The organism is Bordetella muralis, from assembly GCF_965139205.1.
GTDB classification, from domain to species: domain Bacteria; phylum Pseudomonadota; class Gammaproteobacteria; order Burkholderiales; family Burkholderiaceae_B; genus Bordetella_A; species Bordetella_A muralis.
This window is the reverse complement of sequence record NZ_CBCSIU010000002.1, coordinates 213,413-325,958: the sequence shown is the minus strand read 5'-3', so window position 1 is coordinate 325,958 and position 112,546 is coordinate 213,413. Positions and strand designations below refer to the sequence as shown.

Genomic DNA, 112,546 nt, shown 5'->3' with positions numbered 1-112,546 from the left:
CGATCCCGGCTCGCCGTTGCAGGCGCTCGCAGAGCAACAAGGGTATGCCGCCATTTTTACCGGCGATCGCACGGTAGGGGGACGCTACTCGGTGCTTTCGCCCTTTGGCCTGGTGCCGCTGGTTCTCATGGGCCACGATCCGATAGACTTTCTACGCCACGCCAAGCTGCTGCGTAATCACTGCGGTCCACGGGTTCCGCTGAACAACAATCCCGCCGCCTTGTTAGGGGCGACATTAGGCGAAGCGGCCCTGGCTCACCGCGACAAGGTCACTATCTGGGCCGAGCCCGAACTCGAGGGTCTCGGTGAGTGGATTGAGCAACTGTTAGCTGAATCGACAGGAAAGTTTGGCGGTGGACTTATCCCCGTCAATCAAGAGCCGATAGGGCAGGCGGACCGTTATTCGTCAGACCGCCTGTTCGTCATACTGCGTCACGGCAGCACGATGGAGCGGCAGCGGGACGCCTTGCGAGCAGCCGGCCAGGCCGTCATCGATGTGGAAATCGGCGAGGGTGCCGCCTTGGCACAGGAATTCTATCGCTGGCAGTTTGCCACCGCCTTGGCAGGCTCCATCCTCCAGGTCAACCCCTTTGACCAACCGGACGTAGAGGCCAGCAAATCGCGCACCCGTCAATTGCTCGGCGCCCCTGTGACGCCGGCAAACGGGCAACGTTACGGCAGCCTGATCGTTGACACCGGCGATAAGCAGGATCTGGGCGAATGGCTGCAGACGCAGGCTGCACGCTATTTCGCGTTGCTGGCCTATGTTCCGTGCAATTCGCGCAACCGCGCGTGGCTCTCGTATTGGCAAGGCCGTCTGAGGGACCTGTTCGGCACAGCCGCCACCGCGGGATTTGGACCACGTTATCTTCATGCCAGCGGTCAACTGCACAAGGGTGGCCCCGCAGGCGGCGCGTATCTATTCATCGGCCGCCAGGCTTGCAACGCCAACGAATTGGGCAGGTGCCAAGCCGCCCAGGCACAGGCCGACCTGGCAGAATTACGTGCGCGCGGCAGACGCTGCGCCGCCGTCTGGTTCGCGGGGGATGCCGTCCAGGGCATGCGCGATCTTGGGGCGCTGCTCGAGCAGGCGCTAGGCGTCACCAGTCCCAGCGCCGCAGATGCAGCCCGGGCCTAGTGGCGACGTCGGGCGAGTACGGTGCCGACCAACAGCACCGCACCCGTCCCCAGCCAGAACATCCCTTTACCACGTGTGTTGACTTCCGTGTAATAGCTGTGGCGCCGAACCTTCGAAGGCGATGGCGTGGCTGCGCGGACGCCAGGCTCGTATAACCCGTCGCCGCCCTCGGTGGCTGGCACGTCGCTGCGTTGATGCCGCGTCAGCCACCCCCCCAGCGCGTCCATCAAGCCCGGTGCACGATGGCCCAGCGAGGACATGATCTTGGCGGCCGAGCCGACATACAGATCCCGCTGCGGTTTGTGGGCCGCATACAGAATGGCCTGCGCCACCGCTTCCGGCGAATAAATCGGAGGCGGCAAGACGGGCTCGACGTCCATATAGTTGCGCGCGCGGCGTGTGTAGTCCGTATCGATAGATCCGGGCTTGATCAGCGTCACGCTCACTGGCAAGTTTTCTTGCATCAGCTCCATGCGCAAGGCATCGGTAAACCCTTTCACGGCATGCTTGGCGGCCGAATATGCGCCTTGCATGGGAATTGCCCGATCGGAGACTTCGCTGCCCACGTTGATCAGTGCGCCGCCTCGCTCTCGTAAATAGGGTACGGCCGTGAGCGACCCATACACCACGCCCCAGTAGTCCGTCTCGAAGAGCTTGCGCTGATCTTCAATCGGTACGCTTTGCAATGGCCCGAAAATAGACACGCCGGCGTTGTTCACCCACGTATCGACCGAACCATAGGCTTCCAGCGCTGCCTGCAGCAATCTGTGATGATCTTCCTCGATCCCCACGTCCATCGTTACGGTAGTAACCTGGCCGCCGTCAGTTCGGATCGATTCCGCTACCTTGTCCAATTCAGCCGCATCGCGGCCGGCCAGGACGACCCGAGCGCCTGCCCGGGCAGCGGCGCGGCCCGTGGCCGCCCCAATACCGCTGCTGCCGCCAGTGATGACGAGCACCTGCTCAGCCAACGGTTTCAAATTCAATTTACGCATCGCGACCTCCCTGTGAAAACCGGAAGTCGCTGCAAGCCCCGTGCCTGGATGGGGCCCTCGCTGCCGTAAAAACGTGGGCGAGGGCGCTCATCCCTTCGTCATACAGACCGGGTCAATCCGCCATCGACCCGAATATTCTGCCCGGTGATGTACGCCGCACCTTCGCTCGCCAGAAAGGCTACCGTGGCGGCAATTTCGTCACTTGTGCCGTAACGCTTCATTGGCACGTTGTCACGACGCTCATCCCGTTGCGGCAGACTGTCGATCCATCCAGGCAAGACGTTGTTGATGCGGATATTGTCCTGGGCATACGTATCGGCAAAAATCTTGCTGAACGCCGCCAACCCGGCGCGGAACACTGCCGACGTCGGAAACATATCGCTGGGCTCGAACGCCCACGCGGTGGAAATATTGATGATTGCGCCGCCTTTCTGTTTCTGCATGACAGGGGTCACCAGACGAGTCGGGCGGATCACGTTCATCAGATAGGTGTCCATCCCCTTGTGCCAGTCATCGTCGCTGATCTCCAGAATCTGCGCACGCGGTCCGTGCCCGGCACTATTGACCAGCACGTCGATCCGATCCCATTTCGCGACAGCCGCATCGACCAGGCGGCGCAGATCGTCGTTGGACTGATTGCTGCCTGTGACGCCGATGCCGCCCAGTTCCTGGGCCAGTGCCTCGCCCTTGCCGGACGACGACAGAATCCCGACCTTGAAACCGTCCGCGGCCAGACGCCGGGCTGCAGCCGCGCCCATGCCGCTGCCGCCTGCAATGATCAATGCGACTTTTTCTGCTTTCATAGTGACTCCTGCAAACAAAAAAACGATATATGGTGTACGAGAGGGTAGCAGTATCTCGGTGGCCTGCCCGTCGGCGACCCTCAGAAACCGCGCAGTACCGTGCGGCCATACTGGTTGTTGCCCTCTACCAGCGTAGCGAGCAAACGCATGAACACCTCTCGGCTGCGCGCGGTCAGTGGTTCCAGCAGACGCTCCTGGGCGCGCGCCATGCCAGCATGGAGCTCCTCGACCACACTGGCGCCTTCTTTGGTCAGTTTGGCCTGGCGTGAGCGTTTGTCTGCGGGATTGGTGCGGCGTTCGATCAGGCCGCGTTCTTGCAGCCGTTTGACCACATCTGCCGTGGTCGTGCGGTCCAGCCCCACGTCCATGCCTATCTCTGTCTGATCCATCCACGGCACGAGCGACAAGGCGGTCAGGATGCCGTACTGGACCGGTGTGATGTTGTGAGCATGACATTCCTCAAAGAACATGGCGTAGTGGATCTGGTTCAAACGCCGTACGAGGAACCCGGGCCGTTCCCACAGTACCTCGCGGGCCACGTCCGCAGCCTCATTCGTGCTGGATGCCTTTGGGGAGGCTGATTTTCGGGTAACGGGAGTCTGCTTCTTTGATAGTGTCATGCGACCGAGTTTCCAATCCCCGCCAGCGGCGAGGGAAGACTGAGATTTTATACAGGATGGACCAGATCATTCGCCAGAATGTTGGTATCGTAAATGACGTCGCGTCGTTTTAGCAGCAAACGGCCGTGCTCCCGGACAAACACGTCGTGATAGCTGCCGGCCAGGTGTACCGTCGTGGGGCCTTCCACGAGCGTCTGCATCAATAGAAAGGTGGCGTGCGCCTCAACCTCGCTGTCCGTGTCATCGATCACACGTACATTGCTGACAATGTGCAGCAAATAACGGGGTGCGAACATTTGAGTACGGGAAATCGCTATGGCACGGTCATGCATCATGTCACGGCCCTCGGCGTAGACCAGACCAACGGGCAGATTCAATTCCGCATTTTCACGAGAGGTGATTCGATAGAGCGCGTCGGCCGTAAAAAAATCAGGCCATCGCTCTACATCGCCGCCATCTAGTGCTGCACAATATTCTGCATGGAACAGTTCTATTTCGGCCTTCAGCAATACCGCTTTCTCAATGGCTAAACGGCTAGGCACGTAAGTGTTCTTTTCGTTCATGTCGTCGGGCTCTTCAAAATTCCATGACTTGGCGGTAGTACTGATACATGGCGCGAATGGCGGCCTCGGAAATCAGCGAGTCGGAGGTTCCCACCTTGCCGCTCTCCAGCTTGAGCACGTTGAGATCCGTGCTGGAACGGCGTACGCCTTCTTGAACGAACTTCATGGCTTCGTTGTCTTCCAGGCCCAGAAAACCCGCCGGCCCCATCAGATTGCCTTGGCGCAGGCGATGGCGCTGCATCTCGTCGGTGTCGTCCTCATAGCCGAACATGGTCCATTGCATGATCATGCTGTTAGGGCCATTGGGAATAATGTGACGCACGCCGAGGGTGTTCATCTCCCGTTGCACGATCAGGTTCGGCCAAATGGTTTGCATCGTCACCGACCAGGGCGAGTCGAATTCCTTGATGTACTCCAGAAACCGATCATCGCGCAGGCGCAGGCCATCATGGAAAGAGCGCATCTCTTTCTTGTTTTCCTCACTCACTGTCGCGTACTTGTCCTCGCTCTTGGCCGATGCCATCGTGCCATGGCGTCCATGGACAGTATCGACCGTCATCGCCGATTTATTTCCCGCCACCAGCAGCCCGAACACGACCAGAAATGAATGCAGCAGCGTGGCGTGATAAGGATCCTTCAGGTTTTCGTGATACATCTTCCAGTTGCAGGGCAGCTCGTTGCGGTAATAGCCCAGTATTTTCAGCGGACGCCCTGGAAATACCGCGTCGAAATCCATGAGCATCTCGGGCGTGAGGTAGTCCTCCAGCGGCTCAACGTCGTGTGAATAGGATGCAAAGATCACGCCATGACGTGTGGTCACGTTCAGCTTGCGCAGGCCATGCTCGTCATTGCGAAAATCGCGCGGCATGCCGCCCGCCTTGTTGACCCCGCGCTTGAAGGGGACGCCCTGCAAATTGCCCTTCAGGTCATAGGACCATTGATGATAAGGGCAGATAAACTCGGCGGTTTTGCCTTGTCCATGCCGGCAAAACTCTGCACCACGATGCGCGCAGCGATTTTCAAAGACATGCAGGCTGCCGTCTTCCGCGCGTGACACCACCACGGGAACGGCGCCTACATAAGACCGCTTATAACTGCCAGGCTCGGGCACCTCGGCCTCCAGGCCCACGAAATTCCACGTTTTTCCGCGAAAGATCCGGTCCTGTTCGAGCTCGTAGACGGCCTGGCTGGTATAGACCCAGTCAGGCACATAATGCAACGCGTCCTCTGGCCACACGCAGTCGGCTAGCGGAGGATCTTTTCGAGCGGGCGTAATGCCGATCACGGTTTGTGATTGATACATGGATAAAGCTCCTGAATGATGTGCGCCGTCAGGCTGGTTGTGCCATGCACGATTTAACGAATGGTTTTAAGCCGGTGGCCATGTCCGCAAAGACCTCTGCGGGAATGCGAACCGATTGCTCGAACAGCGGACGCAACACCCGCAAGTCGCCTCCCGCATTGATCGCTACGCCATGTACCGGGACGCCATCACGCAATCCAAGATACAAGCATTTGGGAACGGACTCGTTCGGCGCGGCGTCGCCGCGCACGACATATTCGAGGTCGGGGGATGGGGCGCCCAATATCTGGATATTGCAGCCCAACTGATCAGTCCAGAACCAAGGGTAGGGGACCGCGGGCCTAGCCGCATTCAGGATGGCAGCCGCGGCGATGGCCGCTTGGGTGTTCGCGTTCTGCCACGACTCAATTCGCACAGGGGTGTCGCCCGGAGCCTGATACTGGCTGGCGCAGTCACCGGCTGCCCAAACGTACTCGTTCGAAGTCCGGCAATGCCTGTCCACCAGCACGCCGCCGGTCTCGGCGCAGATCGATAGATTCGCGGCATGGGCGAGTGCGGTGTCTGGCGTCAGGCCGATCGAGACCAGCACATGATCAGCATCGATGACACTGTCGTCGCCTAGCGTGATCGCCATCTTCCCATCAGCAGAGGCGTCCGCGAGCGCGCTGGTCACCGCAACGCCCAGACGTACGTCCAGCCCCATTGCTCGGGCGCGCTGTGATAGCCAATGGCTGACCTGAGGGGGCAACACCCGGCCCAATAATGCCGGTCCGCCTTCGAGCACCGTCACGTTGGCGCCGCGCTGCTTGGCGCTCCAGCCGGCCTCCAAACCGAGAAAACCACCGCCGATCACCACCAATCGCATACCGGGCCTCAGAGCCGAACCCAAGGTCATTGCGTCGTTCAGGGTACGCAGGGTGTGCACGGTCGCTGAGCGCGGCAACATGGGTAGGTGCTTGGCTCGTCCTCCGGTGGCCAGCAAACAGGCGTCGTATGTCAACGTTCTGCCATCTGACAGGCCGACCTCGCGTCGTTGGGCATCAAGCAATTGAGCACTGACTCCGGTGATCACTTCGATGTTCTGTTCCGAATAAAACTCCGCGGGATACACCCTGCCTATGGCGAGATCGACGTCTTGCTCCAATGCGGCTTTGGACAGAGGAGGGCGCTCGTATGGCAGATGAGCTTCATTGCCGATTATCGTGATGCGCCCGTCATAACCCAGATCGCGCAGCGTGCGTGCCGCGACCGCGCCTGCCTGGCCGGCACCAATGATCAGAATGGTTTTCGGCGTGGACATGGTTCAGGTATCCAGTTGGGCATAGACGGAGCCGTCCTCGACGCGAACCGGGTAAACCCGGATAGGCACCGTGGCGGGCCCGCACCGGGGAATGCCCGTACTCAAATCGAACTGGGCTTGGTGCAGCGGACACTCGACACAGCCGTCCTCCACATACCCCTCGGCCAACATGGCGTGGCCGTGCGTACAGATGCCGTCGGAAAGAAAGAGCTCGCCGTCGCATTTGTATAACGCCAACTGAACCTGGCCTGCCGTGATTGATATGGCGCTGTCGTCGTCGATCTCCTGCACCGAAGCAATGCGAGTCCAATCCATGATTTTCCTTTGAAAATGATCAGCACACTGAATAAATTCTAGCAGTGAAAATTTTTTTGATCCAGTTCTCGATCACACATTTTTCATGCATTGGGGAATGCCCTGATTGCCTTGTCGCTCAGCGCATTAATCGGTTCATTAGTGCATATATATGGGGTTATTTACGGAAATTACAGTGCATAGAATTATTGGAAAGTGCGCGTATAAGATCAGGAAAAAAACCTATTGACTGAACTGATAAATAGTCAGCATACTGATTATAAATCAGCTTGAGTTTTGGTTTGGTCGTGTCATGATCCGGTGGCACGGTCTCTGCGCAGCGCGCCGGATACTCCACAGCAAAGGGCCGAATACGGCCATTCAAAACAAGGGAACCAGCTATGCAACGTCGTCGTTTCTTGACCCACGCCGCGGGTATCGGTGCAGTGGCCGTAGCAGCGCCAGCAGTGGCGCAAAGTTCTGCCACCGTCCGCTGGCGCATGTCCACCAGTTGGCCCAAAAGCCTCGATGCCATGTACGGGTCGGCTGAGGCGCTCACCAAACGCGTCGCCGAGTTAACCGACGGCAAATTTGAAATCCGCGCCTTTCCCGCCGGGGAGCTCGTGCCCCCGGCGCAGAACATGGACGCCGTCAGCAATGGCACCGTGGAGTGCAACCACGTCCTCGCCACCTTTCATATTGGAAAGAACACGGCATTGGCTTTCGACACAGGTCTATCGTTCGGATTGAGTGCGCGTCAACATAACGCGTGGATCCACTACGGCGGCGGTCTCGAAAAACTGCGCGCGCTCTACAAGAAATACAACATCGTCAATCACGTCTGTGGCAACGTGGGTGTGCAGATGGGGGGATGGTTCCGCCGCGAGATAAAAACGGTGGAGGATCTCAAAGGACTCAAAATGCGTATCGGCGGCATTGGAGGGATGGTGCTCTCGAAACTGGGTGCCATCCCTCAACAGATCCCCCCCGGCGACATCTATCCCTCGCTGGAGAAAGGCACGATCGACGCCGCCGAATGGATCGGCCCTTATGATGACCTGAAGCTCGGCCTCAACAAGGTCGCGCCATACTATTACTCGCCGGGCTGGTTCGAGGGCAGTGCCTCGATCACCACCATGGTCAATGCCGAGGCCTGGAATGCATTGCCTCCGCTTTTCAAAGCGGCATTCGAGTGCGCCAGCTCGGAGCAGACCATGAAAATGCTCGCAAAATACGATGCCAGCAACCCCGGCGCCTTGAAATCGCTAATCGCCGGCGGCGCAAAGCTGTCGTTCTTTCCCCGCGACGTCATGGATGCCGCCTATAAGGCCTCGCAAGAACTCTGGAAAGAGTTGGGCGCGTCCAACCCCGATTTCGCCGCGCTTTATCCGCAATGGGCCGAGTTCCAGCGCGACGAGGCGAGTTGGTTCCGCGTGGCCGAGAGCGCGCTCGATAACTACACATTCCAGGCAGTGACCCGCCGTTGAACCATCCGGCGGCGAGCAGCCGCCGATTTCCTGAGGTATTTATGCACGAAAAGCCTCCCGCCTCGAACAGTGCGGCACCGCAAGGTGTCGGCGCGCGCGTCCCTCGCAAGGAGGACATTCGCCACCTCATGGGCAAAGGCCAGTTTGTTGGAGACATGTCCATGCCTGGTCTGTGCGAAGTCGCGTTTCTTCGCAGCCCCCTCGCTCATGCCAGCCTGGACCGGATCCACCTGCCGGAATCGCTCGCGGGGAAGGCGTTCACCCGCGAGCATATGCAGGTACGGGATATCGTCGCGGATTCGACGCTGCCCACCTACCAGCGTTCCGCGCAGCCACCGCTGGCCAGCGGCAAAGTGCGATTCGTCGGTGAACCCATCGCCATGGCGATTGCCGCCTCTCGCGCGGAGGCCGAAGACCTGATCGAGGAGCTCAATGTCGACTATGGCGAGCTGCCTGTCTACGCCAATACGGAATCGGCGCTCGCGGCTACGGACCACCTCGTTCATGAGGAATGGCACGACAACGTGTTCGTCACCTTGAAGGCGGATCGGGATTTCGACGTGGCGGCGTTCGATGCGCCAGTGGTCGTGCGACGGCGGGTCGAGCTGGCGCGTCAGTGCATGGTGCCCATGGAAGGCAAGGCCGTGCTGGCCTATTGGGACCATCGCGATGATCAACTGGTTGTGATCAGCGCGACCCAAGTTCCACACATGATACGTACGGGGCTGGCTGAATGCCTGGAGATGGACCAGACCAAGATTCGGGTCATATCCCCGGATGTGGGCGGCGCCTTCGGATACAAATGCGTGCTGCAGCAAGAAGAGGTCTGTATTGCATGGCTGGCAAAGACCTATAAACGGCCGTTTCGGTACCTCGAGGACCGTCGGGAGCATCTCATCGCCGGCGCCAACACGCGAGAGCATTACTACGACATGACGGCCTACGCCGACCGCGACGGACGGCTGCTGGCACTCGATGCGCACATCGTGATCGACGGCGGTGCCTATTCGGTCTGGCCGTTCACGATCGGCCTGGAGCCAGGCCAAGCAACGGGCAATCTCCCCGGTCCGTACGATTTTCAGCGATACCGTTGCCTGACGCAGTGCGTGGCGACAAACAAACCCGGTTTTGTCCCATACCGTGGGGTGGCGCGCACCGGCGTGTGCTTTGCCATCGAGTTGATGATGGACGCGATCGCATCCGAGGTCGGCCGCGAACCCTGGGACGTCAGGCTGCTGAATCTGGTCAAGCCAGAGCAAATGCCCTATGTCAACGTCGCGAACAAACATTTCGACAGCGGCGACTATCCCGCCAGCCTGCGCCGCGCGCTGGAAATGATTGATGCGCCCGCGATACGCGCGCGTCAAGCGCATGCGGAACGGGACGGACGTTTGATCGGCCTCGGCGTGGCGACCTACACCGAGCAGTCCGCCCACGGCACCTCGGTGTTTGCGGCGTGGGGAACGCCAGTGATACCGGGCTACGACCAAGCCGGCGTCAAAGTCACCCCAGATGGCGGCCTGGAGATACGCGTGGGCGTGCATTCCCATGGACAGGGAATGGAAACAACGTTTGCTCAGATCGCCCACGAGATTCTAGGCGTCAATGTCGAGAACATCAGGGTCATACACGGCGATACGGGCCAAACGCCATTCTCTACGGGGACCTATGCATCGCGCTCCCTGGTGATGTCGGGCGGCGCGGTCTCTCAAGCGTGTAAAGAGCTGGCGCCACGCATTCTGCATATCGGCGCACACCTGTTGAAAGCCGAGCTTTCCACTGCCGAATTGCGCGCTGGTGCGGTATGGGCAGGTAGCAATTCGGTCGGGATTCGTGACGTCGCCCAAGCTTGGTATATCAATCCCCAAACCCTGCCAGCGGACGCCCACGTCGGCGGCCTGGAGACCACCGTGGGGTACAAGCCCAAGGTCGACAGTGGCGCGTTCACCTACGCCACCCATGCCGCCGTGGTCGCGGTGGATCCCGGTACGGGCGAGGTCGAGATTCTGGACTATGTCGTGGTCGAAGACTGCGGCACCATGGTGAATCCCATGGTGGTCGAGGGGCAGACCTTTGGGGGCATCGCACAGGGCTTGGGAACGGCCCTCTACGAGGAAACTCCCTACGACGAAAATGCGCAACCCTTGGCGTCGACCTTTGCCGACTATGTCATGCCTGGCGCCACAGAGGTACCGCATATTCGCATCGATCATTTTGAAACCCCGTCGCCGCATACCGAGTTTGGTGCCAAAGGCATGGGGGAGGGGGGAGCCATTGCGCCGCCCGCTGTGATCTACAACGCGGTAAACGACGTGCTTCGGCGGTTGAATGCGCCGGTAGTCAACCGCACGCCATTGACTCCCGCGAGATTACGGCACGCCTTGGCAGGCGCGAATAGCGCAACCGCGAGGCACCCGGCAACGCTTGCGACGGTGCAAGCCGAGGTGGAGGCTCAATCATGAAGGCAGCACGTTTTGATTACGCATGTCCGGTGACGCTGAACGACGCGCTCGCCGGCCTGCGAGGCGCCAAACCCATGGCGGGCAGCCAATCCCTGGGCCCCATGTTGAACCTGCGTTTGGCGCGTCCTCCCGCCGTGGTGGATATCTCTCGTGTCGCGGAAATGCGCCAGGTCGAGCGCCGCGGCGCTCGACTGCGTGTGGGCGCGGCGGTGACGCATGCCGAAATCGAGGATGGCGTGCACGAATGCCTTCGAGGCCATCCGATGCAACACGTCGCGCAGCGCATTGCCTATCGTGCAGTCCGCAATCGCGGGACGCTAGGTGGCAGCCTCGCTCACGCCGACCCCGCGGCCGACTGGGTCGTCGTCTGTGCCGGACTGGACGCCAGGATAGAAATCGCCGGGCCACGGCAAGCAGTACGCCACGAGAGCGTTCAGCAATTCATGGCGGGCGCATACACGACCTCACTCCAAGAAGGCGAACTCATCGTCGCCGTCGATGTTCCTGCCTTTAGCGCCGAATCTCGATTTGGCTACTACAAATTCTGCAGAAAGACCGGGGAGTTTGCCGAAGCCAGTTGCGTGGCGTGGTTTGACCCCGCCAGTCGTACCGCCCGAATCGTCCTGGGCGCCATTGACGCTACGCCTCGCTCGTTGATGGCATTGGCACATGCCTGTGCAAAAACAGGCAGATCAGCCGTCACGGCATCGTCGATACGTTCGGCGGTGGAACAAGCGCTGCCCGAGAAAGACGGCGTCGAGCGCCACCTTTACGAAACCGCGGTGACCCGCTGCCTGGATCAAGCGCTCAACGACGCGTTGCCCGTGGCGGAACCCTCCTTTGAACGCAAGGCGAGCGAGATTGCGCGATGAATAGAGTTTCCATGACAGTCAATGGCCAACAAGTGTGCCATGACGTTCCCGCTCGGATGCATCTGGCGGATTATCTGCGCGACAAAGAGCATCTCACCGGTACACACCTTGGGTGCGAGCACGGTGTGTGCGGGGCCTGTACGGTACTGCTCGATGGAAAGCCGGTCAGATCCTGCATAACGTTCTCTGTCGCCTGCGAGTCGCGCAACATCACCACGGTCGAAGGCTACGACGATGACCCCGTCATGCAGCGTTTGCGTCTGGCTTTTCGGGCCCATCACGCGCTGCAGTGCGGCTTTTGCACGCCAGGTATGCTGGCCACGGCCCGCGACATCGTGCTGCGCCTGCCGGATGCGGACGAAAAGCGGATCCGTATCGAGCTCGCCGGCAATCTGTGCCGTTGCACCGGGTATATGGGGATAGTCGCGGCAATACAGTCAGTCCTCGACGAGTTGCGCGAGCTGCCCGATCCCGCGGTTACGGCGTTGCGTGCCGGGCTATCCACGCCAGCGATCATTCCCATCGCTCATGAAAAGACGATGCCAGTTTTCGATCCCGTCGAGCCTATGGACAGCGCTGTGAAACAGGCACAGCCCTCGGCGCCTGCCTCACCCGGCAGGGGCGACAGCAAAGGAAAAGGACAGCATATCAATGGTGAGTTCACCGTACCTTTTCCGCCCGAGCGGGTCTGGTCATTCATGGTGGATCTCCCCATGGTGGCGGGTTGCTTGCCCGGTGCGCAGATAACCTCTCAACAGGGCAATGAAGTCCAGGGCCATATCGCCATCAAGTTCGGTCCGATGCAGGCCGCGTTCCAGGGGACCGCGCAACTCGAGCTCGACAACGAAAAGCGGTTCGCCGTGTTGCATGGCACGGGGCGCGATACCGTCAGCCAGTCGCGCGCGCAGGGCGACATCCAGTATCGGATACTGGCCGAAGGGCAGGGCACGCGAGTCGAGATTGATATGGACTATTCGCTGCAGGGCCCATTGGCACAGTTCTCGCGTTCAGGCCTGGTTCAGGATTTCGTGCGCCGCATGATCGCCGAATTTGGGCGTAACGTGACGCGACGCATCGAAAACCCGAGCTCGGCAGACGAGCCGGTCAAAGCCTTGAATCCAGTGGTGCTGTTCTTCGGTGTACTCAAAGATCGCATTCTGCGCCTGTTCCAGCGACGCCGGCGATAGCCCGGTACGTATGGTGTAACGCTTTCCCATCAACCGCACGTTATCCACATCAAGAGACTGCCAATGCAAGCCTTGCTTAGGGTATCCCATGCCATAGACGCAATAAGCATTTTTGTAGGCCGCATTGTGGCTTGGCTTATCCTGGCCATGGTGCTGATCAGCACGGCCAACGCCGTCGGGCGCAAGCTTTTTCATACCAGCTCGAATGCGTGGCTGGAAATCCAGTGGTATATGTTCGGCGCACTGTTCCTGCTGACGGCCGGGTATGCATTGCTGCGCAACGATCACGTGCGCGTCGATATCATCGCTCAGCGATTCTCGCGCCGGGCGCAGGTACGCATGGAAATCGCTGGCGTACTGTTTTTTCTGTTGCCCGGTTGCGGTCTGATCATGTGGCTAGCGTGGCCCATGTTCTGGGAATCATATGTCAGCGGCGAGATGTCTTCCAATTCAGGCGGCCTGATCCGCTGGCCCGCGAAATTGCTGGTGCCCGTCGGTTTCACATTGTTGATCGTGGCGGCCCTGTCGCACCTCATCAAGTGCGTAGGGTTTCTGAAAGGCCTGTGCGGCGATCCGCGCGAACGCGAAACGAACTCGGCAAAAAAGGCAGACTGACATGGAATTCTTCATCGGCAACATGGCGCCGATTATGTTCGCCACCCTGATTTTTCTGCTCTTGACAGGGTTCCCGGTCGCGTTCGCATTGATGGCGAATGGCATCCTGTTCGGCGTCATTGGCATGGAACTTGGCCTGCTTTCGCCGTCGCTTTTCCAGGCGTTGCCGCAACGCGTATTTGGCGTGGTATCCAACGATACCTTGCTGGCCTTGCCGTTCTTTACGTTCATGGGCCTGGTTCTGGAGCGGTCCGGCATGGCAGAGGAGTTGCTGGAAACCGTAGGGCAGCTATTTGGTCCGGTGCGTGGCGGTCTGGCGGTGGCAGTAGTAGCAGTGGGCGCCGTCCTGTCGGCAACGACGGGGGTCGTGTCGGCATCCATCATCTCGATGGGGCTTATTTCCTTGCCCATCATGCTGCGGTATGGCTATGACCGCAGACTGGCCACCGGGGTGATCGCAGCCTCCGGCACGCTGTCACAGATTATTCCTCCCTCCTTGACCTTGATCATCCTGGCCGACCAGCTGGGCCGTTCCGTGGGAGACATGTATCGTGGCGCGATCTTGCCAGGCATACTGATGATCGTCGCGTACCTGACCTACGCCCTCGTTCTCACCTGGATTCGACCTGCCGCGGGACCAGCCATGCCGGCCGCCGCGAGAGATTTCGGGCAGGCCAATGGATCATCGGGGATCCGTTCGTTGGTGGTGCTGATGCTGCTCTCGAGCCTCTGCGCCTATGTCCTGACAGTGAATGTCATTGACCCCAACGCGCCGATTGATGAGACGGGCGTGATCGCCATCCTCTGCTGGGGCTCCGTTGCCTTTCTGCTGGCATCGCTCAACCGGGTATTGCGTCTGGGATGGCTCTCAACAATCGCCGAGCGCGTCACGTTTGCATTGATCCCCCCGCTCGCGCTCATCTTTCTGGTGTTGGGCACGATATTTATCGGGCTGGCCACCCCTACAGAAGGCGGAGCGATGGGTGCGTTGGGGGCAATCGTCATGGCCCTGTTCAAGCGTCGGCTGAGCTTGCCTCTGCTCAAACAGGCAATGGACTCCAGCGCCCGGCTGACGTGTTTCGCACTATTCATCCTGATCGGTTCCACGGTGTTCGGTCTCACGTTTCGCGCTGTGAATGGCGATCTTTGGGTAGAACATCTGCTGGTATCCGTACCAGGAGGCGAAACCGGCTTCCTGATTTTTGTCATGGCATTCGTGTTCGTCGCCGCGTTTTTCCTGGATTTTTTCGAGCTGGCCTTCATTATCGTGCCCTTGCTGGGGCCGGTGGCGGACAAGCTGGGTATCGACCTGATCTGGTTTGGTGTGCTGCTGGCGCTGAACATGCAAACCTCATTCATGCACCCGCCATTTGGCCTGGCCTTGTTCTACCTGCGATCAGTTGCGCCGCGCGAGGATTATCCAGACAGAGTGACTGGCGCCATGATTCCAAAGGTCACCACTGGCCAGATCTATTGGGGTTCCTTGCCGTTTATCGCCATTCAGTTGCTCATGGTGGCCATCGTTCTGTGTATTCCCTCGTTAGTGACGCACTACCGTGATGGCGTGAAAGAAATCGATTCTTCCAATGTGCGAATAGAGATGCAAGGGGGAGGCTTTGAAAGCAATTACGGCACCAACATGAGCAATCCTTTCGGCAAGTAGAATTTTTTTAAACCGTTCATCAGTGTGCTGAATACTTTCGGCCAGAGTTAGTCGACGGTGTGCCGTCCAGCATTTAATCACCAGGAAACAGCGCCATGCGAAAGATTGCATTTGAAGAACATTACACCGCCCCGGGATTTCAGGAATACTCCAAAGTATTCGCGCAACATATCGACGCCGCCACCTATGCAGAGACCGGGCGCCGTCTCGCCGACTTCGATGAGCTGCGGCTCGCGGATATGGATGAGAATGGCATTGACTATGTCATTCTGTCGCAAACGGGGCCAGGAGTTCAGGCCGAACTGGATCCCGCGACGGCGTTGCGACGAGCAAGGGAAAATAATGACTTCCTGGCCGAGCGCATCGCCAAAAACAGCCGTCGATACGGCGGCTTTGCCGTCATCCCCATGCATGATCCCAGAGTCGCTGCGGACGAGCTCGAACGCACGGTGCGCGACTATGGCTTCAAAGGTGCCTTGATCAACGGCCACACGAATGGCACCTATTACGATGGACGCGAGTACGACGTATTTTGGGAACGCGTGCAAGCGCTACAGGCTCCGATCTACTTGCATCCCGCCGACGCGTACGTGATGCCCCATGCCTATGGCGGCCATCCCGTGATCGAGCGCGCGACATGGGGGTGGGGCGTCGAGACAGGTACGCATGCGCTGCGTCTGCTGTTTGGGGGAGTGTTCGATCGATTTCCCGGCGTGCGGTTGATTCTGGGGCACATGGGAGAGGGACTGCCGTTTCTGCGCTGGCGCTTCGATAGCCGGTTTGCGGTGTACCCCCATGGTGTCACGCTCGAGCAGGCGCCATCGGCCTATTTCGGGTCCAACATTTTGATCACGACCTCGGGCGTCTGCTCGCATCCGACGCTGGTGGCCGCCATTGCCGAAATGGGCGCCGAAGCCGTCATGTTCTCGGTGGACTATCCCTACGAGTCCAGCGCGATCGCCGCCGAGTTCATCGAAACCGCGCCACTCGATGAGGCCACACGCGCATTGGTGTGCCATGGCAACGCCGAGAGACTATTCAAACTCTGATCGATCTCGAGGCGGATTTTCTCAGCAAGGATTCCATATGAGCACCTATCAATACGGCGGCCATGTGCATGCCAATGGCATACGACAGCATTATTTGCGTTACGGCGGGGCGAAACCGGGAGGAGATCCCGTCATTATCATTCCCGGGATTACCAGTCCGGCGGTGACATGGGGATTTGTGGCCGAGCGTTTCGGCTCGGTGTTCGATACCTACGTCCTGGATGTGCGGGGCAGGGGATTGTCGCAGGCCGATGCTTCTCTGGATTACAGCCTGGATGCACAGGCAGCGGATGTCCTGGCCTTTGCGCAAGCGCTGGGCTTTGAACGATACAGCATCGTGGGGCATTCCATGGGAGCACGCATCGGCATTCGTGCCGCACGCAGTCAATCTCCGGCACTTCATCGTCTCGTGATGGTGGATCCTCCCGTATCTGGCCCCGGGCGTCGCCCGTATCCTGCTCAGTTGCCCTGGTATGTCGGATCCATGGCACAGGCGCGCGCAGGAATGAGCGCGGCGGACATGTCCGTATTTTGCCCGAGTTGGACGGAAGAACAGCGGCAGTTGCGGGCGCAATGGCTGCATACGTGTGACGAGCGCGCCATTCTGGCGAGCTTTGATGGTTTTCATATGGACGACATTCATGCCGACCTGGCCCATCTGAAAATACCGGCCTTGCTTATCACCGCCGAACGGGGAGACGTGGTGCGTGATGACGATGTCAACGAACTGCGGGACTTGGTGCCGAAGCTCTTACATATTCGTGTGCGAGATGCCGGCCACATGATTCCGTGGGATAACGAAGAGGGTTTTTATGCCGCATTCGGCACGTTTCTTGGTGTGGCCCTGCCGGGCCCGAATCCACGTTGAGGTGACATGATGCCGGTAAGTGATTACGCAATGGTCAACGCCTGGCAGCAGGTGTTGACGCTGTCCCAACTGCAGCCGGGACAAACCGTGACCATCCTGACAGGGGCAACCACACACGCCCAGACCCTTTCGACGGCGCTGATCGCGGCCCAGTCGATGGGGGCCATCGTCAATCGCCTGGACTTGCCGCCGGTAAATGGCGACAAGGCACTCAGCCGCGACCCGCTCGCGTACCTGGGAACGACACCCCTGACGGGCAACCAGGCCGCCATCGCCGCGCTAAAGGCCAGTGATATCGTGCTCGATCTGATGACGCTGCTGTTTTCACCCGAACAGCACGAGATACTCAAAAGCGGCACCAAGATTCTATTGGCCGTGGAGCCGCCCGAAATCCTCGTGCGCATGGTGCCTACGCCAGCGGACCGCGAACGCGTCAAAGAGGCATCTGCGTGCATAGACGCTGCCAAGACCATGCATGTGACCTCACCAGCGGGGACCGACGTTCGCTTCGCGCTGGGGGAGTTTCCCGCGATCAGTGAGTACGGCTACGTGGATGAACCTGGCAGGTGGGATCACTGGCCTAGCGGATTTGCACTGACCTGGCCTGACGAGGGCAGTGCCGAGGGAGTCATTGTCATCGATCGTGGCGACATTCTGCTGCCGCAGAAATGCTACGCGAATGACGCGATCAGGATAACCGTATCCGGTGGCTATGCCACACAGATTGAGGGCGGTGTCGACGCCGAGCTGCTGAACAGCTACATGGCTTCCTTTAATGATCCAGAAGGCTATGCGATCTCGCATATAGGCTGGGGACTGCAACCACGCGCACATTGGAGCACGCTATCGCTCTATGACCGCGAAGCCTCTATTGGCATGGACGCCCGTGCATTCGAGGGGAATTTCTTGTTTTCATTAGGGCCCAATAACGAGGCCGGCGGCAATCGCACCACGGCCTGCCATATCGATATCCCTTTGCGTGGATGCACGGTCCGTCTGGACGACCGCATCGTCGTCGAACACGGCAAAGTCTTGTTTCCCCCGGCGTCGGGAGAGCCGCAATGACACGGGATCATGATGTCGAGACCTACAGCCGCCAAAGCTTTGGCACAGCCATGGCGCCCAAGGCGCCGTATGGCCTGTTGATTGTCGATTTTGTCAACGGATTCGCCGATCCAGCCGTTTTTGGCGGAGGCAATATTCGCCCCGCCATCGATCGCACCGTGGCATTGCTGGATGCGGCTCGATCACGTCAATGGCCGGTGGCGCATTCGCGTATTGTCTACGCCGATGATGGTGCCGACGCCAATGTTTTCTCCCTGAAAGTGCCTGGCATGCTTGGCCTGAAGGAGCACGAGCCCAATAGCGCCATCGTGCCGGAGCTGACACCGATACCGGGGGAACTTGTGGTGCGCAAGAACGTGCCGTCGGCGTTCTTTGGTACGGGACTCGCGGCGTGGCTATCGTTCCATGGTGTGCAAACCCTGCTGGTGGCCGGTGCGGTCACCAGTGGCTGCGTGCGGGCCAGTGTGGTCGATGCCATGCAATACGGCTTTCGGCCTGTGGTGGTCACTGACTGCGTCGGGGACCGGGCGATTGCGCCGCACGAGGCAAACCTGTTCGATATGGAGCAAAAATATGCCACCTTGATGTCGAGAGACGAGGTGCTGGCGATAGGCTCCTAGCAGGGTAGGGAATAGGGCGCTGCGCCGCGCTGCAAAGATAGAAAATTCAAATACACTACGGCACGGTCAGTGTTCCCTATTCACCTCAGACGCTCTGTGATTTTTCTTTGACGATGTCGGCTACCCACAAACCCAAGTTCCCCCTGATGTCGAGATTCGCGGTATGCGCGGGTCTGTTCAGTATCGGTGCCCTCCTGATAGGCGCCCCATCCCAGAGCCGTGCGCAGGAGGCTGCAGGTGCTCAAGTCGCACAGACGCTCTCGTCAATGGGTCGTCCGGCGCCAGGTACCGACACCTTTGGGCAGCCGCAGTATGTGCTCTCCGGCGAGCCGATCGTGCCGCCGCGCGATTACAGCAAAAGCATCGAGATCCCGCAGCCGCAGGACTACGATCCCCGGGCAGTCGGCATCATCTACGACGTCTGCTTCCTGGGCATCGAAGACGGAAATATGCAGTTCGAGATCCGAGGCTTTTCAGCCGAGGACCTGGATTTTCCCGAAAGCGGCCAGACCATCGAGTTTCCTGTTGATCAAAAGACCATTGTCATCCGCGATCTGACGATCGAGGTTGATGAGGTGCTGCCTGGCAGTTTGACGTACGTGGTTCGACGGTCGTGATCGCTCAGCGGCTGCAGCTCGCAGTTGACCATCAATCGTTGAACTGCGTATACTGCCCGGGCTGCTTGGCAATCAAGCAGCCGTAAGCGTTACCGTCATCCAACGCGTCCTTTTCCGAGAGGAGTCCAGCTGGACAGTTCTCGGTTAACCTGACGCCGTTTCGATGACAGCATTTTTCATTTGCCCGGGCTCCAGCCGGACCCGAACATTTCCCCCGATTTCATTGGCGCTTTTGGTGATTTTCATCGCCGTAGGCCGCTTTCGCGCGTCTATGTCCTATACGGCATACCCACGCAAAGCAGGGGAGCAGCAAGATTCTGTCGGTCTGATGCGGCTTCAAAAGCAACTCACTCATCAAGACTTAAATCATGAACCTTACTGATAATTCCTTTCCAGTCCAGTGCAAGGGTCTGTTGAATCATCTCAGCTTTCCGACGACAGACCCGATGGCCACCGCCGTCTTCTTTCAAAAGTATTTTGGATGCGAGATTGTTGCCGCCGGCGACGCCATCCTGCTCAAGCGCGATGGCATGGACATCGTGCTGGACCACACCTCGAGTCCGGTCCAGTGGCCGGGCAATTTCCATTTTGGCTTCGAGGTCGCAACGCTGGATCAAGTGCACGAGCTATATCGTGTCTTTAACGAAGACGGCGTCAAAATGGAGACCGAAGTCTTCAACAACTCCCGCGGATCGCGCTTTTTCTGCCGTACTCCGGAGGACATTCTGATCGAGGTAAACACCCGAGAGGACAAAGAAGACGACTGGCGCAAGTTGTTCTAAAAAGTCCAAACGTTGAAAGCTAGAGACACTCACGGTCGCTAGGCATTGATCCGTGTCATGGGCACGGATCAATGCAAACCGGCTCGATCAAATAACTGTCACATTTCTGTCGTAGCATCGGCTCCCGACGCAGGGGCGGTACGCGCTCGTGGCGCAAAACTGTATTCACATGACACCGGCCGGGGAGGGCACATTGAAAAGGAAATCATGGCGCAATACCGCCAGGCTTTTCCTCGCCAGCTTGATCTTGCTGGTATTGCCGCCGACGACATGGGCCCAAACAGGGAAAGTCAAGGCGAAAACAAAAACGGCCAACAAGCACCGTGCATCCGCACCGCCTGCCATGCAGATCATCGAAAACGGCATTGTCGTTGCCGAGATCAACCTGCATGGCGGTGAGCTGGTGTTGTCATATCCGGCGTCCACAGTGGCCCAAACCACTAAAGCCGCTAAAACCACTAAAACAGCGCGTCGGCAACCCCCATCGCAAGCGATCCACGACCCGGTCCAGCTCTACGATCCCGTGATCCGAGAGGCCGCATGGCGTTACGGTATGGACCCCGATTTGCTGCACGCGGTGATCAAAGTGGAGTCCAATTACAACCCACACGCGGTGTCGCCTAAAGGCGCTACGGGTTTGATGCAGATCATGCCTGCCACGGGTGTGGAGCTGGGTTTCGCCAATCCGCGCCGGGATTTATTGATTCCGGCCAACAACATCGACGCGGGAGCCCGATATCTGGCATGGCTGAAAGATCAGTTCGACGGCGACCTGAGTCTGGCGCTAGCGGCCTACAACGCCGGCATAGGGGCCGTGACGCGGAACCAGGCGCTGTCCAATTATCCCGAGACGAGCAAGTACGTCAGGTCTGTCTTGGACCTGTACCGTCAGGCTGAGCTGACTGCCTTGCTACGCGCACGCTATTAAAAAGTGAGGTGATAGGGCCACGCCGCTTCGCTGAAGTCCTTGCTGTCGTTTTCAGATAGTGGGTAGCAAGTAGCTTCGCCTCATCGTTGCCTTGCGTCAGTTGGCTGCCGGAACGAGCGTGCAGCAGGTTGCAGGGAATCTCGGCTACGACTCGGTCACGGCTTTTATTACGATGTTCAAGAAGGCTCTGGGGCAGCCCCCGGCGCAGTACTTTTCGACGTTACGGTAAAAGCAGGGGCGCGAGGTTAGGTTTGCGCGCAGCAGGCCGTCAAGCCGATTCAACGCGTTTTCTCCAGCGAATACCCTCGCGTTCGCGCGCTGCAGCCGGAATATCGTCGATATCGGTGCACACGGCCAGCACGTGGGCGGGCTTGCTGCTCATGCTTAGGTAGATGTGGCCCATCTGGCTGTCGAAGTACGCAGATTCGAATCGGCTAAGCATCACGCTTTCGCCATTTTCGAACTGGATCCGCACTTTGCCGCTAAGCACGATCACGAATTCCTGGCCCGCGTGCCGCACGTAGTCTTCGAATTCGCTGCGTTCGCGCGATTCGATGATGGCCAGCATGGGCGTCATTTTCTTGTGGGGGTATTCGCCTAGCAGCAAGCGGTAGTGATAGTTTTCAGTTACGTAGTCCAGCGCGTCGTAGACCGAGCTTTTGACGAAGGTAGGCGTTTCCATGACCGGCGCGGCGTCGTCGCGTCGGAACAAACGCGTCATGTCGATTTCCAGGGCACGCGCCACGGCTGCGAATTTTTCGTACGATAGCGCGATCTGGCCCAGTTCGGCTTTGGACAGCGTGGACACCGCGATCCCGGACGCTGCCGACAAGGCCTGCAGCGTCATTTTCCGAACCTTGCGCTCGGCGCGCAGGCGAGCCCCCATTTCTTCTTTGCCTAGGATATCGGGCGTGGCAGGTTTCGGAACTGGGGCCATGGTGTGATCGGGATCAGGATGAGGCCGGCGGCGCAAGATGCACCGCCGGAGCTGCTGGCGATTGTAAGGCCTGTACGATTGCCTAGGGTCTGGCCAAAGGAGCACCCGCGCCGGTGCGTTCCAGGATCAGGCCATAGTGCTCGGGCCGGCGGTGCGCAGCGAAATTGAAGATATTCGCCCGGTAGTATTCGCAGACCGACAGATCGCAGACAAAGTTGATGACCTCGTCGTCTTCCGAGAATGTGCGTACCATCACCTCGCCTGTGGGCGCCACGATGGCCGAGCCACCTATCATTGGGCTGCCTTCTTCCACGCCGGCCTTGGCCGCCGATGCAATCCAGCAGGCGTTCTGGTAAGCGGCCGATTGCAGAGACAGCAGGTGGTGGTGCATGCGCAGATGGATCGGTTCATTCCATTGCACATAGCCCGAGGGAGTGTTGTAGCCGTTCATGACCACGTCCACGCCCTGCAGGCCCATGACACGGAACGTCTCTGGCCATCGGCGGTCGTTGCAGATGCACATGCCGATCTTTGCGTCGGGGGTTTCCCATACCGGAAAACCCAGGTCTCCAACTGCGAAGTACTTCTTTTCCAGATGCTGTAGCGCTGCGCCCGATACGGTGGCGGCGTCGCCTGGGATATGGATCTTGCGGTATTTGCCCAGGATGGTGCCGTCGCGGCCTACCAGGATGCTGGTGTTGAACTGTCTGTCGCCGTCCAGTTCCGCATAGCCCAAGTAAAAGCCTACGCTCAGTTCGCGGGCAGCGTCGAACAATGGGCGAGTTTCCGGTCCGGGCATCTCGGTTTCGAAAAACGCACGGATTTCGGCCGAGTCGTCCATGTCCCATCGCGGAAAGAACGTGGTCAGCGCCAGTTCGGGGAACGTGACCCAGGCGGCGCCGCGGCTGGCGGCGTCTTTCAGCAGTTCCAGCAGGCGCAGGACCACTTGCTTGCGGCTGTCGGCCCGTTGCACTGGGCCTAGTTGCGCAACCGCCAGGTGCAGTTTTCGTGCGGTTGAGGAGGTGACCATGATCAAACGGTCCTTTCCAGCACGTGGCCGGGGTGATTGCCTGTGTGTTCCTGGCCGGCCCACACGGCCTGGCCATTCACGAATACGTGTTCGATACCGGCGGCGCGTTCGGTGGGGTGTTCGAAGTTGGCTACGTCGGCAATACTATCGGCGTCGAACACCACCAGGTCCGCATAGGCACCGGGCAGGATTTGTCCGCGTCCGGCCAGACCGAACTTCGCGGCGGTCAGACCCGTCATTTTCCAGACTGCGGTTTCCAGCGGAAACAGTCCCAGGTCACGGGAATAATGTCCTAGGACACGGGGAAACGTGCCCCACAAGCGAGGATGCGGGCGTTCGTCGTGCGGCAGGCCGTCGGATCCGATCATGGTGGGCGGGAACGCCAGGATCCGCTGTACATCGGGCTCGTCCATCATGTAGTAGACGGCTCCAGCCGGCGAGATCTCGTCGATCACGTCAGCTTTGGATTTCCCGCGTTCAGTGGCGATGTCGCCCAGGTCGCGCCCGGCCAGTTCCGGAAAGGGCTTACACCAGGTGATCGTGGTGCGGCTGGCCAGCACGCCCAAGTCTTTTTTCAGCATGCTGGACCCAGCGACATACGGGTAGGCGTCCAGTGAAATCGGTTGGCGCGCCATCGCGGCTTCGATAATAGCCAGTGTTTCGGGCGAACGGCCAAAGTTTTGCCGACCCATGACCTTGTGGTGCGAGATCACCACGGGCACGTCCAATTCGCGGCCTATCCGGAAGGTTTCTTCCAGGGCGTCGACGATGCGGTCGCCTTCGTCGCGCATGTGCGTGGCGTAGACGCCTTGGTAGGTCGTCAGCGGACGGCAGACCTCGATCAATTCTTCGGTCGTGGCGTGGGCTGCGGGCGGATAGAACGTGCCGGTGGAAATACCGATCGCGCCGGCACTCATTGCTTCTTCGGCCAACGCCTGCATCGCGTCGATCTCGGCCGCAGTGGCATTGCGGTCCAGCGCCGGCATGATCGCAGCGCGCAGCGTGGAGTGGCCCACCATGCAGGCGGCATTGACCGACGCAGGGGTGTCGCGCAGCGCGCCCAGGTAATCGGCAAACGTGGTGAATCTATAGGACCCGCCCACGTCCAGCAGGTCTAGCGGGGGTGGGGGAGTGGCGTGTTTCAGCGGCGCCAGGCTGATACCGCAGTTACCGGTGATCACGGTGGTCACACCTTGGGATACCTTGGCCGTCATGTCGCGACGTGCCAACAGGTAGTTGTCGTCGTGCGTGTGCGAATCGATGAATCCGGGCGCCACGATCTTGCCAGTGGCGTCGACGCGTTTGACGGCTGCCTGGTTAGACAGATCCGCGATGGCGACGATGCGATCGCCGCGTACGCCTATGTCGGCAACGCGGCGCGGACCGTTGGTACCGTCGATGACAGTACCGCCGGCCAGGATAAGGTCATAGGGAAGGTCGTTCGGATCAGGCATGGCTAACTCCAGGAACAAGCGGGTCTATGAAGCAGACGATGGGTGCGACGGAAAACCCAGGCGTTGACGCCCTGGGTCGAAAGTCGCGGTGACCTAGGCAAAATGACAGGCGACCTCGTGGCCGTCCGACAGTTGGCGCGGCGCTGGCGTTTCTTGCGCGCAGCGTTCCTGCGCCATAGGGCAGCGCGTGCGGAACGCACAGCCGGATGGCGGCGACAGCGGGCTGGGAATTTCGCCCTTCAGGATCTGCACGGGTCCGCGTTCTCCAGCCCTGGCTGACGGCACCGACGCCAACAGCGCGCGAGTGTAGGGATGCGCGGGGTTCTTGAACAGCACGTCGCGGCTGGCTGTTTCCACAATCTTGCCCAGGTACATGACGGCCACGCGGTGGCTGATGTGCCGCACCACGCTCAGGTCATGCGAAATAAACACATAGGTCAAGCCCAGGTCGCGCTGCAGGTCCATCAGCAGGTTGATCACCTGCGCCTGCACGGAAACATCTAGCGCGGACACCGGTTCATCGCAGACGATCAGCGTGGGGTCCAGCGCCAGCGCGCGGGCGATCACGATACGCTGGCGCTGACCGCCCGAGAATTCATGCGGATATTTGTCGGCCGCGTCGGATCGCAGACTGACGCGCGCCAGCAGCGCCGCCACGCGTTCGCGAATATCGGCGCGGCTATACCCAAAATTGCGCAGGGGTTCGCCCACGATGTCGCGCACCCGCATGCGTGGATTCATCGACGAAAACGGATCCTGGAATATGAATTGCATGCGTTTGCGCATGGCGCGCAATTCGTTGCTGTTCATGTGTGCCAGATCCTTGCCTTCCAGCAGGATGCGGCCCTCGGTCGGGTCGCTCAGCCGGATCAGGCATTTGCCGGTGGTGGATTTGCCGCAGCCGGATTCTCCGACCAGGCTTAGCGTTTCACCACGAGCGACCTTCAATGAGATGCCGTCGACGGCCCGCAGCGTGCGGTTGCCGTCGCGGCCAGCGACTTGGTAATGTTTTTTCAGATTGATCACGTCCAGCAACGGCGAGACGGCGGGCAAGATAGGCGTGTCCATGGGAATGTCCAGTTGCTGTGGTCTCAGGCGGGCAGGGGAGCGGCGGCTTTCGCCGGCACCGGGGCGCTGCAGACACGAGCCCAGCACCACGACCGGTGCCGGTCTCCCGCATCCACGGCGGACGGTTCGTCGGTGGTGCAGCGGGCTTGCGCTTCGGGACATCGCTCGGCGAACGCGCAACCTTGCGATTGCGGCGTGATCACGGGCACGATGCCAGGCAGTTCCTGCAGCCGAGCCGTATGATCCTGGCCGTCGACGAACGCGGGCAGGGAGCGGATCAGCGCCCGCGTGTATGGATGCTGTGGACGGTCCAGCACGTCGTCGACGCTGCCTTCTTCGACCTTGCGGCCCGCGTACATGACGATGACCCGCTGGCACATTTGTGCGACCACGCCCAGGTCGTGCGTGATCAATACGATGGCCGTGCCCAGTCGTCGCTGGATGTCGCGCAGCAAATGCAGGATCTGGGCCTGGATGGTTACGTCCAGCGCCGTCGTGGGTTCATCGGCTATCAGCACGCGGGGCTCGCACGCCAACGCCATGGCGATCATTGCGCGCTGGCGCATGCCCCCCGATAACTGGAACGGGTATTCGCGCACGCGGCGCGCCGGGTCCGAGATCTGCACCAGTTCCAGCAGCGATTCGGCCTGGGCATAGGCCTGGCGCTTGGACTTGCCTTGGTGCAGCATGATGGATTCCGCGATCTGCTTGCCCACGGTGAACACCGGGTTCAGCGACGTCATGGGTTCCTGGAATATCATCGAAATGCGGTTGCCGCGCAACTCGCGCATGCTTTTTTCCGGCAAGGCCAGCAGATCCGTGCCTTCGAATTCAATCTGGCCGCCGGCAATGCGACCTGGCGCGCGCAACAACCGCATGATGGAAAGCGACGTCACGCTTTTGCCACAGCCCGATTCGCCGACCAGGCCCAGCGTTTCGCCGGGCCGCAAATCGAACGACAGGCCATTGACGGCGACGACCGTGGTGTCGTCGCCATCGAAACAGGTGCGCAGGTCGCGCACGCGCAGTACCGGTTGAGTCGTGTCGGTCATGGCAGTTCCTAGAGTTTCTTGGCTAGACGTGGGTCCAGCATGTCGCGCAGGCCATCGCCCACCAGGTTGATCGCCAACACCGTCATGCCCAGGAACAGGCCCGGATACAGAATGATGTGAAACGCAATGGCCACGAAATTGCGGCCTTCGGCCATGATGTTGCCCCAGCTGGGAATCTGCGGTGGTATGCCTACGCCCAGAAAGCTGAGCACGGCTTCCGTCAAAATGGCCGAAGCGGCAATGAACGTGGCCTGCACCATCAGCGGCGCGAACAGATTCGGCAAGATGTGGCGCAGCAGGATGGCCGGCACACGGGTGCCCACCGACACCGCGGCCTCGATATAGGGTTGTTCGCGTATGGTCAATACCAGCGCGCGCACCAGGCGCACCACGCGCGGTACCTCGGGCACGATGATGGCGATCATCACGGTGCCCAGGCCGCCTTTCAGCGTGGCCATCAACGCAATAGCCAGCAACACCCCGGGAATGGCCATCAGGCCGTCCATGATGCGCATGATGAAAGCGTCAATACGCCGAAAATAGCCAGCCATCATGCCAAGCAAGGTGCCCAGCACGGTGGACGCAACGGCGACTGCAATCCCTACGACCAGCGACACGCGCGTGCCCCAGATGGTGCGGGCATACACATCGCGGCCCAACGCGTCGGTGCCGAAGAAATGATCCGCGGACGGCGGTTTCATACGGGCGGCGGGGTTGATGTCCAGCGGATCTACGCTGGTCAACAGCGGTGCGAACAGCGCGATCAGCGCCAGCAGGATCAGCACCAGCCCGCCCAAGTACAAAATACGATGTCGGCGTACTGAGCGCCACATACGGACACGGGGGGGTCTGGCGGCTGGCTTCAGCGGTAAGGATGCGGTCGTCATGATCGTCCGGTCTTCAATAGCGGATACGGGGATCGAACAGGCGGTAGCTCAGGTCGACCAGTAGATTGATCAATACGTAGATGCCGGACGCCACGAGCAGCACGCCCTGGATGACGGGGTAGTCGTGGCGCAGGACGGAATCGATCGTTAAGCGGCCCAGGCCCGGAATGGCGAACACTGTTTCGGTGACGACGACGCCACCGATCAACAGGGCCACGCCGACACCTATGGTGGTCACGATGGGGTTGGCGGCGTTCTTGAGCGCATGCCAGACAATGGGCATGGTGGCCAGCCCCTTGGCGCGCGCGGTGCGTATGTAGTCTTCGGACAGGGCTTCCAACATGGTGGCGCGAGTCATGCGGGTCAGCAGCGCCATGTACACCAGCCCCAGCGACAGGCAGGGCAGGACCAGGTGCCGGAAATACAGCAGCAGGCCGTCCGCCATGGGCCGATAGCCCTGCACGGGCAGCCAGCGTAGTTTGATGGAAAAGCCATAGACCAGGCTGTAGCCGATCAGGAACACTGGTACCGAAAATGAACAGACCGACAGCACCATGGCGAACCGGTCTATCCAGCGACCGGCGTTCCAGGCGGCCAGTACACCCAGCGGAATCGCCAACGCGACTGCAAACAGCATGGTAAACAACGCGATCGACAGCGTAGGCCCCATGCGTTGGGCGATCAGGGTCGACACCGGCATCTGAGTGGAGATCGACGTCCCCAGGTCGCCGGTAGCAATGTTGGCCACCCAGATACCGAATTGCTGTAGCAAGGGTTTATCCAGGCCCAGGTTCTGGCGAATCTTGGCCACGTCTTCGGCGGTGGCGTTGTCACCTGCGATGACCGCGGCAGGGTCGCCGGGCGATAGGTGAATAAGCAGAAACACCACGACCGCGACCACAGCCATGACGGGAATGACAGCCGCGATGCGGCGCAAGATGAATTTCACGTGATTCTCCGCGCGCACGCCCTGACGGTCGTGAGACCGCTGACGGCGCACGCGTAGGCAAGGCTGGAGCTCGGGGGCGTCAAGGCTTTTGCAGGTTCCACATCACTGTGACGCCCGTCTTGAACAGTTCTGTGTGCGACAGACCACGCGTCGCCGAGATGGGCTTGAAATCGCCCCAAGGCACGTACGGCGCTGCCTGGAACGCACGTTCCTGGATCCTGGCGACCAGCTCCTTGCGCTTGGCCGCATCGGGTTCCTGGGTCCATTGGGTGCGCAATTCGTCCAATTGCTTATCGCAGGGCCAACCGGGCAGGCTGTTGCCGCAGGCCGCGGCGATCCAGGGATTGGTCAACGGCGTGCTGGCGTCGAAATAACCGCCCCAGGTCAGGAATATGTTCCAGCCTCCCTTGTCCGGTGCGTCTTTTTTCAGGCGGCGAGCGGCGACCGATGCCCAATCCATGGATTGCATGTCCACGTTCACGCCAGCTTTCTTCAGGTTCTGCGCCAGCACCATCACGGCGGGGCCGGTGACGTTGTCGGTGGGATGCAGCAACACGATTTTTTCCCCCTTGTAGCCCGCTTCCTGGAACAGTTGCTTGGCCCGGGCGATGTCCTGCTTGGCGTACGGCGCAGCGCCCGCGTCGGTGGCCAGCGGCGATCCGCAGATGAAAAGCGTGGCGCAATAGTCGACGCGGAACCCTTCCGGATAGCCGATGGCCGTGATCATTTCCTTTTGGTTGACGAGGTAGAACAAGGCCTGGCGCGCGCGCGGATCATTGAACGGCGGGAACAACGAGTTGGGCACGACCATCCCTTGCGAGGCCACCATGGGGTTGACCTTGATGTCGGGATTCGATTCCAGCACCGGGACAAAGTCGGGCTGGACTTGTTCGATCATGTCGACTTCGCCGTTCATCAGCGCTGCGGTCGCGGTGTTGCCGTCGGGAATGTAGACCCATTCGACACGATCCACGTTGACGACCTTGCCGCCAGCCAGTCCGTCGGCGGGTTCCTTGCGTGGCACGTAGTCGGGGTTCTTGACGTACACGACCTTGTTGCCGGGCACCCATTCGTCACGCTTGAACAGGAACGGACCCGAACCCACCATTTCGGTAACCGCCACGCTGGGATCGGTATCGGCCAGCCGCTTGGGCATGACGAACAAGGGCAGGCCGGACGGCTTGGACAGAGCGTCCAACACCAGGCCGAACGGCTGGGTAATGGTTAGCGTAAAAGTCGTGTCGTTATCGGCGGTCAGTTCGGCGCCAGCGCGGAACAACGCCTGGCCCATGGTGTCTTTCTTGCCCCAGCGTAGGATCGAAGCGACGCAGTCAGCCGCAGTGACCGGGGTGCCGTCGCTGAACCTCAGGCCGGGGCGCAGTGTAAAGGTCCAGGTCTTGCCGTCATCGGATTTGGTGTAAGTGTCCACCATTTCCGGCTGTGGAACGCCCTTGCTGTCTTGCGCGAACAGCGTGTCGAACACCATGTACCCGTGGTTGCGGGTGATATAGGCGGTATTGAACAGCGGATCGAGCGTTTTCAGGTCAGCGTGCGGGACCATGCGCACCGTCTTGGCGGGCGTGGCAGCGTGCGAGACGGTTGTGGTTGCGATCGTGGCCCCGGTCAGGCCGATCGCGACCAGGGCGGCGGCGCACAATTTGTTCATTTTCAACAGCATTGCAATCCCCATGATCGATGATTTGTTGAATCGTGCCGGCGATGCCCGTGATGCCGCACATGCCGGCGTGTGCTTCTTTGTGTTGCGAGTTGCGTTGCTTGTGATGCGTAGGTCAGGACGCTAGCGGCCAGATGTCGCGGCGCGCTTTGAAATAGGGCAATGATTTGTAGTCCTGGGTAATCGCACCCGGTGTTTCGACGTAGATGACTTTTTTGGCAATCTTGGAAAAAGACGCGTAGAAATGCTGCGAGCTTTTCACGACGATTAGTTTCAGCGCTGACAGGTCCAGGCCGAACTGGGTGAACAAGTCAGTGCCCATGGCTTGGTTACGCACGGTGGTGATGACCAGCGTCACGCCTTGCGTTTCGACGACGGCGACGTCGCCCAGTTGCGCGGGCGTGCCGGCCAGGCCTGTCATTTCAGCCTGGCGCGCCAACGCCACGACACGACAGGACAGGTCTAGCGGATCGCCGGATACCGGCGCGACTTTACCGCCCACGCGCAGGTTCATTTGCGCCCCGACGCCTGCTTCAAAGCACAGCGACACCGCGACGGGATCCCAGTACGGGCCGATGGCCACACCAGTCACGCCGCGCTCCAGGATGCGTTGCAGGATAAAGTTCGAATCGCTGGGTGCACCGCCGCCTGCATTATCGGCGGAATCCGCTAGCACGACAGGAAAGTCGCCGTGCGCCAACGCTTGGTCCAGGGCCGCGTCAGGCGCCGGATACACGGGCGCCAGTTCGTCGCGAAAACCGATGATTTCCTGACCCAGTTTCTCGGCCAGTTCCGCGGCCTGAGCGGCGTTATCGTCGGTATACACCAGCACTTTGCTGCCCATGTCGGGCACGTCGCCCCAGGGAAAGCCGTGCGCGATCGAGATCGACAGAATGCCGTCGTGGCCTTCCATCGCCAGCAGTTTGTCGACGAACCCACGCATGGGTTCACGACTGGTGTGCATGATCGAGATCATGTTGCAGTCGTACACGGCCAGCGTGGGCTTGATGCGTTTTTCGGCTTTGGCCACGCACAAGTCGACCAGGTCGTAGGCGCGATCCAAGATGTCGGTGTGCGGGTATTCCTTGAAACACACCACAAAGTCGGCGGATTCCGTTTTTAGCTTTGTCATGTGGCAATGGGGATCCAGTTCCACGCCAATCACGGTGTCCGGACCGACGATGGCGCGAGCGCGCGATACCAAGTCGCCTTCGCAATCGTCGTAGCCATCGGCCACCATGGCGCCATGCAGGCCGAACAATGCGATGTCGACGGGGCCGGCGTTGCGCAAGTCGTCCAGCACCTGGTCGCGCAGCGTCTCATAGGCAACCCGCGTGGTGGTGCCGGCAGGTGTGGCGCCCGCGGTCAGTCCTTCGATCAGAGTCCAGTCCCGGCCTTGCGCGCGTTGACGCGCGGCCCACAACGGTCCTGAGAACAGCTGCATGCGGTCGGGGTGTGTGCCGGCCGGATAGAAACCACGCGCTTTGTAGGCGGCCATCCCGGTGGGGATAGGCGAAAACGTGTTGGTTTCAGTAGCCAGTGACGCCGAGAAGATCTTCATGATGGGGCTCCGTGCCTAACCGAGATACGCTTGGATTTCGATTTCTACATCCACGCCCATGGCCAGTTGAGCCTGAACGGTGGACCGTGACGGGAAGTCGCCACCAAAGCGTGCGCGATAGACCTCGTTGAAGTCGGCGAACAGCGCCAGGTCCGTCAGCCAGACGGTGGCGCGCACGACGTTTTTCAGTGTTGCACCGGCCAGCGCCAGGGTTTCTTCGATGCGGTCCAGCGCGGCGGTGGTCTGTGCGCGGATGTCGCCTTTGACAACTTGGCCTTCGGCATCCATCGGGATCTGGCCCGACAAGAACAGGAAGCCGCCTGCCTGGGTAGCGCGGGAAAAGGGCAGCGGCAACGAACTGGGATAGCGGGTGATGGCAATCATGCGAAGATCTTCCTTGTCGGGTTTAACGCAAACGGTTGGGGTCGGCCAGCGCGGCGTCTACGCCGTGCTCGCGCAGTTCAGCCGGTACGGGCCGGCGCAGCAGCAGGGCGCTGGCTAGTTCCGACGTGGCGCCAGCGGTCTGGATGCCATACCCGCCCTGGGCTGCCAGCCAGAAGAAGCCGGGGGTGGCGTTGTCCCAGCCCACGGCGAAATCGCCGTCGCGCACGAACGAGCGCAGACCAGCCCAGGTGTGCTTGGGGCGGCGGATGGTCAGCGTGGTGGCTTCTTCGATGCGATAGATGCCGGTGGCGACGTCCAGCTCTTCGGGCACGACATCATGAGCGTCGACGGGGTCGGCGTTGGCTGGCGACCCCAGCAGTTGGCCGGCGTCGGGTTTGAAGTAGTAGCTTTCGTCCACGCCCACGACGGCTGGCCAGTCGGCAAACGCCATGTTTTCCGGTCCGGCAAAGGTGAATGCGGTACGGCGGCAGGGTTGCAGGCCCAGGGGTTTGGCGCCGCAGAGGGCAGCGACGTGGTCGGCCCAAGCGCCGGCGGCGTTGACGATGTGGCGGGCACGGATCTGTTCGTCGTTGGCCAACGTAAGGATCCAGATGCCGTTTTCTGGTTTGGCCCGGGTCAATTCCGCGTTGTTGGCCAGGTGGGCGCCAGCGTCGCGCATACCGCGCAGGAAACCTTGGTGCAGCGCGTGGACGTCGATGTCCCGGGCATCTGGCTCGGCGACGGCGCCGTACAAGGTTTCGGATCTGAGGCAGGGGACGCGCGCCTGGGCGTCACCGGCGCTGATCAGTTCGACGTTATCGGAGTATTGGCGATAGGCGTCGTACGTTTGCTGCAGTAGGTCTTTCTGATGGTGCGTGGCCAGGTACAGTACGCCGCGCGGGGACAGGATAGGGTGTTCGGTGAAATGTTGCGGTGGGGATTGATAAAAGGCACGGCTGGCGCGGGTTAGCGCCTGGATGTGCGGGGTGCCGTAGGTTTCCATGAACATGGCTGCCGAGCGGCCAGTCGAGTGGTAGCCCGGTTGGGACTCGCGTTCCAGTACGACTACGCTGGCGTGCGGGGCCAGGCGGTAGGCGGCGGATGCACCGGCAATGCCGGCACCGATGATAGCAAAGTCGTAGAGATGCGCGGCGGTCATGGAAGGAGGTCGGAGGCTTGGGTTTGCGAGGAGGGTGCTTTTGTTGGATTTCTCTGATTCGATAATTCTCCGATACGATAATTCTCGGAAACGAAAAAACCTAGATGGGGTTTTTACTCATAAGCGTCGTACGGTTCGCTCGAGGAGCGTCGGGCGACGCTTTCGTGAAGGTGTTAGTGCCGAACCGTAGCGGGCAGATCGTTGCCTACCTCGCGGCCGTCGGGAAAAACCATCGTGGCACTTGTTTGAAGAGGTCTTCGAGAGGGGCGTTGCCTATCTCGAATTGAGTGGGGTCGCGGTAGAACTCACGACCCGCGAAGCGGGAGGTGCAAACAGGGTCTTGCGTCGAAAATAGATGACGCAAGGGACGATCGGTAGAAACTTGGTTCGGTGTTAGGCCAGGTCAGTACGATGGGCCTAACACCAGTCAGGCTGGTTCAGCGCCGCCGTTGGCGGGCTGAAGAATGCCATTGGCGAACTGCTGTCGGAAATTAACCCGAGTGCGGGCGCTTGCCGGCGTTTTTCTTGTGGTGGGTATGCGAGCCACGCTCCAGGCTGCTACGCTGGCCGCCGCCTTGTCTCTTAAAGGTCACGCCCTTGGGAGCGGCGGGAGCGGGAGTGCGCTTGCGGTCGGCTTCCGTAACGATTTTGTTGCCCATGGAAATCTCTCTGGTTTGGTTAAAAAACGGGCTATTGTTCCACATTCACTCAGTTTTTTCTCGCGAAGCTGGAAACAGACAATTTGTTTCCCCGCCCGCCCGCAGTCAGCCCACCGTTTCACAATACAGTTATATTGAGAATTTATAGTCGCAGCAAAGACGATCTTCCGAGTTTCTGCAGAGCAAAACGTGAGCGTTTTGCCCGTGTGATAGGTAGGGGTATGATGCTGACCGACTATATTTCCGCTGGGGCGCGAACCCTGGCTCCTCCGCCAGCCTTTTTGTCGCTTGCGGCACGGCCTGATGTGATTTCCTTCGCCGGAGGCGTGCCGGATCCAACACTGTTCGCGTTCGAGAAGGTTGCTCGGGCCAGTCGTCGAATCCTTGAAGACCGATCGATGGCAACAGGTGCCCTTCAATACGGAGCTAGCGGGGGTTATGAACCGCTGAGACAATGGCTGGCGACGTTCATGACCGCTCAAGGGGCGGCCACCCCTCCCGAAAGTATTGTGATAACGAATGGCGGTCTAGAGGCGTTGGACCTCACCGCCAAAATGTTGATCAATAAAGGCGATGCTATTGCTGTAGTGTCGCCCACATTTTTCGCGGCCCTAGAGACCTTCAAGCTTTACCATCCACGGATGTTGAGTATTCCATTTGAAAACGGCATGCTGGACATGGAAGCTATGCTCCGCGCCGTCAGTCAAAGACCGAAATTCCTTTATATCAATCCTGACTTTCAAAATCCGACTGGAGTCAGCCTGTCAACTGAGCAGAGGCGGGAATTGGTCGATATCTGCGCCGAACATGGTGTGCTTATCCTAGAAGACGGCGCCTACAGCCAGTTGAGTTTCGACGGAAGCCTACAGCCCACCTTGTTGCAACTGTCCCAGGAGGCCGACGGACCGCACAAGGCGGCCGTGATATACGTGGGCACTTTCTCGAAAACAATCGCACCAGGCGCACGTGTTGGCTGGGCTTGTCTTCCTCCTGATTTGTGTCCTGCATTTGTCGGACTCAAGGCCGTCTCGAATATCAACACTAGCCAGATGAACCAGATGATTGTGCACGAATGCTTGTGTGACGGTTATGAGGATCATCTGCATAACCTGCGTATGGCCTACGCAAAACGGTGTTCGTCAATGACCAATGCGTTGGCGGAGATGATGCCTGATGGCGTCACGTGGACGAGTCCAGATGGCGGCATTTTTACCTGGTTGCGAGTACCTAGAACGGCCGGCGCAGTCACTCTGTTTGAGAGATGTGCACAAGATATCGGGGTGGCGGTGCTTCCAGGCAACCTGGCTTGCGTCGATGGCGGCAATTCCAATGCTTGCCGACTGAGTTTTGCCACTGTAGATGAGAGCCAGATCTGGGAAGGTGTCACTCGGCTGTCCAGGTTACTGGCGGTCGCGATAGGCTAAAGTGCGTGCCGGATTTTCACCCCCTCCGGATGTAGCGCAGAGCTAGTCTAGAACGCTGATAACCCCCATAACTTTTTGAAGAGAAGACTTCATGAATACTGCGACAGTGCAGGAGTGTGAGACTTCGTCTAAAGAGGTTCCGGATTCGGACTTGTCGAACCGCATGTCCTACTCTGGCTATCTCGACCTGGAACGATTGCTGGCTGCACAGAAGCCGCTGTCGGAGTCCCCCGACGAAATGCTGTTTATTATTCAACACCAGACAACTGAGCTTTGGATGAAGTTGATCATCCATGAACTTTCTTCCGTAATTGCCGCCATTGGCCAAAACCATGTCGGACTGGCCTGCAAGAGGCTATTGCGAGTTTCGCGGGTGTTTGAGCAGCTTAATGACGCTTGGGACGTGCTGCGAACCATGACTCCGAGCGAATTTCTACGTTTCCGTGGCGCGCTTGGGCAGTCGTCGGGATTCCAATCCTGGCAATACCGCGCGTTGGAGTTTTTAGCCGGTAACCGCGATCTGGCACGGCTGAGCCCGTATACCAACGACCGGTACGCAAGCACCCGGCTTCGGGAAATCCTGAATGAGCCCAGTCTTTATGATGAGAGTATCCGTCTGTTGGCACGGAGCGGGTTCGAGATAGGACTAAATGGGGAGCGAGAGTCGTGGAGCGAGCGCAGGCCCCCAAACGAGACTGTGCTGAGGGCCTGGAAAACGGTCTATGACGCACCCGACAGCTATTGGCAGCTCTATTTGCTCGCAGAGCAGTTGATTGATTTCGAGGACCAGTTCCGCCGATGGCGCGTTAATCACGTCAGCACCGTCGAACGCGTTATAGGTATGAAGCGGGGAACCGGCGGCACGGACGGAGTTTCCTATCTGCGAAGAGGGCTGGATATCGTGCTTTTCCCAGAACTGTGGCAGGTTCGCACGCAACTGGAGGCTGGCGCCGACCATTAATCCGCGCCTGTGAGATGGCTCTTTCGATAAAGGATGGCATTCATTGAAGAATCAGATAGACATGGGGTTGCCTGAACCCTCTCAGCCCTTCGCCTGGGCAATATCTTCGGGAGAGTTCCTGTTCACCACCCACGGTCCGGTACTGGCTGATGGCCGCATTTTACAAGGATCAACAGCCGACCAGGCTCATTTAACGTTTCAACATTTTCAGTCAGCTGCCAAGGCGGCAGGCGGCAGCATGGACGACTATGTTCAGCTGCAGATATTCCTGACAGACCGAGCCGACGTAGCAGTCGTAGATGAGATCTACAGGCTGTATTTTCGGCCGCCTTATCCTAACCGGGCGACCGTTATAGTTGCGGGCCTGGTGGTCCCGGAGATGAATATTGAGGTGACGGGAATTGCTCGGATCGTTCGGTAGAGTGGGGCCGCTATGTCGTGCTGGTTGTCCCCGCGACCTCAATCGTTCGAAGGACGCCAACATCGAGCTGACCAGAACCGGCAGTCCCGACGTCACCATCAAAGGGCGTGACAGCAGCAGAGACCGTTTGGAGTCTAAAGTTGAAGAAAGAGGGCTTTGCGGAAAGTGGATACTGATTTACGCAAAGTTCCCCAAATCCATTACTTTACATAATATACATTATGCGGTTATTGGATGGGTATCAAGCAGACCTCGTCTCGACCGGATGAAAATCGCCGCCATGTCCCTTTCGACTGGTTTTCGTATGGGTCGTGGTTAATTACCCAGCGAACTACAAAAAACCAATCCAACGTCCCGCAATGATGGCGCCCAACCAGAGAAACAGCGACACAGCCGCGTGCAGTTTCACTCTGGCTGGTGTCGACTCGCTTTGCAAGGCCCGGCTCCATGGGCCCCCATAATGCAGCCACAGAGCATTCAGGATCCCCAAGGCCAGCAATCCCAGTTTGGCGAGAAACGCGGAATTATCCAGATAGTCCTGAGGATTGACGGCGAACAGGCACACTCCTGTTAACAGCGCTGCTATGAGTCCCGCAGCTGCCAAGCGCGACAGATAAGGTCCTGCCGTAGCCAGTGGCAAGGTACGTGCGGCTCCTAACAAGCGCAAGTCCAGCGCCGCGATAGCGCCAAACAGCAGGCCAATCGACGCGATATGCCCCGCGTTGACCAGCAAATAAGCGGTGCCGGAACGCCGCAGCATACCGGCCAGAGGCCAGCCAGCTATCCAGTCCAGCATTATTTTTTAATGCGGTCCGGATAGATATCGTAGGTTTTGCCGCCTACGGTGATTTGCACGGCCTTCATGCGTTTTTCCGCATGGTCCTGCGCGCGGTTGCCCGTTGCGGTAATCGTATCGCCCGGTTTGGCGGATGATTCATCAAATCCGGCGCGGCTGGTCTGGTTGGGATTGCCCAGCTCTACGCGCCATAGACCATCCTGAGTTTCGACATCCAGCCAAGGATGCGGCGGCGCGACCTGCACTTGCTTGACCGTGCCAGTAAGCTTGATTTGCTCGGCGTCGGCCCATGACCAGCCGTGATGAGCGAGCGCCTGGGGCATGGCGATGAAGACAGAGACAGCCGCGCATAGAGTGCTGGCTGCGATGATGCGGTGAGACATGACGACACCCTTTTGACGTTGTGCTTCACTATCCATCAACTGGCAATGAGTCGGCGCCAGCCGGCATGTAAAAGACTATAGCGCAGTCTTTTTTGCCACCGTGTTTCAGTTAGTCGTCTTTTCCGCGCGTCGGTTTTTCATAGGCGTCTCTGCCGGACCGAGTGCGCTCGCCACCAGCAGGATAGCCGGAGTCGCTATAGGGGTCGGTGTTGGGCTTTTCCAATGGCTTTTTCCGACGAAGCTCCTGCAATTTTTCACCTAGATGTTCGGTTTGACCTTCGGGTTGATGAGGGCTCATTGAATGCTCCTGTTGACGACGGACTCTTGAAACCCTGTTTGATCGCAAGCGCCATACCCAAACATGCTTCAGGCAGTGCATCAGCGCAGATACACCACCGATTTACGCCGCGCTTGAAACGTCAGAATTCGTGTCTGCTCGGGAACGCCGGATGCTGAGGAGCTTGCGCAGACCACATTCATGATGGCCTGATCTGGAGATTGCTATGGAACGAAATGACTCAAAGGCAAGCGAGCACCTCATGGACTGGCTGAGGGATGCGCACGCCATGGAAGAACAGGCCGAAACGATGCTCAAGAGCATGGCCTCGCGTATCGAAAACTACCCTGACCTGCATCAACGTATTCAACGCCACATCGAAGAAACGCGCGAACAACAGCGTCTGGTGCGCAGTTGCATCGAGCGGCGCGGCGGCGATACCTCGATGCTCAAGGACCTGACCGCCAAGGCGATGGCGACTTTTCAGGGATTCTCCGGCGTCTTTGCGTCCGATGAAGTAGTGAAAGGCAGTCTGTTCAGCTTTGCTTTTGAAAACCTTGAAATCGCTGCGTATAGCCAGCTGAAAGAAGCTGCCGCGTTCGTGGGCGATGTGGAAACCGCCGAAATCTGCGAAAGGATCCTGCTGGAAGAACGCGCCATGGCGCAGTGGCTGGAGCACAACTCCCCTGCCCTTGTCCGGCATTTTCTAGCGCGTGCACAAAACCCCGAGGCGCAGGCAAAGCGATAACGGCATTACCTGTGGCCGGCGTGGAGGCTGCGCTGCGTGTGTTGCTTCGTTTATTAATTGATCGACTCAGGGCTGGCGGCATGGGAGGATCCACCGGGATCCGTGCCCCATATATCGATCAGACTGCATAGGCTTTCTACACAAAACATCCATCAACCGTGTTGTGCAACGGGGTATTCCTGTTCGCCGTACGTGATCAGCCCTTGCGCCTTGGCGTCGGCCAATTCGCTGCGGACTTCGGCACGGCTCTTGTTGCTGGCGATCGCTGCGGGCACCGGATATGGGGCTTCGCCATCGCTGATCTGGCCAGCGGCACGAGCGGCTGCCAATTCGGCGCGAACGTCTGCGCGGGTCTTGGTGTTGACAATGGGTTCAGGCAACGGGGACGGCGCTTCGCCGAAGCTCGCCTCGTTTGCCGCGAGCTGGGTCAGTGGCTCGCTATTGCCACCGTCAGCGTTGGCGGTGCCGATCAAGGCGGAAAAAACGATCAAGCCGGTCAGTGCGATTTTCATGGTGATACTCCTCGTGAATGATGGGAAAAACTTGGGTATCAGCCCAGGCTGTTTACTTCCCGGACTGCGTTCACGAAGATTAGTCAGACTTGCGCACGAGCAGAAGCCATCCGCCTGACACTTCAGAGTTGTGTGTATGGAAACAATGGATCGCGGCTGAGCTTCGGCCTTCGAGAGTTCAACGCAACGATGTCGCGTATTGGCCTGGCAACGTGACGCACGGTTTTTGCACCCACCGACTGCTGGCGGGTGCGCGCGCGTTCAGGCCGCTGCAGCCTCAGGCAGCTTGGCGATCACTTTGATTTCGAACTGAAAACCGGCCAACCAGGTAACGCCGACAGCCGTCGCAGTCGGATATGGCGCTTTGCCCCAGAACTCCGCGACCACAGCCCAGGCCCGTTCGAAATGCGTCTGCGGGTCCACCATGAACACCGTCACATCGATCACATCGTCGAAAGTGCATCCGGCCTCGGCGAGAATGGCATTGAGATTTTTGAACGCCAGACGAATCTGGTCATCAAGATCCGGCTCGGGAGAGCCATCGAGCCGGCTACCGACCTGGCCAGACACGAACAACAGGCCATTGGCTCGGATTGCGGGGGAATATCGGTGTAGTTCGTACAGGGCGTGGCGTTCGGCCGGAATAACAACGTCGCGGGTGCTCATCTGACAAATTCCTTAAAGTAATGGCAGGTGGAGCCACTATATAAGGCCGTCAATTGCGGATAAACTAGTCAAAAACAAAAACATTATTCGAGCAAACGGGATAATGTTGATGAGTCTCTACATTGGTTCGGCGCCCTGTACGTATAGCGCGTCCCGACCCCGCCGATCATTTCGGGCGATGAACGACGCGCAGCTTGCCGCTGCCGCCACCGCCGCAAAAGAAGCGGCCGTCGCTGCCTGCCTCTAAACCCGATACACCGGTGCCGACCGGCATCTCTATCGTTTCGATGATCTCACCTGTTTCCGGGTCGATCCTTCTCAGGTCGCTTTCTTCGCCTTCCCACGTCCCGTGCCAGAGCTGGCCGTGCATCCACGTCACGCCGGTCACGACACGATTGGATTCAATGGTTCGCAGGATTTTCCCGGTATCCGGATCAATCTGATAGATTTTCCGGTCACGATACTGGCCAACCCAGAGCGTGCCCTCTGCCCAGGCCAGCCCGGAGTTATTGCCTGAATCCCCGGGTGCCGGGATCGTGGTGAGTACGCGGCCGGTCGCCACGTCGATTTTCCGGATGTGTTCGCCGGTGATCTGAAAGAGGTGCTTGCCGTCGAACGCCGTTCCGGCATCGCCCTGGACATCAATCTGGCGCACCATCGCGCCTGTGTCGGGATCGAATGCGTTGAGTTTGTCTCCCGAGGCGAACCAGACGAGTTGCCCATCGTAGGTCACGCCATGGACTTCGCCTGCGCCCTCGAATGGGCCGTATTCGCGGATAATTTCGGCTTTGGAATGTTTCATCTGTTGCTCCGGGTTCCGCCCGCTCAAGTAGCAACTGCCACATGAGGCACGCTGGTTGATTAGGTTCTGACCAAGATAGTCTACTTATCGTGTAACAAGTCCGGGAGTAACAAGGCTGTCGGGAATCCTGGCACCGAAGCAACCGTCCAGCGACGTGCCCTCCCAGCACCGTAGGCCTGCACTTTGCCTGCTGCGCACAGCGGTTCCAGCGCCCGTTGAACGGTGCGCGCGCTCATGCCGAGCGCGATGGCCAGAGCCGAACTCGACCACGCCTCGCCGTCGGCGAGCAGCGCCAGAATCGCCGTGTTTCGTTCGTCAACAAGGGGCACCAACACCACAACGGGCTGCTCATCGCAAGGCGTCAGCACGAAGCCGCGTTTGGTCGCCCCAAGTTTGGCTATCCCCTCCAGCGCCACGCGCAGACGCCCTATTTCCACGCGTAGGCGCGCCCGATGCGATTCGTCAATGTGTTTGGCCCGAAACGCCCGCAGCAGCAGAGTTTCTCGGGCAACGTCGCCCGGCGAGGCTTCGCCCAGGCAGCGGGCCAAGGTGAACAAGACCGGCCGCTTCGCCAGCCGCACGATCGCGTTGGGGCCGCGTACCAGGCCGCGGCATGCGTCGATGACGAGCGCCCCGGATGTCAGTAACGACTCGACCTCATCGAGCAAGACGAGACGCTTTACGCCGCAGGTGATAGCGCATGCAACCGGCTGGTCGAGAATACCTGCTGCCTGCTGGACCTCTGCTGTCAACGCAGGAATATCTGCCTGCCGCGCGGCGTCGGCGGCCTGGATAAACGCCGAGCGCGCGGCAGCCGTGTCCAGGCGGCGGACGGCGATGCCTGCTAGCGTCAGCTCCACTGCCGCTCGCAACGCGGGCGCCAACCTGCCGGGATCCACATTGGAAAGGGCCTGCGCCGCCTCGTCCACCCTGCCGGTCAATAACAGCCGGCGGGCCGCCAGATTGCGCGCATGGGCGGCGTTCATGAGATCGCCAGACGTTTGCAGCACCGTATACGCAGCATCCAGGGCTGGGACGGGCCAGTTCAGGTTGCGTGAGACCAGGGCGATCTCGGCCTCGGCGACGATGCAGCGTGCACGGGCGACCTGGTCTGTCTGGCCGAATGCCTTCGCGGCACGCTTGAGCAGCGCCTTTGCGCGGCTGAAATCACCCAACTGCGCCATGGCGATGCCACGCAGCGCCAGCGCTGCCGGCTCTTCACGTAGCGCGACGTGGTTCAGGGCGTCAAGGACATCGCCCCTGGCCAGGGCTTGCGCCGCCGCCCGAATCAAAGCGTCCATTGGATTCCCGTCACATTTGTCACTCCCATGATGTCGAGGCCTGGTGCGACCATGGTATCCACCCCTGCCCTGACAGGTCGATGATGCAGCGCAGTTTGTCAATTAGCCAACGAGGAATCAAGCCATGAACGAGACCACAGTCCCCCAGACCGACAGTGCCAAAGTCAACGCAGGCGATCACCGCATCGTTTCCCGAGAGGACTGGATTGCCGAACGTAAAGCCTTGCTGCGGCGCGAAAAAGAACTGACGCGGTTACGCGATCAGTTGGCGGCAGAGCGCCGTGCCCTGCCCTGGGTTCGTGTCGAGAAAGAGTACGTGTTCAATACCAATAAAGGCCCCCGCAGGCTGATCGATCTATTTGACGGCCGTCATCAGTTGATTGTCCAACACTTTATGTTCGCGCCCGGATGGGAACAAGGCTGCCAGAGTTGTTCCTACATGGCCGACCATACCGACGGGATGACGACCCATCTGGCGCAGCGTGATGTGACGTTTATCGCGATTTCGCGCGCCCCGCTGGCGGATATCGAGCGTTTTCGTCGACGGATGGGATGGAAATTTAACTGGGTCTCATCCCATGGCAGCCAGTTCAATTACGATTTCGGCGTGAGCTTCCCGCCGGAAGACGTCGCGCGGGGAACGCTGCAGTACAACTATGGCGATTGGCCCTATGCGTACGAGGAATGGCCGGGAATCAGTGTCTTTCTGAAAAGCGACGCAGGCGAAGTTTTCCATACGTACTCCTGCTATACGCGTGGCGTAGAGATCATGATGGGCACGTATAACCTGCTGGATATCACGCCCAAGGGACGCGATGAACGAGAGGTGGAGAACAAGATGGAGTGGGTGCGCCACCACGATCGCTATCAAACGGAGCCGGCGCAAACCGCGGCGTCCGCCGGCACGGTCGGGGAGCTGCTCGATACCGCCAAATCGGCGTGTTGCCACGCCGATCTCACCAGTGAGGCAAGAACATGAGCCCGCTCAGTCAAAGCGAATGGCCGGATGCGCCTCCTGCACTGGAGGCGCGTGGGGCCGCCCTGCGGATGGCCCGTTGGTTACACCTGGCCGCTGCCCCGACCTTCGCAGCCATGGCGGCGCTGACGTTTCTGCTGGGCGGCGACGCACAGCCGATGACCTGCCTGGGCGGCGATCCTGCCTCGCCTATCAGCGGAATGGGCCTGATGTATTTGCTGATGGGCGTTTTCCACGCGGCTCCGTGGCTGAAGTTCGTCGCGTACCGGAGGTAAGACGGAGACGAACCCTGCCAGGCGATGGTTTATTATTGCGCGCGAGCCTCTCTCTGGAAATTTGCGCGTGAAAACCATCGATAAATCCGTCAAGCTGAACAATGTTGCGTACGACATACGCGGTCCGGTCCTGGATCGCGCCCGGGAAATGGAAGAAGCCGGGCAACGTATTATCAAGCTGAATATCGGTAATGTCGCCGCGTTCGGGATACAACCCCCGGACGAAATCATTCAAGACATCATCCGCAACGTGGCCGATTTCGCCGGCTATACCGATAGCAAGGGATTGTTCGCGCCGCGCAAGGCAGTCGTGCACTATATGCAGAGCAAGGGCGTGCACGGCGTCGACGTCAATGACGTTTATCTGGGTAATGGCGCATCGGAACTGATCTCGATGAGCATCAATGCGCTGTTGAACGATGGCGATGAACTGCTCATCCCATCCCCGGATTTTCCGTTGTACACGGCGGTGACGGGTCTGTCCGGAGGGCGCCCGGTGCATTATCTGTGCGACGAGAGTTCGGATTGGATGCCCGATATCGCTGACATTCGCGCCAAGATCACGCCTCGCACCCGCGGCATCGTCGTGATCAACCCCAACAATCCCACCGGGGCGCTGTATTCCCGCGAGGTACTGCTGGACATCATCCAGGTGGCGCGCGAACACAATCTCGTCATCCTGTCGGACGAGATCTACGACAAGACGATTTACGACGATCTGGCCCACGTCAGCATGGCGTCGCTGGCGGACGACGTGTTGATTTTGACCTTCAACGGCCTGTCCAAGAACTATCGTTCCTGCGGGTACCGTGCGGGCTGGATGGTGGTCTCGGGGGACAAACGGCCGGCGCAAGGCTATATCGAGGGGCTGAATATGCTGGCCTCGTTGCGCCTGTGTTCGAACACCCCGGGCCAACTCGCCATTCAGACGGCGCTGGGCGGATACCAGAGCATCAATGAACTGGTCGGTCCCTCCGGCAGACTGCGCCGGCAACGCGATTTGGCCTATGATCTGCTCACCCAGATTCCCGGTGTCAGCGTGATGAAGCCCAAAGGCGCGCTGTATCTGTTCCCGCGGCTGGATCCGGCGGTTTACCCGATACAAGACGATCAGCAATTTGCGTATAGCCTGTTGGACGAGGAACGTGTCTTAGTGGTCCAAGGCACCGGCTTTAATTGGGCCAACCATGACCATTTCCGGATGGTGTTCCTGCCGAACGCCGACGACCTGACCGAGGCAATCGGGCGGATTGACCGGTTCCTGGGCCGGATACGCAAGGGCGCCGTCTGAGGATAGGACTCTCTCTATCCTGATTCAAAAATAACCCCATCGAGAGGAGACCTCAAACGCCATGCGCCTGCAAAATTGCCACAATTTTCACGATTTTCGTGAGCTTGCAAAACGTCGTCTGCCTGGGCCGATTTTCAATTACATCGATGGCGCGGCGGACGACGAAGTCACATTGCGGCGCAATGCAGCGAGCTTCGAGCAATGCGATCTCGTGCCCAATGTGTTGCGCGGCGTAACGGACGTAGACCTCTCGGTCACGGTGATGGGACAGAAACTGGCAATGCCGGTGTATTGCTCCCCTACTGCGCTGCAGCGCCTGTTTCACCACGATGGGGAAAACGCGGTCGCGGCCGCAGCGTCGAAATTCGGCACGATGTTTGGCGTGTCCTCGCTGGGTACGGTCAGCCTGGAGCAGATACGCAAAAGCTATAGCGGCCCGCAGGTCTACCAGTTTTACTTTCATAAAGACCGTGGCCTGAATCAGGCGATGATGCAGCGAGCGAAGGACGCGGGCGTCAACGTCATGATGTTGACGGTCGATAGCATCACGGGCGGCAACCGCGAACGTGATTTGCGCACGGGTTTTTCGATTCCATTCAAGTTGAACCTGGCTGGTTTGACGCAGTTCGCTGTGAAGCCGGCCTGGGCACTGAACTACCTGACGCACGAGCGTTTTCGGCTGCCTCAGCTCGACGAGCATGTGGACATGAGCGGCGGCGCGATGTCTATCGGGCGATATTTCACCGAAATGCTGGACCCGGCGATGACCTGGGATGACGTGGCCCAGATGGTGAAGCTCTGGGGCGGTCAGTTTTGCCTGAAGGGCGTCATGTCCGTCGAGGACGCCAAGCGTGCGGTGGACATCGGCTGCACGGGCATCATTCTGTCCAACCACGGTGGACGTCAATTGGATGGATCACGTTCGGGCTTTGATCAGCTGGCCGAGATTGTCGATGCAGTCGGCGACCGGATCGACGTGATGATGGACGGCGGCATACAGCGCGGTACGCACGTGCTGAAGGCGTTGTCGTTAGGCGCCAAGGCCGTGGGTATTGGCAGATTCTATCTCTACCCTCTCGCAGCGGCCGGGCAACCGGGAGTCGAGCGTGCGCTGGGTCAACTGCGCACCGAGCTCGAGCGCGATATGAAGCTCATGGGCTGCACGTCAGTGTCGCAATTGACGCGCGAGAACCTGCGATTCCGTTGAACGATAGCTCCGCGTCTCGTGTGCGCGAATCCGCGCGGTCTACGTTAGTCGCTAACGTAGACCTGTCCGGTAAACCTCAAGCTCTGCGTCTATCCGACGAGTCGCGCTTTCGCCGATACGCCATCACGTCGCGTCAGCATCGATTCGCAAATAGGTTTCCACCAGACGGCTCCAATACGCCGCACCGATGACCAAGTTGTTGTCGTTGAAATCGTATTTCGGGTTATGCAAGCCGCGGCCGTCAGTCGCAGGGCCGTTACCCAGCCGCACAAGCGCACCAGGACAACGCTGCAGCATGTAGGCGAAATCCTCGCTGCCCATCAATCGCTTGGTTTGAGGCACGACCTGGTCAGCGGGCAACACCATACGTGCCACCTCGATCGCGAGATCGTTCGCAGCGGCATCATTCACTAATACCGGGTAGCCTTCGACATAATCGATGTCCGCCGTGACGCCTTGCGCGATGGCCGTAGATTGCACGATCTCGATGATGCGTTTCTTCAGTAGCGCACGCACGTCCGTACTGAATGACCGGACGCTGATGCCTATTTCGGCCGAGTCCGGAATGACATTGAGCGCCTGGCCGGCTTGCAGCCGGCCCACGGTGACGACTGCCGCCTCGTCGGGATCGACATTGCGGGAAACAACGGTCTGCAATGCGACCACAATGTGCGCCGCGGCGACCAAAGGATCTGCCGCTTGGTGCGGCCGGGCAGCGTGTCCCCCTACTCCCTTTACCTTGATGAATACCCGGTCGCCGGCTGCCATGAAGGGGCCTTCGCGAAACAGCATCTGCCCCTGCGGCATACCCGGGTGATTATGAATCGCAAAAACATAGTCGCAAGGGAAGCGCTCAAACAGACCATCGTCGAGCATAGCGGTTGCGCCGCTGTCAAAACCACGCTCTTCTGCCGGCTGGAAAATGAGATGCACGGTGCCGTCGAAACGGCGGGTCTGCGCAAGATGTTTCGCTGCGCCCAGCAGCATGGTCGTATGGCCATCGTGACCACAGGCATGCATGACGCCGTTGTGTTGACTGGCGTACGGGAGGCCAGTTTCCTCGAGGATAGGCAAGGCGTCCATGTCGGCGCGGATACCGATACTGCGAGTGCTGGAACCCGATCGCAAGGATCCCACTACGCCGGTTTTGCCCACGCCCGTGGTGACCTCGTAACCCCATTCTTTCAGTTTTTCCGCCACCAGTGATGCCGTCGCCTGCTCGTTGAAAGCCAGTTCCGGATGCTGGTGAATATGATGCCGCAGCGTTCGCAATTCGGCGTCAAAGGCATTGAGGTCTGAGATCTGGGAGTTTTTGATAGTGGACATGGAAAAGACTTGAGACGATGAAATCGTTGTTTAGGTTACTTCCAGATGGTATCGGGTGCAAAACCGGCAGGGGCCGAAACACTTACCCAGGAACAAACAAAGAACCAACATGGCGCCGCTGTCGCTCGCGTTGCATTCAATCTACCGAAGAGGCCTTATCGAGGATCCGTGGCAGGCTGAGCTCCAGCCAGTCCACCAAGTCTCGCACTTTTTCCGCCGCCTCGACGCCGATCGGCGTCAATGAATACTCCACATGGGGAGGCACGGTATTGAAAGCGCGCCGATTCACCATTCCGTCGGCTTCGAGCCATTGCAGTGTCTGGGCCAGCATGCGCTCGCTCACGCCGCCGATCTGGCGGCGCAGATCGCTGAATCGCAGGGTCCCCGATTGGAGAGCAATCAATACGAGTACGCCCCAGCGGCTCGTCAGATGCTTGAGAATCGGGCGCGATGGACAGCCCGCGGCCATCACGTCGCCGCGACGCAGTTTGGCCGAAAGCGATTCCGCAACGGGGGATTTGGAGGAACGGGGCTTAGACATTCAGGTGATGAGCTCACAACAACACAATGAGTGTAGTCCCTTAACTAACATTTTTGTACGTACTTACTAAAAATAAGTATTGCCCCTATAGTGTGTTCACCGCACATCTCTTGGAGTCGCACCATGACCATCGCAATCACTGGCGCTACAGGCCAGCTAGGCCGTCTCGTTGTTCAGAAGCTGAAAGAAAAAATCAATCCTGGAGATATCGTAGGTTTGGTGCGCAGCCCCGAAAAAGCCGCCGATTTGGGCATCACGGTCCGCGCCGCCGACTATACGCAGCCCGCCACACTGGAGGCCGCGTTGCACGGGATAGACACCCTGCTGCTGATCTCGGGCAACGATATCGGGCATCGCACAGCACAACACGCCAATGTCATTGACGCAGCCAAACAATCGGGCGTGAGGCGGATCGTCTATACCAGCCTTTTGCGCGCCGATACATCACCATTGAGCCTCGCGCCAGAGCATGCCCAGACCGAAGCGCTCTTGAAGCAATCTGGTCTGGTGTACACCATCCTGCGCAACGGCTGGTACACCGAAAATTACACTGGTGCTATTCCCCCTGCCCTCGCCCACGGCGCGCTTTTTGGCAGCGCAAAGGACGGCAAAATCTCGTCCGCGCCCAGAGTTGACTACGCGGATGCCGCCGTGGCAGTGCTGACGGGTGCGGAGCATGATGGGAAAGTGTATGAGCTCGCGGGCGACACGTCGTACACATTGACCCAACTGGCCGCGGAGGTCTCCAGGCAGACAGGCAAGGACATTCCCTATCGGGACATCCCGGAAGCGGACTACGCTGCCGCGCTCAAGGGCGCGGGTCTGCCCGACGGACTCGCGGCCGCCATCGCGTCTTGGGATGTGGGGGTGTCTCACGGCGCGCTATACGACGATGGCAGGCAACTCTCGAAACTGATCGGCCGGCCCACGGGCTCACTGCAGGATGCTGTTGCTGCAGCGCTGAAAGCCTAAAGCCCTCGATCTGGCGCGCATCGACAAATCATCGTCCGCCCGCTGACCTGCCCAGCCAATGGGACATCAGCGGGCGACGTATCGTGCAGCATCAACGCTGTCGCTATTCCACCTTCGTCCCGGTGGACTTCACCAGATCGCCCCATTTCGCGATTTCCTTTTTCTGGAAAACCGCGAAATCATCTGGTGACATCGCAGACGGTATGACGCCCATTCCCTCCAGGCGCGCCTGCATATCGGGTGAATGGATGATCTGCGCGAGTGCTTGATACAGCTTGTCCACGATGGGCCGCGGCGTGCCGGCCGGCGCAAAGATCGCTTGCCAGGCTTGTACCTCGTAGTCTTTGACGCCCGCCTCTTGCATCGTGGGCACCTCGGGCAGGCTTTTCAGGCGCTGCGGCGAGGTCACGGCCAACGCGCGCAGGCGCCCGCCTTTGACCTGCGGTACGACCGTCGGTCCCTCGAACATGAAGTCGACCTGTTGCCCGATCACGTCCGGGATGGCCGAGCGCCCCGAATATGGCGCGTGCACCAGCTTGATGCCCGCTATCTGCTCCAGCAAGACACCCGACAGATGTTGTGTCGTACCGATCCCGGAAGACGCATACGAGATCGTGCCGGGTTTTTCGCGCGCGGCGTCGATGATGTCCTGGACCGATTTGAATCGGCTTTCGTTGGATACGACCAACGTATTCGCATTCATGCCGATGATCGTGATCGGCTGAAACGATGCAACGGGATCGTATTGCATGTCCTTGAACAAGCTGGGGTTGATCGCATGGGTCGCAATGCTGGCGCCCAATAATGTATAGCCATCAGGCGGTGCCTTGGCTACATAGGCCGACCCGATCATTCCGGTCGCGCCGGCGCGATTTTCCACCACGACATTGTCCTTGAGCGCTTCGCCCAGTTTTTGCGCCATGATGCGGCCCAGCACATCGCTGTTGCTGCCGGGCGCGAAAGCAATCACGTAGTTGATCTGTTTACTGGGCCAGGTGTCTACCGAGGCTCGGACGGAACGCGGGGTGATACCGAATGCACATGCGACTGCACTGGCAACGCCGGTCAGCCCGGCGGCCACGAAGGTTCTGCGATTCATGGGTGTCTCCTCCCGGATCTCGTTCCGGGTTGGTGTTCAGGATGCCGGCGTCGTCCTCCGGCCTCAGGGGTGATGCGTAGACATATTGCTTTTCTGATAGATGCGCTACTTGGGTAATGCCAGTGTCTGCACGCCCGGGATTTCAAAATTCACAGACGCCAGGCCGTCCTCTAGCGACACGCGTTGCGCGGCCGTCAACTCGACGAGCGGCGGTCTGACCGTGGCCCAACCCTCGTCACCCGCTCGTTGCGCAATGGCGGCCTTCATCGCGGGGATCATGGGGAATTTCTGGAACACATTACGGACGGCATCCAGGCCGGCCTGCAACGCGTCGGCGTTGTCGCTTTGCCATTCTCGATACAGCTCGGCGATGGGGCCCGGATTGACGTTGCCCGTGGCGGTGATGCAACCGACACCGCCGCCTCGCAGCGTACGCAGCAGGAATGTCTCGCTGCCTGCAAACACGTCGAATCCTTGCGGTTGGAACGTCTTGAGCATGGCTTCGGTGTTGCTCCAGTCGCCGGAACTGTCTTTGATGCCGGCGATATTCTTGGGATAGGCCTTCAGCAAGCGCTCGATCAACCCCATACTGATACCGACCTGCGCGACGGGCGGGATGTGATACAGATACACGCGCAGGTTCTCGTCGGCGACTTCATCGATCACCTGTGCGAAGGCTCGATATAGTCCTTCGTCGCTGACGCCTTTGTAGTAGAACGGCGGCAGCATCAGTACCCCGGCACATCCCGCTGAGACCGCATGCCGAGTCAGCTCGATCGCGTCGGGTAACGCGCATGCGCCGGTGCCAGGCATCATGCGGCCGGCGGGCAACCCTGCTTCTAACAAGGCATCAAGCAACGCTCGTTTTTCGGCAACGCTTAGCGAGTTTGCCTCCGAGTTGGTGCCGAATATCGCCAGACCCACGCCCTGCTCCAGCAGGTTCCTGCAATGCGCCACAAAGCGCGGCGCCGACGGTGTGTAATCAGGATTGAACGGTGTCAGTACGGGAGAAAGCACGCCACGCAAACGCGGCGTATCAGGAATCAATGCAGGCATGATCGAGCGGGCTCCATCGGAAAGTCAGTTGTGAACGCGTCAACGCACGGTGCGCCATTGCCCATAGCGCTCGACCATGGACTCATCGAAATCAAAGCCCAGACCCGGGTCTTGCCGCAACAGTACCCGGCCATTTTTGTGTTCGAGCTGACGATCCACCAATTTGCGGAAATTCAGCACCTGATCGTCCCAGAAAAACTCGACGTACCGCGCGTTGGGTGTGGCGGCGACCAGCGGGGCATGCAGATCGTGGAACCAATGGGGGCATACGATGACGCCGTAGCTCGCGGCCGTCGCCGAGATGCGCCGCCATTCGGTAATGCCGCCGCAGACGGCCGCATCATGCTGCAAGATCGCCGCGGCGTTCTTGTCCAGCAATTCCTTGTGATACCAACGGCCATAGCCGATCTCGGCCGTCGCCACGGGGATGTTGGTGAGCGTGGCCAGTTTTGCATGGCTGTCTACGTCGTCGGGCGAAAACGGCTCCTCGATGAAATACGGGTTGTATTGTTCGAAACGGCGCACGTACTGCATCGCCTGCGTGGTATCTACCCAGGCATTGTTCATGTCCATCATGATTTCGACATCCGGCCCCACTGCCTCGCGCGCGGCGCGCAAGCGGGCTTCTTCTTCGGCAGGCGATAGACGGCCGGATTTCATTTTCACGGCGTTAAAGCCCTTGGCCACATAGCTGGCCATTTCCTCGCCCAGCATTTGCGGGGTCTTGCCGTCGAGGTAATAACCGCCGCTGGCATAGGCCGGCACCGAGTCCAACTCGTATGCGCCCAGGAATCGATGCAGCGGCAATTGCGCAGTGCGCGCGTTCAAATCCCATAGTGCCGTATCCAACGCACTGATGGCACGCATCACGGTGCCGGCACGCCCCTGCAGCAGGGATTCCTGGTACATGTTCTGCCACAGGCGTTCGACCGCGTGGGAGTCCTGGCCGATCAGAACCGGCGCGAGCAGTTGCTCGACGGCGTTGACGAACAACTCGCCCGCGGCGCTGCCGACATAGCAGAATCCGATGCCCTCGACACCGTCTGTCGAACGCACTTTGACCAGGCCGTAATAGCGCGTGCTGACGGTACGGGTGGAAAACGAAGTGACTTTGTCCAGCGGGACGGCGGCGGCGCAAACGTCGACGGAAAGAATCTTGGGCACGTGGGGCTCCTCAGAGTGGGCATACAGAAGAAAGTGTATGGATGTATTCTGGACCGGTGAAAGAAAAAGAAAAATAATGTTCTGGCATTTTGTGAAGTTATAAAATCCATCTTTTTAGTCGCTGCGATAGCGTCTGGCGCCCATGGACACACGATTCCTGCAGAGCTTCATTTATGTGGTGGAAACCGGATCGATCGCCGGTGCCGCCCGCCGGCTGGATCTGACGCCAGCATCGGTCGCACAGCGGATCAAGGCGCTGGAGGCCGACGTAGGCAGTCAATTGATCGTACGCGCCGGACGTACGGTCAAGCCCACGCTGGCCGGCAACCGCATCCTGCAGCGCGCGCATACGGTATTGAGCGAAGTCCGGGATCTGCGCTCTGCCGCCTCGGAAACCAATTTGCCGGCGGGCCCGTTACGTCTGGGAGCCACGCCGACGGGCTTGACGCACATCCTGCCCGGCGTGCTCAAGCAGTGGGTGCAGGCCCATCCTCACATTGAGATCTATATCGAACCTGCGCCCACCACGGTGCTGTATCGACGGGTGCTCGATGGCCATCTGGACGCGGCCGTCATGGTGCACCCCTTGTTCGATCTGCCCAAAAGTTGTGCCTGGCACGGACTGCGTAATGAGCCTTTGACCTTGGTGACGCCTGCAGAGATGCGTGTGCGAGATCCGATCAAGACGCTGGCGGCCGAGCCTTTCATTCGATACGACCGCCAAGTCGTCGGCGGCAAACTGGCCGATGATTATCTGCGGCACCACGGCGTACGCCCACGTGTGCGTTTTGAACTCGACGGCATTGAATCGATAGGCAGGCTCGTGGCCGAGGGGCTGGGTATTTCCATATTGCCCGACTGGAATGTCGGCGGGCCGCCCGATATGGCGATCACGCGCTGGCCCCTGCCTGCACCGCGGCTGGAGCGGCAGGTCGGCATTATGTGGACCCGTGCGAACGTGCGCGCGCAATTGGCGCAGGCGCTGGTAAGCCTGGCCGCGCCCTTGTTTCAGGCCACGCTCTGAACTGTCAGCCGTTCTGCGGTCGCCATCCATTCCTCGGATCCGCGCCGGAGCAACGCTGCAGCAGGTAGGCGAAATCGTCGCTGCCCATCATCTTATTGGACAAAGTCGCGATGATAAGCGTCCGCCAGCAGCACATAGCCCTTCTCGCAGCGAATCGCCATTACCGGGGCCAACACGTGCCCGGACGCCAGCAACAGTTCCGTCTCATCCGCAATACCCGGAGCTGCGCTGCTATCAAGTACGGCGCCACGTGCCTGCCGCGTACGGATCGCCAACATGATGGACGCCGCTTGATCTTCGATCGTGGGGTTGCTTAAATCCGCCAGTGCGTGGCGCCGCAAAGCTTCCGAGCGCCCGCTCCTATCAGCAAAGTCAATCGCGTAAACAGGGCGTGTGGAGGGGTCTCCTCCCGCAAAATCCGCCGCCGCTTTGGGGTCGAAAGCCGTGCTCAGAAACCCGTCGTACATTATCGGTTGTCCTGACAGAAATGCCCTGACGTAATCGCGGCCCGCGACCCGAGTACTCATGGCGGCGGTCTCACCGTCGCTAATTGCTCCGATACCTTTCATCACGCATGCGTCGGCAATAGGAGGTCCTGCTTTGAGGAACTTATCCAGCAAGCGCGCCTCCCGTTGCAGCTCATCGTCATTTTCAAACCGCGCCATGACGTCTTGCGGCGTGTACTCGACTCCGGCACTACTGACATAACGCAGTAGAAATTCTTCGCACCATTGCTGTACTTTTTCATCGTCATCGGTCGGGTACTGGCCCGGCATGGACGCATGCAAAAAATCGCGTAGCGTTTTGTGCCCGCATATGATTGCGCTCATCAAGATGTGGTCGCCACAGCTGCGATAGTTATCTACTGCGTACTTCAGGTCAGAACCATGCGGATCGGTGCGCCTTAGATGCTCGGCAGTCGCAGCACTTTGTTGCTGCAACAGTTCGAGGGTAAACGGAAATTTGCCCAGCATCAGCGCATTGATGTCCGCCAATCTTTCCTGCGCAAAGGCCCGGTTGCCTTGGCTGTCGGCCAGGATCGCCCGAGTCGCCTCCGAACTCGGCGGCCCACTTAGCGCAAATCGCTGCGGCCCCTGGCCCACAGGCGATACCAGGCGTCTGGCAAAGCGCAGTGGCGAAAGCGGCGCGGAAACGAACTGGCGGTTTCCTATCGTTACCCTGTCGGCCGCTGTATCGCCTGGCTGGTGTTGAAAAGCCGCGTGTACCGTCGCAGCCTGAAAATCAGGCCCAGACGGCACGCCTGACGTTGAGGCACCCAAAAACGTGGGCTGCCTGGGAAAAAGAGTCAACCGGCCCGGACTCGCGAGGGTCAACCCCTGCATACTGGACCTGGCGCTTAGCTGCCCCGCCGGCTGAAAGCTCGCATGAGTGCCCGCGACGGAACTGCCCATGCCCCCTAACCGTGACACAGCAGCATTTCGGGGCCCCAGATTCTGGGATAGAGACGCCGCCGCATGTCTGCCCCCTCTTCCTGCCCCAGGTGAGAAGTCTGACGCAGTGCGGCCGGGGTTCACCCCGCTCCTCGAGCCCTCTGCGGGCGGCTGCGATGACGTAGAGGGAAATACACCAGGACGTTGGTTTGGGCGGATGGGATTCATTTGCGCACTTTATCGTCCCCAACGCCACGCTTTCGCTCGGTAATCCGAAGCGGGTGACTTCCACCCGAACTTCTTTTCTTATTCAGTGGGCGTTACCACCCAGCCGGCGTGCATAGCCCGCCAACACGATGCGTTCGGACTGCACAAGGTAATCGTTGAGCGCATCAGCGGCTTGACGGAATTCGCCCGCCTCCGTCTGCAGCAGGATCTGCTCGTTCATTTCTGCATAAGGCGCATGCAGAAACTCCGGGTCTTGCAACAGCCCAAACACCAGCCGCAACTCGACCAACAAATGCGAGAACATATCGTTCAATCGCTCGCTGTCGGCCAACTCGACGATCGCCTTATGAAACGCCATGTTGGCCGTGCCTACGCCTTGCCAATCTTGCTGCGCGCGGCATCGCAGCGCCTCTTCCACGGCTTGGCGTATCCGTTGCCGTGCAGGATGACGTGGATACGCTTGCGCCAGTGCCTGGCATTCGATGATACGGCGGACGCGGTAGATGTCGATGATGGACGCCATGGTGGGCACGGCGACCGACACACCACAATTGGGCAAATGGGTCAGCAATCCTTCCTTGGTCAGAATGCGAAAAGCTTCACGGAGTGTGTTGCGCGACACATCCAGGACCTGAGTCAAAGCCGCCTCGGATAACCGCTGGCCTGGCACGAACTCGCCATTGATGAGCCGAGAACGAATTTGCTCGGTGACTTTGTCAGTGAGGCTTTGATGAGCGTCGGAATGGCGCATAAGTAGGGTTGGCGCAGCGCGCGAAACATAGCAAGAAAGTAGGCCGAGTGTATCGGAACCCGGTCTCGGACGTTCCCATTGTCGCAATTTCTGCCCTGACCTAGGGCAATTACCGATATTCGATCGAAACTGTATCAACCTACTATTCAGCCTGTTTTGTAGAACAATAATGTAACTATTGATCTACATGATCGTCCAATCCAATCCATTAAGGGGAGTGATCATGAGTCACACCGATACGCTTGCCGCGCCCGCGCGCGAATTCGCCAACAAGCGGCGCTCTTCGCTGCTGGGCGCAATTTTCCTGATGGCCACCTCGGCAATTGGCCCTGGTTTCATCACGCAAACGGCCACATTCACTGCCACCATGGGCGCGGCCTTCGCTTTCGGCATCCTGGCGTCTGTCGTGATCGACTTCATCGTTCAACTGAATATCTGGCGCATCGTGGCCCTCACCCGCAGACGCGCGTCAGACGTTGCCAATGCAGTGATTCCGGGCAGTGGCTACCTGCTGGCCGCCCTGGTGATCTTCGGCGGGCTGGTATTCAACGTCGGCAACATCGCAGGCGCCGGATTGGGTTTGAACGCCCTGCTGGGTCTGGACGTGAAATGGGGAGGTGTCATCAGTGCCGTGCTGGCTGTCAGCCTCTTTCTGTCGCGCCGAGCCGGCGTGGCCATGGACCGCAGCCTCATCGTCCTGGGCATCGTCATGATCCTGATGACGGTGTTTGTCATGTTTGCCTCCCAGCCCCCCGTGGGCGAGGCGCTACGCCAGACCGTACTGCCAGACCATATCGACTTCGCCACTATCACCACCATCGTGGGAGGCACGGTAGGCGGCTATATCACTTATTCCGGGGCACATCGCCTGTTGGACAAAGGCCTGACCGGCCCTGAGCACGTCGACGCCATCACGCGTGGCGCCTTCAACGGCATTCTTGTCACCGGCATCATGCGCTACGTGCTGTTCCTCGCCATTCTGGGCGTAGTCGCCAGCGGTGTGGTTCTCGACCTCTCCAGCCAGGCTGCCAACCCGGCCGCCCAGGCGTTCCAGGCTGCCTCCGGCGAATTCGGCCTGCGTGTCTTCGGGCTCATCTTATGGGCTGCCGCCCTATCGAGCATCGTAGGGGCGGCCTACACATCCATGTCCTTCATTACCGTCTTCAACAGCAAAATAGGCGAGTCCGGCCGTAATCGCGCTACGGTGATTTTCATTTCAATTTCGCTGGTGATCTTTGCGTTGCTGGGCACCGCGCCCGCGGCGTTGTTGGTGTTTGCCGGCGGCTTCAATGGCCTGATTCTGCCGTTGGGACTCACCATTTTCATGATCGCCGGTTGGACGCGTCGCGATTTGATGGGCGGTCACACCTATCCCCGTATCCTGCTGGTGTTGGGCACAGTGTGCTGCCTGCTGACCTGGTTCATGGGCTACAAGTCCATCGGCCCCATCTTCTCCTTCCTATCGCTGCATTGAGGATGCGAGAGCACATGACACAGATAGACCTGAATAGCGACCTCGGAGAAAGCCTGGGCGCCTGGAAAATGGGTGATGACACAGCCATGCTGCGAATCGTCTCCAGTGCAAACGTGGCTTGCGGTTTCCATGCTGGCGATGCGGCGGGCATCCTCGCAACCCTCAAGGCGGCGCACACTCATGGCGTGGCGGTCGGGGCCCACGTGGCCTACCCCGATCTGGCCGGTTTTGGACGCCGCAACATGGATATCTCCAGCGCCGACCTGGTGGCCGATGTCATCTACCAGATCGGCGCGCTCCAGGGGCTGGCAAGGGCCGCCGGTACGCGAGTCACCTACGTCAAACCCCACGGAGCGCTGTACAACACCATTGCGCACGACTCACGCCAAGGCAATGACGTTATCACGGCCATACTGGAGATCGACCCGTCGCTATACCTGGTCGGGTTGGCTGGTTCGCCGCTCGTGGCGCAGGCGCGCGACCGTGGTGTGCGTGTCATCGCAGAGGCCTTTGCCGACCGCGCCTATACGCCGCAAGGCACGCTGGTTTCGCGCCGCGAACCGGGCGCCGTGCTGCATGATCCGGCCTTGGTAGCTCGCCGGATGCTGCGCCTCGTAGAAGATGGCGTGGTCGAAACGTCAGATGGCAGTTTGACACGCCTGCAAGCCGATTCGATCTGCGTACACGGAGACAGCCCCGGCGCCATCGAAATGGCACGCGCCGTGCGGCTTGCCCTGGAGCAAGCTGGCGTGCGCATCCAGGCATTCGCCGGCGCCGAATCCTCATCTCATCAGCAGCTGCCTACGTCGCACAGGAGGCCCCATGCGCTTTCTACCAGTCAATACTAATGCACTGCTCGTAGAGCTCGACAGCCTCGAGCAAACGCTGGCGCTGTTTGATGCATTGCAAACCCGCCCCATTCCTGGCGTCACCGAGCTCGTCCCTGCTGCGCGTACCGTACTCATCGTCTTTCATCCGGAAATTGTTTCGGCCAGGACATTAAGAGCCGACGTCGCCACGCGCGACATCACCACTACGGTGGCGCGCAACGGCAAACTCATCGAAATCCCCGTGCACTACAACGGCGAAGACCTGCAGGACGTCGCGCGCATGCTGGGCCTCTCGCCCGAGGAAATCGTGCGTCTGCACACCGGCCGCATTTACACCGTGGCATTCACCGGTTTCGCGCCGGGCTTTGCCTACCTCAGCGGCGGAGATCCCAGGTTGGACGTGCCGCGCCGTCAGACTCCGCGCACACGCATCCCGGCCGGCGCGGTGGCGCTGGCCGGCACCTTCAGCGGTATATATCCCCAGGCCAGCCCGGGAGGTTGGCAGATACTGGGCATGACCGACACGCCGATGTGGGATATCTCACGTGAAACGCCCGCCCTGCTACAACCCGGCTATCGCGTGCGATTTGTCGATGCCGGTCCTGCCTCCGTCCGTACACCTCTGCCGAGCTCCGTTTTGCCGAGACCCGTGGCACAGCCAGCGAGTCTGCCCGCGCTGGAGATCGTGGCGCCTGGACTCCAGTCGTTGTTCCAGGACCTTGGTCGTGCGGGACAGGCCCGTCAAGGCGTGGCCATGTCGGGCGCGGTGGACCGGGCGGCATTGCGCGCGGCCAATCGGCTCGTGGGCAATTTGGCCGGAGACGCCTGCATCGAAACTGTCTACGGAGGACTGCAGGTGCGTGCTCACGGTGCGTGCGTCGTGGCCGTCACCGGTGCCAAAGGCGAATTGACACTGCGTACCACGAACGCCGCAAGCTGGACTGTGCCTAGCCACCAGGCGATTGCCCTGAACGATGGCGATACGCTCACGCTGGGCCAGCCATGCGCAGGCATCCGGTATTACCTCGCTGTACGCGGTGGTTTTGATGTGGCGCCGGTGCTGGGCAGCCGGGCCACCGATACGCTGGCCCGCATCGGCCCGGCCCCCTTGTCTGCGGGCGACCTGATCGCCATTCCTGCACCTCGGCAGGGAGCCATCGTTGGCATGCCCGAAGCTCCTGTGCCCGACCTCCCCCGCTCGGACACCGAGGTCATACTTGATATCGTGCTCGGCCCGCGCACCGACTGGTGTGATAAACGGGCCGTCTCGTTGCTTCACGAGCAGGCGTGGACGGTCACACCCGAATCCAACCGTGTCGGCATCCGCCTGAACGGCGCACACGTCCTGCAACGCTCCAATCATGCCGAGCTTGCCAGTGAGGGGACGCGCAGAGGCTCGATCCAGGTGCCGCCTAGTGGCCAACCCGTGGTGTTCTTGACCGATCATCCCCTGACCGGTGGCTATCCGGTCATCGGATCGGTAGCCCCCTGGCATCTGGATCTGCTAGGCCAGATTCCCATTGGCGCGCGCGTTCGTTTCAACCCGATCTCCGAATTTGTGCCGATCGAGATGCCCGTCATGCAAATCTCGTCGCAACTACCCGAACCCGTATCCCTATCATGAAGAAAGTCCTGATTGCCAATCGCGGCGAAATCGCCGTACGTATCATCCGCGCCTGCACTGACTATGGCGTGCAGTCCGTTGCCGTATATGCCGATGCCGATGTCGAGGCATTGCATGTACGTATGGCCGACGAGGCCTATGGTTTGCAGGGCGAGCGCCCTGCCGACACCTATCTGAACATTGACAAGCTCCTGGCTATCGCGCGCCGCAGCGGTGCCGACGCCGTCCATCCGGGTTATGGTTTTCTCTCGGAAAACGCGACCTTTGCACGCGCGGTCATCGACGCCGGACTGGTCTGGATTGGCCCCTCGCCCGACACGATCGAGCGCTTGGGCGACAAAGTACAAGCTCGAAAAATCGCTATGGAAGTCGGCGCGCCCCTGGTCGCAGGCACAGCCGAACCGGTTGGCGGCGCCGAGGAAGTGTTGGCCTTTGCGCGTGAATACGGTTTGCCTATTGCGATCAAAGCGGCTTTCGGTGGCGGTGGCCGAGGGCTCAAGGTAGCCTGGCACATGGAGGAAGTGGCGGATCTTTACGACTCGGCAGTCCGGGAAGCCGTCACTGCCTTTGGTCGGGGCGAGTGTTTCGTCGAACAGTATCTTGACCGGCCGCGCCACGTTGAGGCACAGGTCTTGGCCGATCAACACGGCAATGTCGTGGTGCTCGGCACACGCGACTGCTCGTTACAGCGACGCAATCAAAAACTGGTGGAAGAAGCCCCTGCCCCTTTCCTCACCGACGCACAGTCTCAGCAGATCCACGACGCCGCGCGCAACATCTGCGCGCACGCGGGTTATGTCGGGGCTGGCACGGTCGAGTTCTTGCTAAGCGCGTCGGGCGCCGTGTCTTTCCTGGAAGTCAATACGCGGCTGCAGGTCGAACACCCTGTCACGGAGGAAACCTATGGCCTGGACCTGGTGGTAGCGCAGTTGCGCATTGCCGATGGCCTGCCCCTGGACATCGCGGCCACGCCTGCTCCTCGTTGCCATGCCATCGAATTTCGTATCAATGCCGAGGATGTGGGCCGGGGTTTTCTACCGTCTCCCGGGCGCATTACTCGCTTTGATCCGCCTAGTGGCCCCGGCGTGCGCCTGGATACCGGCGTGGCCACGGATTCAACGATACCAGGCACGTTCGACTCGCTGATGGCCAAGCTCATCGTGACCGGTGCAACGCGCGACCAAGCCATTGCACGCGCCCGCCGCGCCCTGAAAGAGTTCCGTATCGAAGGCCTAGCCACCGTCGTACCATTCCATCGCGCGGTCCTGGCACATCCGGATTTCGTGGGAGGGCCCCACGGCTTCAACATCCACACCCGCTGGATAGAAACCGACTTTAACAACGACCTGCAAGCCGCTGTGCGCCCTGCTGCGCCCGACACTACACGCTTGCAGCGCATGGCCCTGGAAATTGACGGTCGGTATGTGACGTTAGGTCTGCCGCCGGGATTGCTTCGTGGCCTGTCGTCAAGCACCGAACTCGTCGACGAAGCGTCTGCGCTGGGCGCCTCGGCTGATTCGGCGCAATCTGTGACGGCTCCCCTGGCAGGCACGATTCAGTCCTGGAAGGCCGAGGACGGCGCCCAGGTCAAGCAAGGCGAACTCATCGCCGTGATGGAGGCCATGAAAATGGAAATGCAGGTACTCGCTCACCGCGATGGCACGTTGACGCGTCATGTCGAAATCGGCGAAAGCGTGGCCGCTGGTGCCTTGATCGCAACCGTTGACTGACACGCTTGCCGCTTGCACAAAGCTGGAAATGAACATCCCTGATTCGAGCAATTCATGTCGCGGCGTGTCATTGCATAGAGGAAGAATCAGGGAAAACTTCGTGTATGAAAATCAATATTCGCACCAGACATGACAGTTTTATTGCATAGAACTTAAGTTCTCAGTTCTCACTCGTTACTCAGAAAAGGGGAAGTCATCATGCGAGCGTCTTCGAGCAACACCCCGCCAAAAAAGCCAGTCACCAATACGACCACAGGAAGAGAAACGCGCGAGGTACGCCCCTCTTCCTCTCAAACGCCGCCAGAACTTGCCCCTGCGCAACAACGCATGGGGCAGTTAGCTGAACTGCCATCTCGTACGAGACCACTGCGCGCAACCAGCGCAAACACCACGCTCGCCTCCAATCCACGAGCGCCAGGCCATGGTGGCGCAGATATTGAACTCCAGCACATGAACTTGGCCAAGCCCCCCGACGGCTTGAGCGACCGGGCGAAAAAGGCTTTTAGTGAGCTGCAGAAGGCAGAGCGTCAATATCGCGCGTTTCCAGGCGAAAGAGCAGTAGAAGACCATCTCGCGAACTCCCTGGCCAACTGGCTCCATGAGGCGAGCGTGGACATACGCATGAAATGCGCACCCGGAGGCGCCCATGCCGTCGATCCAAGCCTGAGAATATTCGGCGCCAATGCCGCGGCCCAGTTCATAGGCAGCATCACGAACTTCACGCTGCCCGCCGTAGTCGCGCTGTTGGCAGGCAAAGCGGGGGCCTCCTCGCTTACACAGAATCTCATTACGGTTATCGGCACGGTCGCCAGCAAGACTGGGCTTAACGATGTACAACCATGGATGTCTCGCAAGCTTGGAGGCGCCGACATTTCTCTGCGGCTGGGAAAAGACGGCCCCTATCACCGTATCGCCAATCAGTTGGCGATGACAGCGCTTGGCCTCACATTCTATTCGGCAGGCGGACTCGCGCTCGCGGCACGGAATCCTGAACTGGTCAACAGTGCCCTGGGCCGGCTTGCCCGTGGCGCCGTTGGCGCTGGCACTATGGCCATCGGTACGCAGGCTACCGCTGTGATTGGCGCACATGTCACGCAAAAGCTCAACAATATGAGCGCGCGAGACCTTCCGGAAACAGAGCACACTCGTACGCTTGGCAACGGCCTTTATGCCCAAAAACATATTGCCCGACGAGACCGCACCACGTTGCCCATGAAGTTGCTGGAGAATGTGCCATCACTGATAGGTGCCATCATCGGTGCGTTGCCCCTGTTTTTTGCTGTCCAATCCGCGACAGAGCATCCCGCTCATAACGCCGGTGACGCGTTGGGAAACACCGCTAAGCAAATACTGGGAGGGTATGGCGCCCTGCTGACAATGATCGCCATAGCACAGGCTGTGGCAGTCCGCCTGGCCTTTGACCCAGCTCGGCATATGCCGAACTTCAAGATCCCCGAAAATAATGTTCTGATCAACACCATACGGGAAACGTCAAAATCCAATGTTCGCATGCTTCTGGATCAAGCCAACGTTGATCTGGAAAATGCCCCGGCAGGCGACCCCGAGCGCCAGCGCCATGAGGCTTACGTACGCGTCTTGACCGGCGAATCTTTCCGGCAAGGCGACATAGACGACATCGCGAGGCTCAAGGATCACTTGTACAAACTCGGCGAGGAAATCGAGGGACTATCGCACCCGCGCCAGAATCCTGGGAATCCCATTGCCAGCGCCGCAATACGCGATATCTCTAGCAGTCTCACTAATGCGGCCGACTCGGCGGCCATTGCACAGACCAACTATCTGGAAAAAGGAAACGGGGCGTTGTATCCGGAGGTGAGTTCCATCGCCGAATACTTGCGTGCGACACAATCGAAGTTGCGGCAGGCATTGATACAACTCAACCAGACGCAAAGCAACACAGGAGATCTGAGCGACTTTCCTGACCATCGTATCCCGGACATCGTAGCGAAAGTTTTTCCATTACTTGCTGCGGTACGAAAAACCGATCGTCTCGAAATCGCGGATCGCGCCGCCGACATTTTGGTCAGTTTCAACAAAGTCTCAGGGGGCTCTCCAAACGACGCGTACGCCAAGCTGGAGAAGATTCTCGGCGTTACCGGCATCCATCAAGAAGTATTAAATAGCGCCCGACGGCTGGACGAACTCTCTCGAGCTCATCCTGGCCAAACCAGCACGATAACCAGCATCAACGACGCTATTAGCGAATTGCTCGCCAAAAAGTTCAAGGGCGATCTGGAAAAAACGGCACGTGCGCCGACCGCGGTCAAGTTAATGCTGCTGCAGGCTACGCTCAACCAGGCGCATCCTGACGGGCCGCCGGCATCCGGCAACACCGACTCGCATGATGCGTCGCTGCTTCAGGTACGATCACTTGCAGATCATCTTGAGCGCATTGACAAAGCAAAAGACGACAAAGCGGCCCTCAGAGATGCCAGATCGAATTTCCTGAATAACCTGAGAAACGGACAAATTCCTCTGGATACCTTGCGCGACGAAGTCCTGCAACGCATTGCCGACAAAGATTTCAAACCTTCTGACGCAGAAAATACACGTCTGGCCAATGCCGATCAATTGCAATCTTTCCAGAAATTGCTGAGCAATGAGTTTGTGAAAACCGCGTTGGGGCACCTGAACGCGGCTAAAGATGGAAACGTCTCTCAGCTTGCCGGCGATCTTATCCATAACCTGCAGAAAGACCTGGAAGAACACAAGAAGGCCAACCTGGCCGACTATGAAGAGCGGATGACCGCATCGAGCATAGTGGTAGAGTTGCCGATACGTGGCGTGCCCTTGCACGAACAAAAAGACGTACACGCCCACTTGACCAACTACAACGGCGTCATTACCAGCATGGCGCGTCAACATCTGTTCAATCTGGCCAACGGCGTTACGGAACAGCTCAACGCCGCGATTCCGCACCAGCTTCCCAATTCCTCGAGTGAGAAAAAATACTACTCTGTGGTGCGACGGCTGATGGACTACATGAACCGTGACTACAGCCTGGCACAACAGTGGCTGCAACTGGATCACGAGACCCGCACACGCGTTCTTACGTTGGCAGTTGAGGAAGATGCTGTGTTAAGACACCTGGCGGAAAATCCGGCAGGTTCGATTCGTCCCACGACCACAGGCCCGGATCCAACGGATGCCAACTCCGCCAAGCGCGAGATCAGGCATTTGACCAAAGCTTTTGCCAACGCGGGTGTGCCGATCTCCGTCATGGGAGAAACGACGCTATACAAGGAAGGCGTGGGCAAACTCACACCTCGCTTACTGGGCCAGATCCCTCGCGCCACGGATTTGAAGACCCTCACGGCGGCCATGAACGCCGGCCTCGCTTTCCTCCTGCATATGGATTTGGGCGAGACCAGACGTGACAAATGGAGCAACTATTCCCGGGTCACGGATGCCATCAACGATTTGGTCAAAATCGCCCAAGAGAATGTGTCGGATCCGCTATTACTGAAGCGGGGAAATGAAAATGTTCCCCCTCGGAAAATGTCGCTGATCTATGCGCACGCTCTTGGTCAAAGCGTCACCAAGAAAGAGCCGGCGGGTGTCGCCAAGGAGATAGATACCTTGCTGGACCGCCGTGATCTTGCGGGTGACTTGCACAATGAAAAGAAACTTTTTGAACTGAATATCGATTTATCGTGGGATTATGTCGCCCACCATATGTACGAAAACACCTACGACCTGATCAATCATCGAGGTGTGGACAAGTCTGCCCCAGGAATCACCGAGGGCTTGCAAGACTTGCTGAAAACCTATCGCTCGTTCGCCAAACTGGGCGGCGCATCCGACAAGACGGATGACATCAGCCGGGACGACTTGACGCTGGGCCTGCGCCAGGATATTTCCGATCGACGAGAGGAGGCAAACAACGTCGCCAGGCTTCACCTGGAAGTGCTTGCGCAGTTCCAAAAGACAGTGGAAAGGGAATTCGCGATACCGCAGGCGCGAGAGGCGTTCCTTGAAATGGCCTCGAACCTTGGAAACGAGTCAGACAAACACAATAACTGGCTGTTCTTGCTGCAAAAGCATCGAAAGCGCTTTCTGTACGGCTCGGACACGCTCGCTCCTGGCATCAAGGCGCATGGCGAAATGGCTTACGTCATCAATACCAAGATACTGTCTCCGTTCTACGTCATCTTCGACGAGTTGGCAAAGTATGACGCGAAAAAGTTCGCCGGGATCTCCGACGCGATTTCACATGGAAATTTCGACCGCATACAGAACGATCCCATGCTCAGAGACAGAAGGGAAGCCTATCAGAGAGATGTAGGCGAAGGAGAAGGCGATTGGGGAAGCGGTCCTCCCCGCCCCACCCAGGGACTTATTACGCCTGCCGTCAGGCCAGCTGCAGCATCCACGTCCCAGCAGCAAAGAGAACAACATGAAAGTGCTTAGCTAGACGGCAACGGGCTCATTATTGTCCGTGGCGGACTCTCCCAGCAGCATGGCCGCCACGGATGCACGAGCCCTGGACACCCTGCTCATGACGGTGCCAATCGGTACCCCAAGTATTTGGGCTGCCTCGCGGTAGCTCATCCCTTCCGCACAAATGACAACGATGGCATCGCGTTGAGGCTCCGGCAAACGCGATACGGCCGTCAGGATATCTGCACACATACGCCTCGTTTCCTGATTAGCCGCAGCGGGATCGGGAATACGTTGCAGCAGATCATCCTCCCAAGCGATATGAACGCGGTTGTAAAGCCTGCGAGCTCGCACCTCATTGAGCCAAGTGGAGTGCATGATGGAGAACGCCCAGCTCAACGCCGATGATCCGAGCTCCCATTGATGGGCATATTCCAGCGCTCGCACACAGGTACATTGCACCAATTCTTCCGCATCGAGATGGCTACCCGTAAGGCGTAAAGCGAACTTCCACAAACGGGGCAACAGGGCCGGCAAGAGGCTCGCTATGCCTTCCTCATTACATAAAACCAGTTCAGCGCGAAACGGCGGCTGCGGCATGACTTGGCAGGCATCAGGAACGTGCCTCAGCGTGCACGCTTTTTGCCGCGACCGTGTCGTACTTCCCCTGTGTCCTACCTGGGGTTGATGTTTAACGCCATCCCCTTTTTCAGCGCTTGGCATATCGACTCCCTACATTTCATGGTGTGCTTGCAACTATTTGCCAAGCTTGTTGGAGTATGAGCACCAGGCATGACAGAAACTTGTAGAAGCGCCCGCACCATCCAACAATTATTAAGGAAACTTAACCATATAGAACAACAGAATGCCATTCGGATATATCTGTATAACGGAGGAACTTCGCATATCTGCACACCCGAACATGACTGGATAGCGCAAGAATGTATGAGCAAACGAATACAGCATTGCGACCCCCGGACCACAGCACCGCTAGTGCAAGGCGCATGCACGAAGCAAAGGACATGGCCCGCTTGCTGCCCGGCCGTAGAAGACCTTGCGTGATGCTGTCCGTTGTTTCGGATAACCGCATACCTGACAACGGCAATGCGCTTAGAGTGGCTGGAGGTCACGCAAAGACGTACCAACCAAATAGCGGTTCTTTCTGGAGGGAGGGGGGCCCCTATAATTCATGAAAATCGACCAGGACTTGTTGACTGCCTATCTAGAGGGTCACCTTGACGACGCCACATTCAACGAACTGCATACACAGTTGTTGGCGGACCCCAAGGGAGCCGAGGTACTGAAAATGCTGGACGTGTGCGACAGCACGTACAGGCAGGCTTTTAAGGCTCAAACCACCCCCGCGCTCCCGGCGCATCTGGTTCAGTACCTCGTAAGCCTGCTGGCTCAGCATGCCAAGCACGCGCAGTTATCGAAACATAAGCATGTCAAATCTTACGACACGTAAATCACGAAAGTTTTCTTAAGCGTAAGGGAATAACTTCCTGACTCAGGTGTTCTCTTGGACAGCGACTCCATGATGTTGAACAAAAACATAAATATGTTCAACAAAAATATCGTGGGTCGTGGGGACCAATTGCAGCCAACATTACGGGAAGCCCATGCATTCTGATCTCTATTTCATCGTCGCGTCTTTAAGCACGCTTGAAGATCTGCCGTCCCACTACATTGACATGATGCGTAATGGCGACATCAAGGCATTGGAAAAATCGCTGGCCACTGCTGTCGAAGCCATCCATCCCGAGGCGAATAATTATGACCTCTACCAAGCCTATGCTGACATACTGATGGTGCTTGGCCGCTCGGAAGAAGCAGAGCAATCCTATCGGCATGCGCTCAAGCATATTTATGACGACCGGGAGCGCTATCGACGCAAGTCCAGCCGCAACGCCGCATGGCAGGCTTTCTCCAGGCATCGCTACCATCCGGCAATCAAAGGGTTCAAACGCTTGGCCGAACATGAAAACACCAGTGACGGCGAGCTTTTTGAGGCTCGCATCGCCCTGGCCATGCTGGCCTATTGCATTGGCAACCTGACGACAGCCTGGGAACATTTAGGTGTGGCGCAGGGCATAGCCCAGCGGCGCAGAAATCGCCTGAGCGAGGAGCTCGTTCAGGTAATGAAGCGCGAACTGATATTGCTATTTCGTTTGCGCACTGATCCCGCCATGGCCGACCACGTTTTTTGGCAATCGGGGAGTATGGATCATCGCGTGCCACCAGACCTGCTGGCCCCCGAGGATACGTCTGGGACAATCACCAGCTGTTCGCTGCTCAACGGATGCATACAGTTTTTTCGTCGGGTCGAAGATTTCATGCAGGGGCATACCAGCGAACCTGACGATATCACCCTCTCCCTCACGACAGGAACGGGTGACCGTTCGCTGAAATACCTGCGCACGCGTCGGCTCACCATAGCAATGGCCACCCTGTGCACAGGCATGACAAATCGCAGCGAACAAACACTGGAAAACGTCGAACAGGCGTCGGCATTTGACCGTGCGTCATACTGGCACCTGGACTATCTGTACATTCTGGCCGCGTTAAAGCGCAAGCAAGGCCGTTGGCATGAATTCTCCGAGACATACACACGATATACGCTGCTGGCGATGAAACATGCACGGGCAGCAGACTCGGACGCGGCTGCTGTCGCTCCCCATAGCGGTGTCGCCGTCCCGTCGGCCATGTCGGATGACATCACCTCCCGCCTTATCGGCAAGTATCGTCGCGCCTACAGCTATATCGTCGATAACCTGCAACAACCCGATCTATCCGTTAGGGAAGTCGCGGCTCAGATCGGCGTAACAGAACGCACCCTGCAACTGACATTTCGTAGCAGCCTGGGCATGACCCCCATGGAGCTGATCCGTCGACTGCGCATGGAGCGCATACACCAGGATCTATTGACACAGGATGCCAGCGGCAATGTCTTGGCCGTGGCCAGCAAATGGGGCGTACGACACCGCTCCACGCTGGCAAACAGCTATCGCAAGGTATACAAGGAATCTCCATCAGAGACACGCCTTCGGATCAACTGAAAGATCCTGGCGCGGTGCAATGTGATGGCCTATCCCATCACATTGCAAAATCATCTACATTTTCAGCCAGAGATAGTCTCCTGCGGAAATCGCCTCGAACAACTCTTCGGGCGCTACCAGCAGATTTTCTCGCCAATATCGGCCGTGCTCAACATAGTGCTCCACCGTTTCCGACAGCCAGGCGCCGTCGATGTCGTCGGTCATCGGAACACGCACAATCAAACGCACAGTGCCGTTGTCCGGATCCAAGCCGAGCTGTGCTTGATCCTGCGCATAGATCAGATAATTTGATTCCAGCATCAACCTGAAGATCCGAAGCGTCCGGCCCTGCGTGGTCGCGCCGAAGTCAAACTGTAGATACATCGCGTCGACGTCTTCTTCCATATGCTCAACGACGATGTCGAATCCATGCATTTCCAGATGCTTGCGTGCAATGACGTTCTGAGCATCCGGAATGTCAGCGATTTCGCACAGCTGTCCCACCAGCTCGCAGTATCGATCGTAACCTTGAGATGTGTAGACCTCTTCGAATTCTTGCTCATCGGACGCTGCAACTGCTGCTTGATCGTCCTCGCTCATCGTGGTCCCCCATCGCGCAACAGTAAAGAGAGGCGCACGTGCGCCGTTTGGCGCTGCTCAGGCGGGCGTGGCCGTTGCAGATTCAGCAGCAGTAAGGGCAACAATTGATTGAGCGCGGGGTTGGCCGAAGGTTTGGCGCGCGCGTACAAGTGCGAGCGTACACGCCGCAAACCGCCGCTATCGAGCGCCGGCATGGCATTCTGCGAAGCACCGGACAATAGATCCTGCATGGCCTTTAATAAGGCCGCGCCCGTTTTGTCCCCTTCGCGCCAAGCTGCTGTCAATTCGCAAATCGACCTGACATAACGCAGCGCCGCGGGTACAGGAACGGCTCGGTTGTCACGCTGGCTGGATACGTCGCCCTTGTGCCCTACGCTAGTGTCGTGTCGACGGCCTCCTTGATCCTGCCTTTGTTCGCTGTTGGACTCCATGTCCATCGTCATGGCCTGTTCGATACTGACTTGGGTTTCCTCGGAGACCGCTGCCTCCAGTTGATCGTGCGCCGGCCCGTGCTTGCCACGCATCCGCCGTGCCTTTCCGCCTTTTCCGCTGTCTTTTACCCCCTTGGCGCCCTTTCCCATCCCCTTCAGGGGAAACATGCCATTTCGGGTCATGATGCTGCGTTCACCGCGGAAATTGGATGTCGCATGTTCGTTTTGATGCGCGGCCGCGATAGGTACTACGGAATGGCCGGTGTGCGCAGCATGGGCGGCGGGATTCGACGTGCCCTGCACCATATGTCCGGGATGCATGCCGTGTATGCGTGATAGCGCCATGTCATTTTCTCCTTGTGCCTGTTGGTCGTCGAGGTTTCATTGCACCGCTGCGGTCATCGCTTGGCGTGCAAAGCCCATCAGCGCCGATGCTCCCCATGGCGCGGACACCAGCAGCACGACAACGACCGCGACGAGCTTGATGCTCTGAGAAATGGTTTGATCCTGAAGTGAAGTAATCGCCTGCAGGAAGGAAATCAGCAACCCTACCAGCGCAGCGACTGCGACTACAGGAAGTGAGACTTTCAAGCAGAGCAACATGGCCTGCATGCTGAGTTGCAAAATCGTGTCGTAATCCACGTCAACGGCCCTTTCGTATCATCATCGGTACCCCAGCACCAGACCGTGCACCAGCACGGACCACCCGTCCAGCACGACGAATAGCAGCAGTTTCAGCGGGATTGAGATCTGCGTGGGCGTGACCTGTGACAAGCCCATTGCAAGCAAGATGTTGGCAACGACCAGGTCCACCACGATAAAGGCCAGGTAAACCAGAAATCCCGTGCGAAACGCCTCGGTCAACTCCGTCAGAGTAAAGGCCGGCGCCAGGATGATGAGGTCATCCGATCGTACCCCCTGGGCTCGCTCCGGTGGCCAGACGGCTGACGCGGATTTGACGAAGAACTCACGTTCGCGCAGCTGCGCGTGCTTCTCCAGAAAATCGCGTACCGGATCGGCCAGTGCTTTGGCGATTTGTGTCATCTGCTCGACGCTGTTGGTTTCCAGCCCATCAGCTGTGACCTTGTCATAAGCCGCCATGCCCACGGGTGCCATGATGTAGATCGAAATAATGATCGCAATGCCGTTCAACACCATGGTGGGAGGAACTTGCTGCACCCCCAACGCGTTTCTCAGCAAACCCAGCACGACCACGATCTTGGTATAGGAGGTCACCATGACGGCCACGAACGGCAGCAGGCCAACCGCAAGGACCAGGACCAGGAGCGGAAAGAGATCACCGAGCGAGGTTGTCTGCGTCATTGCCAGGTACCATGCGTACAATGCGGGCGCCGAGTCGGCTGCCCACCGCGACCAATTCCGCGTCGCCAATTACCGTTCCACACGCCACCAGGCGCAAGCGGGCCTGCGTCAAGGGCGAACCCAACTCAATAACGTAGCCGGGTTGTATGGACTCGAGCTCGGACAAGGAAATCGAGATGGTCTCGATTTCGAAATGCACGGGTATGTCCAGCGCATCAATACTAGTCCCGGGTGCATAATCTGGCGGCTGACCATCGGCGGCGGCCATGATCTCTTCATCTTCCATCGTGCTGAACGCTCCCATCAATGTGATCTGGTCCGAGGCAATAGAGGCTGACGCCATGAGCGCTCGCCCTACCCCCTGGGCATGTATTCGCGCCGGGAACGGTGCATCCGGCGATACCTGCTCCCCGAGCAAGACCACATCGCCCACGGACAACCTGCGCAATGCGTCCAAGCTCATGCTTCGTTGATGCAGTATCACCATCAGCGGCACCTGGAGCATCGATCGTAAAAACTTGAATTCAGGCTGCAAGGCCCTTTTTTCGAGTAAGGCGCCAAGAACATCAGGCGCTATTTCCAGCAAGGCGAGCCGCGCCAATTCCCTCGTTGATTCGCGTAACGCATACCATCCTGCGCCCGGCATCATCTCGGCAGGTAGAATTTGTAGCGACCGTATCCGAAAGCCGGACAAGGCATGCTGTCCCATCGCGCGCGCGACATCAGCAAACACGACTTCCAGCGCCATGATGTGCAAGGGATCGTCGCTTTGTTGCTGCGCCAACGCGCCGAACACTACATCGTCGCAAGCCAGCGCCAGGACGATGTCTCCCTGATCACAAACACAGTCCACGCGATAGATACCATGGAACGCGACTGGCTTTACGCGATCCGCCAGCGGCGTCAATGTGCATTGCATTCCTGACGCCGCGATGATGTCTTGCCACAGTCCATACAGGCGAGCATCGTGAAAAAGCTTTCCGCTCTGCACCATGGCTGGTTTGCAATGCGACAACAGCGGCGCCAGGTTCAACGAAACGGAGGGCAGACTCGTATCCATGGGAAACACATTCAAGAAGCCGTCCAGTCCAGCTCGATGGCGATCTCGTAGCGGTCTTCCAGCGCTGTCCCCAGCAGTTCGCGCAAGGACTGCTGATGCGTGTAAATTAAACGCTGTGACGACTGCTCCGAAGACAGGAAGCGAAGGCGCAGACACTGCGCCGAAATCCCCATTTCCAATACCGTATCGGCCAAAATGTCATTTCGTAGAGGCAGGCGAATCTGCCAGCCTTCTCCATGCATGGCCGAATCCCTGCAGAATCGCGACACGGTCTCAGCGATGGCCTTGATGCTGGCGGGCACCGCTGCGACCGGTGCTGCCATTGCCGCGGCGGGGGCCGACCGTTCGGTCAATGCCGCTCTGGATAGCGCGGACAAGGTCTGGCGCTTGAATTCCGCCATGCGTTCGTATTGATACGATGCTTGTTCCTGTTGCGACGCGCCGCCGTCATCCTGCTCACTTTCTCCCTGCTGCCCGTCCGATTGCGAATTGGACGCGTCAGATGGATCCTTCACTTTCCCGGAAATCCCGCCCTCGCCGTTTCCGGCCGCCTCGCCGCCGTTCTCCGTCAGCCAGTCCTCAGCGTCGCCGGACCTGCCGCTTTGCTCCAGCAACTGCGCAAAGCGCGATGCCGCGGGCTGTGGCGCTGCGGGTTTGTCTTGTGGTGTGCGATGTACGGTCAGTGAACGATAAGGGACGGGATGCGTACGATGGCTCATGAAAGCTCCTGGTTCACAGCGTGACATGCCCCAAAGGCACGACCTTGACCTGGTCACCCAACTCCTGGAACGAATAGACCGCCAACCAGCGAACCTGTTGCTCGACAATCCTGCGTACGTATCGCCGGATGTCCATCGAGGTCAGCATGATGACTCTGGCTTGGGGTTTCTCGCCCACGAGGTTGTGCACCCGCTCTGCGATGGCCAGGACATATTCCGGCGCCAGCGCCAGATAATTCCCCGCTGGCGTGGGCTTGATGGCTTCACGGATGAGTTTCTCGATGGAGGGCTCCAGCAACACCGCGGACACTTCCCCCGTGCCCTCGGTAGCCCGATAGCCAAGATATCGGCCCAGATCTCCGCGCACATATTCCGTGAGCATTAACGGATCTTTCTCTTTCGGCCCCCATACCACCAAACTTTCGCATATGGCGCGCATATTGCGAATGGGAACATGCTCTTCCAGAAGGCGCCTGAGTACTTCGGCGATTCGCTGGGGGGTAATGACTTTCTGGATTTCTACCACCAGTCCGGGATACTCCTTGGCGACACGCTCCAGCATCCACTGCACTTCTTGTATGCCCAGGAACTGGTGTGCCTGGTCATGCAAGGCCCGAATGGCATGGCGAGCGATTTCCTCCTCATGCGTTTGCTGGTGCTCGCCCTCGAGCTGAGACAGACGTCCCCGACTATAGGGGACATCGTGCAGCAATACCTCATAATCCAGGTCATCCAGGGTATCGCGCCACCATAGGCGGATGCCCGGGAAAGGTAGCCCGAGGCTTTCCTGCAAGGTCTTCCGCTCCCTATCGAACGACGTATTGAGCATCTCGATGCGTAGCGACTGTGACAGGGATTGAGACACCGCTACCGCCAATGGCGCAGTAAAGGCGGCAGCCTGAGATTCAATGACCGGTTTTTCCGAGCGCTTGCTGTCACCATCTCTGCGGAACCCTTTGAATGGATCTTCCCCATCGGCATCGCCGCGTCTTTGGCGCAACTGCAGATGGCGCGCAGACACCACCAACACCGCGGCCAGAATCAGGAATACATACCAGGGAAAACCTGGAACCAGCGCAAAACCGATCAGGAACAACGCGGCGGCATAAAGTGCGCGCCAGCTTCGCGTGAGCTGGACAACAATATCGTCGCCCAAGGAGCGCCTTTGCTCGTCCTCTTCGGCCACCCGCGTGATCATCACCCCCGCGGCTACGCAAATCAGCAGGGACGGCACCTGGGAAACCATGGCGTCGCCGATGGACAGTACGGCGAAGAGATTGGCCGACTCACCAGCGGACATGCCGTGATAGGTCACGCCCAGCGCAATACCAGCCACGAGATTGATGAGGGTAATGATGAGGCCAGCGATGGCGTCGCCTTTGACAAACTTCATCGCGCCATCCATGCCACCGTGCAACTGGCTCTCCAGGGCCAGCAGTCCACGTCGTTTTCTTGCCTGATCCGCGCTCAGGTGCCCCGCTCGCAGGTCGGCGTCAATACTCATCTGCTTGCCTGGCATGGCATCCAATGTAAAGCGGGCGCCAACCTCCGCAACGCGCTCCGAGCCCTTCGCGATAACGATGAACTGAACCACAGTGATAATCAGGAATACCACGAACCCGACAATCAGATTGCCGCCCACCACCAGGTTACCGAAGGCGGAAATGATGTGCCCTGCATCGGCGTGCAACAAGATCGCCTTTGTCGAAGCAATGTTCAACGAAAGACGAAAAATCGTGGTGAACAACAATAAAGACGGAAACGACGTCAACGACACCGCAGACGGAATATACATCGTCACCATCAGCAGCAGAACACTGATGGCGAGGTTCATGCCGATCAGGATATCGATGAGGAACGTGGGCAGCGGCAGAATGAACAGCGATAACGTTGCCACCAGAAGAGCGATCAGTGCAGCGTCACCGCCCAGTTTGAACTTTACTGACCTCATACCACCGGGCTTCGCACTTGTACTCATGCCGCGTTCTCCGGTTGCGCCGGATTCTGACCGATCTCGTCGACCCATTTCAAGACGAGCGCAACGGCTTCGAACAAACGCTCCGGTACAGCGTGATCAACGGGCACCTCATGTAAAGCGCGCGCCAGAGGCGGGTTTTCAAATATGGGCACCCCCATCTGGGTCGCGAGTCCGCGCAAGTACAGCGCGGCCTCATCCACCCCCTTGACCAACACCACGGGAACACCCGCCTCGTCTTCACGATAGCGTATCCCCACGGCATAGTGCGTGGGATTGACGACAAGCACGTTGGACTGAGCAACCGATCGGCCTGAGTCGGACTGAGCCAGCTCCATGCCCAACTCGCGGCGTTTTCCCTTGATCTCCGGGTCGCCTTCCTGGCCTTTGAATTCCCGCTTGACCTCATCCTTGGACATACGCTGGCCCTTTATGAACAGTTTGCGTTGAATGAGATAGTCGACTGCTGCCAGCAACAAGAACGCGCCCAGCACGAACAACAACATCTTGATGATCACCTCCCATCCGATGATGCCTACGCTGACCGGCGATTGATAAATAGCACCCGACACCAAGGGAAGCACACTGGTGATGAATTGGTAGACCACCATGCCCACAACCAACGCCTTGATCACCATCATCAATAATTGAAGCAGCGAACGCATCGAGAACACGCGTTTCAGGCCCTGAGCGGGATTGACTTGTTCGAACTTGGGCAGCATGGCCTTGGGCGTGATCTGCAAGCCCACTTGCATGGCTACGGCAATGACGGCTCCGAGCGAGGCGGCGGCGACGACTGGAAGCAAGGCCACCGCACTTTGCCACAGCATATCCAGTATGGCGTTGTACAGCACCACATCCGCGTTTTCTCCGGACAAGTCGCCCGCAGGCTTTAACGCTGCCGAGAATGCCGCGCGCAGACGCTCGGCAATATGGCCGCCTGAGACCAGCAGCGCCAACAGTCCTGCCCCCATCGAGCCGACCATGGCCAGGTCCTGGCTGCGCGCCACTTGCCCTTCTTTACGCGCTTCCCGCAATTTATGCGGTGTTGGCTCTTCAGTCTTCTCGGACATGGAAAAAATTGCCTGGCAAGGATTCAACATTCAGCTTAGGCCGCCCTGCCGTCCAGGTGCTCCGGACGCACGAAAAGCCGTACTTAAAAGCGAGACTATCTCGCCTCGAGCTGCGCTGAGCCTGCATCGCTGCCTTGGTACCACGCCAATACCGAGCTGACATATTTTCGCGTTTCCGGATAATTGGGCAGCGCCCCTTTGTAGCGCGAAACTGCGCCCGCCCCGGCGTTATAGGCTGCCAGCGCCAATTGCAGATCACCGTCAAAGCGCCGCATCAACCACGCCAATTGCCTGGCCCCTGCGTCAATATTGTTGGCGGGGATCAACAAATCGTGTTGAGGATTCGAGAAACCGAGATCCATGCCTGTGGCAGGCATGATCTGCATCAGGCCGATTGCCCCCTTGGGGGAAATGGCCTGGGGATCGTAGTTCGATTCAACCCTGATGACCGCATGCAAAAGGTCGGCATCCATCCCATAACGTTCGGCCGCGCGCTGGATCAAGGCGTCGTATACCGCGCCATTTCCGGCCACTCGGCTTGCCTTGCCCGGCGCTGGAACTGCCAATACCAAGGCGCCGCCACCGACGGTCTGGACAGCGTGAAGGTCGGCGGCTTCCACCACCAGCATGCCCCGCGACTGCGTGCGGCCCGCGGGAGGCTCAGGAGCGAGCGTCAACACGCCCTGGGCGGACACGGTTGGCGCCAACACGAGAACACCAATGCAGCCAGCAAAAAGGACAGCAACCTTATGCCACCGAGGTTTTCTCAACCGCGCTCTCCTTGCGGGCTATTGTCTGTGTGGGCGTCTCCTGGAAGAACTTCCTATAGGACGTCATTAGCGTTGAGCGATTGCGTATGCCCCAACGCGCCGCGGTAGCCAGCACGCTGGTGCCGGTGGCGTCATCGCGCAGCAAGTCGGCGCGTATCCGCTCCATCCGGCAACGTTGCAATACCTCGCCTGGCGTCATGCCCAGATAGGTCTTGAACGCAGACTGCAAGGCACGCTCTGTTACGCCGATCTGTTCGGCGATCTCACGCACACTCAGGCCAGCGCTATCCAGGTTGTCGCACATATAGCGATACGCACGGCGATACTTCGCCGGCAGGCGCACCAGCACATCATCGGTGGCCGGGTCCATGGCAGAATCGTTTCGATGGTCCGAACGAGATATATGGCGCGAGATTTCCATCGAAGCCCGCGCATATTTCTGGTAATGCACGATGGCCGCGTCATAACGGCCCGAAAGTATCTCCATCTTGGCGCGGCAATAAAGCAGTTCCAGATTCCACCCACGTAAACGGCGCCGCTCTCGATTGCGGCTCAGGGGCTCCAGTACCTGCCTGACGAAAGGCACCTGCCGTTGCGCCAATCCGGCCAAGGCGCAATCCAGCCGCGACTGTGACTCCAACGTGTGGCAGCCCGATTTATCCAGATCGCTCAAGTAGGCCGACAGGTTGTCCTGTACCGATACATCGCCTCGAATATAAGCGCGCAAGTTCATCAAATATGTGCAACGCAGCGCCAGCCAAGGGTGACCGGGACACATTTTTAGCGGCGTGGGAGGCGTTTCCGAAATCTCTCTGCTCTCGTCATGCCAAAGGATATGATCGTCCAACAATTCATGGCTACGCACTTCGCTGCGAACCTGGCGTTCGATATGCATCAACGCCACCAGTCCGCGCAGTGTCGCGTCCTGGACATTTTCCACCTGTGCTTCTGCACGCCTGAGCATGACCTGCGCCGCGCTGCTATCTCCGAGGGAGAGCCATATCATACTCAGCGCGCAGATGGCCTCGACACGATCATGGACCGTGGCGGCATCATCGGCCTCGATGCGTTCAAAGCACGCCATCGCGTTGGAAAATCGTTGCTGATACAGATTGAGAAAGCCTGAGCTGCGGCATGATGCAATGCGTACCGCGCCTCGGCGCTCACCCGCATGTTTGACCGCGATGCGATACGTTTCCTCCGCGTCCTCCAGGCGCCCCAGCGCCAGCATGAGATCTCCTGCCAGACGGGCCAGCAGCCCGGCCTGGGCATCCGGACCCGTGATGACACGTATGCGATCATCCAGCATTTCTTCGGCAATAGCCACGGCATCGCGGAAGCGGCCGCTTGCCACCAGCCCCGCCACCTGCAGGGATGCTTCATCCTCGGCAACGGCAACGGCAATGAAGGAAAATAGTTCCGTGTACATCGTATGTCTCGTACAAAGATCTCGACGTCCAGGAAACGAATGACCTCAATCGTATTCACCGAAGACGACAGGGACACGACCATCGTCATGCACGTTCAGCTGTGTTGCATACAGCATGCCGTCGAAGGGGGACTCTTGCCACACCACCATGGTGAACAAGTAGTACAGGCCCCGTTTAACGTCGAGGAATTCAAAGCGACCGGAGGCGTCGCACAAGGTGTCTCGAGAGAAAGTCTTGTACTCCGGCAGATCGGGGTAGAACTGGGTCGGTTTCTCAGCCGCTACCTTGCCCGCCAGTCTGCGCACCTGGCCTTGGCCTGGCGCACTGCCGTAAATGGCATTGAACCGTTCGGTAGCGTATTCCGTCACCGGCACCAGAACCGCAGGGGCTCCCGCGCAACTGACCATCGTTCCATTTGGCGCACGTGCCGATGCTTGGCCATCAACTCGAGAGGAGCCGGGTTGCATCTGACTCGAGGCGAATTGCGCATCGAATGGCGTTTTCAAGATATGCGCATCGATCGGCGCCAGCGGCGTTTGCGTACTGCATGCGCCCAGCAGCGCCATGCACACGGCCAACCCCATGCGGGCCAGCCTGCTTTCCATGCGATGCAAACCCCGTGTTTGCGCCAAGGCTACTATTGTGGACATTGAAGACACTCGCAATCACCAACGAGCCACAACAATAACGATCGGCGTACACGCTACTCTGCGCAGATGCGAAATGCATCTTCGTGCTGCGAAAAAAGCCGGCTAAAGCATTTTTCCGCAGATGACATTACTTGTGTGCAATGTCTGCGGCAGAATGCAAAACACCCCACGGTATCGGTCAGGTATCCCGTACCCCGGGGTGTTTCTTGCCACAAGGTGGCGTGTCAGATTATGAATTCTGGGTCGTGACCGAATTCGTGGTGGCGTTGCGATCCACGAAATTCTGCATCTTGTCCGGATTGTTGTTGAGATCACGGATCATCATCCCAGCCAAGGCGTCACCAAACCAGCCCTTTCCCGCCAATTGCTCACCGACGCCTGATCCTTCAGCGAACTCCTCGTGGTTCAGCTTATTATCGGCGCCAGTGACGGAGTTGCCCGCCAAACCTTGTGCGGCGTTGCCCGCCTCCTCGGCGCCGAGCTTGCCATCTGCACCGGCCATGTTTTGCAGCGCTTCCGGATTGGCCAGCATAGTCCTGGCTGCCTCCTGCACCATCGGCGGCACATTGCCATCCTTATTCATGGCCAATTTGTACAGTTCATTGGGATCCATGCTGGAAATGTCGTGCTGGTTCATATAGCCAGCAAGCGCACCTGCGGCAGACTGTGGCGTCATTCCCTGACCTTGATCGATGCCTGAGCCGAATCCGCTCGGGCTGCCAAAGCCGCCCACACCCTGCGGCTGGCCCATACCCATGCCAGACTGTTGGCCTATGCCGTTACCGCCACTGCCACCAATTAAACCCTGTGCGGCCGCATCAAAGTTCCCGACACCCGACTTGCCATCCACGCCAGCCACGTCATGGGTTTCCAGCTGGGAATATTGATCGGGATTCTGCAGCATGAACTTCGCGGCATCGCGAACCGTCTCGGGCAAGCTGCTGTCCGAGGCCATCTTATATAAGTCATTCATATCGACGGCATCTTTGCCGGTTTCACGCATGTGGCCTGCGATCGCGCCCGAGGCGGACTGCAGATTCATGCCGCTGGCGCCCTGCGTTCCCTGCGATCCACCCACGGAGCCGATCGTACTCAACATGGCCATGGGATTGGCTATTCCCGAAACGTTCATCGTCACTCTCCAGATTAAGACAAGGCTGAGCGCACGAATCGGTGTGCGCCGTTTGGATTCAGCTGCGCGTGGCAAGCACAATCACTGCGACGAATATTCACGCACAACAGCATCTGACCAAACGGCATAGCCGAAACATTGTCAGAAGATGCGAACCTATTGCCGTGTGACGCGGCATGTCTGCCGGCCGAACCCTACAGAATTTCGTTGCGAGGTCAGCCACTTCGTCTCGTCACTGTGCGTCCAATTCCGGCCTTCTATTCTGCGCGAATCACTTAACCCTACTGATCATCGCCGAAACGCAATGCACCTGAGCCGCTGCTCTACCTACCTTAGAAAGACTGCCTCGCTATGCCTTGCCATGATATTTGCGGTTGGCATCGTATCCAGCCCTTCGGCCGAAGCGGCTCCGCTCTTTCACAACGCCCGTTTCGTTTATCAAGCCAACGATAAGCCGCTGGGCGACGTGTTGCGGGATTTTGCGTCGACCGAAAATATCCCCATCGTGGTGGATGCAGGAGTCACCGGCACCGTCAGCGCCAAATTCGATACAGCGCCCCAAGAGTTTCTAACTGCTATATCAAAAGCCTACGGCATTATCTGGTATTACGACGGGACGACGATCTTTTTCTATCCGTCCAGCGCCATGGAAAGCAAGGTCTTTCGCATGCGCGGTTATACGCGAACACAGGTCGGTCAAATGTTGCGGTCGCTGGGGCTTGGCGATCCGCGCTTTCCCTTGCGTTTTGACGATAAGACGCAGACCTTGCTTGCCTACGGGCCTCCGCGCCATATTCAATTGGTGACGACCGTGCTGCAAGAGCTCGAGCGAGACAACCATGACCGCCTGGGAACCTCGATTGCTGTCATCAAACTGCGTTATGCCGTTGCCGCAGACCGAACATTTGGCAATGCCACCATTCCCGGCCTGGCCCGTACGCTGAACCGCCTGTTCGGCAACAAAGACGATAGCGAAGACAGCGATGCGCCAAGTCATGACTCTTTCTCGAAGGAAATTGCAGGGCGCATGAAATCCCTGCAATACAACTATGGCATGCAGGTATCGCCGGAACCCGCTGCCACCGAGCACAATCGCGCCCGGGATGCACACGGAGGCCACGAGGCCACGGCGCTGCAGTCAAGCGTGCCAGTAGAGAATTTCGACGCCGATCGCCCCTTTTTCCAGGCAGAGAAGTCGACCAACTCTATTATTGTGCGCGGGCTCCCAGACCGGATGCCTGAGTACAGACGGTTGGTGAAGGAGCTCGACAAGGCCCAGAATCTGGTGGAAATCGAAGCCACCATCATCGATATCAGCGCCAGTGATTTCAATCGCCTGGGCGTGAATTGGCAGTATAGCGAGAATGGTACGACGCGCTTCTCTGCTTCGACGGGTAATGGCAGCTCGGGCGGTTCATTGGGTCAGACCGACTCAAGCTACAACGTCAGCACGCTGATAGGCGGAGCATCCCATCAATTCCTGAATGAGATCCAGGCATTGGAAGGCGTCGGGCGCGCCCGTATCGTGGCTCGGCCGCAGGTCGTCGGTGTCGTGAATCACCCCGCAGTCATGAAACACCAGCGGACAGCATCCGTGCGGGTAGCGGGCAATCTGGATACCAGTTTGTACCAAATACAAACGGGCACGCAACTTTCCGTGATTCCACAGATCGTTGCCTATAACTCGCACAATGAAGTGCGTCTCTCCCTTTCGATTCAGGATGGCGGATTTGAGAACCAGACTGTCGACGATATTCCAATTGTCAGACAAACCGAGATCAACACCGACGCCACCATGCGTGAAGGCGAAAGCCTGCTCATTGGCGGCATTTCCGTAGACCAGACATCAGACGACTACAGCGGATTGCCCTGGATTGCCCGGGTCCCTTTGTTGGGCGCATTGTTCCGTACCAAACGAGGCTCAAGTTCGCATGAAGTCCGCCTCTTCATGCTCACACCGAAAATCATCAAGGTGGGTGAGAACCGCCAGCCCCAGGTCGCCACGACGCATCCCAATGACGGCAGCTTACGTGTGATCTGCCGCGCCCAGGATTTGATGGTGTCGCCTCGTTGCCTCGTACAAGGGTATTGATTCATGTCTGCTTCGCCATACATGAAACAACTTCGCATCCTGTCCGGCACACATGCCGGTGCCTCGTTAGATTTGATGCCGGGTCGTTATTCATTGAGCGGAGCGCATGATGCAGATATCTCGATCAGCGACTGGCGTTTCGCGGCGCTGGTCATGGATGTGCAGGCCGAAGGATCCGTCACGCTGCACTGGGACGAGGCGCCGGAAAAGCATCTCGACTTGCATGATTATCAGCCTGTCGAGTTCCTGGACGTCGCCCTCTGCGTGGGGTCGGCCTACGAGTCGTGGCCGGATGCGACGGCGCTCTTCGCGGTACAGAAAAGCGTCGAGGACGCGATCGCCCGCGGCGGTGTTTTTGCGGTGTGGCGCGCGGTCCGGCGTACTTCGTGGATCACGCATTGGCGCCTTTCGCTGGGAGGCCTGATCATGCTTGCACTCGTCTCGTCCGGCTGGTTGATGTCCACTGGCACCAACGCCCAGCGACCAGCCCCGGTAACGGCAGCGCAACAGCGTCCGCTATTACAGCGCGTGCTGGACGAGGTAGCGCCGCATCGCCTGCATGTGAGCGTCAACGATGACGTGCTGACGGTGCGCGGCATGGTCGACGATCCCGCGCAGGCCGCCCGTGTCGCCGACGCGATTGCGCACCAGCCGCCGCATCTGCGGCTGAAGGAGCAAATTACCGTCGCCACCGAGGTCGCCCAGGCCATCGCCAACAGCGTAGGGATCAGCGACGCGAGGGTTCATTATCAGGGCCAAGGGATATTCGAATTCTCGGCCACGGTCGAGCATCCCGATAAAGTCCGGGCCGCCGTGGCGCGTGTGGCAGCGGATCTGGGCCCATTTGTCCAACGCGTCGACACCCGCCTCGAAAATTCCGCGACCAAGAAAACGCCCCTGCCTGCTAGCCGTTCCGTATGGAGCACCCAAGACGGCGTCAATATCGTCGAAGGCATGGACGGGTCTAAGTACATTGTGTTGAGCAACAACGGCCGCGATACCAATGGCCCCGATCAAACCGATCATGACTTGCCTGGGCAGAACGCCGACACGCGACTGCCCTCCCAACCTGGAGATGCTCCATGAGCCTGAATTTTCCGCTTCCCGACAAAACGCTGAGTACCGCCATCGACAACCTGGAAGAGACCCTGCGCCAGGATGTCAATGGTGATAAAGCGCGCGCTCTGCACCACTACTTTTCCAACGCGGAGTTGCATATGCGCGGCGAACGGGCTCGTCAAACGGATTTTGAACAGGGTCAGTTCGCCGGCTTGCTTGCCGACGCGTTTTCTGCCTCGACTCGCAGCATTGTCTCGGCCTGGCATGCGCTTCATGGACGGGAGCTTACGCTCTAAGTCCTGCATTGTCTCCCCGGACATGTCAGTCTGTCCGACGTCCAGATCCAGGACATACGGGAATTACACGACTGACGCTTTGTTCTCTTCGTATTAGGAGTTTCTATGATTAATCCTCTGAGCGCGGTAGGCGGCATAGCCTCCACCGCTACGTCTGGTATCACAAATGCTGCATCGACAGCTGCGGTAGGCCGTACTGCGGAAAAAACCGCCGGTACTTCAATGAACAACTCGACCGACAACGTCTTAGGCAATCTGAGCGAATCGATCAACAAGAGCATCGCTTCACAAGCCTCCATGGCGGCAATGACGACCGACGCTGCAGCTCAGCAAAACGGCATCGCCATGCAGGCGCAACAAGCCATGTCGACCATCCACATGGCCCAGCAAATGATGTCGGCGCAGACCAAGGCTGCGAACGCCGGCGCAGATGCGATCAAGGAAGCCGCGGGCTGAGTTTCACGCGCTCCCTGGCGCAGTCGCCGGTCCGCGGAGACTGCGCCGCTTGAAGGAATTCGCTGGTCAGCGTTTCTGTCTCGCACTCATGCCAGAAAGCCAAACAATATAGGAGCCAAACCATGGCACCCCCTTCCCTGCCCAAGGACTGCATGCGCGTCATCGCAGCCATACATCTGCTATCGGACAAATACGGCGCTACTGATGACACGGCCAAGATACTGGCCGTCATGGCCGCTGCGGCCCCCGACAGGCCGGAAATTGCCGTGGCACAGGCGCGCAACATGCTGGTATCACGCGATTATGCCGAGGCCCGTTCGCTGCTGGACCGGGTCGAGACGAAGAATCCGGACAACGCCATGATCAAGGCCATGCTGGCCTTGTGCATGTATATCCAGCAAGACGGCATGTGGGAAACCTGCGCCGAAGAAGCGTTGGCCTTGCCTGACAGCAACGCCATCTCGCGTGGGATTATCGACACCCTTGCCAAAAGGTCGGGACAGCCCTTGCGCGGACTTTCCAAAGAAGACGCATCCGAACCGGTTGCCCGGCATCACCACGTGCCTGGCCTGGTTTGCTGAACCTAGGAACGTTGAACCATGCCACTCATTCCTCCTGTTTCACCTGTTGACGCGCTGGGAAAGTCAGCCGTCGATATGACCAAGAAACACATCACCCCTGAGGTTTCTCCCGAACTGAGCCAAAAGTTCGGCGAACTCATGAAAAGCAGCAAAAGTGAGTCAGCGGGAGAGTCGAATCTGCTTGACCGGGTCTCGCACGCCGTCAAAGCGCAGCAGGAGGAGTTCCAGGCGATGCAGAACAACATGGTCAACGTCCTGGAACATGGCCACTCCATGTCTCCGGCGGCGCACTTCGAAGCCTTCGCCAAATTGACCATGGATGCATCCATCGCGCACATGAAAATTTCGCTGTCCTCGGGCATGACCAAAAGCAGCAACAAAAGTCTGCAAACCCTTTTGAAGAACGAGTAGCGAGTTTTTATGCGTACGACTGGAAGATTCCTTTTCCTGCCACGCTGGCTGTGGGTAGGACTGTTGGCGCTGTTTCTGACGGGATGCAAAGAGCCTATCTACAACCAACTGTCGGAGTCAGCTGCCAATGCCATGCTGGAGGTACTGCTGCAGGCGCAGGTAGACGCCCAAAAGAGCAGTCCGGATGCCAAGACGTGGACCGTGTCGGTAGACAGCAGCGACATGGGGCGGGCGCTGGCTATTCTGCGTGCCAATGGACTGCCTGAACCCGGCTACGAGACATTGGGAGACATGTTCAAGAAAGACGGCTTGATCTCGACCCCTATCGAAGAGCGGGTCCGCTTCATTTACGGTACCTCGCAGGAACTGGAACGTACGCTGTCCAAGATAGACGGGGTCATCATTGCGCGCGTGCATGTCGTGCTGCCCAATAACGACCCGCTGGCCACGGATACGCGCCCGTCAAGCGCCTCTGTGTTTATCAAATATCGCGACGGCACAGATGTTTCTACGTTAGTACCCATTATCAAGAATTTCGTGATGCGCAGCGTCGAAGGCCTGTCGTACGAAAACGTCAATGTCACGATGGTGCAGTCCGCAGCGGCGCCCGCGACGCAGTTCCCTGTGCAATCCAGCAGTTGGCCTTTATCCACGGTCATCCTGGCGGCTATTCTCTTGTTGGGACTTGGTGGCGCGGGTGGCTATTATGGCTGGCGTCGTTTCCGCTCCCGGCGTCAACCGCCGCAAATCGACTCCCCCAGACCTGTTCCGGCGCCTGCGGCATTGCCGGATACTGAACACGCTTGAGGCAAACGCCCCATGGACGGAATGCGGGACCCCTTGCGTGCCTTGCTGCAGGCAATCCGCCACAAATCCGCGCACCTCGTTGAACACATGGATTCCAGCTGGCTGGAGCGGGCCCGGTTAGAGCTGGGCCTGGAGATGGCCAGACTGGAAACCACCATGCTTTCACGCATGTTGCGGCAGGTCTACCGGCTGAATTGGCCCGACCCTGGTGCATTCTCGGTACTGGCGCATCGCATTGTTCTGCTGCCGAAAGCGGAAATTCACCGCATGCTGGCGGTTGCCGCGCTATGGACCCAGCGCGACCGCGTGCGTCTGTGTATTGCCAATCCCCAACGCGGCGCTCTGGTCGAGCGCATAGGACAATCCGCTTATGCCCGCCTATTGGCTTGCCCATCTTTGCCGCAAGCTCATCGAGGGCCGTTGAGCCTTGATGAAATTCGCTCCCAGGGATTGATTCTCCTGGGCGCCCGCCACTGGGTGGATAACATCACCGGATGGCATAGCCAGGACCTCCTGGATTGGCTGAGTCTGGCAATACCGCCAGCCGATGCCCCCGATACCCACATTCAAGTCCACGAAGGGATACGTCTCATGCTGGACGACATCCCTGCCCTTTTCCCGGAACACGAATGGCTGTTTGGCGACTCCATGACTCGATCGCTGTCGATATCGGCGATGGCATCCTGCCCGCAGACGATTTCGCGCGGCTGACGCACACCGAGCAGATCCTGCGCGAAGCCCAGGAAACCCACGAACGGCTGGTCGCCGAGGCTGAGCTGCAGGCTAGCCAGATCCGCGAGGCAGCCCAGACCGAGGCCGATCAGATGCTGGACCAGGCTCAGCGTCAATTGGACAGCGCCTACCAGGCGGGGTTAGACCGTGGCATGCAGGAAGCCGCGGCACGCTGGGCCAGCCAGGCGCTGGAAATTGCGGCGAACCACAAGCGCGTGCTGGAAAGGCAGAGCGAACGGCTATCACAGCTGGTCTCGGCGGCGGTAACGCGCCTGGTGGATGAAGAAGACCGCAGCAGCCTGTTTCGGCGCAGCCTGCGCACCATTTCCAAGTTGGTCAAAGATGTGCCGCTACTGACCATGTACGTACACGAGGCTGAGCGGGAACAGGCAGAGCGCGCTGTCGCCTCCGTGCTGCCCCAGATGAGCCAGGGCCTGAGCATCGAAATCATTGCCAGCAACGCAGTGCCCACCGGAACCTGTCGTTTCGAGTCCGACGAGGGTGTCGTCGATGCCAGCCTGGATACGCAGATCACGGCGCTTCGGCAGGCCGTGCATCGGGCTGCGCTGGACATGTTGAGGGAAGAAAATGACGCCACCAACGCATTGCCAGCAGATGGACCCTAAGCCATGAACGATATTGTCGACGGTACCTTCCAGCGTTTCGCGCACGCGCTGGAGCGAGAATTCAATCAGGAACAGACCATTGTCCGTACAGGACGGGTCTACGAAATTATCGGCACCCTAGTCAAGGCCCGCGGCATAGATCCCCATATAGGTGAAGTCTGTGAACTATTGAGCCCGAATGGCGAGTTGCTTCAACGTGCCGAGGTTGTCGGATTCGGAAAACAAGGCACCATACTCTCTCCCTTTGGAACCCTGTCGGGCATCAATGAGCACACACAAGTGCGCGCCACCGGCAAACCCCTATCTGTGCCCGTGGGACCGGCGCTATTGGGCCGCGTGTTGAATGGCCTGGGTGATCCGATTGACGGAATGGGGCCCCTGGAATGCGGCGAAACGCGGCCGGCTTATGCCGACCCACCCGACCCCATGCAGCGCGCCATGATCGAAAAGCCCTTGCCCACCGGCGTAAAAATCATCGATGGCCTGATGACACTGGGCGAGGGTCAGCGCATGGGCATCTTCGCGCCCGCAGGCGTAGGCAAAAGTACCTTGATGGGGATGTTGGCGCGTGGCGCGCAATGCGACATCAGTGTCATCGCACTTATTGGTGAACGCGGCCGTGAAGTGCGCGAATTCATCGAGCAAATATTGGGCGAGGACGGCATGGCCCGGTCGGTAGTCGTATGCGCGACCTCGGACCGCTCCAGTATCGAGCGTGCCAAAGCGGCTCATATCGCCACGGCGATCGCTGAATATTTTCGCGACCAGGGCCAGCGTGTGCTGCTGATGATGGATTCGCTGACCCGCTTCGGACGGGCCCTGCGCGAGATTGGCCTGGCGGCTGGCGAGCCGCCAGCACGGCGCGGCTTTCCCCCCTCTGTATTTGCCGAGCTGCCTCGTCTGCTGGAGCGTAGCGGCATGGGAAGCACAGGCTCCATCACTGCGCTTTACACCGTGCTGGCTGAAGACGACAGCGGCGGTGACCCGATTGCCGAAGAAGTGCGCGGCATTCTGGACGGCCACATGATCCTGTCACGCAAAATAGCCGCCAAAAACCAATATCCGGCCATCGATGTCCTGGCCAGTCTGTCGCGGGTGATGACGCTGGTGGTGCCCGAACATCATGTCGAAGCCGCCAATCGTTTTCGCAATATGCTTGCCAAGTATGACGAGGTTGAAATCCTGCTTCAAGTGGGTGATTACCGCGAAGGCAGCGATCCGGCGGCCGATGCCGCCATTGCAAACATCGACGCCATACGCGCCTTTTTGAACCAATCGCGAACCGGTCTCGAAGGATTCGATGAGATCCTGCTCCAATTGGAGGAGATCGCCCAATGAGCCCGCGTCTGCGCGCTTTACGCGCTCTGGTAGCAGTCCGTCGCCGACGCGCTCAGGCCTTGCAGGAGGCACTGGCAGAGGCGACGCAACAGCTGGATCAGGCCCGGCAGGCGGCAACCGAGGCGGCCGCACGAGCGCAACAATGCCAAGAGGTCTATTTGCAAGGCGAACAAGAATTGCAAACGCTGGTTCACGACGCTTTCACGCTAATGGCTCAACGCGCCATGGCGTTGCGCAATGAAACGTTGCAACACACGGCCCAGCAAGCTCGGCAGATGGCAGACAACGCGCAGAATCGTGTTCCTCCATTGGAAGAGGCAGTGCTTGTCGCGAAACGGGAGGTCATGCGCAACGATCAGCGCATTGACTACTTCGATGAACGCATAAAGGAAATGCTGCGCGATCAGGCGGCGCTCCATATGGAAATCGAGGAAGAAGACGCAGGCGAAGCCGCGGTGGCGCGCCTGATCGCCGGGCGCCGGCAAGACGCGGCGGAAGATCCGGCATGAACGAATCATCTAATCAGCTCATTGCGCTGCTAGCCACGTATCTACCCACAATACAAGGTTTTTTCACCTTGTGCGTGCTGGCCAGCCTACGTTTTCTGACCGCGTTTTATATCTTTCCGCCGTTGGGCGACACTTTTCTTACCGGCTATTTGCGCAATAGCCTGGTCGGCTTGCTATCCATTTTCGTGGCCGTGGGCACCCCAGTTGAGGCAATGCAGACGCTGGCGATACTGGATCTGGCCGTCCTGGCGATAAAAGAGGCTGTCATTGGGTTGTTGATCGGCTTTGCCAGCGCCCAGGTATTTTGGATCGCGTCCAGTGTGGGCGCCCTGCTCGATATGCTGACGGGCTATAACGATGTCCAGACCAAGAACCCGTTGAGCGGCGAGCAAAGTACGCCTATTTCGCAATTTTTGCTGCATCTGGTAACTGTGATCTTCTACACCACGGGCGGGATGCTTTTCTTTCTAGGCGTCGTTTTCCAGTCGTACCAGTTATGGCCCTTGTTCTCCAACTTGCCTCAACTCGGCAATGCCAGCAGCCCGTTCGTACTCAGTCAGATTAACGGCCTGATGACGGGCATCGTGAAATTTGGCGCGCCGGTACTGCTGGTATTGATTTTGATTGAATTCAGCTTCGGCCTGCTCAACCGGGCAGCGGGTCAACTGGGTCTTTCAAATCTGAGTCAACCCGTCAAAGGGGCTGTCACGCTCCTGATGCTGGCATTGCTCATCAGCACGATCATCCCGCAGATCCAGCATCTGCTGGTACCCACGGGATTACTGCAGGAAATGAAGCGCATGATGGACATGGACTGATATCCGCCGGTCAATAAAAGTGACCTTTCATGCCGGAGAAAATTGCACCAGCCGTTGATATCAGGCCGAGCTTTTAATATCGTCGGCACCCTCGTTAGCGGTTTTCACGGCCGCCGCTATCATGCTCTGGGCAGTGTGGATTGACGAGTTGACCATCTCTGTCTGGGATGACGTAATCATGTTCTGTGTTGAGGCTTGTTGCTGCAGCATCGCCATCTGCATATTCGTTTCCTGCATTTTTTGTTGTTGATCTGCCATCTGCTTCATGACAGGATCTTGAAAATCCTTTCCGGCGAGCCCACCAGCAGCATCATGCGGGGCCTTCGCCTCGGCATCGCCAGCTGGCTTTGCGTTGTCAAGACCCTGAAGCTTCGCCTTCATCGAGGCGAGATCGCTGCTCAAGCTTTTCATTTCTTGAGTGGCTGCAGCCATTTCCTGACGCGCTGCGGCCATTTTTTCAAGACTCGCGTGGCGAGGCGCTAGAGGGCTCCCCTTCGCGCGCATAGCTGGCCTACGCTGCAACCCTGGAACAGACTGCGACGCGGGAGTTGCAGACGTCTGCCCCATCAACTGCTTCGCTCCCTGGGTGGCTTTGGTGGCGACCTGACTCGCCTGCCTGGCCACATTGGATATAAAGGAACTCGCCCCTTTGATCGGCAATGCCATATAACCTCCTGTGCTGAAATGTACAGTGGACCCTTTCTAGCGGCGGCAGACCGCCATGGGTGAATGAATGTCAAACAATTGTGGGTTAGGCTCTTGCCTCTGGCCGCGTCTGAGAAGGAGGCAGACCCTTGTTGTACAACCCCTCCTCATAGTCGCCATGGTCAATGGCATCCAGGGCCTTGAACCCTATTTTCGCGTTAACGCCGTCATGCTCGCCTACCACCTCGGTGATGGTGTTCAGATGCAGTGCGGCGCGTATGCCGAGACGCTTCGGGCCGCCATTGCTGACCACGTATTTGAGTTTCAGGTCGACAGGCATCCACGACTCGGGCGTTGTCAGCAGTGATGTAATGGCAGCGTCAACCGCGGCGCGGTCCTCGTCGCTCGCGCCCGCGCCTTTTTGGGCGATCTGAGCCTCCATGACATCGATCTGCTTGGCCACCGCTTCACGCAGGCGATGCCGTAGAAAATAGACTTGATTCCTGGCCTCGGCTGAGTCAATTCTGGCCCTGACCTTCTCGAGCTCTGCGAGGCCGCGCGTCGTGGCGGCGACTCGTGCCTGCGCACTGGGTTGTCCTTGCTCTTTCGACAACTCGCCAATCGCAAAAAAGCGTACCCATTCGTCTTGATTTTGCTTCAACGAATCCCGAAAGGCGTTCAGCGACGTGTACTCGCAGTCCATGATGCAAGCGCGGTGTATCAGCCGGCCATCGTCCCGTACAAGATTGAATTTAGCCTCGCCCCTTCGGTCAAGCAGCGGCAATGTCACGCCTAGGCCCACCGCCTGAGTACGAACCGTGGCATGACGGCCTTGCGAATCCGCGTCAATCTGCCCTAACGTGCCAAATCTGACGCCAGCATTGCCAGACATCTTCCATCCCTGGCCGAAACGATGCTGCTCGTACTGGTATCTGCCCCCGGAGTCCTTTGCATCGCGTTGACGATTGACCCACTCGCCTTGCACTCCCAGCGGCGTCGCCATGGCATTTAATGATGCCATCGGAAACGTTACGCCTGCCCCTACATCGGCGGAACCGCCGTGCCGCCTGTTACGATCCACGGCCTCGGTCCAGCCGATGGAAATATCCGGCTCTTCAAAGAAATGGGAGGCCAACTGGTTCCACGTATCCGCAGAGCTGCGCTTGTCGCCTGTTGGCGCGGCGGCGCTGCGCAGATACTCGGCAACCTGGAGTTGTTTCTTATGCAAACCGGCATCGTTGTAGCCAGTTCCATCTTCCTTGAGACGCCGCGGCACTCGGATCGAAACACCGCGAATGTTGGCTTGCTGATGGCCATAAAACACCGCGTCAATATTAGCCCCGGCCCGCACGCCCAGACTATCTCCTACTCCCAGGCCATAACCGACAAGGAGGCCAGCCCCTTCCTGGTGGGAAACCGTATTCGACGTGCCGAAGAAAAATTCAGTTCCGGCGATACCGCGCCCCAACTCGAACACCGCATCGCGCCGACGCTCGGCACGCAAATCCAGACGCGGCCCCAGCGGGATACCTGACAAAGCGCTTGTCAAGCCGCTTAGGTTGGCCGACAAACCTCGCGTGCTGCCGCCGAATTCGTTTCCGTCAAAAAGACGCAATCTGCCACCTGGCGGGAAATTGTCTACAACCTGCAAGAACCTATCGTGCACTTGATCTGCCTCTGGCGCTGGCAGCCTCGTTGTCTGATAGGTCTTAAAGGTATTGCTCCAGGTGTTCAACGCATTGCCGAGCTCTCCATCCTCCGGTCCGCGTCCCTGAACCCACGCGGCGACCGAATCGGCATCCCAGCTTTGCTTTCGCAATCCAGAAAACGAAGCATGGAGGTGGCTGGCGCTGGTCCATGAGCGCGCCGTGCTCAGAAGGCCGATCGGGATACGTACGCGGTGATTCGCTTGCTCGCGCAACAGTTGGTCGCGCAACGCCACGGCCTTGTCCTTGATCTTGCTGCGTTCTTTACGATTGGGCGTGTCTTTGGCAAAGCCGCCTTGCTCAATCCACACATGGATTGCGGCCAACTCCACCAAGGCTTTTTCGGGTTCTGGATTGCCCAGAATCATCCCTGGCTGCAAGTGCGTCAGCAATGCGGCCGACGCATCATGCAATTCATGTTCCAGCTTGTCCATCTGGGCGATCGTGCGCTGCGTGATGTCTTGGGTTCCGCCACGCAAGGCCGACATGGGAGAGCGATGCGTGCCAAACAGACGTGGAACAAACGTCTTGAGGCGGTTTTCACCCGCTCGGGGCATAGTCTTGCCCATGAACTTGTGCAAGCGGTTGCGCGTCATGGCCAGAGCCGAGCCGGGGCTGTCGTCGCGGAAATTCTGCCGCCAGGCAAAATAATCGCCTTTTTGCCGAGCGCTCAGCGCATCCTTGCCACCTCGTGAGACAAGCAAGGCCGCCTCGTAGGCAGCCAACGCCAGCGTGGGAGAGACTTTCGCTCCCTCTTTCGCCCGCTCCAGTACCGCCGCGGGCCGTGATGCCCCGGCTCGCGCACGTGGATAAGTCTGATTCAGATGATCGAGCGCCTGCAGCATCATGCGCTGCGCAGCCGGCTTGGAGGTCGGGAGCGAATCCGCGCTCGGCTGAGCAGTGCCCGCGATCGTTCCTTGCGCCATCGCTGCTTGGGTCTGCATATGCAATAGTGCCTCGTAGCCGGTCGAGGTACGCGATAAGGTGTATGCAGCGCGCCAGGCTTTCGAATAGTCGGACAACGACGCATCGCCCCGCGCGCCCTGTCCGGACATGCTTAACTTGTCGAAGTCCAGATTCTTCAACACATCCAGCACATTCTTCGCCTCATCCATGTCCTGGATGTCCGCGGCTTGCAAGGCCTGCGCCACCAACACCGCCCGCTGGATCTCCGGCGCGCGCGCCGGCGCACCCAGATGCATCAAGTCGGACACTAAAGCATGGTCTTGCGACGTGGATCGTGTCTCAGGAAACTGGCTTGCGAGGTATCCGGGCAATGCCGTTCGATCCAAGAAGATACAGGGCCCACCTGCAGGGGCATTTCCGGGCGCCGCGGTGCGCGCCGTCAAAGCCCGGCGCACATACGCGTCTTTGCCCCCGAGGCCTGCATTGCGCGGCTTGATCGCCACGTCATCTCCTGTGGAGGGTTGGGATTCGCCGGACGCCTTGGTAAACGCAGGGACACGGGCCTGTCCCTGCAGGGGACGAAAAGACTTCCCTCCCGCGGGCGTCATGATTTCAACCCTCGTGTCACCCAATTTGCGGCGGAGCCAGGATGCCTTGCTGGAGGAATCCCGCGGGGCAGCTTTTTCTTGTCCCCCCTGCTTTGGCCCATCGGCACGCTCGGCTTGCTTGGCCCCCTGGGCCGTTGCCTGCCGACGAGCCTGTAACGGGATGTCGCCGCGGCGTTGTCCTGGTGGTGTCTCTGGTGGATCTGGCCTCTCTCGTGAGGCGTCGGTCGCCGCAGATCCCTCAGACGGCCGAGTGCGCAGGTTCAACAAGCGCGGGAGTTTCGAAAAAGAAGACACCTTGCAACACTCCATCCTGGTATTACGACAACTACAGGCGGAATGAAACAACGCCCAGGCAAGGCGTCATACAGGAAATACGAAGAACCAGCGGCTCAAACGAAACTGCAGCCTCAGTTCCTTGTCCCTGCACACGTATGCGGATAAGCTCAATACACGGAAGACTCCGGTTCGACAATCAACAAGTAGTCGACTAGGGCGTGTTAACACTATTTGACACGACGATGTGTGCTGCGAGAAAGTCCATGCATGGAGATCACGCCTTCGCAATTCGCCCAGATCGAGCATTGCCTGCCCACCCAGCGGGGCAACGTCAGCCTGTCCAATCTGGACGTGTTGAATGCGATCCTGTACGTCGCAGAGCACGGCTGCAAGTGGCGCGGCCTGCCCAAGCGGTTCGGTAACTGGCACACCATCTACACGCGGATGAACCGTTGGTCCAAGTCCGGCGTCATGGACCGGGTGTTCGAGGAACTGCAACAGTCACAGGTTGTGCGCATCAAGATCGAAGCCGTGTCGCTGGACAGCACCAGCATCAAGGTGCATCCGGATGGAACCGGGGCGCTAAAAAAAACGGTCTGCAAGCCATCGGAAAGTCCCGAGGCGGATGGAATACCAAGATTCATATGGTTGCCGCGGATGCTCGCACGGCTATAACGTTCTCGTTGTCGCCCGGGCAAGCGCACGACGCTCCCGAGGGCCGGGCGCTGCTCGGCCGGTTGAGCGCGCCGAACCGGCCGCTTCATTTGCTGATGGATCGCGCCTACGAGGGCAACGAGACCAGGCAACTGGCGCTCGACCTGGGCTTCATCCCAGTTGTTCCGCCATTGAAGACCAGGGTCGAACCGTGGGAGTACGACCGCGAGATGTACAAGCGCCGCAACGAAGTCGAGCGCCAGTTCCGCAGGCTCAAAGGTTTCCGCCGCATCTTCTCGCGCTTCGAAAAGCTCGACGTGATGTTCCTTGGCTTCATCAGCTTCGCGCTGATCGCTGACGGACTTCGTATGTGTTAACAGACTCTAGCGGAAGAGATCCGCTCCTGAACCATGTCAACACGTCGCGCAGCGACAAGGCACAGTGAAGGAATGAGGCTCATCCGACGGGATGCTTGGAACTTCGCTTCGCGACCCGTGCTTTCAATCCGTGGCGTTCCGCCTGTCTCAGCGAACTGGACGGCGACAGGAGCGCATCCTTTCGCACCACGAGGAGACCTGCTAGCCAGGCACCCAGCGACAGGATCGCCGGCTCCTGGGCGCGTCGCTTGAGCACGCACAGCGAGATGCGATCGCCGCTGCTCACGAACCCCAACGGTGCGGCGATGCGCCCCTGTTCGATTTCTTCCTGCACCAGCACGGACGGAGCAATGCCGACCCCCAATCCCGCAATGGTGGCCTGGATCATGTAGATTAGCTGGCCGAAAGAGCGCTGGGGCTTCAGTTGTGCGACGTCGAGGTCACTGGCTTTCGCCCAGATATCCCACGCGGCAGGATAGGAGTTGGTAGCCAGCAAGGGAGTCGACATCAGGGTTTGCGGCGCTGCCAGCGTGGTCGCTTGCGCGGGAGTGCAGATCGGCCCGATATCGTTGTCGGCAAGAAGCTGCTCGTTCACATCCCTGGAATGGGTATCCCGGCCGCAATAGATCAGCGCATCGACATGCCCCGCACGCAACCGGCCCACGTCAGTGCCTACCTGCAGGTTCAGCGCGATATCCGGATGCTGCGCTTCGAGGCTGTCGAGTCGAGGAATCAGCCACTGCATCATGAAGCTGCCAGGGCACGCGAGGGTCAAGGCAGTGGAGGGTCGCTGTCCACGAATTTCGACGCATACCCTGCTCATGTCGTCCAACGCCTTCGCTGTCGACGCGAACAGCCGCTTGCCGGCCTCGGTCAGCGTGACCCCCGACGCATGGCGATCAAATAACTTACAGCCAAGCCACGATTCGATGAGACGAATCTGGTGACTCACGGCGCTGTGCGTGACGTTGAGTTTGTCCGCTGCGGCAACGACGCTGCCTGCCTGCGCGGCAGCTGTAAAGGCCTTGATGGCAGTCAGGGGAGGTAGCTGATGAATATCCATGGCATGAAACTAATTTACACCCAGTGTAGAGAAGGATCGCTACCGGCGCGAGGGAAATCGGCTTATCTTGTGTCCCTGCCGAACCCCTTTCCATCTCCTTCGTCATGCCTGCCAACGCCTTGCCCCGTCGCACCGCCATCCTGCTTCTCGCCGTCGTGATTGGCGCCTGGGGCATCAACTGGACCGTTGGCAAAGCCGTGTTGCACTACTTGCCGCCGATCTGGGCGACGGCGTTGCGCATGGTGCCTGCGTGCGTTGCGCTCTGGGCGCTTTGCTTGGCTTCAGGCCGGCTGACCATCCCGGTGAGAGGTGATGTGCCGGTGATCCTGAGCGTGGGGTTGCTGCACATGGTGGCCTTCTCGGTTCTGGCGAGCATCGGCCTGCAGTACCTGCCTGCGGGCCGCTCGGTGGTCTTGGCGTACACCACGCCGCTGTGGGTACTGCCTGCCGCGCGCATCTTTCTGGGCGAGGCGTTTACCGTTCGGCGCGGGGCAGGTCTGTTCCTGGGTGTGGCGGGGCTGGTGGTGCTGTTGCAGCCCGCGGCCGTCGACTGGACGAACAACGACGTGCTGCTGGGACACGGGTTGATCCTGCTGGCCGCTGCATGTTGGGCGGCCTGCATCGTCTATGGGCGCGCACATCGATGGATCACGCCACCCTTTCAGTTGCTGCCGTGGCAGACGCTGCTCGCTGGAGTCACGCAACTTGCGCTCGCCTTCTTCATCGAGGGCACGCCACCCATCCCATGGTCCATGGAGTTGGTAGCGCTATTGGGCTACAGCAGCCTGATCGGCACGGTGCTGGCGTACTGGGCCATGAACACCGTGAACCGTGGCTTGCCAGCTTCCGTCACGTCGATGGCGTTGCTTGGCGTGCCGGTGGTGGGGTTGCTGGGTTCCAGCGTCTTGCTGGGCGAACGGCCCGACGCGATTCTCTTGCTTGCAACCGGGCTGATCGTGGCTGGCGTCGCGTTGGGCACGTTTGGCGGCATCTCTGCCAAGGTGCGGCCTTAGCAGTTCGCATTCATTCTCCTCGTTCGGTATCGCCGCCGGCATGGGTGTGGATCTGGCCAAAGCCGGCCACGTCGCCACGCTGCGCCGCACGGACGTGGTCGCCGTGCCGATCAGAGAAGAAGAACGCATCGTCACCTGCGTGCTTCACAAGCACCAGCGGTTCGGGTTGATAGACGAGCTGCGCTTCCTGGTGCACGCTAAGACCTCGCACTGATCGTTACAGCTCCGACTCCATCGCGGCGGTGCGCCGCGCCATCGGCCTTGGACAGGACGCGCCTCACTTGCGATGCTGTGGGCTCCACGGCCCGCAGGCCGCGTTGATCGAACACGAGATGCGCACAATTAGTGTTAACAGGCCCTAGGCCGCGCCGTCGCTTCAGGCCTCGACCTGAACCTTCAGCCGTTCTTCCGTCGCTGTCCATTTCTCGTATTCGAATAGCGACCACAATTGCCGATGCGACAGCATTCGCTCGGCCGAACCTGCCGTTGTACCCGTGGCGGCCAAGCCCCGTAACATCTCTGTCCCTGCATACGTAAAACAACGCGTAATGGCATTGGGATAGATTGCCATGGCAAAACCCAGCTCGCGCAAGCGCGCCGCAGGCACGATAGGCGTGCGCCCGCCTTCCACCATATTAGCCAATACGGGTGCGCTGACGCTGCGGGCGACCTCGGCCAGCTCCTGTTCGTTTTCCGGGCTCTCGACAAAGATGACATCAGCGCCGGCCTCTACGTAGCGTGCCGCACGATCCAGCGCGGCCTGCAGGCCATGGTCGCTGCGTGCGTCGGTACGGGCGATGATGGCGACATCAGGGTCGATACGGGCATCGACGGCGGCTTTGATGCGCCCGACCATTTCCTGTGTCGAAACGAGATTACGCCCTCCTTCGTGCCCGCATTTTTTGGGCCAGGATTGATCCTCGATCTGTATGCCCGAGATACCCGCTCGTTCGAAAGCACGTACGGTACGGATCACGTTCAATGGTCCACCGTAACCCGTGTCCGCATCGACAATCACCGGAATGGACACCACATCCGCCACGCGCGCTGCGCGATCCAGGACCTCGGAAAAGGACATCAGGCCCACATCGGGCGCGCCGAGTGCTGACATGGACATGCCCGAGCCCGTGAGATACAGCGCCTGAAAGCCTGCCTGCTCGATCAAACGCGCCCCGACGCAATCGTAAGCTCCCGGGGCCACCAATACCTCTGGCGCAGAGATTTGCTGCCGCAGCGCGGCGTTACGTCCGGTCGGTTGACGCAGGCCCAAGGGATAGTCGTGAGGATCAGGCATGAGGGTGAATGCTCCAGGGATAAAAGGATGAAAATCGTCGGAAATAGGTAATGCCGTTAATACCGCTTGAATTATTGAATTTTATCTAATAGAATTAATTTCTTTTAAATAGAATATGATTTCCGTCCCTTGATTGTCAAGGACGGGCATCGCTACGCCATGCCACGCTACCCCGTCCGCGAACCCGATCCTGCTCAAGTCGCCGAAGGCGGCGTGGCTGCGGTTGATCGTGCCTTGGCCGTTCTGACCGCATTTCGAGCAGAAGACACAGGGCTGACATTGCGTGAGCTCAGCGACCGGGTGGGACTGGTGCCCAGCACGGTTCTACGACTCTTGGCGTCCCTCATCCATGCCGGGTTTGTCCAGCGTCATGCCGATGCCCGCTATACGCTGGGGCCGGCTACCGCACAGCTGCATCGCGTGTACGCCGCCTCGTTCAGCCTGCAAGACGTGGTGCTGCCCACCCTGCGTTCGCTGGTTGAACAAACGCTGGAAAGCGCGTCCTTTCATGTGCGTCAGGGCGATCAGCGTCTGCTGCTCTATCGTGTCAATTCGCCTCAACCGTTATCGGATCAAAGCCGGGCGGGTGATCTGCTGCCGCTGGACAAAGGCACAGGCGGACACGTGTTACAGGCGTTTTCCGGTGCGCCGGGCGCTCACTACGAGCGCATTCGACAGGATGGCTACATGAGCCTGCCGGTCAGCGATCGCTCTAGTGACCTGGCTGGAATATCCGCACCAGTGTTCTACCCAGGTGGAGAACTCGCCGGTGCCTTGACACTGACCATGCCGGCGCATCGTTTTCGCAAGACTCACATTCCCGTGTTGCGACGTGCGGCCAAGACCTTGACCGCAGCACTCGGCGGATAGCCGTCCTGCAGTCGCAGGGCTGCGCCCTCTCCTGTTCTGCATCAACGCAGGGCTTTCTCGGAGCAACGGATGAATCTGGCCTTCTTCGCTACCTTGAATGCTGTCATCAAGTACGGCAGTTTTGCCCGTGCGGCGCTAGAGATCAATCTGTCGCCCAGTACGGTGAGCCTGCAGATGAAGCGGCTCGAGGAATACTATGGACAGCCGTTGTTTGATCGCAGCGCATCGACGATCAAGCCCACCGCCCTGGCGCATGAAGTCGCAGGCCTGATCAGCGGCACAATGGAGCAAATGGAATCATTGCGGCGCCGCGGGTCCTCCGTTATCGAAGGCTGCGTTTCGCTGGGCGCGATTGAAAGCATGCAAGCGCATATCCTGCCTGAGGCCATGCGATATCTGCGCGAGCACAGCCCGCGCCTCACGGTCAGGCCCGTCCGGGATACGAGTCATGACCTGTTGAACGGCCTGAAAGAAGGCACAATCGATGCAGCCATCGTGGCGTTTGCCGATGATGAACGCAACAAGCGGCTGGATTGGTATCCGCTCTTGCAAGAAGAAATGGTGCTGGTCGCCCCTAAGGACGTGGCGCAGGACAACGCTTCCGCCCTCTTGCAGGCCCATGATCTGATCCGGTATGGGCGGGGATCCAATATTGCTGTGGCGATCGATCGATACTTGGCGGCGACGGGCAACACGGCCCGCGGGACGCTGGAAATGGATTCCACGCATGCCATTCTCGCCATGGTTTCGGCAGGACTCGGGGTATCGATCCTGGCCTGGCCCGATCGTCGCGCCTTTGTTGGTTATCCGATACGCGAGGTGCGGCTGGGTGAGCACGCCCCACGGATGCATTTTTCGCTCGTGACCCGCCGTGGCGAGACCTCTGACCGCGTGCTGTCGGTCATAAAAGATGCGGTGGTTCGCGCCGCCAATGTCGCAGCGGGCCGCAATCGCTGGCTATAACGACTCGCACGGCGTTCGATTTTCCTCATTTGCAAGTGTGAAATCCTCGCTGGAGGCTGGCTCGCCTCATCCCTAGAATGATCGGCAGCAGTTTTCAAGAGCCGGACGGCGAGCTGGTCGCACACCAGCGCCATACCGGCACGGAACAATCCGTACAAGGGGAAAACATGACTGTTCTGTTCAAACGCGTGGCTCTCGCTGCGATGAGTATCACCATGCTGTCGGCCGCGTCCGCCGTCCACGCGGACTCCTATCCCAGCAAACCCATTACATTCGTCGTCGGATACCCGCCAGGCGGGGCCAGCGACGTGATCACTCGCCTGATTGCCGGCCACATGCAGACGGCGCTGAAGCAGCCGGTCATCATCAAGAACCAGCCTGGCGTCAACGGAAACATCGCCACGGAAGAGGTCGTCAAAGCGCCTGCCGACGGCTATACGCTGCTGTTGGGAACGATCGCCAACGCCATCAACGCCAGTCTGCTGAAGAACATCCATCATGACGTGAACAAAGACTTCATTCCCGTCGTGCAGTTCATGTCCTCGCCCAGTGTGCTCGTCGTCACCTCCAAGCTGCCGGTAAAAACCGTGGATGAGTTGGTAGCGCTCGCGAAACAAAAGCCGGGTGCGTTGAGCTATGCCTCGACGGGCTCTGGCAGTTCTCCTCATCTGGCAGGCGAACTGTTCAAGCTGCGCACGGGAACCGATCTATTGCACGTGCCGTACAAAGGGGCAGCGCCAGCCTTGACCGACGTCATTGCGGGACACGTCCAGACGGGTTTCAAGACCGCATTGTCTGCGTTACCAAGCATGCAGGACGGCAGCATCAGGCCGCTGGCGGTAGCCGACAAACAACGCATGCCCGATCTGCCTGACGTGCCGACGATGGCCGAGGCCGGCTATCCCGATTTCGAGGTGTTGTCCTGGAATGGCATCTTTGTGCCGGCCGGCACGCCGCCCGAAGTGGTGCAGCGCCTGAATGCCACGGTCAACGAGATACTCAAAGATCCCGAGATCGATAAACGCATCCGCGGCATGGCGGGCCGTCCTGGCGGAGGCACGCCGGAAGAATTCCGCGCTCTGGTGCAATCGGAAACCGAAAAATGGGGCGAAGTCATTCGTAAGAACAACATCACGCAACAGTGATGCGCACCGCGGCGATCTACGCCCAGGCAATACCGTAAACACAGCAATTAGGAGTAATGGATGGACAAGCTGGAAAAATGGCGCGGTTACGTGCCGGACGCCGAGTTGGAAACCTATCGTAAAGGAGGATTCGCCAATCGCCTCGGGATAGGCAAGCGCCCGGCGCTCGTGAATATCGATACCACGCATATGTTCGTGGATCCCGCTTATTCGTTCTGCGGTGCGGCCATGCCGGAACTGATGTCTGCGCTGGAACGCATCACCGCCCTATTCCGCCAGTTGGGTCTGCCGATTTACTACACCCGTCGCGATGATCGTTCCTTGCCCTCTTATCGCGGCGCGTGGAATTGGAAATTGGCCAAGCCAGACGATGTGCAGTTCGTTGCCGACCCGAGGGCCGATGAATGGCCCGAGGCATATGGGCCGCGGCCAGGCGATCGCGTTGTCATGAAAAACAAGCCATCGGGCTTTTTTGGCACCATGCTGGCAGATTTTCTACGCTATGACGAAATCGATACCGTGATCATGGTGGGGATTTCCACCTCGGGTTGTGTGCGGGCATCGGCCGTGGACGCTTTCTCGCACAATTTTCGCGTCATCCTCGTAGAAGAAGCGTGCGGCGATCGCAGCCCGCAAGCGCACAAGGCGAATCTGTTCGACCTGGACATGAAATTCGCGGACGTCGAATCATTGGACTATATCCACGATGCGTTAGTGGCGAAGTTCGGTTCGTAGGCATTGCTCGTCATCAGGCAAAAGCGCTGGCCGACATGTTCGGCCAGCGCTTTTGCTTTGTTCCGTGCGGATTGCCGGTTGGACTCGGCACGATACTGAATTATGTACCTGTACCGAGTGAGACAATCAACAATCCACCCGCTATTTCTCGACTTTCTTGCGCGCTGAGGCCGCCAGTTTCTCGTACAGCACCAGCTCTCGATCAATAGTCTTTGCGAAATCTGCCGGCGTATCTTGCAGCACGGGCATCATCCCCATTTCCAGGACCTGCTGCTTGAAATCATCGGATATCACCAGCTTGTCCAATGAAGCCTTCAAGGTGTCGATGACCGCCTGAGGCGTACCTGCCGGCATCAACAGACCCGTCCAGGAATCAAAACGGAAATCAGGCATGCCCGACTCGGCAAAAGTCGGCGTATCCGGCAATAACGGATAGCGTTCCGGCGATGCCACCGCCAATACACGCACCTTGCCACTCTTGATATGCGGCAGGACGGATCCCAATGTCGCAAACGACATATCCACGTGCCCGGCAATCAAATCCACCATCGCAGCTGCCGCACCCTTGTACGGTACGGGCGTGATTTGCGTGTTCGTCAACTGCGTGAACAGCTCGACGGCGAGCAATGGCGATGCGCCTTGCGCTGCAGAGTTGTATTGGTTTGGCGCCTGGCGCACGGCCTCGACAAACTCGCTGAAATTTTTTGCCGGAAAGTCGTCACGCACCACCAATACCGTTGGCGCAATCGCCACGGTGCGTACCGGCATCAGGTCCTTGCGGCTGTCTACGTCCAGTCCCTCAGTCATCCAGGGATTGATGGTCAGGTTCAGGCTGGCCACCAATCCCGTATAGCCGTCGGGCTTGGCGCGGGCGGCGGCCTTGGTACCGATATTGCCGCCAGCGCCACCCTTGTTTTCAACGATGAATTTCTCGCCCAGGTCCGATCCCAACTGCTGGGCAATCAAGCGCGCGATCAGGTCCGTCGGCCCCCCAGCCGGAAAACCTACAATCAAATTGACCGGTTGGTTCGGATAGGTCGTTGCCATGGCGACGGGCGCGGCCATCATGCCCAGACACAACGGAATCAAAGCGGCACGCCGCAAAAGCGTCGAAAGCTTCATGATTGTGGCCCTCTCAGAATACGAACGAAGCTTTGTGACCCGCAGAGCCTGACGCGTCATCAAGTGCGTGATACAGAACGTGGTGAATGCACTGCATGATTTTTCCTCTTGAATCGTTATCGTGCCGGGGACATGAGGGCGTGTTCTTCCGGCCGCAGAACACGCGGTTTCGTTTGAACGGATGGCCTTTATTTCTGGCCGGCAAGTGCCTGCGATTCAATATCGTGGCGGCGGCCAGTCATGGGTTGAACGGTTTTATCCGCCACTCTCGGGATGCCGCGCCCCGCTGCCAACGCATGGCGCAGGTTTGCCGCAGCACGTGACAGTTCGCCGCCTTCAGGTGGCGTCTGGCCGCATTCCTGCCAGATAAGGCGCACGGCCGACTTCAATGCGTCAAGTTCGAGTTCCGATGTAGACATAATCAGGCTGCCAGGTTGGGGGCCAAGGAAGTGGATCGGGATCCCACCTGCGCGCGCCGGGGCTGCGGGGTAAAGTGGCGTTCCAACACGCGCGCCGTCCGCATCAAGCGCGCCTCTTGCAGGAATCCTGCGGCCAGTTGAACAGCCAGCGGCAAGCCGCCAGGATTAAAGCCTGCAGGCACGGACACGGCGGGATGCCCCGTCAACGAAAACGGACTGCCTGCCGAACGCGCGGTGAAGTCAATCACGGCCTGTTCGTCCGTCAACGCAGGCGCAGCTCGATCCGTCATGGGCAGCAACAGCACATCCACGTCGCTGAATAACGCGTCCATACGCGCCACCAGCTCGCGCCGTTGGCGCAACGCCGCGAGATAATCCGCTGCGCGGATGTACATGCCGATTTCCAGCTTTTCACGCAGGGCTCGCCCCATCAGCGAGCGATGTTCCAGATAGTCTTGTTCGTGAATCGAAAAGCTTTCGCTGCGATTGATGGGCAATGCAATCGCCCGAAAGTCCGCGGGCGCCAGCGGCAGTTGGATGTCGCGCACCTGCGCACCTTCGTCGCGCAACACGCTGCAGGCTTGATTCAACGCCTCGTCGATGGCGGGCTCCACACTATCTGCGGGATCCAGGCGGCGCACGACTCCCACTCGCAGGCCGGCCACACCGTCGTTCAACGCAGGCAATAACGGTTGCACGCCGCAGGCCAGACTGGATGGATCGGCGGCATCATGTCCCGCGATCGTCTCATAGACGAGGCAGGCATCCTCGACGGTCAGTGTCAACGGACCGGGACCATCAAAACTCCAGCAATTCGGCATCACGCCATGACGGCTGATACGGCCAAAGGTCGGCTTCAACCCCACAACGCCACACGCGGCGGCGGGCAATCGCACCGACCCGCCCGTGTCGGTGCCTATCGCGAAACAAGCGGTACCTGCGGCAACGGCAGCGCCGGAGCCGCTGGACGATCCGCCCGTGAAATGGCGCGGATCCCAGGGGTTGCGAGCGGGAGGCGTCTCCAGATCGAAATGCACGGCGCCCGTCCCCGTCCCGTATTCCCATGTGTTCAGCTTGCCGACCAAGACGGCGCCAGCCGATTGCAGCCGGGCGACGAGGGTCGCGTGCAAAGCAGGATCGTGACGTTGAGGCACCCTCGATCCGCCAGTCGTTGCCAACCCGTTGGTGTAGATATTGTCTTTGACGGCAAACGGAATCCCGTCCAATGGGCCGATACGCCGCCCCTGGCTGGCCCGCACGGCAGCTGCCTCGGCCGCCGCCAGCGCCGCCTCCCGGTCATGGCGCAGATAGGAGTAAATGACCCCATCAACCTCGTCGATGCGGGCCAGGACGGATTGCAGCAGATCCGTGGCCCGTAACTGCCCGCTGGACAACAAGCTGCTCGCCTGGGCGATAGACCAGGCGGCCGGCTCATCTGGGGAAAGACAATTCAAGCTCATATATTTGTATAAAACATCTGTTTCAAATTTATGTTTGAATTATCATGTCGAGCATCCCCCGGCGCAAGACGTTTTTCCTCCGTGAAAACCCGAGTACGCTGAATTGGGGAGCAGCCCCCGGATCTGGACATCATGCAAGAATTCGAAGACACGGACAGCCGCAACAGCCCTAAGCGTCAAGCCATCCTGGCCGCAGCCAAAGAGCTGGTGGCACGGAAAGGACCCAACGGCACGACCGTGCGCGACATCACCTCCGCGTCGGGNGCCAATGGCGCCGCGGTGAACTATTACTTTCAATCGAAAGACGGGCTGGTCGATCTGGCCCACCGGGAAATCACGGGCGACGTCAATCGCGCCCGTATCGCGCGGCTCGACGCGCTGGAGCAGCAGGCCGCGGGGCAGCCAGTGAATCCCCGGGATATCCTGTGCGCGCTGATCGAACCGATTTTGACGACGTCACGCTCGGCCGACGGCGGCAGCCTGTATGTGCGCAGCGTATTCCAGATGCGCATCGACGCGCGCACCGGCTATCACACCTTTGACATCAACCAACATGTGGCGCGCCGTTTTGTGGATGCCATTGCCAAGGCATTTCCCAAACTCAATCGGGAAGCCGTGATCTGGCATTATGAGTTTGCCCGTGGCTCTGCGATTCACATGCTGGCCAATCTGGATCCCGTTTCGCGCCGGTTTGAATTATTGGCAAAGGAGCCCGGCCAGGCGTTACCCGATACGCCTGTCTATGAGTTGGATCAAAAGCAGATCGATCGGGTGATTGCGATGATCCTGGCGGGATTTGGCCAGCCGTTGGATTGAGTTGGCGCAACGGATCTATATCGAATTGGAGCGCTGCCGTATTGAGCGGCGGCGCCACCACAGCCAGATACCGCTTGTTCCCAGTACGCCCAGCGCCAGGCCCGACAGCGCCACACCGATCTCTCCGGGTGCGCCGCCAAGCTCGCCCGTGTGCAAGGGATAGACGACAGAATTGATGCGGGCGCCCGGATCCAGTTCGTTCCATCGATGTTTGGCCAATACGGCGCCATCGCGCGGGTCCAGCCATACCGTAGACCGGCCGTTGGGATGTGGATCGTCGGGCACGCGCATGCGCACGGCCAGCGGCCGATCCGTACGCGGGTTGTATAGGAAATAGCCTATGGTGCCTTCAGGGAAGGCATCGCGAGCGCGCTGCGCCAAGGCATCGAGAGACAATAGCGGGCCGTTTCCGGGCGGCAGCACCGGCATGGCGGTAACCGGCGCACCGCTGATCCATGTAATCCATCCCCCTATCGGTCGCCAAGCCATGTAGGCTCCCGTCGCGATGCTGATCAGCACAACCAGCGCCACGATCGCACCGCCTGTGCGATGGACGTCGAACAAGGCTCTCAATAATCCCTTGTTCATTACCATGCGAAATGATGGCGGCCATTTGCGGGGCCACCACAACACGATGCCGGACATACACAGCGCCAGATATATCAGCGCCGCGCACGCCAGCACGGCCTTGCCCGTTTGCTGCATCAACAGCGCACTATGCAGGCTGTACAACACCGAGAGAAAGCCTTCGCTATCGCCTCGGCGGCCTTGCTCCGCGCCCGTGGCAGGATGCAAGTACAACGTGCCTCTCCATGCTCCCCGCACGAGGATCTGCAACGTTTCCGATGCCTCACGTGGCGGGCGGAACGTGAAAGACGCCTTTGCCCCGAACTCCCGCGTCAAGCGCTCGCGTAACGACTCCCAGGATGCAGGCGTCTGCACCGTGGACGGACCTGCGACAAAGAACTCGGGATGCAACCAGCGATCAATCGGCCGCGCCGCAACCAGCAACGATCCGGTCACACCGGACAGAATCAGTATCCACCCTAAAAAAAGAGCGGCCCAGCGATGGCATTTCAACCATAAGCTATGCAAGGATCGCATGGTGGCTAAGCGGGCCTGTTTGAAGATGCATACGATCAATACGCCAGCCGGGCCTGCACATAGAACATGCGCGGCGCACCGACCATACGGCCGCCGTTGATGTCTGTGTTGCGAGTGTAGTAGCGGCGATCGAACAGATTATTGACACCGACCGCTACCGAGCTGCCCTGCCATTGCGGGATCTTGTAGTCGAGCTGTGCATTCCACACGCTGAATCCCGGCACGCGGCCGTTCCTGGCGCCCGCAGATTCAGGCCCGGTATTGGCCGTATCGGAATACTGGCTGCTTTGCGCGGTGGTAAACAAGTTGAACGCCCAGTTGTTGCGGGTATAACGCCCGCCCACCGTCCCCGTGTGGCGCGAATAAAACGGCACGTCGTTACCCTCGTCCTCGCCGGATTTCTGAATGGCTCGTGTATAGGTGTAGTTGGCATACAGATTCAAACCCGCGAGCGGCCCGGCTTTGTCGAAATCATAGTCGACGGCGAACTCCACGCCATCATGCGTGGTTGCGCCGAGGTTGCGGAATACTGCCGGGTTCGTGCCAGGAATCGACAGGATCTGGTTATCGAATTTCAGATGAAACACGGTCAGTTCGGTATGGACTTGCTCGGCATTCCAGCGGACCCCGGCCTCCAGCGTCTTGGCCACCTCCGGTTTCAGAGGATTGGTTTCGGACATGGAATTCAGCTGCGTGTACTGTACGGCGCCGAACGAGGTGCTGTAACTCGTATAAAGCGTCAACTCATCGTTGACCAGATAGGCGATGTTCAACGACGGCAGGAATTTGTTGTTGCGTACTTTGTACGGCGAATCGTTACTCGTGCCGTTGGGTTGACGCTCGCTGCGGATCCGTTCATAGCGCAGTCCGGGCGTCACTCGCCAGTTTTCATACGCGATGCGGTCATCCAAATAGAACGAATTGGCGTGCGTGCTGTTGTCGAACGTCACCGTACTGCTCTTGGCCCCGTCGCTCAAGGAACGGGAATAGCGTTTGTCCTGGCCGGTCTCGTGGATGTAGCGGTAGCCCACCGTCACGTCATGCGTGGTCGGCCCCCATTCGATACGCTGCGTATAGCGAGGCTCGATGCCCAATACCTGGTTATTGCGAGGTTGAAAGTCGTTGCGGTTCTGGGCCTCGTTGATCAGCGAACTCTGGCGCGAACTGTCGTAGTGATAGACGCGCGCTTCGAATTCCTGCGTATCCGAAATCGTATTCAGATAACCGATGTCGATTTGATCGCGCTTGCCTTTCCAATAGTCGGTCGTATGCGTGTTCTGGAAAGGATCATCCTCGTACTCCGCCTTGGTCAAACCGCCCGGCGTCATGGACTTCACGTCGTAATGGGCGATTTTTCCGTATACCTCAGAGGTCGGCGATATCTCATATCGCCATTTCAACGCGACGTCGTTATAGCGATCATGGCTGGCATCGCGCCATTGCTGGCCGTCCATGCCGGAATACAACACGGCAACGCCAAGGCCGTTATCCATCTGCGTGCCGAGAAACGCGGTGTATTGCGTGTTGGTGCCGCCGTGGCTAAAGACGTTGTATCGTGCCGAGGCATCGGCCGTCAGGCCCTCTTTGTGGGGAATGGAGCGCGTTTTGAAGTTGATCACGCCACCCACGTTCTGCGGGCCGTAGCGCACCGCACCGCCGCCGCGCACCACGTCGATGGACTCGATATTCCCCAGGCTCGTCGGCGACATCACCAGATTGGGTTGGCCATAGGGCGCCATCGCCAGCGGGATGCTGTCGATCAGCATCGTCGTCCGAAACGAGTTGCGAGGATTCAAGCCCCGTATCCCCACATGCAAGCCTACCGAGCTGCCGGTTGCGCTCGTACTGCCGCTGATTTGCACGCCTGGCACGCGCCGCAGCACATCCGCAATATTGGTCGCACCGCTGTCGGCGATTTCCTCGCGCTTTAACAAGGTACGTGCGCCGCCGAATGTCTGCACACTGTTTTCCAAGCCGGTTCCAAGCCAATCACCGCTCACCTGGATCGCCTCGAAAGTCGCGGCATCGCTGGAGGAGCCGGCCGAGCTTGCAGCCACGCTTGACGTGCCGCCGCCGAGGTCCTGTGTGTCGGCAGACGGACTGGAGACGGACTTTGTGCTGCGTATGACGTAGCCCTCGCCGGGCTGAGCGACCGCCCGCAAGCCGGTACCGTCCAGCAGCATGGAAAGCCCCTGCGCAACGCCATAGTTGCCTTGAAGTCCTTTGCTTTGGAATCGCGCGGTGTCCTCCGGACGGAAAGACAACGTGATCCCGCTTGTTCGCGCGAAATCGGACAGTACTTGTGCCAGCGGCCCACCTGAAATGTCATAGGTTTGCGCCGTGGCAGGCGCCAACGTTTGCGCCAGACCAGCCGGCGCATATGTCATCGCGCCGATGGCCGCGCAAGCGGCCAGCACCGACATCGCAATCGGCGCCATGCGATGATGAAAACGACGCGATAGCGCGATGGGTTGTTTCGCGGTTGGGGATACCGATGCCACAGTTCAATCCTTTCACAAACAGGTCGTCAATCCTCTGCATGCCGGATGAACTACTGAAAAAGGGCCATCAATACCCAGAAAAAATGTAATCAAAAGAAAACGACGCCAAGTATCCGTGCATCAAACCCTGTCGGCCGTCACCGTGACCCAATAACGTGTGCGCGGCACGATCCGGATCGGTAACGTTTGTCCGACGACCGCCAAGATGTGATCGGTGTCGTTCAACTGGAATATGCCCGACACCCGCAGACCTGCGACGTCGGGATCGACGCGGATGATGCCTGGCCGGTACCGCGCCAATTCCGCCATGAATGCATCCAGGCGCATGTTGTCGGCCTCGAGGGCCCCCCGCGTCCAGGCAGGCGGTCTCTCAGCTGCTGCGCCGGCCGTCTGCGGTATCCGCTGCGCCGGCATAAATGCGTTCGCTCTGAAGGCGACCGACTCGCCCGCGTTGACAATACGTGTCGCGCCGTTCGATCCCAGGGTGATTTCGACGCGATGCTCCAGCACGGACAGCAGGGTTGTATCAGTATTGTCATCCAGCGCTCTGACGACAAACCGTGTGCCCAATGCACGCAACCGTCCCTGCCCTGTTTCGATCAGGAACGGACGAGTCAGGCCGTGCGCATCAGGCGCAGTCTGGATATAGATTTCACCGCGCGCCAACTGCACGAGCCGGGCCTGCCCGGAATAACGGACGTCGACGTGGGTCGCCGTATTGAGCTGGACCGTGCTGCCGTCGCTCAGCACGACCTGGCGATGCTCTCCGACGGCCGTGCGGTAATCGTTCGGACCGCGCAGCCCGGGCATGTGGCGGTAACTCAGCCATGCGGCGGGCACGGCGACCCCCAATATGCCGAGCGCCTTGATCACGGCGCGCCTGTTGTTGCGAGTCTGGCGCGTCAATACCGGCACCCCGACCGACGGCAGCACCGCACCGAACTGCTGGCTCAGGCGTTCGGCGCGTTGCCACGCTAGTTCATGCTCCGGCCGCGCTTGCCGCCAATGCTGCAAGGCGGCGTGGTCCTCGGGACAGGCGTCGCCCGAATGCAGATGCGCGAGCCAACGCGCCGCCTCTCGAATGACGGCGCTGTCTGGTGCTGGCGAAATCTGAGACATGGACATCGCGGCTCAAGCCATCAACGTGAGACACAACTCAAAACCTTGAGTCATGTAGCGCTTGACGGTGCGCTCGCTCAGATGCGTGCGGGCGGCGATCTGGGCGTATGTCAGCCCCTCTACCTGCGACAGGACAAAAACCTCCCTCGCCCGAGGAGCCAACCCCGACAGCAGGTCATCCAACTGTTGCAGCGTCTGCTGCATTGACAGCAACGATTCGGGGGATACGTCGACGTCCGACGGCAGCGCGGCAATCGCCTCGATCCAGGCCTGTTCGAGCGACCGGCGGCGCCAATGATCGGTCAGCAGCCCTCTGGCGATCGTCGTCAGGTACGCCCTGGGCTCGCGCAGGCCTGGCAGCTCGTCCGACTTGCGCAGCACCCTCACAAAGGTATCGTGCGCGAGATCCGCGGCGTCGTCGCGACAATCCAGCCGGCGGCGCAGCCACTGGAAAAGCCAGTCGTGATTGTTTTGATAGAGGGCTTGGACGGTAGACGTGGGCATGATGGGATTGCTCCTGCCGGCTCGTACCCATGACCCACAATGAAGCCAATGCACGGGAGGCAGACAATCGTCGACAAATTTGTGCAGGAATAATACCAAGAATTATTCCTATTTGTAGACGGCGTACGTGACGCCATCTGCCCCTTTTTTCAAGCACCCTTCAGCGAACGATATTCCGGATCGCAATAACAGCGAACGATAGCGTCTTGATCAAACCTGCTCTGGCAGACCCAGCAACTCAGCATAATCATCAAAAGCCAGCGCCTGAGGATGCTCATGCACCAATTCGCCGCCATAACCTGCCCGGAACCACACAAACGGCACCCCGGCGTGGTGGGCACTCATCGCGTCCACGTGGGTATCGCCGATATACGCGCCCTGCTCCGGCGGCACACCCATGGCAGCAAAGGCTTTCAGCAAAGGCTCGGCGTCCGGTTTGGGGCGGCTGACCGAGTCGCTGCCCAACACCACCGAGAAATATGGCGTCAATCCCTTTTGTTCCAGCGCCTTGAGCGCCGACGCGTGCAGTTTATTGGTGCAGATCGCCAGTTTTACCCCTCGGGATTGGCAATCGCCCAGAAAGTCCATCACACCGGGATACGGTTGCGAATTGCGGTGTGCCAAGTACGCGTAATGCTTGGTATAGGCCTTTATCACCGCATCCAGATCGGATAACGGTACGTTACGGTCCTGCATGACGGCCACCAGCACTGCCGGGAACGCCCCGTGCAGATTCGGCATGAGGTAATTGTCGGGCAATGCGCCGTGGCCGCACTCGCGCAGCGCCACACTGACGGATTCGCGGATATCGTGCATCGTATCGAGCAACGTGCCGTCCAGGTCGAAAGCGATGGCCTTGCAGTCAGCGAGCAGAAAAGGAGCGGTCATGGATATTCAGGCAATTGAAAGTTAAACGTGTCTGCCGATTGGAACACGTCTACAAGACGAACGCATTGCATCTGAATAAACCGTGGCTGCATGCGGAGCCGCGTCGGTAGTCTCGGCGACGGCGGGTGGCCGCCGTTTTCCGGCATTATCTCTGGTCCAGCTGCCGTGCCAATTCGTGGACCTGGGCCGCCTCCATTGCCATGATGTCTTCGAGCAACTGCCGCGTCACGGGATCTTTTTCACCCAGGTAGTCCACCATCTCGCGATAGCCTGCAACCGCCATCCGCTCGGTGGCCAGGTTCTCGTTGAGCATATCGATGAGCGTGACGCCCTCTACATATTCGGATTGACTGACATGTGCCAGATGTTCGGTCGAGGCCAGCGAACCGCCGTCCAGCTGGGCGATGCGTTGCAGCAGGCGTTGGGCATGGTTGTGTGCGTCCGTGGCGTGACGCTCCAGGTCATCAGCAACCTCGGGCGCATCCAGGCCACGGGCCAAAATGGCTTGGCTCTGGCAACGTTGCGCGCACATGACCTCTAGAGACAAGGCCTCGTTCAACATCCGCAGCACCAGCGCCCGGTCTGCAGACGGCAACTGCTCTGCGGTAGGAACGATGGCAGGCACAACGGCGTCACTGGGCGAAACGGCGTCCGGTGACGAAAGGCTCGGCTGCTGAACTAGGATGGAATGTTCCATTTTTTCTCCTGAGTCAGACTGGCTAATGAGCACCCCGC

Annotated in this window: 110 protein-coding genes and 2 pseudogenes (1 of these 112 only partly in view); 53 read left to right on the top strand and 59 right to left on the bottom strand. The window is 59.1% G+C overall.

Translation table 11 applies throughout. The features are described from left to right. Nucleotides 1–1,138: the 3' portion of a hypothetical protein gene (locus ACNA0I_RS05940; RefSeq protein ID WP_415805145.1), read on the top strand. It extends 584 nt beyond the left edge of the window; only the last 1,138 of its 1,722 coding nucleotides appear in the window; the start codon falls outside the window, past its left edge; its stop codon occupies nt 1,136–1,138. Here the strand turns inward: ACNA0I_RS05940 and ACNA0I_RS05935 are convergent. The 7 genes from ACNA0I_RS05935 to ACNA0I_RS05905 all read right to left on the bottom strand — a co-directional run bounded on the left by ACNA0I_RS05935 (nt 1,135) and on the right by ACNA0I_RS05905 (nt 7,037). Next, nucleotides 1,135–2,133, bottom strand: coding sequence for an SDR family oxidoreductase (locus tag ACNA0I_RS05935; RefSeq protein ID WP_415805144.1), 999 nt, complete (start codon nt 2,131–2,133; stop codon nt 1,135–1,137). The genes ACNA0I_RS05940 and ACNA0I_RS05935 overlap by 4 nt on opposite strands. Before the next feature lie 98 nt (nt 2,134–2,231). Beyond that, on the bottom strand, nt 2,232–2,936 hold the full coding sequence (locus ACNA0I_RS05930) for an SDR family oxidoreductase (protein ID WP_415805143.1): 705 nt from the start codon (nt 2,934–2,936) through the stop codon (nt 2,232–2,234). Nucleotides 2,937–3,016: 80 nt separating this feature from the next. After that, nucleotides 3,017–3,556, bottom strand: a complete 540-nt coding sequence (locus ACNA0I_RS05925; protein ID WP_415805142.1) for a MarR family winged helix-turn-helix transcriptional regulator — start codon at nt 3,554–3,556, stop codon at nt 3,017–3,019. A 47-nt stretch (nt 3,557–3,603) separates the two neighbouring features. Continuing rightward, nucleotides 3,604–4,119: an aromatic-ring-hydroxylating dioxygenase subunit beta gene (locus tag ACNA0I_RS05920; RefSeq protein ID WP_415805141.1), complete on the bottom strand. Its 516-nt coding sequence runs from the start codon at nt 4,117–4,119 to the stop codon at nt 3,604–3,606. 13 nt (nt 4,120–4,132) lie between these two features. Next, on the bottom strand, nt 4,133–5,422 hold the full coding sequence (locus ACNA0I_RS05915) for an aromatic ring-hydroxylating dioxygenase subunit alpha (protein WP_415805140.1): 1,290 nt from the start codon (nt 5,420–5,422) through the stop codon (nt 4,133–4,135). A 28-nt stretch (nt 5,423–5,450) separates the two neighbouring features. After that, a complete protein-coding gene (locus tag ACNA0I_RS05910) occupies nt 5,451–6,722 on the bottom strand; it encodes an NAD(P)/FAD-dependent oxidoreductase (protein ID WP_415805139.1) in 1,272 nt (423 codons plus the stop codon). Nucleotides 6,723–6,725: 3 nt separating this feature from the next. Continuing rightward, nucleotides 6,726–7,037: a non-heme iron oxygenase ferredoxin subunit gene (locus tag ACNA0I_RS05905; protein ID WP_415805138.1), complete on the bottom strand. Its 312-nt coding sequence runs from the start codon at nt 7,035–7,037 to the stop codon at nt 6,726–6,728. A gap of 380 nt (nt 7,038–7,417) precedes the next feature. On the opposite strand from ACNA0I_RS05905, the gene ACNA0I_RS05900 reads away from it, so the two are divergent. From ACNA0I_RS05900 to ACNA0I_RS05835, 14 genes and pseudogenes are all read left to right on the top strand, one after another. After that, on the top strand, nt 7,418–8,503 hold the full coding sequence (locus ACNA0I_RS05900; RefSeq protein WP_415805137.1) for a TRAP transporter substrate-binding protein: 1,086 nt from the start codon (nt 7,418–7,420) through the stop codon (nt 8,501–8,503). Nucleotides 8,504–8,544: 41 nt separating this feature from the next. After that, entirely contained in the window at nt 8,545–10,965 is a 2,421-nt protein-coding gene (locus ACNA0I_RS05895; protein ID WP_415805136.1) for a xanthine dehydrogenase family protein molybdopterin-binding subunit, read from the top strand. Then, nucleotides 10,962–11,837: an FAD binding domain-containing protein gene (locus ACNA0I_RS05890; RefSeq protein WP_415805135.1), complete on the top strand. Its 876-nt coding sequence runs from the start codon at nt 10,962–10,964 to the stop codon at nt 11,835–11,837. The genes ACNA0I_RS05895 and ACNA0I_RS05890 overlap by 4 nt, the downstream gene beginning before the upstream one ends. Beyond that, nucleotides 11,834–13,024, top strand: a complete 1,191-nt coding sequence (locus ACNA0I_RS05885) for a xanthine dehydrogenase family Fe-S subunit (protein WP_415805134.1) — start codon at nt 11,834–11,836, stop codon at nt 13,022–13,024. The genes ACNA0I_RS05890 and ACNA0I_RS05885 overlap by 4 nt, the downstream gene beginning before the upstream one ends. Nucleotides 13,025–13,087: 63 nt before the next feature. Then, nucleotides 13,088–13,639, top strand: coding sequence for a TRAP transporter small permease subunit (locus tag ACNA0I_RS05880; RefSeq protein WP_415805133.1), 552 nt, complete (start codon nt 13,088–13,090; stop codon nt 13,637–13,639). Nucleotide 13,640: 1 nt separating this feature from the next. Continuing rightward, nucleotides 13,641–15,302: a TRAP transporter large permease gene (locus tag ACNA0I_RS05875; protein ID WP_415805132.1), complete on the top strand. Its 1,662-nt coding sequence runs from the start codon at nt 13,641–13,643 to the stop codon at nt 15,300–15,302. A 95-nt stretch (nt 15,303–15,397) separates the two neighbouring features. Continuing rightward, nucleotides 15,398–16,351, top strand: a complete 954-nt coding sequence (locus ACNA0I_RS05870) for an amidohydrolase family protein (RefSeq protein ID WP_415805131.1) — start codon at nt 15,398–15,400, stop codon at nt 16,349–16,351. A gap of 37 nt (nt 16,352–16,388) precedes the next feature. Next, nucleotides 16,389–17,219, top strand: coding sequence for an alpha/beta fold hydrolase (locus tag ACNA0I_RS05865; protein WP_415805130.1), 831 nt, complete (start codon nt 16,389–16,391; stop codon nt 17,217–17,219). Between the two features lie 9 nt (nt 17,220–17,228). Then, nucleotides 17,229–18,284, top strand: coding sequence for a M29 family metallopeptidase (locus tag ACNA0I_RS05860; protein WP_415805276.1), 1,056 nt, complete (start codon nt 17,229–17,231; stop codon nt 18,282–18,284). After that, a complete protein-coding gene (locus ACNA0I_RS05855; protein ID WP_415805129.1) occupies nt 18,281–18,904 on the top strand; it encodes an isochorismatase family protein in 624 nt (207 codons plus the stop codon). Before ACNA0I_RS05860 ends, ACNA0I_RS05855 begins: the two co-directional genes overlap by 4 nt. A gap of 146 nt (nt 18,905–19,050) precedes the next feature. Further along, on the top strand, nt 19,051–19,521 hold the full coding sequence (locus ACNA0I_RS05850; protein ID WP_415805128.1) for a hypothetical protein: 471 nt from the start codon (nt 19,051–19,053) through the stop codon (nt 19,519–19,521). 368 nt (nt 19,522–19,889) lie between these two features. Continuing rightward, the gene (locus tag ACNA0I_RS05845) at nt 19,890–20,303 is read left to right on the top strand and encodes a VOC family protein (RefSeq protein ID WP_415805127.1); all 414 of its coding nucleotides are present in this window, start codon (nt 19,890–19,892) and stop codon (nt 20,301–20,303) included. Between the two features lie 193 nt (nt 20,304–20,496). Next, a complete protein-coding gene (locus ACNA0I_RS05840) occupies nt 20,497–21,231 on the top strand; it encodes a lytic transglycosylase domain-containing protein (protein ID WP_415805126.1) in 735 nt (244 codons plus the stop codon). Between the two features lie 73 nt (nt 21,232–21,304). Beyond that, a pseudogene (locus ACNA0I_RS05835) lies at nt 21,305–21,460 on the top strand (helix-turn-helix domain-containing protein); the annotation flags it as partial. 39 nt (nt 21,461–21,499) lie between these two features. Here ACNA0I_RS05835 and ACNA0I_RS05830 read toward each other — a convergent pair. From ACNA0I_RS05830 to ACNA0I_RS05775, 12 genes are all read right to left on the bottom strand, one after another. Then, complete coding sequence (locus ACNA0I_RS05830; RefSeq protein ID WP_415805125.1) at nt 21,500–22,168, bottom strand: helix-turn-helix domain-containing protein; 669 nt, start codon at nt 22,166–22,168, stop codon at nt 21,500–21,502. Nucleotides 22,169–22,250: 82 nt separating this feature from the next. Then, the gene (locus ACNA0I_RS05825; RefSeq protein WP_415805124.1) at nt 22,251–23,198 is read right to left on the bottom strand and encodes an N-carbamoyl-D-amino-acid hydrolase; all 948 of its coding nucleotides are present in this window, start codon (nt 23,196–23,198) and stop codon (nt 22,251–22,253) included. A 2-nt stretch (nt 23,199–23,200) separates the two neighbouring features. Continuing rightward, nucleotides 23,201–24,652, bottom strand: coding sequence for an N-acyl-D-amino-acid deacylase family protein (locus ACNA0I_RS05820; protein ID WP_415805123.1), 1,452 nt, complete (start codon nt 24,650–24,652; stop codon nt 23,201–23,203). A 93-nt stretch (nt 24,653–24,745) separates the two neighbouring features. After that, nucleotides 24,746–25,720 (bottom strand): ABC transporter ATP-binding protein, encoded by a 975-nt coding sequence (locus tag ACNA0I_RS05815; RefSeq protein ID WP_415805122.1) that lies wholly within the window; start codon nt 25,718–25,720, stop codon nt 24,746–24,748. A gap of 23 nt (nt 25,721–25,743) precedes the next feature. Continuing rightward, a complete protein-coding gene (locus ACNA0I_RS05810; protein ID WP_415805121.1) occupies nt 25,744–26,772 on the bottom strand; it encodes an ABC transporter ATP-binding protein in 1,029 nt (342 codons plus the stop codon). Nucleotides 26,773–26,780: 8 nt separating this feature from the next. Then, nucleotides 26,781–27,659 (bottom strand): ABC transporter permease, encoded by an 879-nt coding sequence (locus ACNA0I_RS05805; RefSeq protein WP_415805120.1) that lies wholly within the window; start codon nt 27,657–27,659, stop codon nt 26,781–26,783. Nucleotides 27,660–27,672: 13 nt separating this feature from the next. Further along, entirely contained in the window at nt 27,673–28,608 is a 936-nt protein-coding gene (locus tag ACNA0I_RS05800) for an ABC transporter permease (protein ID WP_415805119.1), read from the bottom strand. Nucleotides 28,609–28,687: 79 nt separating this feature from the next. Beyond that, the gene (locus ACNA0I_RS05795) at nt 28,688–30,286 is read right to left on the bottom strand and encodes an ABC transporter substrate-binding protein (protein WP_415805118.1); all 1,599 of its coding nucleotides are present in this window, start codon (nt 30,284–30,286) and stop codon (nt 28,688–28,690) included. A gap of 112 nt (nt 30,287–30,398) precedes the next feature. Next, on the bottom strand, nt 30,399–31,844 hold the full coding sequence (locus ACNA0I_RS05790; protein WP_415805117.1) for a M81 family metallopeptidase: 1,446 nt from the start codon (nt 31,842–31,844) through the stop codon (nt 30,399–30,401). A gap of 15 nt (nt 31,845–31,859) precedes the next feature. Beyond that, nucleotides 31,860–32,228 (bottom strand): RidA family protein, encoded by a 369-nt coding sequence (locus ACNA0I_RS05785; RefSeq protein ID WP_415805116.1) that lies wholly within the window; start codon nt 32,226–32,228, stop codon nt 31,860–31,862. Nucleotides 32,229–32,250: 22 nt separating this feature from the next. Then, a complete protein-coding gene (locus tag ACNA0I_RS05780; protein ID WP_415805115.1) occupies nt 32,251–33,387 on the bottom strand; it encodes an NAD(P)/FAD-dependent oxidoreductase in 1,137 nt (378 codons plus the stop codon). Nucleotides 33,388–33,878: 491 nt separating this feature from the next. Continuing rightward, nucleotides 33,879–34,046: a hypothetical protein gene (locus ACNA0I_RS05775; protein ID WP_415805114.1), complete on the bottom strand. Its 168-nt coding sequence runs from the start codon at nt 34,044–34,046 to the stop codon at nt 33,879–33,881. 221 nt (nt 34,047–34,267) lie between these two features. Between ACNA0I_RS05775 and ACNA0I_RS05770 the strand changes: the two genes are divergently transcribed. The 3 genes from ACNA0I_RS05770 to ACNA0I_RS05760 all read left to right on the top strand — a co-directional run bounded on the left by ACNA0I_RS05770 (nt 34,268) and on the right by ACNA0I_RS05760 (nt 36,852). Beyond that, nucleotides 34,268–35,470: an aminotransferase-like domain-containing protein gene (locus ACNA0I_RS05770; protein ID WP_415805113.1), complete on the top strand. Its 1,203-nt coding sequence runs from the start codon at nt 34,268–34,270 to the stop codon at nt 35,468–35,470. Between the two features lie 91 nt (nt 35,471–35,561). After that, the gene (locus ACNA0I_RS05765) at nt 35,562–36,431 is read left to right on the top strand and encodes a tryptophan 2,3-dioxygenase (RefSeq protein ID WP_415805112.1); all 870 of its coding nucleotides are present in this window, start codon (nt 35,562–35,564) and stop codon (nt 36,429–36,431) included. Nucleotides 36,432–36,474: 43 nt separating this feature from the next. Continuing rightward, a complete protein-coding gene (locus ACNA0I_RS05760; RefSeq protein ID WP_415805111.1) occupies nt 36,475–36,852 on the top strand; it encodes a RidA family protein in 378 nt (125 codons plus the stop codon). 331 nt (nt 36,853–37,183) lie between these two features. Here ACNA0I_RS05760 and ACNA0I_RS05755 read toward each other — a convergent pair whose 3' ends face one another. From ACNA0I_RS05755 to ACNA0I_RS05745, 3 genes are all read right to left on the bottom strand, one after another. Continuing rightward, nucleotides 37,184–37,648 (bottom strand): DUF6644 family protein, encoded by a 465-nt coding sequence (locus ACNA0I_RS05755; RefSeq protein WP_415805110.1) that lies wholly within the window; start codon nt 37,646–37,648, stop codon nt 37,184–37,186. After that, nucleotides 37,648–38,031 (bottom strand): DUF6152 family protein, encoded by a 384-nt coding sequence (locus ACNA0I_RS05750; protein WP_415805109.1) that lies wholly within the window; start codon nt 38,029–38,031, stop codon nt 37,648–37,650. The genes ACNA0I_RS05755 and ACNA0I_RS05750 overlap by 1 nt, the downstream gene beginning before the upstream one ends. A 109-nt stretch (nt 38,032–38,140) precedes the next feature. Continuing rightward, nucleotides 38,141–38,329, bottom strand: a complete 189-nt coding sequence (locus tag ACNA0I_RS05745) for a hypothetical protein (protein ID WP_415805108.1) — start codon at nt 38,327–38,329, stop codon at nt 38,141–38,143. 205 nt (nt 38,330–38,534) lie between these two features. Between ACNA0I_RS05745 and ACNA0I_RS05740 the strand changes: the two genes are divergently transcribed. Next, nucleotides 38,535–39,056 carry a ferritin-like domain-containing protein gene (locus ACNA0I_RS05740; protein WP_415805107.1) on the top strand — a complete coding sequence of 174 codons (522 nt, stop codon included), beginning with the start codon at nt 38,535–38,537 and terminating at the stop codon, nt 39,054–39,056. 152 nt (nt 39,057–39,208) lie between these two features. On the opposite strand, the gene ACNA0I_RS05735 is transcribed toward ACNA0I_RS05740, so the two are convergent. From ACNA0I_RS05735 to ACNA0I_RS05720, 4 genes are all read right to left on the bottom strand, one after another. After that, nucleotides 39,209–39,568 carry a DUF4148 domain-containing protein gene (locus ACNA0I_RS05735; RefSeq protein ID WP_415805106.1) on the bottom strand — a complete coding sequence of 120 codons (360 nt, stop codon included), beginning with the start codon at nt 39,566–39,568 and terminating at the stop codon, nt 39,209–39,211. A gap of 261 nt (nt 39,569–39,829) precedes the next feature. Continuing rightward, nucleotides 39,830–40,234: a RidA family protein gene (locus ACNA0I_RS05730; RefSeq protein ID WP_415805105.1), complete on the bottom strand. Its 405-nt coding sequence runs from the start codon at nt 40,232–40,234 to the stop codon at nt 39,830–39,832. Nucleotides 40,235–40,400: 166 nt separating this feature from the next. Beyond that, nucleotides 40,401–41,036, bottom strand: coding sequence for a Vgb family protein (locus tag ACNA0I_RS05725; protein WP_415805104.1), 636 nt, complete (start codon nt 41,034–41,036; stop codon nt 40,401–40,403). A gap of 80 nt (nt 41,037–41,116) precedes the next feature. After that, on the bottom strand, nt 41,117–42,337 hold the full coding sequence (locus ACNA0I_RS05720; protein ID WP_415805103.1) for a helix-turn-helix domain-containing protein: 1,221 nt from the start codon (nt 42,335–42,337) through the stop codon (nt 41,117–41,119). A gap of 124 nt (nt 42,338–42,461) precedes the next feature. Between ACNA0I_RS05720 and ACNA0I_RS05715 the strand changes: the two genes are divergently transcribed. The 4 genes from ACNA0I_RS05715 to ACNA0I_RS05700 all read left to right on the top strand — a co-directional run bounded on the left by ACNA0I_RS05715 (nt 42,462) and on the right by ACNA0I_RS05700 (nt 46,086). After that, nucleotides 42,462–43,316 carry a DUF899 domain-containing protein gene (locus ACNA0I_RS05715; RefSeq protein WP_415805102.1) on the top strand — a complete coding sequence of 285 codons (855 nt, stop codon included), beginning with the start codon at nt 42,462–42,464 and terminating at the stop codon, nt 43,314–43,316. After that, entirely contained in the window at nt 43,313–43,588 is a 276-nt protein-coding gene (locus ACNA0I_RS05710) for a hypothetical protein (protein ID WP_415805101.1), read from the top strand. Before ACNA0I_RS05715 ends, ACNA0I_RS05710 begins: the two co-directional genes overlap by 4 nt. Before the next feature lie 67 nt (nt 43,589–43,655). Further along, complete coding sequence (locus ACNA0I_RS05705) at nt 43,656–44,879, top strand: pyridoxal phosphate-dependent aminotransferase (protein ID WP_415805100.1); 1,224 nt, start codon at nt 43,656–43,658, stop codon at nt 44,877–44,879. A gap of 61 nt (nt 44,880–44,940) precedes the next feature. Continuing rightward, nucleotides 44,941–46,086, top strand: a complete 1,146-nt coding sequence (locus tag ACNA0I_RS05700; protein WP_415805099.1) for an alpha-hydroxy acid oxidase — start codon at nt 44,941–44,943, stop codon at nt 46,084–46,086. A gap of 123 nt (nt 46,087–46,209) precedes the next feature. Here ACNA0I_RS05700 and ACNA0I_RS05695 read toward each other — a convergent pair whose 3' ends face one another. Further along, nucleotides 46,210–47,412: a M20 aminoacylase family protein gene (locus ACNA0I_RS05695; protein WP_415805098.1), complete on the bottom strand. Its 1,203-nt coding sequence runs from the start codon at nt 47,410–47,412 to the stop codon at nt 46,210–46,212. 136 nt (nt 47,413–47,548) lie between these two features. Beyond that, complete coding sequence (locus tag ACNA0I_RS05690; protein WP_415805097.1) at nt 47,549–47,953, bottom strand: winged helix-turn-helix transcriptional regulator; 405 nt, start codon at nt 47,951–47,953, stop codon at nt 47,549–47,551. A gap of 123 nt (nt 47,954–48,076) precedes the next feature. Here ACNA0I_RS05690 and ACNA0I_RS05685 point away from each other — a divergent pair, with 123 nt between their 5' ends. Further along, nucleotides 48,077–48,925 carry an SDR family oxidoreductase gene (locus ACNA0I_RS05685; protein WP_415805096.1) on the top strand — a complete coding sequence of 283 codons (849 nt, stop codon included), beginning with the start codon at nt 48,077–48,079 and terminating at the stop codon, nt 48,923–48,925. 103 nt (nt 48,926–49,028) lie between these two features. Here ACNA0I_RS05685 and ACNA0I_RS05680 read toward each other — a convergent pair whose 3' ends face one another. The 3 genes from ACNA0I_RS05680 to ACNA0I_RS05670 form a co-directional block, all read right to left on the bottom strand. After that, nucleotides 49,029–50,024, bottom strand: coding sequence for a Bug family tripartite tricarboxylate transporter substrate binding protein (locus tag ACNA0I_RS05680; protein ID WP_415805095.1), 996 nt, complete (start codon nt 50,022–50,024; stop codon nt 49,029–49,031). A 105-nt stretch (nt 50,025–50,129) separates the two neighbouring features. Further along, nucleotides 50,130–51,080 carry a dihydrodipicolinate synthase family protein gene (locus tag ACNA0I_RS05675; protein WP_415805094.1) on the bottom strand — a complete coding sequence of 317 codons (951 nt, stop codon included), beginning with the start codon at nt 51,078–51,080 and terminating at the stop codon, nt 50,130–50,132. 39 nt (nt 51,081–51,119) lie between these two features. Then, nucleotides 51,120–52,244, bottom strand: coding sequence for a mandelate racemase/muconate lactonizing enzyme family protein (locus ACNA0I_RS05670; protein WP_415805093.1), 1,125 nt, complete (start codon nt 52,242–52,244; stop codon nt 51,120–51,122). Nucleotides 52,245–52,386: 142 nt separating this feature from the next. On the opposite strand from ACNA0I_RS05670, the gene ACNA0I_RS05665 reads away from it, so the two are divergent. After that, entirely contained in the window at nt 52,387–53,268 is an 882-nt protein-coding gene (locus tag ACNA0I_RS05665) for a LysR substrate-binding domain-containing protein (RefSeq protein WP_415805092.1), read from the top strand. A 92-nt stretch (nt 53,269–53,360) separates the two neighbouring features. Here the strand turns inward: ACNA0I_RS05665 and ACNA0I_RS05660 are convergent, their stop codons facing one another. Both ACNA0I_RS05660 and ACNA0I_RS05655 read right to left on the bottom strand, forming a co-directional pair. Further along, nucleotides 53,361–54,263, bottom strand: a complete 903-nt coding sequence (locus tag ACNA0I_RS05660) for a hypothetical protein (RefSeq protein WP_415805091.1) — start codon at nt 54,261–54,263, stop codon at nt 53,361–53,363. 706 nt (nt 54,264–54,969) lie between these two features. Further along, nucleotides 54,970–55,638 (bottom strand): GntR family transcriptional regulator, encoded by a 669-nt coding sequence (locus ACNA0I_RS05655; protein ID WP_415805090.1) that lies wholly within the window; start codon nt 55,636–55,638, stop codon nt 54,970–54,972. 223 nt (nt 55,639–55,861) lie between these two features. Here ACNA0I_RS05655 and ACNA0I_RS05650 point away from each other — a divergent pair, with 223 nt between their 5' ends. The 5 genes from ACNA0I_RS05650 (at nt 55,862) to ACNA0I_RS05630 (ending at nt 65,727) form a co-directional block, all read left to right on the top strand. Next, on the top strand, nt 55,862–57,112 hold the full coding sequence (locus ACNA0I_RS05650; protein ID WP_415805089.1) for an NRAMP family divalent metal transporter: 1,251 nt from the start codon (nt 55,862–55,864) through the stop codon (nt 57,110–57,112). A gap of 14 nt (nt 57,113–57,126) precedes the next feature. Continuing rightward, on the top strand, nt 57,127–57,960 hold the full coding sequence (locus ACNA0I_RS05645) for a LamB/YcsF family protein (protein WP_415805088.1): 834 nt from the start codon (nt 57,127–57,129) through the stop codon (nt 57,958–57,960). Beyond that, nucleotides 57,935–59,566, top strand: a complete 1,632-nt coding sequence (locus ACNA0I_RS05640; RefSeq protein WP_415805087.1) for a 5-oxoprolinase subunit B/C family protein — start codon at nt 57,935–57,937, stop codon at nt 59,564–59,566. The genes ACNA0I_RS05645 and ACNA0I_RS05640 overlap by 26 nt, the downstream gene beginning before the upstream one ends. Further along, complete coding sequence (locus ACNA0I_RS05635) at nt 59,563–61,296, top strand: acetyl/propionyl/methylcrotonyl-CoA carboxylase subunit alpha (RefSeq protein WP_415805086.1); 1,734 nt, start codon at nt 59,563–59,565, stop codon at nt 61,294–61,296. Before ACNA0I_RS05640 ends, ACNA0I_RS05635 begins: the two co-directional genes overlap by 4 nt. Nucleotides 61,297–61,494: 198 nt before the next feature. Beyond that, complete coding sequence (locus ACNA0I_RS05630; protein WP_415805085.1) at nt 61,495–65,727, top strand: hypothetical protein; 4,233 nt, start codon at nt 61,495–61,497, stop codon at nt 65,725–65,727. Here the strand turns inward: ACNA0I_RS05630 and ACNA0I_RS05625 are convergent, their stop codons facing one another. Beyond that, nucleotides 65,728–66,297 (bottom strand): RNA polymerase sigma factor, encoded by a 570-nt coding sequence (locus tag ACNA0I_RS05625; RefSeq protein WP_415805084.1) that lies wholly within the window; start codon nt 66,295–66,297, stop codon nt 65,728–65,730. Between the two features lie 589 nt (nt 66,298–66,886). Here ACNA0I_RS05625 and ACNA0I_RS05620 point away from each other — a divergent pair. Next, entirely contained in the window at nt 66,887–67,165 is a 279-nt protein-coding gene (locus tag ACNA0I_RS05620) for a hypothetical protein (RefSeq protein ID WP_415805083.1), read from the top strand. Between the two features lie 154 nt (nt 67,166–67,319). After that, a complete protein-coding gene (locus ACNA0I_RS05615; RefSeq protein WP_415805082.1) occupies nt 67,320–68,756 on the top strand; it encodes a helix-turn-helix domain-containing protein in 1,437 nt (478 codons plus the stop codon). Nucleotides 68,757–68,810: 54 nt separating this feature from the next. Here the strand turns inward: ACNA0I_RS05615 and ACNA0I_RS05610 are convergent, their stop codons facing one another. The 12 genes from ACNA0I_RS05610 to ACNA0I_RS05555 all read right to left on the bottom strand — a co-directional run bounded on the left by ACNA0I_RS05610 (nt 68,811) and on the right by ACNA0I_RS05555 (nt 79,898). Further along, nucleotides 68,811–69,335, bottom strand: coding sequence for a CesT family type III secretion system chaperone (locus ACNA0I_RS05610; protein ID WP_415805081.1), 525 nt, complete (start codon nt 69,333–69,335; stop codon nt 68,811–68,813). Continuing rightward, a complete protein-coding gene (locus ACNA0I_RS05605; protein ID WP_415805080.1) occupies nt 69,332–70,111 on the bottom strand; it encodes a hypothetical protein in 780 nt (259 codons plus the stop codon). Before ACNA0I_RS05605 ends, ACNA0I_RS05610 begins: the two co-directional genes overlap by 4 nt. Nucleotides 70,112–70,147: 36 nt before the next feature. Next, nucleotides 70,148–70,408 (bottom strand): type III secretion system export apparatus subunit SctS, encoded by a 261-nt coding sequence (gene sctS / locus ACNA0I_RS05600; RefSeq protein WP_415805079.1) that lies wholly within the window; start codon nt 70,406–70,408, stop codon nt 70,148–70,150. A 21-nt stretch (nt 70,409–70,429) separates the two neighbouring features. Continuing rightward, nucleotides 70,430–71,089 carry a type III secretion system export apparatus subunit SctR gene (gene sctR, locus ACNA0I_RS05595; protein ID WP_415805078.1) on the bottom strand — a complete coding sequence of 220 codons (660 nt, stop codon included), beginning with the start codon at nt 71,087–71,089 and terminating at the stop codon, nt 70,430–70,432. Next, nucleotides 71,064–72,149: a type III secretion system cytoplasmic ring protein SctQ gene (gene sctQ / locus ACNA0I_RS05590; RefSeq protein ID WP_415805077.1), complete on the bottom strand. Its 1,086-nt coding sequence runs from the start codon at nt 72,147–72,149 to the stop codon at nt 71,064–71,066. Before sctQ ends, sctR begins: the two co-directional genes overlap by 26 nt. A gap of 11 nt (nt 72,150–72,160) precedes the next feature. Further along, complete coding sequence (locus ACNA0I_RS05585; protein WP_415805076.1) at nt 72,161–72,868, bottom strand: type III secretion HpaP family protein; 708 nt, start codon at nt 72,866–72,868, stop codon at nt 72,161–72,163. Nucleotides 72,869–72,881: 13 nt separating this feature from the next. Then, the gene (locus tag ACNA0I_RS05580; RefSeq protein WP_415805075.1) at nt 72,882–74,846 is read right to left on the bottom strand and encodes an FHIPEP family type III secretion protein; all 1,965 of its coding nucleotides are present in this window, start codon (nt 74,844–74,846) and stop codon (nt 72,882–72,884) included. Beyond that, nucleotides 74,843–75,916 (bottom strand): type III secretion system export apparatus subunit SctU, encoded by a 1,074-nt coding sequence (gene sctU / locus ACNA0I_RS05575; RefSeq protein ID WP_415805074.1) that lies wholly within the window; start codon nt 75,914–75,916, stop codon nt 74,843–74,845. Before sctU ends, ACNA0I_RS05580 begins: the two co-directional genes overlap by 4 nt. A 95-nt stretch (nt 75,917–76,011) precedes the next feature. Further along, nucleotides 76,012–76,626, bottom strand: coding sequence for a lytic transglycosylase domain-containing protein (locus tag ACNA0I_RS05570; RefSeq protein WP_415805073.1), 615 nt, complete (start codon nt 76,624–76,626; stop codon nt 76,012–76,014). A gap of 37 nt (nt 76,627–76,663) precedes the next feature. Beyond that, complete coding sequence (locus tag ACNA0I_RS05565) at nt 76,664–78,115, bottom strand: helix-turn-helix domain-containing protein (protein ID WP_415805072.1); 1,452 nt, start codon at nt 78,113–78,115, stop codon at nt 76,664–76,666. A 45-nt stretch (nt 78,116–78,160) separates the two neighbouring features. Beyond that, complete coding sequence (locus ACNA0I_RS05560) at nt 78,161–78,766, bottom strand: hypothetical protein (protein ID WP_415805071.1); 606 nt, start codon at nt 78,764–78,766, stop codon at nt 78,161–78,163. Between the two features lie 229 nt (nt 78,767–78,995). Further along, nucleotides 78,996–79,898 carry a hypothetical protein gene (locus tag ACNA0I_RS05555; RefSeq protein ID WP_415805070.1) on the bottom strand — a complete coding sequence of 301 codons (903 nt, stop codon included), beginning with the start codon at nt 79,896–79,898 and terminating at the stop codon, nt 78,996–78,998. 361 nt (nt 79,899–80,259) lie between these two features. On the opposite strand from ACNA0I_RS05555, the gene sctC reads away from it, so the two are divergent. The 12 genes from sctC to sctT all read left to right on the top strand — a co-directional run bounded on the left by sctC (nt 80,260) and on the right by sctT (nt 89,623). Continuing rightward, nucleotides 80,260–81,990 carry a type III secretion system outer membrane ring subunit SctC gene (gene sctC, locus ACNA0I_RS05550; protein ID WP_415805069.1) on the top strand — a complete coding sequence of 577 codons (1,731 nt, stop codon included), beginning with the start codon at nt 80,260–80,262 and terminating at the stop codon, nt 81,988–81,990. A gap of 3 nt (nt 81,991–81,993) precedes the next feature. Further along, complete coding sequence (locus ACNA0I_RS05545) at nt 81,994–83,076, top strand: hypothetical protein (RefSeq protein ID WP_415805068.1); 1,083 nt, start codon at nt 81,994–81,996, stop codon at nt 83,074–83,076. Continuing rightward, nucleotides 83,073–83,345, top strand: a complete 273-nt coding sequence (locus tag ACNA0I_RS05540) for a hypothetical protein (RefSeq protein WP_415805067.1) — start codon at nt 83,073–83,075, stop codon at nt 83,343–83,345. Before ACNA0I_RS05545 ends, ACNA0I_RS05540 begins: the two co-directional genes overlap by 4 nt. 105 nt (nt 83,346–83,450) lie before the next feature. Then, a complete protein-coding gene (locus ACNA0I_RS05535) occupies nt 83,451–83,801 on the top strand; it encodes a hypothetical protein (RefSeq protein ID WP_415805066.1) in 351 nt (116 codons plus the stop codon). Nucleotides 83,802–83,923: 122 nt separating this feature from the next. Then, nucleotides 83,924–84,382, top strand: a complete 459-nt coding sequence (locus ACNA0I_RS05530) for an HrpB1 family type III secretion system apparatus protein (RefSeq protein WP_415805065.1) — start codon at nt 83,924–83,926, stop codon at nt 84,380–84,382. A gap of 18 nt (nt 84,383–84,400) precedes the next feature. Further along, nucleotides 84,401–84,793: a hypothetical protein gene (locus tag ACNA0I_RS05525; RefSeq protein WP_415805064.1), complete on the top strand. Its 393-nt coding sequence runs from the start codon at nt 84,401–84,403 to the stop codon at nt 84,791–84,793. 9 nt (nt 84,794–84,802) lie between these two features. Further along, on the top strand, nt 84,803–85,600 hold the full coding sequence (sctJ, locus tag ACNA0I_RS05520) for a type III secretion system inner membrane ring lipoprotein SctJ (protein WP_415805063.1): 798 nt from the start codon (nt 84,803–84,805) through the stop codon (nt 85,598–85,600). 12 nt (nt 85,601–85,612) lie between these two features. Then, a complete protein-coding gene (locus tag ACNA0I_RS05515) occupies nt 85,613–86,311 on the top strand; it encodes a type III secretion protein HrpB4 (RefSeq protein WP_415805062.1) in 699 nt (232 codons plus the stop codon). Continuing rightward, nucleotides 86,230–86,958, top strand: coding sequence for a FliH/SctL family protein (locus ACNA0I_RS05510; protein WP_415805061.1), 729 nt, complete (start codon nt 86,230–86,232; stop codon nt 86,956–86,958). The genes ACNA0I_RS05515 and ACNA0I_RS05510 overlap by 82 nt, the downstream gene beginning before the upstream one ends. Nucleotides 86,959–86,961: 3 nt before the next feature. Beyond that, nucleotides 86,962–88,296 (top strand): type III secretion system ATPase SctN, encoded by a 1,335-nt coding sequence (gene sctN, locus ACNA0I_RS05505; RefSeq protein WP_415805060.1) that lies wholly within the window; start codon nt 86,962–86,964, stop codon nt 88,294–88,296. Then, nucleotides 88,293–88,805: a hypothetical protein gene (locus tag ACNA0I_RS05500; protein WP_415805059.1), complete on the top strand. Its 513-nt coding sequence runs from the start codon at nt 88,293–88,295 to the stop codon at nt 88,803–88,805. The genes sctN and ACNA0I_RS05500 overlap by 4 nt, the downstream gene beginning before the upstream one ends. Beyond that, nucleotides 88,802–89,623: a type III secretion system export apparatus subunit SctT gene (gene sctT, locus ACNA0I_RS05495; protein WP_415805058.1), complete on the top strand. Its 822-nt coding sequence runs from the start codon at nt 88,802–88,804 to the stop codon at nt 89,621–89,623. The genes ACNA0I_RS05500 and sctT overlap by 4 nt, the downstream gene beginning before the upstream one ends. Nucleotides 89,624–89,683: 60 nt before the next feature. Here sctT and ACNA0I_RS05490 read toward each other — a convergent pair whose 3' ends face one another. After that, nucleotides 89,684–90,289 (bottom strand): hypothetical protein, encoded by a 606-nt coding sequence (locus tag ACNA0I_RS05490; protein WP_415805057.1) that lies wholly within the window; start codon nt 90,287–90,289, stop codon nt 89,684–89,686. 85 nt (nt 90,290–90,374) lie between these two features. After that, the gene (locus ACNA0I_RS05485) at nt 90,375–93,383 is read right to left on the bottom strand and encodes a hypothetical protein (RefSeq protein WP_415805056.1); all 3,009 of its coding nucleotides are present in this window, start codon (nt 93,381–93,383) and stop codon (nt 90,375–90,377) included. 648 nt (nt 93,384–94,031) lie between these two features. Between ACNA0I_RS05485 and ACNA0I_RS05480 the strand changes: the two genes are divergently transcribed. Further along, nucleotides 94,032–94,795, top strand: a protein-coding gene (locus ACNA0I_RS05480) for an IS5 family transposase (RefSeq protein ID WP_415805055.1) whose coding sequence is annotated in 2 segments (ribosomal slippage) — nt 94,032–94,347 and nt 94,347–94,795 — 765 coding nt in all. Because the reading frame shifts where the segments join, the coding sequence is not laid out codon by codon here. Between the two features lie 79 nt (nt 94,796–94,874). Here ACNA0I_RS05480 and ACNA0I_RS05475 read toward each other — a convergent pair. Then, nucleotides 94,875–95,858, bottom strand: coding sequence for a LysR substrate-binding domain-containing protein (locus ACNA0I_RS05475; protein ID WP_415805054.1), 984 nt, complete (start codon nt 95,856–95,858; stop codon nt 94,875–94,877). Nucleotides 95,859–95,962: 104 nt separating this feature from the next. Here ACNA0I_RS05475 and ACNA0I_RS05470 point away from each other — a divergent pair, with 104 nt between their 5' ends. Next, nucleotides 95,963–96,871, top strand: a complete 909-nt coding sequence (locus ACNA0I_RS05470; RefSeq protein WP_415805053.1) for a DMT family transporter — start codon at nt 95,963–95,965, stop codon at nt 96,869–96,871. 46 nt (nt 96,872–96,917) lie between these two features. Then, nucleotides 96,918–97,085, top strand: coding sequence for a hypothetical protein (locus tag ACNA0I_RS05465; protein ID WP_415805052.1), 168 nt, complete (start codon nt 96,918–96,920; stop codon nt 97,083–97,085). Between the two features lie 162 nt (nt 97,086–97,247). On the opposite strand, the gene ACNA0I_RS05460 is transcribed toward ACNA0I_RS05465, so the two are convergent. Then, nucleotides 97,248–98,165: an isocitrate lyase/PEP mutase family protein gene (locus ACNA0I_RS05460; protein ID WP_415805051.1), complete on the bottom strand. Its 918-nt coding sequence runs from the start codon at nt 98,163–98,165 to the stop codon at nt 97,248–97,250. 159 nt (nt 98,166–98,324) lie between these two features. Here ACNA0I_RS05460 and ACNA0I_RS05455 point away from each other — a divergent pair, with 159 nt between their 5' ends. The 4 genes from ACNA0I_RS05455 (at nt 98,325) to ACNA0I_RS05440 (ending at nt 101,878) form a co-directional block, all read left to right on the top strand. Next, nucleotides 98,325–99,035 carry an IclR family transcriptional regulator gene (locus ACNA0I_RS05455; RefSeq protein WP_415805275.1) on the top strand — a complete coding sequence of 237 codons (711 nt, stop codon included), beginning with the start codon at nt 98,325–98,327 and terminating at the stop codon, nt 99,033–99,035. Nucleotides 99,036–99,104: 69 nt separating this feature from the next. Further along, nucleotides 99,105–99,998, top strand: coding sequence for a LysR family transcriptional regulator (locus tag ACNA0I_RS05450; RefSeq protein ID WP_415805050.1), 894 nt, complete (start codon nt 99,105–99,107; stop codon nt 99,996–99,998). Between the two features lie 77 nt (nt 99,999–100,075). Then, on the top strand, nt 100,076–101,143 hold the full coding sequence (locus tag ACNA0I_RS05445; protein ID WP_415805049.1) for a Bug family tripartite tricarboxylate transporter substrate binding protein: 1,068 nt from the start codon (nt 100,076–100,078) through the stop codon (nt 101,141–101,143). Between the two features lie 60 nt (nt 101,144–101,203). Then, on the top strand, nt 101,204–101,878 hold the full coding sequence (locus ACNA0I_RS05440) for an isochorismatase family protein (protein WP_415805048.1): 675 nt from the start codon (nt 101,204–101,206) through the stop codon (nt 101,876–101,878). 141 nt (nt 101,879–102,019) lie between these two features. Here ACNA0I_RS05440 and ACNA0I_RS05435 read toward each other — a convergent pair whose 3' ends face one another. The 3 genes from ACNA0I_RS05435 to ACNA0I_RS05425 form a co-directional block, all read right to left on the bottom strand. Next, the gene (locus tag ACNA0I_RS05435; protein WP_415805047.1) at nt 102,020–103,000 is read right to left on the bottom strand and encodes a Bug family tripartite tricarboxylate transporter substrate binding protein; all 981 of its coding nucleotides are present in this window, start codon (nt 102,998–103,000) and stop codon (nt 102,020–102,022) included. Between the two features lie 188 nt (nt 103,001–103,188). Then, nucleotides 103,189–103,419, bottom strand: a complete 231-nt coding sequence (locus ACNA0I_RS05430) for a hypothetical protein (protein WP_415805046.1) — start codon at nt 103,417–103,419, stop codon at nt 103,189–103,191. 2 nt (nt 103,420–103,421) lie between these two features. Beyond that, entirely contained in the window at nt 103,422–104,879 is a 1,458-nt protein-coding gene (locus ACNA0I_RS05425; protein WP_415805045.1) for an amidase, read from the bottom strand. 132 nt (nt 104,880–105,011) lie between these two features. Between ACNA0I_RS05425 and ACNA0I_RS05420 the strand changes: the two are divergent. Continuing rightward, nucleotides 105,012–105,142 (top strand): annotated as a pseudogene (locus ACNA0I_RS05420) (TetR/AcrR family transcriptional regulator); the annotation flags it as partial. A 1-nt stretch (nt 105,143) separates the two neighbouring features. Continuing rightward, a partial coding sequence (locus tag ACNA0I_RS05415; protein WP_415805044.1) for a hypothetical protein occupies nt 105,144–105,695 on the top strand: 552 nt, incomplete at its 5' end. A gap of 15 nt (nt 105,696–105,710) precedes the next feature. Here ACNA0I_RS05415 and ACNA0I_RS05410 read toward each other — a convergent pair. The 6 genes from ACNA0I_RS05410 to ACNA0I_RS05385 form a co-directional block, all read right to left on the bottom strand. Further along, nucleotides 105,711–106,799 carry a PepSY-associated TM helix domain-containing protein gene (locus ACNA0I_RS05410; RefSeq protein WP_415805043.1) on the bottom strand — a complete coding sequence of 363 codons (1,089 nt, stop codon included), beginning with the start codon at nt 106,797–106,799 and terminating at the stop codon, nt 105,711–105,713. 35 nt (nt 106,800–106,834) lie between these two features. Further along, complete coding sequence (locus ACNA0I_RS05405; protein WP_415805274.1) at nt 106,835–108,982, bottom strand: TonB-dependent receptor family protein; 2,148 nt, start codon at nt 108,980–108,982, stop codon at nt 106,835–106,837. A gap of 438 nt (nt 108,983–109,420) precedes the next feature. Beyond that, a complete protein-coding gene (locus tag ACNA0I_RS05400) occupies nt 109,421–110,425 on the bottom strand; it encodes a FecR domain-containing protein (RefSeq protein ID WP_460478207.1) in 1,005 nt (334 codons plus the stop codon). Nucleotides 110,426–110,431: 6 nt separating this feature from the next. After that, a complete protein-coding gene (locus tag ACNA0I_RS05395; RefSeq protein ID WP_415805041.1) occupies nt 110,432–110,923 on the bottom strand; it encodes a sigma-70 family RNA polymerase sigma factor in 492 nt (163 codons plus the stop codon). Between the two features lie 210 nt (nt 110,924–111,133). Next, nucleotides 111,134–111,811 carry an HAD family hydrolase gene (locus tag ACNA0I_RS05390; RefSeq protein WP_415805040.1) on the bottom strand — a complete coding sequence of 226 codons (678 nt, stop codon included), beginning with the start codon at nt 111,809–111,811 and terminating at the stop codon, nt 111,134–111,136. Between the two features lie 145 nt (nt 111,812–111,956). Further along, nucleotides 111,957–112,508, bottom strand: coding sequence for a ferritin-like domain-containing protein (locus ACNA0I_RS05385; protein ID WP_415805039.1), 552 nt, complete (start codon nt 112,506–112,508; stop codon nt 111,957–111,959). Nucleotides 112,509–112,546: the final 38 nt, after the last annotated feature.

Excerpts from the sequence above, each read along its gene's own strand:
- ACNA0I_RS05935 (WP_415805144.1), bottom strand. The coding sequence starts at position 2,133 with ATGCGTAAATTGAATTTGAAACCGTTGGCTGAGCAGGTGCTCGTCATC.
- ACNA0I_RS05930 (WP_415805143.1), bottom strand. The coding sequence starts at position 2,936 with ATGAAAGCAGAAAAAGTCGCATTGATCATTGCAGGCGGCAGCGGCATG.
- ACNA0I_RS05925 (WP_415805142.1), bottom strand. The coding sequence starts at position 3,556 with ATGACACTATCAAAGAAGCAGACTCCCGTTACCCGAAAATCAGCCTCC.
- ACNA0I_RS05920 (WP_415805141.1), bottom strand. The coding sequence starts at position 4,119 with ATGAACGAAAAGAACACTTACGTGCCTAGCCGTTTAGCCATTGAGAAA.
- ACNA0I_RS05915 (WP_415805140.1), bottom strand. The coding sequence starts at position 5,422 with ATGTATCAATCACAAACCGTGATCGGCATTACGCCCGCTCGAAAAGAT.
- ACNA0I_RS05910 (WP_415805139.1), bottom strand. The coding sequence starts at position 6,722 with ATGTCCACGCCGAAAACCATTCTGATCATTGGTGCCGGCCAGGCAGGC.
- ACNA0I_RS05905 (WP_415805138.1), bottom strand. The coding sequence starts at position 7,037 with ATGGATTGGACTCGCATTGCTTCGGTGCAGGAGATCGACGACGACAGC.
- ACNA0I_RS05900 (WP_415805137.1), top strand. The coding sequence starts at position 7,418 with ATGCAACGTCGTCGTTTCTTGACCCACGCCGCGGGTATCGGTGCAGTG.
- ACNA0I_RS05895 (WP_415805136.1), top strand. The coding sequence starts at position 8,545 with ATGCACGAAAAGCCTCCCGCCTCGAACAGTGCGGCACCGCAAGGTGTC.
- ACNA0I_RS05890 (WP_415805135.1), top strand. The coding sequence starts at position 10,962 with ATGAAGGCAGCACGTTTTGATTACGCATGTCCGGTGACGCTGAACGAC.
- ACNA0I_RS05885 (WP_415805134.1), top strand. The coding sequence starts at position 11,834 with ATGAATAGAGTTTCCATGACAGTCAATGGCCAACAAGTGTGCCATGAC.
- ACNA0I_RS05880 (WP_415805133.1), top strand. The coding sequence starts at position 13,088 with ATGCAAGCCTTGCTTAGGGTATCCCATGCCATAGACGCAATAAGCATT.
- ACNA0I_RS05875 (WP_415805132.1), top strand. The coding sequence starts at position 13,641 with ATGGAATTCTTCATCGGCAACATGGCGCCGATTATGTTCGCCACCCTG.
- ACNA0I_RS05870 (WP_415805131.1), top strand. The coding sequence starts at position 15,398 with ATGCGAAAGATTGCATTTGAAGAACATTACACCGCCCCGGGATTTCAG.
- ACNA0I_RS05865 (WP_415805130.1), top strand. The coding sequence starts at position 16,389 with ATGAGCACCTATCAATACGGCGGCCATGTGCATGCCAATGGCATACGA.
- ACNA0I_RS05860 (WP_415805276.1), top strand. The coding sequence starts at position 17,229 with ATGCCGGTAAGTGATTACGCAATGGTCAACGCCTGGCAGCAGGTGTTG.
- ACNA0I_RS05855 (WP_415805129.1), top strand. The coding sequence starts at position 18,281 with ATGACACGGGATCATGATGTCGAGACCTACAGCCGCCAAAGCTTTGGC.
- ACNA0I_RS05850 (WP_415805128.1), top strand. The coding sequence starts at position 19,051 with ATGTCGAGATTCGCGGTATGCGCGGGTCTGTTCAGTATCGGTGCCCTC.
- ACNA0I_RS05845 (WP_415805127.1), top strand. The coding sequence starts at position 19,890 with ATGAACCTTACTGATAATTCCTTTCCAGTCCAGTGCAAGGGTCTGTTG.
- ACNA0I_RS05830 (WP_415805125.1), bottom strand. The coding sequence starts at position 22,168 with ATGGCCCCAGTTCCGAAACCTGCCACGCCCGATATCCTAGGCAAAGAA.
- ACNA0I_RS05825 (WP_415805124.1), bottom strand. The coding sequence starts at position 23,198 with ATGGTCACCTCCTCAACCGCACGAAAACTGCACCTGGCGGTTGCGCAA.
- ACNA0I_RS05820 (WP_415805123.1), bottom strand. The coding sequence starts at position 24,652 with ATGCCTGATCCGAACGACCTTCCCTATGACCTTATCCTGGCCGGCGGT.
- ACNA0I_RS05815 (WP_415805122.1), bottom strand. The coding sequence starts at position 25,720 with ATGGACACGCCTATCTTGCCCGCCGTCTCGCCGTTGCTGGACGTGATC.
- ACNA0I_RS05810 (WP_415805121.1), bottom strand. The coding sequence starts at position 26,772 with ATGACCGACACGACTCAACCGGTACTGCGCGTGCGCGACCTGCGCACC.
- ACNA0I_RS05805 (WP_415805120.1), bottom strand. The coding sequence starts at position 27,659 with ATGACGACCGCATCCTTACCGCTGAAGCCAGCCGCCAGACCCCCCCGT.
- ACNA0I_RS05795 (WP_415805118.1), bottom strand. The coding sequence starts at position 30,286 with ATGCTGTTGAAAATGAACAAATTGTGCGCCGCCGCCCTGGTCGCGATC.
- ACNA0I_RS05790 (WP_415805117.1), bottom strand. The coding sequence starts at position 31,844 with ATGAAGATCTTCTCGGCGTCACTGGCTACTGAAACCAACACGTTTTCG.
- ACNA0I_RS05785 (WP_415805116.1), bottom strand. The coding sequence starts at position 32,228 with ATGATTGCCATCACCCGCTATCCCAGTTCGTTGCCGCTGCCCTTTTCC.
- ACNA0I_RS05780 (WP_415805115.1), bottom strand. The coding sequence starts at position 33,387 with ATGACCGCCGCGCATCTCTACGACTTTGCTATCATCGGTGCCGGCATT.
- ACNA0I_RS05775 (WP_415805114.1), bottom strand. The coding sequence starts at position 34,046 with ATGGGCAACAAAATCGTTACGGAAGCCGACCGCAAGCGCACTCCCGCT.
- ACNA0I_RS05770 (WP_415805113.1), top strand. The coding sequence starts at position 34,268 with ATGATGCTGACCGACTATATTTCCGCTGGGGCGCGAACCCTGGCTCCT.
- ACNA0I_RS05765 (WP_415805112.1), top strand. The coding sequence starts at position 35,562 with ATGAATACTGCGACAGTGCAGGAGTGTGAGACTTCGTCTAAAGAGGTT.
- ACNA0I_RS05755 (WP_415805110.1), bottom strand. The coding sequence starts at position 37,648 with ATGCTGGACTGGATAGCTGGCTGGCCTCTGGCCGGTATGCTGCGGCGT.
- ACNA0I_RS05750 (WP_415805109.1), bottom strand. The coding sequence starts at position 38,031 with ATGTCTCACCGCATCATCGCAGCCAGCACTCTATGCGCGGCTGTCTCT.
- ACNA0I_RS05745 (WP_415805108.1), bottom strand. The coding sequence starts at position 38,329 with ATGAGCCCTCATCAACCCGAAGGTCAAACCGAACATCTAGGTGAAAAA.
- ACNA0I_RS05740 (WP_415805107.1), top strand. The coding sequence starts at position 38,535 with ATGGAACGAAATGACTCAAAGGCAAGCGAGCACCTCATGGACTGGCTG.
- ACNA0I_RS05735 (WP_415805106.1), bottom strand. The coding sequence starts at position 39,568 with ATGAAAATCGCACTGACCGGCTTGATCGTTTTTTCCGCCTTGATCGGC.
- ACNA0I_RS05730 (WP_415805105.1), bottom strand. The coding sequence starts at position 40,234 with ATGAGCACCCGCGACGTTGTTATTCCGGCCGAACGCCACGCCCTGTAC.
- ACNA0I_RS05725 (WP_415805104.1), bottom strand. The coding sequence starts at position 41,036 with ATGAAACATTCCAAAGCCGAAATTATCCGCGAATACGGCCCATTCGAG.
- ACNA0I_RS05720 (WP_415805103.1), bottom strand. The coding sequence starts at position 42,337 with ATGGACGCTTTGATTCGGGCGGCGGCGCAAGCCCTGGCCAGGGGCGAT.
- ACNA0I_RS05715 (WP_415805102.1), top strand. The coding sequence starts at position 42,462 with ATGAACGAGACCACAGTCCCCCAGACCGACAGTGCCAAAGTCAACGCA.
- ACNA0I_RS05710 (WP_415805101.1), top strand. The coding sequence starts at position 43,313 with ATGAGCCCGCTCAGTCAAAGCGAATGGCCGGATGCGCCTCCTGCACTG.
- ACNA0I_RS05700 (WP_415805099.1), top strand. The coding sequence starts at position 44,941 with ATGCGCCTGCAAAATTGCCACAATTTTCACGATTTTCGTGAGCTTGCA.
- ACNA0I_RS05695 (WP_415805098.1), bottom strand. The coding sequence starts at position 47,412 with ATGTCCACTATCAAAAACTCCCAGATCTCAGACCTCAATGCCTTTGAC.
- ACNA0I_RS05690 (WP_415805097.1), bottom strand. The coding sequence starts at position 47,953 with ATGTCTAAGCCCCGTTCCTCCAAATCCCCCGTTGCGGAATCGCTTTCG.
- ACNA0I_RS05685 (WP_415805096.1), top strand. The coding sequence starts at position 48,077 with ATGACCATCGCAATCACTGGCGCTACAGGCCAGCTAGGCCGTCTCGTT.
- ACNA0I_RS05680 (WP_415805095.1), bottom strand. The coding sequence starts at position 50,024 with ATGAATCGCAGAACCTTCGTGGCCGCCGGGCTGACCGGCGTTGCCAGT.
- ACNA0I_RS05675 (WP_415805094.1), bottom strand. The coding sequence starts at position 51,080 with ATGCCTGCATTGATTCCTGATACGCCGCGTTTGCGTGGCGTGCTTTCT.
- ACNA0I_RS05665 (WP_415805092.1), top strand. The coding sequence starts at position 52,387 with ATGGACACACGATTCCTGCAGAGCTTCATTTATGTGGTGGAAACCGGA.
- ACNA0I_RS05655 (WP_415805090.1), bottom strand. The coding sequence starts at position 55,638 with ATGCGCCATTCCGACGCTCATCAAAGCCTCACTGACAAAGTCACCGAG.
- ACNA0I_RS05650 (WP_415805089.1), top strand. The coding sequence starts at position 55,862 with ATGAGTCACACCGATACGCTTGCCGCGCCCGCGCGCGAATTCGCCAAC.
- ACNA0I_RS05645 (WP_415805088.1), top strand. The coding sequence starts at position 57,127 with ATGACACAGATAGACCTGAATAGCGACCTCGGAGAAAGCCTGGGCGCC.
- ACNA0I_RS05640 (WP_415805087.1), top strand. The coding sequence starts at position 57,935 with ATGCGCTTTCTACCAGTCAATACTAATGCACTGCTCGTAGAGCTCGAC.
- ACNA0I_RS05635 (WP_415805086.1), top strand. The coding sequence starts at position 59,563 with ATGAAGAAAGTCCTGATTGCCAATCGCGGCGAAATCGCCGTACGTATC.
- ACNA0I_RS05630 (WP_415805085.1), top strand. The coding sequence starts at position 61,495 with ATGCGAGCGTCTTCGAGCAACACCCCGCCAAAAAAGCCAGTCACCAAT.
- ACNA0I_RS05625 (WP_415805084.1), bottom strand. The coding sequence starts at position 66,297 with ATGCCGCAGCCGCCGTTTCGCGCTGAACTGGTTTTATGTAATGAGGAA.
- ACNA0I_RS05620 (WP_415805083.1), top strand. The coding sequence starts at position 66,887 with ATGAAAATCGACCAGGACTTGTTGACTGCCTATCTAGAGGGTCACCTT.
- ACNA0I_RS05615 (WP_415805082.1), top strand. The coding sequence starts at position 67,320 with ATGCATTCTGATCTCTATTTCATCGTCGCGTCTTTAAGCACGCTTGAA.
- ACNA0I_RS05610 (WP_415805081.1), bottom strand. The coding sequence starts at position 69,335 with ATGAGCGAGGACGATCAAGCAGCAGTTGCAGCGTCCGATGAGCAAGAA.
- ACNA0I_RS05605 (WP_415805080.1), bottom strand. The coding sequence starts at position 70,111 with ATGGCGCTATCACGCATACACGGCATGCATCCCGGACATATGGTGCAG.
- sctR (WP_415805078.1), bottom strand. The coding sequence starts at position 71,089 with ATGACGCAGACAACCTCGCTCGGTGATCTCTTTCCGCTCCTGGTCCTG.
- sctQ (WP_415805077.1), bottom strand. The coding sequence starts at position 72,149 with ATGGATACGAGTCTGCCCTCCGTTTCGTTGAACCTGGCGCCGCTGTTG.
- ACNA0I_RS05585 (WP_415805076.1), bottom strand. The coding sequence starts at position 72,868 with ATGAGCCATCGTACGCATCCCGTCCCTTATCGTTCACTGACCGTACAT.
- ACNA0I_RS05580 (WP_415805075.1), bottom strand. The coding sequence starts at position 74,846 with ATGAGTACAAGTGCGAAGCCCGGTGGTATGAGGTCAGTAAAGTTCAAA.
- sctU (WP_415805074.1), bottom strand. The coding sequence starts at position 75,916 with ATGTCCGAGAAGACTGAAGAGCCAACACCGCATAAATTGCGGGAAGCG.
- ACNA0I_RS05565 (WP_415805072.1), bottom strand. The coding sequence starts at position 78,115 with ATGTACACGGAACTATTTTCCTTCATTGCCGTTGCCGTTGCCGAGGAT.
- ACNA0I_RS05560 (WP_415805071.1), bottom strand. The coding sequence starts at position 78,766 with ATGTCCACAATAGTAGCCTTGGCGCAAACACGGGGTTTGCATCGCATG.
- ACNA0I_RS05555 (WP_415805070.1), bottom strand. The coding sequence starts at position 79,898 with ATGAACGTTTCGGGAATAGCCAATCCCATGGCCATGTTGAGTACGATC.
- sctC (WP_415805069.1), top strand. The coding sequence starts at position 80,260 with ATGATATTTGCGGTTGGCATCGTATCCAGCCCTTCGGCCGAAGCGGCT.
- ACNA0I_RS05545 (WP_415805068.1), top strand. The coding sequence starts at position 81,994 with ATGTCTGCTTCGCCATACATGAAACAACTTCGCATCCTGTCCGGCACA.
- ACNA0I_RS05540 (WP_415805067.1), top strand. The coding sequence starts at position 83,073 with ATGAGCCTGAATTTTCCGCTTCCCGACAAAACGCTGAGTACCGCCATC.
- ACNA0I_RS05535 (WP_415805066.1), top strand. The coding sequence starts at position 83,451 with ATGATTAATCCTCTGAGCGCGGTAGGCGGCATAGCCTCCACCGCTACG.
- ACNA0I_RS05530 (WP_415805065.1), top strand. The coding sequence starts at position 83,924 with ATGGCACCCCCTTCCCTGCCCAAGGACTGCATGCGCGTCATCGCAGCC.
- ACNA0I_RS05525 (WP_415805064.1), top strand. The coding sequence starts at position 84,401 with ATGCCACTCATTCCTCCTGTTTCACCTGTTGACGCGCTGGGAAAGTCA.
- sctJ (WP_415805063.1), top strand. The coding sequence starts at position 84,803 with ATGCGTACGACTGGAAGATTCCTTTTCCTGCCACGCTGGCTGTGGGTA.
- ACNA0I_RS05515 (WP_415805062.1), top strand. The coding sequence starts at position 85,613 with ATGGACGGAATGCGGGACCCCTTGCGTGCCTTGCTGCAGGCAATCCGC.
- ACNA0I_RS05510 (WP_415805061.1), top strand. The coding sequence starts at position 86,230 with ATGGCTGTTTGGCGACTCCATGACTCGATCGCTGTCGATATCGGCGAT.
- sctN (WP_415805060.1), top strand. The coding sequence starts at position 86,962 with ATGAACGATATTGTCGACGGTACCTTCCAGCGTTTCGCGCACGCGCTG.
- ACNA0I_RS05500 (WP_415805059.1), top strand. The coding sequence starts at position 88,293 with ATGAGCCCGCGTCTGCGCGCTTTACGCGCTCTGGTAGCAGTCCGTCGC.
- sctT (WP_415805058.1), top strand. The coding sequence starts at position 88,802 with ATGAACGAATCATCTAATCAGCTCATTGCGCTGCTAGCCACGTATCTA.
- ACNA0I_RS05490 (WP_415805057.1), bottom strand. The coding sequence starts at position 90,289 with ATGGCATTGCCGATCAAAGGGGCGAGTTCCTTTATATCCAATGTGGCC.
- ACNA0I_RS05475 (WP_415805054.1), bottom strand. The coding sequence starts at position 95,858 with ATGGATATTCATCAGCTACCTCCCCTGACTGCCATCAAGGCCTTTACA.
- ACNA0I_RS05470 (WP_415805053.1), top strand. The coding sequence starts at position 95,963 with ATGCCTGCCAACGCCTTGCCCCGTCGCACCGCCATCCTGCTTCTCGCC.
- ACNA0I_RS05460 (WP_415805051.1), bottom strand. The coding sequence starts at position 98,165 with ATGCCTGATCCTCACGACTATCCCTTGGGCCTGCGTCAACCGACCGGA.
- ACNA0I_RS05455 (WP_415805275.1), top strand. The coding sequence starts at position 98,325 with ATGCCACGCTACCCCGTCCGCGAACCCGATCCTGCTCAAGTCGCCGAA.
- ACNA0I_RS05450 (WP_415805050.1), top strand. The coding sequence starts at position 99,105 with ATGAATCTGGCCTTCTTCGCTACCTTGAATGCTGTCATCAAGTACGGC.
- ACNA0I_RS05445 (WP_415805049.1), top strand. The coding sequence starts at position 100,076 with ATGATCGGCAGCAGTTTTCAAGAGCCGGACGGCGAGCTGGTCGCACAC.
- ACNA0I_RS05440 (WP_415805048.1), top strand. The coding sequence starts at position 101,204 with ATGGACAAGCTGGAAAAATGGCGCGGTTACGTGCCGGACGCCGAGTTG.
- ACNA0I_RS05435 (WP_415805047.1), bottom strand. The coding sequence starts at position 103,000 with ATGAAGCTTTCGACGCTTTTGCGGCGTGCCGCTTTGATTCCGTTGTGT.
- ACNA0I_RS05430 (WP_415805046.1), bottom strand. The coding sequence starts at position 103,419 with ATGTCTACATCGGAACTCGAACTTGACGCATTGAAGTCGGCCGTGCGC.
- ACNA0I_RS05425 (WP_415805045.1), bottom strand. The coding sequence starts at position 104,879 with ATGAGCTTGAATTGTCTTTCCCCAGATGAGCCGGCCGCCTGGTCTATC.
- ACNA0I_RS05410 (WP_415805043.1), bottom strand. The coding sequence starts at position 106,799 with ATGCGATCCTTGCATAGCTTATGGTTGAAATGCCATCGCTGGGCCGCT.
- ACNA0I_RS05405 (WP_415805274.1), bottom strand. The coding sequence starts at position 108,982 with ATGCTGCTGGACGGTACCGGCTTGCGGGCGGTCGCTCAGCCCGGCGAG.
- ACNA0I_RS05400 (WP_460478207.1), bottom strand. The coding sequence starts at position 110,425 with ATGTCCATGTCTCAGATTTCGCCAGCACCAGACAGCGCCGTCATTCGA.
- ACNA0I_RS05395 (WP_415805041.1), bottom strand. The coding sequence starts at position 110,923 with ATGCCCACGTCTACCGTCCAAGCCCTCTATCAAAACAATCACGACTGG.
- ACNA0I_RS05390 (WP_415805040.1), bottom strand. The coding sequence starts at position 111,811 with ATGACCGCTCCTTTTCTGCTCGCTGACTGCAAGGCCATCGCTTTCGAC.
- ACNA0I_RS05385 (WP_415805039.1), bottom strand. The coding sequence starts at position 112,508 with ATGGAACATTCCATCCTAGTTCAGCAGCCGAGCCTTTCGTCACCGGAC.